The sequence below is a fragment of the Actinomadura flavalba DSM 45200 genome (genome assembly GCF_000374305.1).
Classification (GTDB): Bacteria; Actinomycetota; Actinomycetes; order Streptosporangiales; family Streptosporangiaceae; genus Spirillospora; species Spirillospora flavalba.
Genome location: NZ_KB894095.1, coordinates 454054 through 566715, shown reverse-complemented (window position 1 = coordinate 566715; position 112662 = coordinate 454054). Strand labels below are relative to the sequence as shown.

At 73.2% G+C, this 112662-nt stretch carries 113 protein-coding genes (2 of these 113 cut by a window edge); 41 read left to right on the top strand and 72 right to left on the bottom strand.

Going from position 1 to position 112662, the window contains the following annotated elements:
• The 3 genes from C229_RS0115835 to C229_RS32965 all read right to left on the bottom strand — a co-directional run.
• A protein-coding gene (locus tag C229_RS0115835; RefSeq protein WP_026313842.1) for a hypothetical protein crosses the window boundary here: on the bottom strand, positions 1 to 701 show its 5' portion. 334 nt of this gene lie to the left of the window's left edge; only the first 701 of its 1035 coding nucleotides appear in the window; its start codon is at positions 699 to 701; its stop codon lies beyond the left edge, outside the window.
• Positions 698 to 862, bottom strand: a complete 165-nt coding sequence (locus C229_RS33675; RefSeq protein WP_018656056.1) for a MerR family DNA-binding transcriptional regulator — start codon at positions 860 to 862, stop codon at positions 698 to 700. Before C229_RS33675 ends, C229_RS0115835 begins: the two co-directional genes overlap by 4 nt.
• Positions 863 to 933: 71 nt before the next feature.
• Positions 934 to 1323, bottom strand: a complete 390-nt coding sequence (locus C229_RS32965; RefSeq protein ID WP_240487287.1) for an ATP-binding protein — start codon at positions 1321 to 1323, stop codon at positions 934 to 936.
• 285 nt (positions 1324 to 1608) lie between these two features.
• Here C229_RS32965 and C229_RS0115820 point away from each other — a divergent pair, with 285 nt between their 5' ends.
• The 4 genes from C229_RS0115820 (at position 1609) to C229_RS0115805 (ending at position 3614) form a co-directional block, all read left to right on the top strand.
• A complete protein-coding gene (locus C229_RS0115820) occupies positions 1609 to 2415 on the top strand; it encodes a helix-turn-helix domain-containing protein (protein ID WP_018656054.1) in 807 nt (268 codons plus the stop codon).
• Positions 2412 to 2600, top strand: coding sequence for a DUF397 domain-containing protein (locus C229_RS0115815; RefSeq protein ID WP_018656053.1), 189 nt, complete (start codon positions 2412 to 2414; stop codon positions 2598 to 2600). The genes C229_RS0115820 and C229_RS0115815 overlap by 4 nt, the downstream gene beginning before the upstream one ends.
• A gap of 161 nt (positions 2601 to 2761) precedes the next feature.
• Positions 2762 to 2953 (top strand): DUF397 domain-containing protein, encoded by a 192-nt coding sequence (locus tag C229_RS0115810; protein WP_018656052.1) that lies wholly within the window; start codon positions 2762 to 2764, stop codon positions 2951 to 2953.
• A gap of 190 nt (positions 2954 to 3143) precedes the next feature.
• Complete coding sequence (locus tag C229_RS0115805; RefSeq protein ID WP_018656051.1) at positions 3144 to 3614, top strand: MarR family winged helix-turn-helix transcriptional regulator; 471 nt, start codon at positions 3144 to 3146, stop codon at positions 3612 to 3614.
• A gap of 192 nt (positions 3615 to 3806) precedes the next feature.
• Here C229_RS0115805 and C229_RS0115800 read toward each other — a convergent pair whose 3' ends face one another.
• On the bottom strand, positions 3807 to 4955 hold the full coding sequence (locus C229_RS0115800) for an FAD-dependent oxidoreductase (RefSeq protein ID WP_018656050.1): 1149 nt from the start codon (positions 4953 to 4955) through the stop codon (positions 3807 to 3809).
• A 94-nt stretch (positions 4956 to 5049) separates the two neighbouring features.
• Here C229_RS0115800 and C229_RS30840 point away from each other — a divergent pair, with 94 nt between their 5' ends.
• A complete protein-coding gene (locus C229_RS30840; RefSeq protein WP_018656049.1) occupies positions 5050 to 5763 on the top strand; it encodes a TetR/AcrR family transcriptional regulator in 714 nt (237 codons plus the stop codon).
• 15 nt (positions 5764 to 5778) lie between these two features.
• On the opposite strand, the gene C229_RS0115790 is transcribed toward C229_RS30840, so the two are convergent.
• Positions 5779 to 6345 carry a TetR/AcrR family transcriptional regulator gene (locus tag C229_RS0115790; RefSeq protein ID WP_018656048.1) on the bottom strand — a complete coding sequence of 189 codons (567 nt, stop codon included), beginning with the start codon at positions 6343 to 6345 and terminating at the stop codon, positions 5779 to 5781.
• A gap of 35 nt (positions 6346 to 6380) precedes the next feature.
• On the opposite strand from C229_RS0115790, the gene C229_RS0115785 reads away from it, so the two are divergent.
• Entirely contained in the window at positions 6381 to 6875 is a 495-nt protein-coding gene (locus C229_RS0115785) for an FBP domain-containing protein (RefSeq protein WP_018656047.1), read from the top strand.
• 35 nt (positions 6876 to 6910) lie between these two features.
• On the opposite strand, the gene C229_RS0115780 is transcribed toward C229_RS0115785, so the two are convergent.
• A complete protein-coding gene (locus C229_RS0115780) occupies positions 6911 to 8098 on the bottom strand; it encodes an MFS transporter (protein ID WP_018656046.1) in 1188 nt (395 codons plus the stop codon).
• Between the two features lie 53 nt (positions 8099 to 8151).
• Here C229_RS0115780 and C229_RS0115775 point away from each other — a divergent pair, with 53 nt between their 5' ends.
• Positions 8152 to 8517: a MerR family transcriptional regulator gene (locus C229_RS0115775; protein WP_018656045.1), complete on the top strand. Its 366-nt coding sequence runs from the start codon at positions 8152 to 8154 to the stop codon at positions 8515 to 8517.
• On the opposite strand, the gene C229_RS0115770 is transcribed toward C229_RS0115775, so the two are convergent.
• Positions 8514 to 9299 carry a class I SAM-dependent methyltransferase gene (locus tag C229_RS0115770; RefSeq protein WP_018656044.1) on the bottom strand — a complete coding sequence of 262 codons (786 nt, stop codon included), beginning with the start codon at positions 9297 to 9299 and terminating at the stop codon, positions 8514 to 8516. The two genes, C229_RS0115775 and C229_RS0115770, sit on opposite strands and share 4 nt — an antisense overlap.
• Positions 9300 to 9423: 124 nt before the next feature.
• Positions 9424 to 9588 carry a hypothetical protein gene (locus C229_RS34695; protein ID WP_018656043.1) on the bottom strand — a complete coding sequence of 55 codons (165 nt, stop codon included), beginning with the start codon at positions 9586 to 9588 and terminating at the stop codon, positions 9424 to 9426.
• Positions 9589 to 9657: 69 nt separating this feature from the next.
• Here C229_RS34695 and C229_RS0115760 point away from each other — a divergent pair, with 69 nt between their 5' ends.
• The 3 genes from C229_RS0115760 to C229_RS0115750 all read left to right on the top strand — a co-directional run bounded on the left by C229_RS0115760 (position 9658) and on the right by C229_RS0115750 (position 13447).
• Entirely contained in the window at positions 9658 to 10065 is a 408-nt protein-coding gene (locus C229_RS0115760; RefSeq protein WP_018656042.1) for a hypothetical protein, read from the top strand.
• Positions 10066 to 10179: 114 nt separating this feature from the next.
• Entirely contained in the window at positions 10180 to 12168 is a 1989-nt protein-coding gene (locus tag C229_RS0115755; protein WP_033424460.1) for an MFS transporter, read from the top strand.
• Between the two features lie 145 nt (positions 12169 to 12313).
• Positions 12314 to 13447, top strand: coding sequence for an acetyl-CoA C-acetyltransferase (locus tag C229_RS0115750; protein ID WP_018656040.1), 1134 nt, complete (start codon positions 12314 to 12316; stop codon positions 13445 to 13447).
• 129 nt (positions 13448 to 13576) lie between these two features.
• On the opposite strand, the gene C229_RS0115745 is transcribed toward C229_RS0115750, so the two are convergent.
• Positions 13577 to 14335: an IclR family transcriptional regulator gene (locus C229_RS0115745; protein WP_026313840.1), complete on the bottom strand. Its 759-nt coding sequence runs from the start codon at positions 14333 to 14335 to the stop codon at positions 13577 to 13579.
• 361 nt (positions 14336 to 14696) lie between these two features.
• On the opposite strand from C229_RS0115745, the gene C229_RS30835 reads away from it, so the two are divergent.
• Positions 14697 to 15500, top strand: a complete 804-nt coding sequence (locus C229_RS30835) for a class I SAM-dependent methyltransferase (RefSeq protein ID WP_240487286.1) — start codon at positions 14697 to 14699, stop codon at positions 15498 to 15500.
• A 277-nt stretch (positions 15501 to 15777) separates the two neighbouring features.
• Here C229_RS30835 and C229_RS35805 read toward each other — a convergent pair whose 3' ends face one another.
• Positions 15778 to 18603, bottom strand: coding sequence for a helix-turn-helix transcriptional regulator (locus C229_RS35805; protein ID WP_018656037.1), 2826 nt, complete (start codon positions 18601 to 18603; stop codon positions 15778 to 15780).
• Positions 18604 to 18796: 193 nt separating this feature from the next.
• Here C229_RS35805 and C229_RS0115730 point away from each other — a divergent pair, with 193 nt between their 5' ends.
• Both C229_RS0115730 and C229_RS0115725 read left to right on the top strand, forming a co-directional pair.
• On the top strand, positions 18797 to 19036 hold the full coding sequence (locus C229_RS0115730; protein WP_018656036.1) for a ribbon-helix-helix domain-containing protein: 240 nt from the start codon (positions 18797 to 18799) through the stop codon (positions 19034 to 19036).
• Positions 19033 to 19422 carry a hypothetical protein gene (locus C229_RS0115725; protein WP_018656035.1) on the top strand — a complete coding sequence of 130 codons (390 nt, stop codon included), beginning with the start codon at positions 19033 to 19035 and terminating at the stop codon, positions 19420 to 19422. Before C229_RS0115730 ends, C229_RS0115725 begins: the two co-directional genes overlap by 4 nt.
• On the opposite strand, the gene C229_RS0115720 is transcribed toward C229_RS0115725, so the two are convergent.
• Positions 19419 to 21179, bottom strand: a complete 1761-nt coding sequence (locus C229_RS0115720) for a PP2C family protein-serine/threonine phosphatase (RefSeq protein WP_018656034.1) — start codon at positions 21177 to 21179, stop codon at positions 19419 to 19421. The two genes, C229_RS0115725 and C229_RS0115720, sit on opposite strands and share 4 nt — an antisense overlap.
• 174 nt (positions 21180 to 21353) lie before the next feature.
• Between C229_RS0115720 and deoC the strand changes: the two genes are divergently transcribed.
• Genes deoC through C229_RS0115705 form a run of 3 tightly spaced genes read left to right on the top strand, consistent with a single transcriptional unit; the run spans position 21354 to position 24563 of the window.
• On the top strand, positions 21354 to 22283 hold the full coding sequence (deoC, locus tag C229_RS0115715; protein ID WP_018656033.1) for a deoxyribose-phosphate aldolase: 930 nt from the start codon (positions 21354 to 21356) through the stop codon (positions 22281 to 22283).
• A 5-nt stretch (positions 22284 to 22288) separates the two neighbouring features.
• Positions 22289 to 23719 (top strand): aldehyde dehydrogenase family protein, encoded by a 1431-nt coding sequence (locus C229_RS0115710; RefSeq protein WP_018656032.1) that lies wholly within the window; start codon positions 22289 to 22291, stop codon positions 23717 to 23719.
• Positions 23712 to 24563: an aldehyde dehydrogenase family protein gene (locus tag C229_RS0115705; RefSeq protein ID WP_026313838.1), complete on the top strand. Its 852-nt coding sequence runs from the start codon at positions 23712 to 23714 to the stop codon at positions 24561 to 24563. The genes C229_RS0115710 and C229_RS0115705 overlap by 8 nt, the downstream gene beginning before the upstream one ends.
• 166 nt (positions 24564 to 24729) lie before the next feature.
• Here C229_RS0115705 and C229_RS36090 read toward each other — a convergent pair whose 3' ends face one another.
• Entirely contained in the window at positions 24730 to 25467 is a 738-nt protein-coding gene (locus C229_RS36090) for a pentapeptide repeat-containing protein (RefSeq protein ID WP_420804669.1), read from the bottom strand.
• Positions 25468 to 25520: 53 nt separating this feature from the next.
• Here C229_RS36090 and C229_RS0115695 point away from each other — a divergent pair, with 53 nt between their 5' ends.
• Complete coding sequence (locus C229_RS0115695) at positions 25521 to 25769, top strand: DUF2630 family protein (RefSeq protein ID WP_018656029.1); 249 nt, start codon at positions 25521 to 25523, stop codon at positions 25767 to 25769.
• Between the two features lie 11 nt (positions 25770 to 25780).
• Complete coding sequence (locus tag C229_RS0115690; protein WP_018656028.1) at positions 25781 to 26659, top strand: LLM class flavin-dependent oxidoreductase; 879 nt, start codon at positions 25781 to 25783, stop codon at positions 26657 to 26659.
• 5 nt (positions 26660 to 26664) lie between these two features.
• On the opposite strand, the gene C229_RS0115685 is transcribed toward C229_RS0115690, so the two are convergent.
• Both C229_RS0115685 and C229_RS0115680 read right to left on the bottom strand, forming a co-directional pair.
• Complete coding sequence (locus tag C229_RS0115685) at positions 26665 to 27627, bottom strand: alpha/beta hydrolase (RefSeq protein WP_026313837.1); 963 nt, start codon at positions 27625 to 27627, stop codon at positions 26665 to 26667.
• Between the two features lie 249 nt (positions 27628 to 27876).
• Positions 27877 to 28443 (bottom strand): DUF6879 family protein, encoded by a 567-nt coding sequence (locus tag C229_RS0115680; protein ID WP_018656026.1) that lies wholly within the window; start codon positions 28441 to 28443, stop codon positions 27877 to 27879.
• Between the two features lie 72 nt (positions 28444 to 28515).
• Between C229_RS0115680 and C229_RS0115675 the strand changes: the two genes are divergently transcribed.
• Positions 28516 to 28836, top strand: coding sequence for an ASCH domain-containing protein (locus C229_RS0115675; RefSeq protein ID WP_033424457.1), 321 nt, complete (start codon positions 28516 to 28518; stop codon positions 28834 to 28836).
• Between the two features lie 57 nt (positions 28837 to 28893).
• Here the strand turns inward: C229_RS0115675 and C229_RS30830 are convergent, their stop codons facing one another.
• The 8 genes from C229_RS30830 to C229_RS32960 form a co-directional block, all read right to left on the bottom strand.
• On the bottom strand, positions 28894 to 29865 hold the full coding sequence (locus C229_RS30830) for a methyltransferase domain-containing protein (RefSeq protein WP_240487284.1): 972 nt from the start codon (positions 29863 to 29865) through the stop codon (positions 28894 to 28896).
• 190 nt (positions 29866 to 30055) lie between these two features.
• On the bottom strand, positions 30056 to 31201 hold the full coding sequence (locus tag C229_RS0115665) for a methyltransferase domain-containing protein (RefSeq protein ID WP_018656023.1): 1146 nt from the start codon (positions 31199 to 31201) through the stop codon (positions 30056 to 30058).
• A 203-nt stretch (positions 31202 to 31404) separates the two neighbouring features.
• The gene (locus tag C229_RS0115655) at positions 31405 to 32256 is read right to left on the bottom strand and encodes a helix-turn-helix domain-containing protein (protein WP_018656021.1); all 852 of its coding nucleotides are present in this window, start codon (positions 32254 to 32256) and stop codon (positions 31405 to 31407) included.
• A gap of 8 nt (positions 32257 to 32264) precedes the next feature.
• The gene (locus C229_RS0115650; protein WP_240487282.1) at positions 32265 to 32840 is read right to left on the bottom strand and encodes a DUF6879 family protein; all 576 of its coding nucleotides are present in this window, start codon (positions 32838 to 32840) and stop codon (positions 32265 to 32267) included.
• Positions 32788 to 33066 (bottom strand): hypothetical protein, encoded by a 279-nt coding sequence (locus C229_RS0115645; RefSeq protein ID WP_018656019.1) that lies wholly within the window; start codon positions 33064 to 33066, stop codon positions 32788 to 32790. Before C229_RS0115645 ends, C229_RS0115650 begins: the two co-directional genes overlap by 53 nt.
• 273 nt (positions 33067 to 33339) lie before the next feature.
• Positions 33340 to 33525 (bottom strand): DUF397 domain-containing protein, encoded by a 186-nt coding sequence (locus C229_RS0115635; RefSeq protein WP_018656017.1) that lies wholly within the window; start codon positions 33523 to 33525, stop codon positions 33340 to 33342.
• A gap of 46 nt (positions 33526 to 33571) precedes the next feature.
• Positions 33572 to 33757 carry a DUF397 domain-containing protein gene (locus C229_RS0115630; RefSeq protein ID WP_018656016.1) on the bottom strand — a complete coding sequence of 62 codons (186 nt, stop codon included), beginning with the start codon at positions 33755 to 33757 and terminating at the stop codon, positions 33572 to 33574.
• Positions 33754 to 34551: a helix-turn-helix domain-containing protein gene (locus C229_RS32960; RefSeq protein WP_018656015.1), complete on the bottom strand. Its 798-nt coding sequence runs from the start codon at positions 34549 to 34551 to the stop codon at positions 33754 to 33756. Before C229_RS32960 ends, C229_RS0115630 begins: the two co-directional genes overlap by 4 nt.
• A gap of 229 nt (positions 34552 to 34780) precedes the next feature.
• Here C229_RS32960 and C229_RS30820 point away from each other — a divergent pair, with 229 nt between their 5' ends.
• The 3 genes from C229_RS30820 to C229_RS0115610 are packed head-to-tail and all read left to right on the top strand — an operon-like array spanning position 34781 to position 35612.
• Complete coding sequence (locus C229_RS30820; protein WP_018656014.1) at positions 34781 to 35131, top strand: ATP-binding protein; 351 nt, start codon at positions 34781 to 34783, stop codon at positions 35129 to 35131.
• Positions 35131 to 35298 carry a helix-turn-helix domain-containing protein gene (locus C229_RS33665; protein ID WP_081639911.1) on the top strand — a complete coding sequence of 56 codons (168 nt, stop codon included), beginning with the start codon at positions 35131 to 35133 and terminating at the stop codon, positions 35296 to 35298. Before C229_RS30820 ends, C229_RS33665 begins: the two co-directional genes overlap by 1 nt.
• Positions 35295 to 35612, top strand: coding sequence for a hypothetical protein (locus C229_RS0115610; RefSeq protein ID WP_018656012.1), 318 nt, complete (start codon positions 35295 to 35297; stop codon positions 35610 to 35612). The genes C229_RS33665 and C229_RS0115610 overlap by 4 nt, the downstream gene beginning before the upstream one ends.
• A 97-nt stretch (positions 35613 to 35709) precedes the next feature.
• Here C229_RS0115610 and argS read toward each other — a convergent pair whose 3' ends face one another.
• From argS to C229_RS0115575, 7 genes are all read right to left on the bottom strand, one after another.
• Positions 35710 to 37473, bottom strand: coding sequence for an arginine--tRNA ligase (gene argS / locus C229_RS0115605; protein ID WP_018656011.1), 1764 nt, complete (start codon positions 37471 to 37473; stop codon positions 35710 to 35712).
• A 27-nt stretch (positions 37474 to 37500) separates the two neighbouring features.
• Positions 37501 to 39864 carry an HAD-IC family P-type ATPase gene (locus C229_RS0115600; RefSeq protein WP_018656010.1) on the bottom strand — a complete coding sequence of 788 codons (2364 nt, stop codon included), beginning with the start codon at positions 39862 to 39864 and terminating at the stop codon, positions 37501 to 37503.
• A 67-nt stretch (positions 39865 to 39931) separates the two neighbouring features.
• Positions 39932 to 41020: a phosphate acyltransferase PlsX gene (gene plsX, locus C229_RS30815; protein WP_018656009.1), complete on the bottom strand. Its 1089-nt coding sequence runs from the start codon at positions 41018 to 41020 to the stop codon at positions 39932 to 39934.
• A 79-nt stretch (positions 41021 to 41099) separates the two neighbouring features.
• A complete protein-coding gene (locus tag C229_RS0115590; protein ID WP_018656008.1) occupies positions 41100 to 41498 on the bottom strand; it encodes a hypothetical protein in 399 nt (132 codons plus the stop codon).
• Between the two features lie 71 nt (positions 41499 to 41569).
• Positions 41570 to 41932, bottom strand: a complete 363-nt coding sequence (locus C229_RS0115585; RefSeq protein ID WP_018656007.1) for a hypothetical protein — start codon at positions 41930 to 41932, stop codon at positions 41570 to 41572.
• Complete coding sequence (locus C229_RS0115580) at positions 41929 to 42747, bottom strand: alpha/beta fold hydrolase (protein WP_018656006.1); 819 nt, start codon at positions 42745 to 42747, stop codon at positions 41929 to 41931. The genes C229_RS0115585 and C229_RS0115580 overlap by 4 nt, the downstream gene beginning before the upstream one ends.
• Positions 42744 to 43433 carry a DUF998 domain-containing protein gene (locus C229_RS0115575; RefSeq protein WP_018656005.1) on the bottom strand — a complete coding sequence of 230 codons (690 nt, stop codon included), beginning with the start codon at positions 43431 to 43433 and terminating at the stop codon, positions 42744 to 42746. Before C229_RS0115575 ends, C229_RS0115580 begins: the two co-directional genes overlap by 4 nt.
• 317 nt (positions 43434 to 43750) lie before the next feature.
• On the opposite strand from C229_RS0115575, the gene C229_RS0115570 reads away from it, so the two are divergent.
• Positions 43751 to 45064 (top strand): KamA family radical SAM protein, encoded by a 1314-nt coding sequence (locus tag C229_RS0115570; protein ID WP_051108989.1) that lies wholly within the window; start codon positions 43751 to 43753, stop codon positions 45062 to 45064.
• A gap of 46 nt (positions 45065 to 45110) precedes the next feature.
• Here C229_RS0115570 and C229_RS30810 read toward each other — a convergent pair whose 3' ends face one another.
• The 6 genes from C229_RS30810 to C229_RS0115540 all read right to left on the bottom strand — a co-directional run bounded on the left by C229_RS30810 (position 45111) and on the right by C229_RS0115540 (position 49282).
• On the bottom strand, positions 45111 to 45632 hold the full coding sequence (locus tag C229_RS30810) for a DUF6036 family nucleotidyltransferase (protein ID WP_051108988.1): 522 nt from the start codon (positions 45630 to 45632) through the stop codon (positions 45111 to 45113).
• Entirely contained in the window at positions 45629 to 46009 is a 381-nt protein-coding gene (locus C229_RS0115560; protein WP_026313833.1) for a hypothetical protein, read from the bottom strand. Before C229_RS0115560 ends, C229_RS30810 begins: the two co-directional genes overlap by 4 nt.
• A 29-nt stretch (positions 46010 to 46038) precedes the next feature.
• Positions 46039 to 46872 carry a phosphoribosylaminoimidazolesuccinocarboxamide synthase gene (locus C229_RS0115555; protein WP_018656003.1) on the bottom strand — a complete coding sequence of 278 codons (834 nt, stop codon included), beginning with the start codon at positions 46870 to 46872 and terminating at the stop codon, positions 46039 to 46041.
• Between the two features lie 78 nt (positions 46873 to 46950).
• A complete protein-coding gene (locus C229_RS0115550; RefSeq protein WP_018656002.1) occupies positions 46951 to 47463 on the bottom strand; it encodes a YbhB/YbcL family Raf kinase inhibitor-like protein in 513 nt (170 codons plus the stop codon).
• A gap of 39 nt (positions 47464 to 47502) precedes the next feature.
• The gene (locus tag C229_RS0115545; protein WP_018656001.1) at positions 47503 to 48291 is read right to left on the bottom strand and encodes an ABC transporter ATP-binding protein; all 789 of its coding nucleotides are present in this window, start codon (positions 48289 to 48291) and stop codon (positions 47503 to 47505) included.
• 22 nt (positions 48292 to 48313) lie between these two features.
• Complete coding sequence (locus C229_RS0115540; RefSeq protein WP_018656000.1) at positions 48314 to 49282, bottom strand: ABC transporter permease; 969 nt, start codon at positions 49280 to 49282, stop codon at positions 48314 to 48316.
• A 142-nt stretch (positions 49283 to 49424) separates the two neighbouring features.
• Between C229_RS0115540 and C229_RS0115535 the strand changes: the two genes are divergently transcribed.
• The 5 genes from C229_RS0115535 to C229_RS0115515 all read left to right on the top strand — a co-directional run bounded on the left by C229_RS0115535 (position 49425) and on the right by C229_RS0115515 (position 53661).
• Positions 49425 to 50972, top strand: a complete 1548-nt coding sequence (locus C229_RS0115535; RefSeq protein WP_018655999.1) for a phosphatase PAP2 family protein — start codon at positions 49425 to 49427, stop codon at positions 50970 to 50972.
• Between the two features lie 29 nt (positions 50973 to 51001).
• Entirely contained in the window at positions 51002 to 51223 is a 222-nt protein-coding gene (locus C229_RS0115530) for a DUF6158 family protein (protein ID WP_026313832.1), read from the top strand.
• 56 nt (positions 51224 to 51279) lie between these two features.
• The gene (locus C229_RS0115525) at positions 51280 to 52236 is read left to right on the top strand and encodes a TIGR03557 family F420-dependent LLM class oxidoreductase (protein WP_018655997.1); all 957 of its coding nucleotides are present in this window, start codon (positions 51280 to 51282) and stop codon (positions 52234 to 52236) included.
• A gap of 75 nt (positions 52237 to 52311) precedes the next feature.
• Positions 52312 to 53127 carry a VanW family protein gene (locus tag C229_RS30805; protein WP_018655996.1) on the top strand — a complete coding sequence of 272 codons (816 nt, stop codon included), beginning with the start codon at positions 52312 to 52314 and terminating at the stop codon, positions 53125 to 53127.
• Between the two features lie 9 nt (positions 53128 to 53136).
• A complete protein-coding gene (locus C229_RS0115515; RefSeq protein WP_026313831.1) occupies positions 53137 to 53661 on the top strand; it encodes a YceI family protein in 525 nt (174 codons plus the stop codon).
• Here C229_RS0115515 and C229_RS35005 read toward each other — a convergent pair.
• The 12 genes from C229_RS35005 to C229_RS0115455 form a co-directional block, all read right to left on the bottom strand.
• Complete coding sequence (locus C229_RS35005) at positions 53583 to 54434, bottom strand: hypothetical protein (protein WP_018655994.1); 852 nt, start codon at positions 54432 to 54434, stop codon at positions 53583 to 53585. The genes C229_RS0115515 and C229_RS35005 overlap by 79 nt on opposite strands.
• Positions 54431 to 55549: a glycosyltransferase family 4 protein gene (locus C229_RS0115505; protein WP_018655993.1), complete on the bottom strand. Its 1119-nt coding sequence runs from the start codon at positions 55547 to 55549 to the stop codon at positions 54431 to 54433. Before C229_RS0115505 ends, C229_RS35005 begins: the two co-directional genes overlap by 4 nt.
• On the bottom strand, positions 55549 to 55899 hold the full coding sequence (locus C229_RS0115500) for a hypothetical protein (RefSeq protein WP_018655992.1): 351 nt from the start codon (positions 55897 to 55899) through the stop codon (positions 55549 to 55551). Before C229_RS0115500 ends, C229_RS0115505 begins: the two co-directional genes overlap by 1 nt.
• Positions 55896 to 56621: a hypothetical protein gene (locus C229_RS0115495; RefSeq protein ID WP_240487278.1), complete on the bottom strand. Its 726-nt coding sequence runs from the start codon at positions 56619 to 56621 to the stop codon at positions 55896 to 55898. Before C229_RS0115495 ends, C229_RS0115500 begins: the two co-directional genes overlap by 4 nt.
• 5 nt (positions 56622 to 56626) lie before the next feature.
• Positions 56627 to 57715: a glycosyltransferase gene (locus C229_RS0115490; protein ID WP_240487276.1), complete on the bottom strand. Its 1089-nt coding sequence runs from the start codon at positions 57713 to 57715 to the stop codon at positions 56627 to 56629.
• 415 nt (positions 57716 to 58130) lie between these two features.
• Positions 58131 to 59057, bottom strand: a complete 927-nt coding sequence (locus tag C229_RS30800; RefSeq protein ID WP_018655989.1) for an NAD-dependent epimerase/dehydratase family protein — start codon at positions 59055 to 59057, stop codon at positions 58131 to 58133.
• A 101-nt stretch (positions 59058 to 59158) separates the two neighbouring features.
• Entirely contained in the window at positions 59159 to 60511 is a 1353-nt protein-coding gene (locus tag C229_RS0115480) for a hypothetical protein (RefSeq protein ID WP_155884852.1), read from the bottom strand.
• A gap of 55 nt (positions 60512 to 60566) precedes the next feature.
• The gene (locus C229_RS0115475) at positions 60567 to 60806 is read right to left on the bottom strand and encodes a hypothetical protein (RefSeq protein WP_018655987.1); all 240 of its coding nucleotides are present in this window, start codon (positions 60804 to 60806) and stop codon (positions 60567 to 60569) included.
• Between the two features lie 151 nt (positions 60807 to 60957).
• Positions 60958 to 61242 carry a hypothetical protein gene (locus tag C229_RS0115470; protein ID WP_018655986.1) on the bottom strand — a complete coding sequence of 95 codons (285 nt, stop codon included), beginning with the start codon at positions 61240 to 61242 and terminating at the stop codon, positions 60958 to 60960.
• 455 nt (positions 61243 to 61697) lie between these two features.
• Positions 61698 to 61928 (bottom strand): hypervirulence associated TUDOR domain-containing protein, encoded by a 231-nt coding sequence (locus C229_RS0115465; protein ID WP_018655985.1) that lies wholly within the window; start codon positions 61926 to 61928, stop codon positions 61698 to 61700.
• A gap of 3 nt (positions 61929 to 61931) precedes the next feature.
• Positions 61932 to 63197, bottom strand: coding sequence for a cytochrome P450 (locus C229_RS0115460; RefSeq protein ID WP_018655984.1), 1266 nt, complete (start codon positions 63195 to 63197; stop codon positions 61932 to 61934).
• A gap of 64 nt (positions 63198 to 63261) precedes the next feature.
• Positions 63262 to 64905, bottom strand: coding sequence for an ABC-F family ATP-binding cassette domain-containing protein (locus C229_RS0115455; protein WP_026313830.1), 1644 nt, complete (start codon positions 64903 to 64905; stop codon positions 63262 to 63264).
• Positions 64906 to 65029: 124 nt separating this feature from the next.
• Between C229_RS0115455 and proS the strand changes: the two genes are divergently transcribed.
• The gene (proS, locus tag C229_RS0115450) at positions 65030 to 66478 is read left to right on the top strand and encodes a proline--tRNA ligase (RefSeq protein ID WP_240487275.1); all 1449 of its coding nucleotides are present in this window, start codon (positions 65030 to 65032) and stop codon (positions 66476 to 66478) included.
• A gap of 21 nt (positions 66479 to 66499) precedes the next feature.
• Here the strand turns inward: proS and C229_RS30795 are convergent, their stop codons facing one another.
• The 6 genes from C229_RS30795 to C229_RS30785 form a co-directional block, all read right to left on the bottom strand.
• Positions 66500 to 67054, bottom strand: coding sequence for a DUF6328 family protein (locus C229_RS30795; RefSeq protein ID WP_018655981.1), 555 nt, complete (start codon positions 67052 to 67054; stop codon positions 66500 to 66502).
• Positions 67055 to 67111: 57 nt separating this feature from the next.
• On the bottom strand, positions 67112 to 69022 hold the full coding sequence (locus C229_RS0115440; protein WP_018655980.1) for a SpoIIE family protein phosphatase: 1911 nt from the start codon (positions 69020 to 69022) through the stop codon (positions 67112 to 67114).
• Between the two features lie 100 nt (positions 69023 to 69122).
• On the bottom strand, positions 69123 to 70052 hold the full coding sequence (locus C229_RS30790; RefSeq protein WP_018655979.1) for a GAF and ANTAR domain-containing protein: 930 nt from the start codon (positions 70050 to 70052) through the stop codon (positions 69123 to 69125).
• Positions 70049 to 70474, bottom strand: a complete 426-nt coding sequence (locus tag C229_RS0115430) for a CBS domain-containing protein (RefSeq protein ID WP_026313829.1) — start codon at positions 70472 to 70474, stop codon at positions 70049 to 70051. The genes C229_RS30790 and C229_RS0115430 overlap by 4 nt, the downstream gene beginning before the upstream one ends.
• A 65-nt stretch (positions 70475 to 70539) precedes the next feature.
• Positions 70540 to 70947: an SSI family serine proteinase inhibitor gene (locus C229_RS0115425; RefSeq protein ID WP_018655977.1), complete on the bottom strand. Its 408-nt coding sequence runs from the start codon at positions 70945 to 70947 to the stop codon at positions 70540 to 70542.
• Between the two features lie 148 nt (positions 70948 to 71095).
• On the bottom strand, positions 71096 to 71665 hold the full coding sequence (locus C229_RS30785; RefSeq protein WP_018655976.1) for a sigma-70 family RNA polymerase sigma factor: 570 nt from the start codon (positions 71663 to 71665) through the stop codon (positions 71096 to 71098).
• Between the two features lie 525 nt (positions 71666 to 72190).
• Here C229_RS30785 and C229_RS0115415 point away from each other — a divergent pair.
• The 3 genes from C229_RS0115415 (at position 72191) to C229_RS0115405 (ending at position 78215) form a co-directional block, all read left to right on the top strand.
• A complete protein-coding gene (locus C229_RS0115415) occupies positions 72191 to 74467 on the top strand; it encodes a SpoIIE family protein phosphatase (RefSeq protein WP_018655975.1) in 2277 nt (758 codons plus the stop codon).
• Between the two features lie 102 nt (positions 74468 to 74569).
• On the top strand, positions 74570 to 75442 hold the full coding sequence (locus C229_RS30780) for a hypothetical protein (RefSeq protein WP_240487273.1): 873 nt from the start codon (positions 74570 to 74572) through the stop codon (positions 75440 to 75442).
• 1996 nt (positions 75443 to 77438) lie between these two features.
• Positions 77439 to 78215, top strand: a complete 777-nt coding sequence (locus tag C229_RS0115405) for a hypothetical protein (protein ID WP_018655973.1) — start codon at positions 77439 to 77441, stop codon at positions 78213 to 78215.
• 360 nt (positions 78216 to 78575) lie between these two features.
• On the opposite strand, the gene C229_RS0115400 is transcribed toward C229_RS0115405, so the two are convergent.
• The 7 genes from C229_RS0115400 to C229_RS0115365 all read right to left on the bottom strand — a co-directional run bounded on the left by C229_RS0115400 (position 78576) and on the right by C229_RS0115365 (position 88075).
• Positions 78576 to 79496: a hypothetical protein gene (locus C229_RS0115400; RefSeq protein WP_018655972.1), complete on the bottom strand. Its 921-nt coding sequence runs from the start codon at positions 79494 to 79496 to the stop codon at positions 78576 to 78578.
• A 100-nt stretch (positions 79497 to 79596) separates the two neighbouring features.
• Complete coding sequence (locus C229_RS32955; RefSeq protein ID WP_081639890.1) at positions 79597 to 81765, bottom strand: sporulation protein; 2169 nt, start codon at positions 81763 to 81765, stop codon at positions 79597 to 79599.
• A gap of 1152 nt (positions 81766 to 82917) precedes the next feature.
• Positions 82918 to 83418: a pyridoxamine 5'-phosphate oxidase family protein gene (locus tag C229_RS0115385; protein WP_018655970.1), complete on the bottom strand. Its 501-nt coding sequence runs from the start codon at positions 83416 to 83418 to the stop codon at positions 82918 to 82920.
• 868 nt (positions 83419 to 84286) lie between these two features.
• Positions 84287 to 85660, bottom strand: coding sequence for a M16 family metallopeptidase (locus tag C229_RS0115380; protein ID WP_018655969.1), 1374 nt, complete (start codon positions 85658 to 85660; stop codon positions 84287 to 84289).
• Positions 85657 to 86913 (bottom strand): M16 family metallopeptidase, encoded by a 1257-nt coding sequence (locus C229_RS0115375; RefSeq protein WP_026313827.1) that lies wholly within the window; start codon positions 86911 to 86913, stop codon positions 85657 to 85659. The genes C229_RS0115380 and C229_RS0115375 overlap by 4 nt, the downstream gene beginning before the upstream one ends.
• Positions 86914 to 87058: 145 nt before the next feature.
• The gene (locus tag C229_RS0115370; RefSeq protein ID WP_018655967.1) at positions 87059 to 87415 is read right to left on the bottom strand and encodes an STAS domain-containing protein; all 357 of its coding nucleotides are present in this window, start codon (positions 87413 to 87415) and stop codon (positions 87059 to 87061) included.
• A 138-nt stretch (positions 87416 to 87553) separates the two neighbouring features.
• Positions 87554 to 88075 carry an ATP-binding protein gene (locus tag C229_RS0115365; protein ID WP_018655966.1) on the bottom strand — a complete coding sequence of 174 codons (522 nt, stop codon included), beginning with the start codon at positions 88073 to 88075 and terminating at the stop codon, positions 87554 to 87556.
• A gap of 365 nt (positions 88076 to 88440) precedes the next feature.
• Here C229_RS0115365 and C229_RS0115360 point away from each other — a divergent pair, with 365 nt between their 5' ends.
• Both C229_RS0115360 and C229_RS0115355 read left to right on the top strand, forming a co-directional pair.
• Positions 88441 to 89262: a helix-turn-helix domain-containing protein gene (locus C229_RS0115360; RefSeq protein WP_205624497.1), complete on the top strand. Its 822-nt coding sequence runs from the start codon at positions 88441 to 88443 to the stop codon at positions 89260 to 89262.
• Positions 89259 to 89552, top strand: a complete 294-nt coding sequence (locus C229_RS0115355; protein WP_018655964.1) for a DUF397 domain-containing protein — start codon at positions 89259 to 89261, stop codon at positions 89550 to 89552. Before C229_RS0115360 ends, C229_RS0115355 begins: the two co-directional genes overlap by 4 nt.
• A 54-nt stretch (positions 89553 to 89606) precedes the next feature.
• Here C229_RS0115355 and C229_RS32950 read toward each other — a convergent pair whose 3' ends face one another.
• The 6 genes from C229_RS32950 to C229_RS32945 form a co-directional block, all read right to left on the bottom strand.
• Positions 89607 to 91247 carry a serine/threonine protein kinase gene (locus tag C229_RS32950; RefSeq protein ID WP_051108987.1) on the bottom strand — a complete coding sequence of 547 codons (1641 nt, stop codon included), beginning with the start codon at positions 91245 to 91247 and terminating at the stop codon, positions 89607 to 89609.
• A gap of 124 nt (positions 91248 to 91371) precedes the next feature.
• Positions 91372 to 91530: a hypothetical protein gene (locus C229_RS34310; protein WP_155884849.1), complete on the bottom strand. Its 159-nt coding sequence runs from the start codon at positions 91528 to 91530 to the stop codon at positions 91372 to 91374.
• A 69-nt stretch (positions 91531 to 91599) separates the two neighbouring features.
• Positions 91600 to 92364 (bottom strand): DUF6177 family protein, encoded by a 765-nt coding sequence (locus C229_RS30760; protein WP_051108986.1) that lies wholly within the window; start codon positions 92362 to 92364, stop codon positions 91600 to 91602.
• Positions 92361 to 92645: a hypothetical protein gene (locus C229_RS30755; RefSeq protein WP_051108985.1), complete on the bottom strand. Its 285-nt coding sequence runs from the start codon at positions 92643 to 92645 to the stop codon at positions 92361 to 92363. The genes C229_RS30760 and C229_RS30755 overlap by 4 nt, the downstream gene beginning before the upstream one ends.
• Complete coding sequence (locus tag C229_RS0115335) at positions 92645 to 93658, bottom strand: CpaE/TadZ family protein (protein ID WP_155884848.1); 1014 nt, start codon at positions 93656 to 93658, stop codon at positions 92645 to 92647. Before C229_RS0115335 ends, C229_RS30755 begins: the two co-directional genes overlap by 1 nt.
• An 85-nt stretch (positions 93659 to 93743) precedes the next feature.
• Positions 93744 to 97205: an AAA family ATPase gene (locus tag C229_RS32945; RefSeq protein WP_051108983.1), complete on the bottom strand. Its 3462-nt coding sequence runs from the start codon at positions 97203 to 97205 to the stop codon at positions 93744 to 93746.
• Positions 97206 to 97410: 205 nt separating this feature from the next.
• Between C229_RS32945 and C229_RS0115325 the strand changes: the two genes are divergently transcribed.
• Positions 97411 to 100788, top strand: a complete 3378-nt coding sequence (locus C229_RS0115325) for a pyruvate carboxylase (protein WP_018655963.1) — start codon at positions 97411 to 97413, stop codon at positions 100786 to 100788.
• Between the two features lie 107 nt (positions 100789 to 100895).
• Positions 100896 to 102098 (top strand): serine hydrolase domain-containing protein, encoded by a 1203-nt coding sequence (locus C229_RS0115320; protein WP_155884873.1) that lies wholly within the window; start codon positions 100896 to 100898, stop codon positions 102096 to 102098.
• A 6-nt stretch (positions 102099 to 102104) separates the two neighbouring features.
• On the opposite strand, the gene C229_RS0115315 is transcribed toward C229_RS0115320, so the two are convergent.
• On the bottom strand, positions 102105 to 103295 hold the full coding sequence (locus C229_RS0115315; RefSeq protein ID WP_018655961.1) for an FAD-dependent monooxygenase: 1191 nt from the start codon (positions 103293 to 103295) through the stop codon (positions 102105 to 102107).
• Positions 103296 to 103697: 402 nt separating this feature from the next.
• Between C229_RS0115315 and C229_RS36085 the strand changes: the two genes are divergently transcribed.
• On the top strand, positions 103698 to 104081 hold the full coding sequence (locus C229_RS36085) for a CPCC family cysteine-rich protein (RefSeq protein WP_205624492.1): 384 nt from the start codon (positions 103698 to 103700) through the stop codon (positions 104079 to 104081).
• Positions 104082 to 104139: 58 nt separating this feature from the next.
• Here the strand turns inward: C229_RS36085 and C229_RS34305 are convergent, their stop codons facing one another.
• Positions 104140 to 104367: a hypothetical protein gene (locus tag C229_RS34305; RefSeq protein WP_018655960.1), complete on the bottom strand. Its 228-nt coding sequence runs from the start codon at positions 104365 to 104367 to the stop codon at positions 104140 to 104142.
• A 148-nt stretch (positions 104368 to 104515) separates the two neighbouring features.
• Here C229_RS34305 and C229_RS0115305 point away from each other — a divergent pair, with 148 nt between their 5' ends.
• The 3 genes from C229_RS0115305 (at position 104516) to C229_RS0115300 (ending at position 107180) form a co-directional block, all read left to right on the top strand.
• Positions 104516 to 104806, top strand: a complete 291-nt coding sequence (locus C229_RS0115305) for a hypothetical protein (protein ID WP_018655959.1) — start codon at positions 104516 to 104518, stop codon at positions 104804 to 104806.
• 210 nt (positions 104807 to 105016) lie between these two features.
• Positions 105017 to 105346: a hypothetical protein gene (locus C229_RS33655; protein ID WP_205624491.1), complete on the top strand. Its 330-nt coding sequence runs from the start codon at positions 105017 to 105019 to the stop codon at positions 105344 to 105346.
• Positions 105347 to 105908: 562 nt separating this feature from the next.
• Positions 105909 to 107180, top strand: coding sequence for a lipase family protein (locus C229_RS0115300; RefSeq protein WP_026313823.1), 1272 nt, complete (start codon positions 105909 to 105911; stop codon positions 107178 to 107180).
• 61 nt (positions 107181 to 107241) lie between these two features.
• Here the strand turns inward: C229_RS0115300 and C229_RS0115295 are convergent, their stop codons facing one another.
• The 4 genes from C229_RS0115295 to C229_RS0115280 form a co-directional block, all read right to left on the bottom strand.
• On the bottom strand, positions 107242 to 108492 hold the full coding sequence (locus tag C229_RS0115295) for an RNA polymerase sigma factor (RefSeq protein WP_240487271.1): 1251 nt from the start codon (positions 108490 to 108492) through the stop codon (positions 107242 to 107244).
• A gap of 48 nt (positions 108493 to 108540) precedes the next feature.
• The gene (locus tag C229_RS0115290; RefSeq protein ID WP_018655956.1) at positions 108541 to 108891 is read right to left on the bottom strand and encodes a YciI family protein; all 351 of its coding nucleotides are present in this window, start codon (positions 108889 to 108891) and stop codon (positions 108541 to 108543) included.
• A 94-nt stretch (positions 108892 to 108985) separates the two neighbouring features.
• Positions 108986 to 109558 carry a dihydrofolate reductase family protein gene (locus C229_RS0115285; RefSeq protein WP_018655955.1) on the bottom strand — a complete coding sequence of 191 codons (573 nt, stop codon included), beginning with the start codon at positions 109556 to 109558 and terminating at the stop codon, positions 108986 to 108988.
• Between the two features lie 12 nt (positions 109559 to 109570).
• A complete protein-coding gene (locus C229_RS0115280) occupies positions 109571 to 110158 on the bottom strand; it encodes an NADPH-dependent FMN reductase (protein ID WP_018655954.1) in 588 nt (195 codons plus the stop codon).
• 64 nt (positions 110159 to 110222) lie between these two features.
• Here C229_RS0115280 and C229_RS0115275 point away from each other — a divergent pair, with 64 nt between their 5' ends.
• Positions 110223 to 112662, top strand: the 5' portion of a protein-coding gene (locus tag C229_RS0115275) for an AfsR/SARP family transcriptional regulator (protein ID WP_018655953.1). 620 nt of this gene lie beyond the right edge of the window; the window shows 2440 of its 3060 coding nt (coding positions 1–2440); its start codon is at positions 110223 to 110225; its stop codon lies beyond the right edge, outside the window.

Here is a 112662-nt window from a genome sequence, read left to right as displayed (position 1 = left end):
TTCTCCAACTTGCCGTTCTCCGGCCCGCCCTTCCCCGGCCCGCCCTTCCCCGGCCCGCCCTTCCCCGGCCCGCAGCTCTCCGACCCGCCGTTCTCCAGCGCGCCGTTCTCCGGCCCGCCGTTCTCCGGCGCGCCCCTCTCCGGCCCGGCATCGTCGCGCCCGGCCGTGTTCCGCCCGGCCGCGTTCCGCCTGGCCGTGTTCCGCCTGGCCGCGTCGCGTCCGGCCGTGTTCCGCCTGGCCGCGTCGCGCCCGGCCACGTCGCGCCCGGCCGCGTCCCGCCTGGCCGTGTCGCGTCCGGCCGCGTCGCGCTCGGCGTCGTCGCGCTCGGCCGCGTTTCGCTCAGCCACGTCGCGCCCGGCCGTGTTCCGTCCGGCCGTGTTCCGCCCGGCCGCGTCGCGCTCGGCCGCGTTTCGCCTGGCCGCGTCGCGCCCGGCGTTGTCGCGTCCGGCCGTGTTCCGCCCGGCCGTGTTCCGCCCGGCCGTGTTCCGCCCGGCCGCGTTCCGCCCGGTCGCGTCGCGCTCGGCCGTGTCGCGCCCGGTCGCGTCGCGCTCGGCCGTGTCGCGCTCGGCCGTGTCGCGCTCGGCCGTGTCGCGCTCGGCCGTGTCGCGCTCGGCCGTGTTCCGCCCGGGCGTGTCGCGCTCGGCGGCGTCCGGTTCGGTGGTGTCGGGTCCGCTTGTGCGGCGGAAGGGGATGATTTTCATCCTTCGCCCGTTCCGTTGTGGAACAGGCGCAGGACCTCCGCGCGGTCGAACCGCAGATGCCCGGCCGGGGTGCGGCCGGGGGACAGGAATCCCCGCCGCGTCCACCGCACCACCGTGTAGGGGGTCACGCCGAACAGCCGCGCGACCTCGCTGGTCTTCATGCAGTCTGGATAACCGCTCACGTTGCCTTTCCTCTCCTGAAGTGATCGACCACCAGGTGGAACGGGACCGTTCACACCGCTTCCTCCACATCGGCCGGGTCCAGCACGACCCACACCGACTTCTCCGACACCTCCGCGACCCAGCCCAGATCCACGGCCACGGTCGCCAGCATCGCCAGGCCGCGCCCGCTCTCGGCCAGCATGTCGTCCAGACGGCCCAGCACCGGCGCCTTGCCCGGCGCACCGTCACGGACCTCCACCACCAGCCCCGCCGCCGCCGGATAGACCCGAACGCCCAGCAACCCCCCGCCGTGCCGGATCGCGTTACCCGCAAGCTCACTGACCGCCCACGCCGCCCGCTCACCCATCAACGAGCCGAACCAGGCGCCGACCAAGCACCCCAGCACCTGCCTCAGGGGCCGCAGGTCGCCCACCGGCTCCGGAGCTCCGAGCAGTTCCACTCGGCCCACCGGCTCCGGCGCCGGCCCCGGCGTCACCCTCCGCCCCCGCGCCCCGCCCCCGCCCGCACGGGCCGCCCGCTCCGCTTTCCCCGCCGCACGATCCCGATCACCCGAGCCCCTTTCGGCCGCGAGGGAGAAGCCGTTCGCGATCATCAGAACATTCACGGTCTCGCACCCTTCCGTCGAAGAGATTTCGTTTTCCGGCCCCCAGGATTCACCGTCGGATCTATGGTGGGGAACACAAACAGACGGTACGTGGATGGTTACCGCGAAGGGAGCGATGCGATGTCCGTATCGACCACTTTCGAGCCCCGAAGCAGCCTGCGCGCGCAGTTCGCGTACACACTCCAGATCGTCCGCAAACTGAAGGGAGAGAAGCAGGACGACGTGGCCCGAGCCCTCTACGTCTCCCGCGAGACCGTCTCCGCCTGGGAGACCGCCCGCGTCCTCCCCGACGAGGAGACCTGCGCCAAGATCGACGCCCACTACGGCACGGACCAGCTCTTCCAGGTCCAGTGGGACCACGCCCAGCGCACCCACGTTCACGAGTGGTTCGAGACGTACCTGGAGCACGAGCAGGACGCGGATGACATCCGGACGTTTGAGCCGCTCGTTATGCCCGGACTCCTCCAGACGGAGGCTTACATGCGTTCTCTGGAGAGCTCGCAGCCCCTTACCGAGGGGATGATCCAGCAGCGTCTGGCGCGCTGGACGATGCTTGAGCGCACGAACGCGGCGGACCTGTGGGCCGTCGTGGACGAAGCCGCGATCCGTCGGCCGGTGGGCGGGGCGGCCGTGATGCGGGAGCAACTCGCGCACGTGCTCACGACCGCAGAGAGCGACAATGTCACGATCCAGGTCGTCCCCGAGCAGCACGGTAGTCATCTGGGGATGAACGGCGCTCTTCTGCTCCTCCGCAGGCACGACGGTCGGCGTATCGGCTACGTTGAGGCGCAGCTCGGTGGAAGACTGGTGGAGGACGACGCCGAGGCCCGTCGCCTGGAGCGACGCTTCAACCGGACTGTCGCCAAGGCGCTGTCCGAGCACGACTCTCTTGCTCTGATCAACCGCACGATGGAGGAGATGGAATGATCGAGTGGCGTAAGAGCACCCGTAGTCAGGGCGACGGTGGGAACTGCGTCGAGCTGTCCACGAACGTCACCGAGGCCGTCCGCATCAGGGACTCCAAGAACCCGACCGGCCCGCACCTGGCTCTCACCAGGCCCCACCTGGCCGGTCTCCTCACCGACGTCAAGTCCGGCTCCCTGGACCTCTGACCCACCCGGCGCGGTGCCAGCCGCATTACCGGAACGGTCCCGGCCCCCGACACGCCCCCCGCGTCTCGGGGGCCAACGCACTTCTTCCTGGCACACTCCCGTCGCCCGTGTTATCGAAGGGTGAGGTCCATGCACACCGACCCACCCGAAAGGGCGACGACATGATCGAGTGGCGCAAGAGCTCCCGCAGCCAGCAGGGAGGCCAGGGAAACTGCGTTGAGCTGTCCACGAACGTCACCGAGGCCGTCCACATCAGGGACTCCAAGAACCCGACCGGCCCCCACCTGGCTCTCACCAGACCCCACCTGGCCGACCTCCTCACCAACGTCAAGTCCGGCACCCTGAACCTCTGACCCACCCCGCCCCGAAACGGTCCCACGGCCCCGACACGCCCTCCGGCGTCTCGGGGCCGGGGGACCGTTGGCTTTGCGTCGACGGCGTCCGGAATCACGCGCTTGCCCTCAACCGGACTTGAGGTCCTACGGTCTCTGCATGACCTGCACGGCGTGCAGGCTCCGAGTCGAAGACCCGAGGGGGACACCCATGACGACCGAGCAGATCTCCGATGCCGAACTCGCCGGACAGCCCGCCGCGTACTGGACCGGTGTCGCCTATCAGGCGCTCATCGCCTACACCCGGGCCCAGCAGGCCGCGAAGGGCTACACCCAGCCCCAGTTCTGGCTCCTGCGCAACCTGTCGGAGAACGACATCTCGCCCGACGGCGAGGGAAGGACCCTGCCCGAGCTACAGGAGGCCATGACCTCCTACATCCGGCCCGAGGACGACCTGGCGGCGGAGGCCGAGGTGCTCCTAAAACGCGGCTGGCTGACCCGCGACGTCGAAGACCGGCTGTGGCTCACCAAGGAAGGGGAACAGGCCCGCGTAGACCTCGCACGCAACGCCCCCGCCATCCGCGCCACCCTCCACGAGGGCATCGACGACGCCGACTACGTCACCACCCTGAAGGTCCTCCAGCAACTGATCCACAACGCAGCCGGGCCAGACGCCCACTAGATCGAGAAACCGGACGAGCCACCCGCCCCTGGCAAACTCACGACAGCCCACCAACGTGACCATCCCGCCCTAGTCCGCGGTAAGGCCCCCGATACCGTGACGAGACCACTGCCCTGAGTCACCTTGTCGCCGGGCCGCATCCTCCCCAGAGGCTCCGGCAGAGTCGATGCCCCGATGGACGTGGGATGCGCGTCATTTCGGGTTGGTCGGGGTGCGCTTTCGGTTGAAGAAATCGACCAGGCCGTGGGGGGAGTCGGCGGCGAAGCACAGGTCGAGGCCGCGGGACGACATGCGGGCCGCGACGTCCGCGCGTGGGAACATCGCCGTCTCGTAGCGCAGGAGGGCGGCCTCCACGTCGTCGCCGTGCTCGACCAGCGCCAGCGCCAGCTCGCAGGCGTCCAGCATCGCGGCGTTCGCGCCCTCACCCGCGAACGGCGACATCAGGTGCGCGGCGTCACCGATCAGCGTCACGCCCGGGGTGCGCGGCCACGAGTGGCCGGTGGGGAGGGCGTAGATCCGGCGGGCGGTGACCTCGTCGTCGCAGTGCCGGATGAGATCGGTCAGCGCCGGGTGCCAGTCGGCGAACTCCGCGAGCAGCGCGGTGCGCACGGCGGTCACGTCGGCGGTGTCGAGGCCGTGGGTCTCGATCCAGTCCTCCGGGGTGCGCAGCATGGCGCCCAGGTGCAGGTCGCGGCCGCCGTGGCCACCGATGTTCTTGTTGTCGGACAGCGCGAACAGGCTCCCGGCGCCGACCAGCTCGGCGGAGGCGGGCAGCCTCGTCGGCGCGTCCGTCACGCGGAGGTCGACGTAGCTGATCCCGGCGTACTGCGGGACGGCGGCCGACAGCAGCGGGCGGACCCGCGACCAGGCGCCGTCGGCCCCGATCACCAGGTCGGCGGTCCGGCGCGCGCCGCCGTCGAAGGTGAGCTCGAACCGCCCGTCGTCACGGCGACGGGCCGTGGTGAGCTTGTGACCCCATGCGACCCGGCCGGGGTCGAGCGAGTCCAGGAGGAGGGCTCGCAGGTCCGTCCGGTCGATCTCGGGCCGTCCGGTCGTCCCGTCGGGGGGCGACTCGTCGATGAAGACCGTGCCGGTCTTGTCCATCACCCGCATCGCCTCCGCCTGCGGCCGGGTCAGCCGGGTGAACCGCTCGTGCAGGCCGGCCTCGCGCAGGGCCCGCTGGCCGGACTCGACGTGCAGGTCGAGCAGGCCGCCCTGACGCCGGGCGCTGGCGGAGGCGTCGAGCTCGTAGACGGTGCTGTCGACGCCGTGCCGCTGGAGAATCCGCGCCAGCACCAGGCCGCCGATGCCGCCGCCGACGACGGCGATGGAGGGGGTCATGGGGCACCTCAAGTCGTATACGGTGTACATGACTAGTCGTGTACACCGTAAGTGACCCGGTAGGGTGCTCGCAACCCACGCGAGGAGCGCCGCCGTGACCGACGAACCACCGCCCGTCATCTGGGCGCGCCTCTCCGGCCAGGGTCGCGGCCCGGCCCGCACCCTCGACCACGGCGCCATCACCGCGGCCGCCGTCGCGCTCGCCGACGAGGAGGGCATCGACGCGGTCTCGATGCGCAGGATCGCGAGCCGGATGGGGCACAGCGCGATGTCGCTCTACCGGCACGTCGGGGGGAAGGACGACCTGACCGAGCTGATGTACGACGCGGTGCTGGGGGAACTGGATCTGGACGGGATGCCGTCGGGGGACTGGCGGGCCGACCTCCGGCGGCTGGCCGGGGAGATGCGCCGGCTCCACCACGCCCACCCGTGGATCACCCGGTTCGGGCACCGGCCGACGCTCGGGCCGCACGCGCTGCGGTTCCGCGAGATCGGCCTGGCCTGCGTGGACGGGATCGGCCTGGAGATCGACGCGATGATGGACGTGCTGGCCACCGCGCTCCAGTTCACCAAGGGTTACGTCGCGCAGGAGCTGGGCGAGGCGGAGGCCCGGCGGCGCACGGGCCTGGACCGCGACGGCTACCGGCGCAGCACCGCTCCGTACCTCACCGAGCTGCTGGCGAGCGGTCGCTTCCCCGCGCTGCGGCGGGTGGTCGTCGAAGCCGACGACCACCGAGATCCCGACGCCGTGTTCGAACGCCGCCTGGAGATGGTGCTCGACGGCCTGGCCGCCCGCGTGGCCCCCTAGCCGGGCCGCCCGCACTCATTGCGCTCGGGTGCGCAGGGCGCGGTCGAGGGCGTCGAGGGTCCACGTCCAGGAGGCTTCGGTGGGGCGGGGCGTGTGGGCGAAGGCGCTGGCGGCCTCCAGGGACGTGAAGCCGTGGAAGGTGGCGCCGAGCATGCGGACGGCGTCGGTGGCGTCAGGTTCGGGCAGGGCGTAGCCGCGCAGGACGGCGCGGGCGAGTTCGGAGTGGCGCGGGGCCGCGCTGCGGGCGGCCGTCTCGGCGTCCAGCGGGGCGCGGGACGCGGCGTACCGGCCCGGGTGCTCGCGGGCGTAGTCGCGGTAGGTGCCGCCGAGGGCGGCCAGGGCGTCGCGGCCCGCGCGTCCGGCGAGCGCGGCGGCGGCGCGGTCGGCCATCTCGGCCAGCGCCAGCAGCGTGACCCGCGTCCTCAGCTCGTGCACGTTGGCGATGTGCGCGTACAGGCTCGGGTCCTTGACGCCGAGCCTGCGCGCGACGGCCGCGACCGTCAGCCGCTCGAACCCGATCTCGTCGGCCAGCTCGGCCGCCGCGCGGTCGAGGCGCTCGCTGATCCTAGGGGTGCTTGCCATTTGCCTAATACTATTAGGCGACCTAGCCTGTGTCCATGGAACCTCTCACCGAACGCGACATCCGCACGTCGTTCGTCAACTGCTCCAAGGGCGAGGCGAAGCGGCTGGGCGTCCCGTCCGACCTGGCGGCGCTTCCGTGGGACGACCTGGACTTCCTCGGCTACCGCGACCCTGGCGCCCCCGCGACGGGCTTCGTCGTCGCGGAGAACGGCACCGGGCTCGTCGGCGTCGCGCTGCGCGCCGTGAAGGGCAGCGCGCGCGGCTTCACCGCCCGCAGCATGTGCTCCCTCTGCCTGACGACGCACAGCAGCGGCGGCGTCGCCCTGATGACGGCCCGCCGCACCGGCGAGTCCGGCCGCCAGGGCAACACCGTCGGCCAGTACTTCTGCACCGACCTGGCCTGCTCCCTCTACATCCGAGGCCACAAGAAGGCGGTGGGCACCGAACTCACCGAAACCCTCACCACCGACGAGAAGATCGCCCGCACCCGCACCAACCTGACCACCTTCCTCGCCCGCGTCGCGGAGTGACCCCGCGCGGAGCGTGCCGCCGCCCGCGAGCGGGTTCAGCGTCGGGCGGGTGGGAAGCCGTGGGTGCGGGAGGCCGCGACCAGGGCCGCGACCGGCGCGAGGAGCGCGAGGACGGCCCACGGGAACGACGCCGGGCCCGCCGCGTCCAGCAGGAGGCCGCCGGTGACGCCCCCGGCGGCCATCGCCAGGTTCCACAGGGTGACGAGCATCGCCTGCGCCGCGTCGGCCTGGTCGCCGCCCGCGTCGTTGACGGCCGTCTGGAGCAGCGTCGGCGCGCCGCCCCAGCCGAGGCCCCACAGCGTCACCGCCGCGTAGACGACGGCCGGATCGCCCGACGTCGCCGCCAGCAGCGTCGCCGCGACCGCGAACAGCAGCACGCTCACGATGGTCAGCGTCCGCAGCCGCCGGTCGATGTGCGCGCCGACGAACCAGATGCTCAGCAGCGACGCGGCGCCGAACACGAGCAGCACGGCGCCGGTGGAGCCGCCCATCCCAGCGTGGTCGAGGAACGTGGCGACGTAGGTGTAGAGGATCGTGTGCGCGAGGACGAACACCAGCGTCACGGTCAGCACGGCCGCGACGCCGGGCACCCGCAGCGCGCCGAGCAGCGGCGGGCGCGTCCCGGCCCGCTGCCCCGGCTGGTCGGGGACGAGCGCCGCGATCCACGCGATGAGCAGCACGGCGAGCACGGTCATGGCGCCGAACGCGACGCGCCAGCCGAGCAGCCTGCCGAGGAACGTCCCGGCGGGCACGCCCAGCGCCAGCGCGACCGGAATGCCCGTCATGACGAGCGCGACGGCCCGTCCCTGCAAGTGCGCCGGGACCATCCGGCGCGCGTATCCGGCGAGCAGCGCCCAGGCGAGCCCGGCCGCGACCCCGGCCAGCGCCCGCGCCGTCATCGTCAGGACGTAGTGCGCCGACAGGGCCGTGACGGTGTTCGCGACGGCGAAGCCGGTCATGGCCGTCAGCAGCACCCGCTTGCGGCGCCAGGCGGCGGTGGCGGCGGCGAGGGGGAGCGCGGTCAGGACGGTGCCGAGCGCGTAGATCGTCACGGTCTGCCCGGCGGCGGACTCGGTGACGCCGAGGCCCGCGCTCATCGCGGGCAGCACCCCGGCGGGCAGCGTCTCGGTGAGGCTGGTGACGAAGACGGCCGTCGCCAGCGCGAGCAGGGCGGGGAGCGGCAGCCGGTCCGAACGGGTGGCGGTTAGGGTGTTCGCAGACATGCGGCCTATGCTCAAACCCTCACATTGATGTGAAGGTCAAGCGAAGGGGGCCCATGCGCATCGGAGAGCTGTCGGAACGCACCGGAACGGCCCGCAGGCTGCTGCGCTACTACGAGGAGCAGGGCCTCATCAACCCGTCGCGCGCGGCCAACGGCTACCGCGAGTACGACCCCGCCCTCGTCGACCGCGTGATCCAGATCCGCGGCCTCCTCGACGTCGGCCTCCCCACCCGGCTCATCAAGCAGATCCTGCCCTGCCTGGACAAACCCCGCGCCATCCACTTCCCCGACGCGACCCCCGAGATGCTCGCCACCCTGGAACGCGAACGCGACCGCATGAGCACCCGCATCACCGTCCTCACCCGCAACCGCGACGCCATCGACGAGTATCTCGCCGAGGTCCGCACCGGCGCGCGCTAGGCCGGGCGGGCCGAGACGTGGACCCACGACTGGGTGAACCAGAGTTCGCCGCCGATGACGCGGGGACGGGCGCCGGTGCGGGGGCCGCCGTCGACCTCCGCGATGAGCGCGAGGCGCAGCGTGTCGGCGGTGGGCTCGTCGAGGGACGCCAGCCAGGGCTCGGCGGGACGTTCGACGGTGAAGGCGTCCAGACGGCGGACGTCGCCGCCCGCCGCCGCGATGAGGTCGGTCAGGGCCGCCAGCGACGGAACGCCGGACCGGACGCCCGCGCGGTGCCCGGCCAGCCCGCCGCGCGCCGTCTCCCCGAGGTCGCCGCGGATCAGCTCGGCCAGCACCAGGCGCCCGTCGCGGCGGCACACCCGCAGCAGCTCGCGCAGCACCCGCGCCGGGTCGCCCAGCGCGAACAGCGCGAACCGGGCCGTGACGAGGGAGAACGCGCCGTCCTCGTAGGGCAGGTCGGTCGCGTCGGCGTGGACGGCGACCGGGTCGGGGGCGCCGACCGCCGGGCGCGGCGGCACGGTGGGAACGGTCCCGTCCTTGATGCGGACCGGCCCGGTGGGGAACTCGACGGTCGCGGTCCGGCCGCCCGGCGGCGCGTCGGCGGCGTCCACCGAGACGACCTGCCGGACGTACGGCGCGAGCGCCCCCGGGAGCGGCCCCGGCCCGGCGGCGACGTCGAGGCACACGTCGCCCGCGCCGGGTTCGGTGAAGGCCAGCAGCCGCCGCAGGTGCGGGGCGAGCGCGGAGCCCGCCTCCCGGGTGCTCGTCGCCGGTCGGCCCACGTCGGATCTCCCTCGGCTCGGCGGCCGCCCGCGCCGCCCCGCCGTCCGGACGGACGCGGGGCTTGGACGGGAGGCCGGTTCTCCGGGATATGACGCGTCCTGCGGGGCGAAGGTTCGCGCGCCGTCAGCGGCCGTTGATGTCCTGTCCCCACATGGCGAGGGCGACGAGGACGAAGATGATGATGACGGCCGACTTGCCGGGGACCGGCAGCCGCAGCTTGCCCGCCGCCCAGCGCACCGCGAACGCCGCGAGCACCGCCACGACCGCCAGCGAGAGCAGTCCTTCCATGGGCCACCTTCGATCCGGGGTACCGGGGGCCTCCAGCCTAGACCGCCGTCCGGCACTACGCTCACGCGTGTGACCGATGAGAAGCAGGACGCCAAGAACCCGATCGACGCCCGCCTCGACGCCGCCGTCGCGTCCCTCGCCCGGGGCCGCGTCGTCCTCGGCCTGGCGGCGTTCGCCGCCCCCGACGTCACCGCCCGCGTGCTCGGCGTCCGCTCCGGCCCCGACGCCGGACGCGACTACGTCACCCGCGCGTTCGGCGCCCGCGAGATCGTCCTGGGCGCCGGTTACCTGCTGGCGCGCGGCAAGAACAAGCGCATCTGGCTCCGGCTCGGCCTCGCCGTGGACGCGCTCGACACCGCCGCCGGCCTCAAGACCCGCCACCACCTGCCCGGCTGGGTCACGGCCGCCGCCGTCACGGTCTCGGGCAGCGCCGCCGCGATCGGCGCCGCGAAGGTCTCCCGCGACCTGCTGCCCTGACCTGCGCGTTCCGCGTGATCTTCCCGGTGCGCCGGGGTAGGGAGATCTCGGGGACGGGCGGCATGGGGGTGCGGCGTGGCGGCTCACAGGGCGGTGGACGGCGAGGACGCCGTGATGCCGAAGGGGCGGGATCTCGCCGTCATCCTCGGCTCGCTGATGCTGGCGATGCTGCTGGCGGCGCTCGACCAGACGATCGTCTCGACGGCGCTGCCGACCATCGTCAGCGACCTGGGCGGCCTGAACCACCTGTCGTGGGTGGTGACGGCGTACCTGCTGGCCGCGACGGCGTCCACGCCGCTGTGGGGCAAACTGGGCGACCAGTACGGGCGGAAACGGCTGTTCCAGACGTCCATCGTGATCTTCCTGGCCGGGTCGGCGTTGTGCGGCCAGGCGGGCGACATGGCGCAGCTCATCGCGTTCCGCGCGGTGCAGGGGCTGGGCGGCGGCGGGCTCATGGTGCTCGTCGTCGCGATCGTCGGGGACGTCGTCCCGCCGCGCGACCGGGGCCGCTACCAGGGCCTGTTCGGCGCCGTGTTCGGCGTGGCGAGCGTGTGCGGGCCGCTGCTGGGCGGCTGGTTCGTCGACAACCTGTCGTGGCGGTGGGTGTTCTACATCAACCTGCCGATCGGGGCGCTGGCGCTCGTCGCCATCGCGGTCGTGCTGCGGACGCCGTCGCGGCGGCACCGGCACCGCATCGACTACCTGGGCACGCTGCTCATCGTCGGATGGTCGGTGGCGCTGGTCCTGCTGACGACGTGGGGCGGCACCGAGTACGCCTGGCTCTCCCCGCAGATCATCGGGCTCGGCGCGCTCGCGCTCGTCCTGATCGCCGCGTGGATCTGGGCGGAGCGCCGCGCCGCCGAACCGGTGCTGCCGCTGGGCCTGTTCCGCGCGCCGGTGTTCTCGGTCGGGTCGGCGATCAGCTTCGTCGTCGGGTTCGCGATGTTCGGCGCGCTGACGTTCATCCCGATCTACCTCCAGATCGTGCACGGTGTGACGCCCACGATGTCCGGCGTGCACCTGCTGCCGATGATGGCGGGGCTGCTCGTCGCGTCGATCGGGTCGGGGCAGCTCATCAGCCGCACCGGCCGCTACCGGATCTACCCGATCGTCGGGACGCCGCTGATCGCCGTCGCGCTGTTCCTGCTGTCGCGGATGGACGAGACGTCCTCCACCCTCCAGCTCAGCCTGCGGTTCGCGCTGCTCGGCTTCGGGCTCGGCCTGGTCATGCAGGTCATCGTCATCGCCGTGCAGAACCAGGTGCCCTACGCCGACCTGGGCGCCGCGACGTCCGGCGTGACGTTCTTCCGGCAGATCGGCGGTTCGTTCGGCGTCGCCGTCTTCGGGTCGGTGTTCGCGGCGCGGCTGGCGCACAACATGGAGGAACTGGTGCGGCGCGGCGAGCTGCCGCCCGGCTTCGACCCGGACGCCGTCCAGGGGAATCCGGCGCTCATCGACCGGTTCCCGCCGCCGGTCCGGCAGGACTTCCTGCACGCCTACTCCGACGCGATCCAGACCGTGTTCCTGTGGGCGGTGCCGTTCGGCGTCGTCGCGTTCGTGCTGACGTGGTTCCTGAAGGAACTGCCGCTGCGCTCGACGGCGCAGGCCCCCGACTACGGCCCGTCGCTCGGCGGCGCGTCCGCGCGCACGTCGCAGGAGGAGGCCGAGCGGTCGCTGTCGGAGCTGCTGCGGCGCGACAGCGGCGCGCGCGAGATGTACGCGCGGCTCGGCCCGGCCGCCGGGGTCGACCTGCCCGCGGGGGAGATGTGGGCGCTGTGCCGGATCGCTCGGGAGGAGCGCGTGTCCGGCCCGGCGCTGGCCGACCGCGCGGGGATCTCGGTGGACGAGGGCCGCCCGTTCGTCGACGGGCTCGTGGCGCGCGGCTACGTCGAGCGCGACGCGGGCGACCTGGTGATCACGCCGCCGGGGCGCTCTGTCGCGGAGCGGCTCGTCGCGGCGCGGGTGCGCGGCCTGGCGCACTGCCTGGAGGGCTGGTCGCCCGAGGACCGGCCGGAGCTGACGGAACTGCTCGTCGGACTGGCCCGCGACACGCTCGGGGACGACGCCGAGGGACGCGCCGTCCACGGGCCCGACCGGCCCTGACTTACCGGACGGTAATATTGCGCTCCGGCGGACGGAGACACAGCTCACATCGCTTTGCACTCACGCCGATGTAATCTCATACTGACTTAAACCGAATCTCACTCGGTTATGGGACGGAACCCTAACCCCGCACTTTGGAGGCGTAGTGGCCGAGGCGTACATCGTCGGCGCGGTCCGTACCCCCGTCGGAACCAAGAAGGGCGCCCTCAAGGACGTCCACCCGGCCGACCTCGGGGCGCACGTGCTCAAGGAACTCGTCGGCCGCACCGGGGTGGACCCCTCGGCCGTCGAAGACGTCATCATGGGCTGCGTCATGCAGGTCGGCCCGCAGGCGCTCGACATCGCCCGCACCGCGTGGCTGTCGGCCGGGCTGCCCGAGAACGTTCCCGGCGTCACCATCGACCGGCAGTGCGGCTCGTCGCAGCAGTCGATCCACTTCGCCGCGCAGGGCGTGCTGTCGGGCACGCAGGACCTGGTCGTCGCCGCGGGCGTCGAGCAGATGGCCAAGGTGCCGATGGGCGCCAGCATCGTGCAGGGGCTCGACTTCCCCTTCGGTGAGGGCTGGGCCGAGCGCTACGGCATGCAGGAGATCTCCCAGTTCCGCGGCGCGCAGCTCATGGCCGAGAAGTGGGGCCTGTCCCGCGAGGACCTGGAGCGGTTCGCGCTGGAGAGCCACCGCCGCGCCGCCAAGGCGATCGAGGCCGGGTACTTCGACCGCGAGATCGCCCCGATCGCCGGGCTCGCCAAGGACGAGGGCGCCCGCCCCGACACCTCGATGGAGAAGATGGCGGGCCTCAACCCGCTGCGCGAGGGCTGGGCCATCACGGCCGCCGTCGCCTCGCAGATCTCCATCGGCGCGTCGGCGCTGCTCATCGCGTCCGAGGAGGCCGTCAAGCAGTACGATCTGACGCCCCGCGCCCGCATCCACACCCTCGCCATCACCGGCTCGGACCCCGTCTACATGCTGACCGGCCCGATCCCGGCGACGGAGAAGGCGCTCGCCAAGTCCGGCCTGAAGATCGACGACATCGACGCCTTCGAGGTCAACGAGGCGTTCGCGCCCGTCCCGCTGGCGTGGGCGGCCGACACCGGCGCGTCGCTGGAGAAGACCAACCCCAACGGCGGCGCCATCGCCCTCGGCCACCCCCTCGGCGCCACCGGCGGCATCCTCATGACCAAGCTCCTGCACGAACTGGAGCGCACCGGAGGCCGCTACGGCCTCCAGACGATGTGCGAAGGCGGCGGCCAGGCCAACGCCACCATCATCGAGCGCCTCTAGAACGCCCCGGAACGGGCGGGTCTCCATGGAGACCCGCCCGTTCCGTCGTTCCGCGACGGCCGCCGGACGGGTTACGGACAGGCGCGCCGGCGGACGGCGCCGAGTCAGGGTGCGGGTCAAGGTGGCGGGTCAGAGGGTCAGGGTGAGGGTTCGGGCCAGGCGGTCGGCGGTGGCGCGGATGCGGTGCGTGGCGGCCTCGATCTTGCCGAAGCGCGCCGTGTGGCAGGAGACGGCGAGCGCGCCGGTGACGGTGCCCGCCGCGTTCGTGACCGGGACGGCCGCGCAGCTCGTCCCGACCAGGTACTCCTCGCGGTCCAGCAGCAGCGGCGCCGGGCGGCGCAGCGCCGTCAGCAGGCGCGACTCCGACGTCATCGTGTTCGGGGTGAGGTCCTTCAGGGGGTGGCGGGACAGGTAGTCGCGGCGGTGGTCCTCGGGGAGCTGGGTGAGGACGCACTTGCCGATCGCCGTGGCGTGCGCGGCGTCCTCGAAGCCGACCCACAGGTCCACGCGGGGCGTGCGCGGGCCGTCGGCGATGTCGATGACGCGGATCTCGCCGTCCACGTGCATGCCGAAGTACGACGCGGCGCCCAGCTCGTCGCGCAACGCGACGAGCGTCGGACGGATGCGGGCCAGCAGCCGCTGGTCGCGGCTCTGCCCGCGCAGCGCGTCCAGCCGGTCGCCGAGCACCCACAGGCCGTCCGCGAGCCGCACCGCGTAGCCCTCGTGGGCCAGCGTCCGCAGCAGGTGGTAGGCGGTGGCGAGCGGGATGCCGGACTCGCGGGCGAGCTGCTTGGCGGGCGCCCCGCCGGGGTGAGACGCCACCACCTCCATCAGGTGCAGGGCACGCCGCACCGAGGAGATCAACGTTGGCTTGCGTGTCTCGTCCATTACGGAAAGCGAACCCTGTGTCATGCGTGCGGTCAAGTCCCCTGCCGAAACCCGTTCCGGCGCTCGCGACGGCGGTCCGAAAGGCGGCCGGACCGTTGCACCATATGAAAATCACCGGCATGACCCCTGCGTGCCCGGTTGCTATGTTTCGTCCACCCGAGGTGCTCTGGGCCCCGCCCCGGGACGCGGCCCCGGCGACACGCCGTGTGCTCCCGCCGGACCCCCTCCGCCGCGTCCCGGGGCGGCTGCGGACCACGCCGCCCGGCCGCACCGTGACTAGACTGTCGTGACTTCCAGCGCCCGGGACCGGCGGGCATCGCCCCGGTCCGCGGCGCCACGCACGCACCAACGAGCGGAAACCATGCAGTCACGAGGTCAGCAGAACACTCGCCCCGGCATGCTCGGCAGACTCCTCGGCGGTGGCCGCCAGGCCCCGGCGACCGGCGGCGACCTGGTCCAGCCGGCGGCCGGCGACGGAGCCCTGGAGAACCATCTCGGGGGCGACGAGGGTCGCAACTACCGCAAGTACGAACGCGACATGGTGGCGCCGCACGTCGGCCGGTCGCTGCTGGAGATCGGCTCGGGGCTCGGGCACTTCTCCGAGCAGTTCGCCGGGCGCCTGGACTACCTCGCCGTCAGCGACAACGACCCGTACTGCGTCGGTGAGCTGCGCGAGCGGTACCGGGACTCCACCGACGTCGAGGTCATCGACCTCGAACTGCCCGCCGAGATCGACATCCGGCAGCGGGTCGACACCGTCGTCATGATGAACGTGCTGGAGCACATCAAGGACGACGTGCAGGCGCTGCGCGACCTGGCCGCCGTCACGCTGCCCGGCGGCCGGATCGTCATCTGGGTGCCCGGCTACATGCAGCTCTACGGCGACTTCGACCGCAAGGTCGGGCACGTCACCCGCTACACCCCGGCGACGCTGCGCGCGTCGGTGGAGGGCGCCGGGCTCGTCCCCGAGGTGCTCAAGCCGATCAACTTCCTCGGCGGCATCGCCTGGTGGGCGGCGGTCCGGCGCGGCGGCGTCGGTTACCCCGACCCGCGTCTCGTCAAGATCTACGACCGTACGGTCATCCCGGCGACGCGCCTCATCGAGCGCGTCGTCCGGCCGCCGTTCGGCCAGACGGTGTTCTGCGTCGCCCGCGTCCCTGGGTGATCCGTCCCGGTTCGTGCCGTGCGTAGCCGCCTACCGCGCGGAATAGGTATGCGGATACGGGCGCGCATCCGTGGCGGACCGCCTCTCCGGCCGGAAGACTGGCTCACGGCCGGACGGATCGGGGGCCGCCTCTCCGAGCGGAGATGAACCGCGTTCATACGCGTTCCCCGTGACGAGAGGGCCGACCACTGAAGTTCCCGTGTGGTCCGACGGTCCGAGGACGGGTGCCCGGGAGGGGAGGCCCCCGTCCTCGGACCCTTCGCCTTCGCGCGGGGGGTCAGAAGAGGCCGAGGCGGTGCGCCTTGGCCGCCGCCTCACCGCGCGTCGCGGCGCCGATCTTGGCGAGGATGTTGGAGACGTGCACGCTGGCCGTCTTCGCGGAGATGTGCAGGTCGGCGGCGATGGCGCGGTTGCTGCCGCCGTCGGCGAGCAGGCGCAGCACCTCGTACTCGCGCGGCGTCAGCCCCAGCGGGGCCGTGCTGCGGCTCCGGGGGGCCAGCCCGGCCAGCCGGTCGGTCAGCGGGGCCGCGCCCAGCTCGCGGGAGATCGCGGTGGCCGTGGCGACGCGTTCGGCGGCGGCCTCGGCACCGCCCGCCGCCAGCGCGCAGCGGGCGGCGCGCTCCAGCGCCAGCGCGCGGTCGTAGGGCTGGTCCAGCGCGTCCCAGGCGGCGGCGACGGCGTCGAACGCCGCGCAGTCGCGCTCGCCCCGCGCGTAGCCGGTCTCGGCGCGGAACAGCGCGGACCACGCCTCCTGGACGGGGCCGCGCACGTCGGTGTCGATGGCGCGCTTCTCCAGCGGGCGCAGCAGCGTCTCGACGTCGTCGTCGAGGGCGGTGACGGCGCGCGCCGCGAGCGTCAGGACGGGCCAGGCGTACCGGGCGTCGTCCGGCAGGCCGGGCAGGTCCAGGACGGGACCGGCGGACGCCAGCGCCTCGGCGTACCGGCCCTCCGCGAACAGCGTCTCGCCCTTGAGGCGCAGCGCGGCGAAGTAGTCCTGCGTCTTCGGCCAGCGTTGCGTGAACGACGCGATGCCGTCGGTGTCGGCGATGCGGCGCCGCGCCGTCGCCACGTCGCCCCGGTACAGCGCGAGCAGGCCGTCCAGCACGAGCAGCGACGTGCGGATCGTGATCGGCGGGTCCTGGTCGAGGGCCTGGCGGGTGACGGTCAGCGCCTCGTCGAACCGGCCGAGCGACAGCAGCGGCTCGCCCTTGTTGATCGCCAGGAACGTGCCCTGGGTGCGGGCCAGCCCGAACTCGCGGGCCTGCTCGTAGCCGCGCGCGGCGGCGGCGACGGCGTCGGCGTGCCGGCCGAGCCCCTCCAGGTAGTGCGACTCGATGACGGCCAGGCGCAGCACCGCCGACGGCTGCGCGTTCCGCTCGACGGCCCGCCGCACCTCCTCGATGCGCTCGAAGTGCGCGCCGTACTCGATGTCGACGCAGAACAGCGTGGTGAGCGCGTGCGTCTCGCCGCCCGCGTCACCGATCCGCCGCGCGATCCGCAGCGACTCGCGGGCGTGGCGGCGCGCCTCCTCGATGCCGGTGGTGAGCCGTCCGTACTGGGCGAGGATGGACAGGGCGTGGGCGCGCAGCTTGGTCGGCTCGTCCGGCAGGACCTCGACGGCCTCGCGCAAGTCCTCGATGAAGCCGGGCCGGGCGAGCTGGTGCCGCAACCCGCCGCGCAGGACGAGCAGCCCCGCCCGGCGCTCGGGGGCGCCGCCGACGCGGACGAGCGCGGCGTCGGTGAGCTTGAGGCCGCGTTCCAGCTCGCCCGCCAGTTCGGCGGCGTGCGCGGCGCGGCCGAGGACGTCGGCCTGGTCGGTGCCGAGCCGCGCGGCGGCGTCCGGGACGCGGTCCCACAGCTCCAGGACGCGTTCGAGCATCGTCAGGCACTCGGCGTAGGCGGCGGCCTTGCGCGCCTCGTGCGCGGCGCGCCACGAGCTGACGAGCGCCCACGGCGCGTCGTGCGCGGCCGTCCAGTGGTGGCTCAGCTCCGCCCACAGCCGCCGCGCCGGGACGAGCGTGCCGTCGTCCTCCAGGGCCTTCGCGTAGCGGGTGTGCAGGCGGGTGTGCTCGCCGGGGAGCAGGTCGTCGTGCAGGGCCTCGCGGATGAGGGCGTGCCGGAAGGCGTAGCCGTCGCCGTCCACGACCAGGACGTTGGCGGCGACGGCGGGGCGCAGCGCGCGGGTGAGGTCGCGGTCGTCCAGGCCGGTGACGGCCGACAGCAGCCGGTGTTCGAGCCGGGTGCCGCCGCCGGCGGCGTCGCGCAGGACCTCCTGCGTCTCCTCGGGGAGCCGTTCGACGCCCGCGAGCAGCAGGTCGCGCAGCGACTCGGGCAGTTCGCACACCAGGGTGCCGTCGGCCTCCAGCAGCGCCTCGACGAACAGCGGGTTGCCCTCGCTGCGGGTGGTGATGCGGCCCGCGAGGTCGCGGTCGAGGGGGCGTCCGAGCAGCCCGGCGGCCAGTTCGGCGACGTCGGGCTGGGTGAGCCGGGTCAGGTCGAGGCGGCGGACGCCCTCGACGCGGCCGAGTTCGGCCAGCAGCGGCCGCAACGGGTGGCCGCGGTGCAGTTCGTCGGCGCGGTAGGTGACGAGGACGAGCAGCGGCGCGGTGCCGAGGTTGCGCAGCAGGAACGACAGCAGGTCGCGGCTGGAGCGGTCGGCCCAGTGGGCGTCCTCGATGACCACGACGACGGGGCCGCGCGCGGCCAGGCCCTCCAGCAGCGTCAGCACCAGCTCGAACAGCCGGGCGCGTTCCTCGCCGGACGCGGTGTCGGTCTCGGGCTCGCCGAACTCGGGCAGCAGCCGGGCCAGGCCGGAGGTGTCGCCACGCGGCAGCAGCGCGGTGACGCCGTCCACGCCGATGTCGCGGACGAGCCCGCGCAGGATCGTGCTGAACGGCGCGTACGGCAGGCCGCCGGAGCCGAGTTCGAGGCAGCCGCCGACGAGCACGCGGTGCCCGTCGCCGAGCCCCGCCGTGAACTCGCGCAGCAGCCGCGTCTTGCCGAGCCCGGCCTCGCCGCCGACGAGCACGCCGCCGGGCGCGGCGTCCAGCGCGTCACGGAGCAGGGCCAGTTCGGCCGCACGGCCGACGAGAGGGGCGTTCACTCTCCCCAGGATGCCAGGAGCATCGGACATATCGCTCCTGAATTATCGGGCGACGCGGCCCTGACCCGGGGGTTCGCGTGTATACGGCCGCTATACGGCCGCACCGGAAGTCGTCCTCCGGTGCGGATTTCCGGGGCGATGTTTGAGCGAGGTATACACACTCTCGCGCCACCGAGTGTGTATCATTCGGAGCATGGCTCGGACCAATGTCAGCATCCCGGACGATCTGCTCGCCACGCTGAAGGCGCTGGTCGAGGACAAGAAGATCGCGTCGGTGTCCGGGTTCCTCGCCGACGGCGCGCGGCTCAAGCTCGCCTACCTCAAGGACGCCACCGCCATGGACGAGCTGTTCGGCCCGCCCGGCCCCGACGAACGGGCCCTGGTGGAGAACCTGCTCGCCGGCGCGGAGGTCCGCGACCGTGATGTCGCGTGATCACCGGGCACGTCCTCGACACGACCGCGCTGCTCGACCTCGCCACCGGTAAGACCGTCTACGTCCGCGCCCGGCTGCGCGCCTCCATCGCCCAGCACGAGTCGCTGGTCGTCCCCGCCGCCGCGCTCACCCGCGCCTGGCAGCTCGTCCCCGACCACGGCCGCCCGGTGCTGAGCCGCCTCCCCAACATGCAGGTCATCCACGTGGACGACCTCGACCACGTCATCGCCGAGCAGGTCGGCACCCTCACCGCCACCGCCACCCACCTCGGCACCGACGAGGCGCAGGCCGCCTGGTCCGCCCGCTGGCGCCGCTGGCCCCTCATCACCGCCGTCCCCGACTCCTACGCCCGCCTCCCCGGCGTCCGCGTCGAGGCGATCCCCTAGCCGCGCCCCCCGGCGGGCTGGGCGACGAGCACGGCGATGTCGTCGGACCCCTCGCCGCGGAAGGCGACGGCGTCCTCGACGAGCCGGGCGGCCAGCGTCGCGGCGTCGAGCCCGGCCAGCGCCGCCAGCCGCTCCGGCAGGACGGCCTCGAAGAACCCGCCGCCGGTGGCGCGCGCCTCGGTGAGCCCGTCGGTGTAGAGCACGAGGGTGTCGCCGGGGCCGAGCCTCCGCGCGGCGGGCTCGTAGGTCACGTCGTCCAGGACGCCGAGCAGCACCCCCGGGTCGTGCCAGAACTCGACGGTCCCGTCGGCGCGCAGCACGACGGGTGCGGGATGCCCGGCGTTGACGTGCCGGACGGCGAGGCCGTCGCCGTCCGGCGTCACCGACGCCACGACGGCCGTCATGAACCGGCTGGCCGCCGCGTTGATCAGCGAGCGGTTCAGCCGCGACAGCGCCGCCTCCGCCGGGGCGCCGTCCTCCAGCAGGGTGCGCAGCGTGTGCCGGGCGAGCCCGGTCATCGCGGCGGCCTGGGCGCCGCGCCCGCACACGTCCCCGACCATGAGCGACGTCCCCCCGGCCGGGCCGGGGACGGCGTCGTAGAAGTCGCCGCCCACCTCAAGGCCGGGGTCCGCGACGCGGTAGCAGGCGCCGAGCGCGACGCCGGGCACGTCGGGCAGCGACGGCGGCAGCAGGTGTTCCTGGAGCGAGATGACGTGGCGCCGCCGCTGCTCGTACAGGGAGGCGTTGTCGATGGCGAGGGCGGCGCGGTGGCCGAGGTCGTCCAGGAAGGCGATGTCGGGCATGGCGCCCGCTGCGGTGCCGTACAGGAACGTGACGGTGCCGAGCGCGCGGCCCCGCGCGCGCAGCGGCGTGACGGTCACGGCGGCGAGCGCGCCGCCGCCGAGCGCGTCGAACGGCGCCGTCGCCAGGACGGGCCCCTCCAGCCGGGACGTGCCGGTGCGGCGTCCGGCGGCGGCCAGCACCCGGCCGAGCGCGGGGTCGACGGGGCCGGGGGCGGGCAGGGCGCTCCGGCGCCGGGCGTCCACGTGGGCGACGGCGACGCAGGACAGCTCGCCGTCCGTGCGCAGGTGGATCAGGCAGCCCTCGGCGACGGCCGGGACGGCGATGCGCGACACGTGCCGGAGCGTCTCGGTGATGTCCAGGGAGGCGCCCATCTGCAAGGACGCCTCGGCCAGGATGGCGTCGCGGGCGCTGCGCAGCTCGTCCGCCCGGTCGGCGGCGAGCCGCCGCGCGCACGCGGCGACGATCTCCGCGATCTGCCGCAGGGCGCGGCGCAGTCCGTCGGTGGCGGCCGACCGGGAGGCCAGTCCCAGCGTGAGCGTGCCCCAGTCGTCACCGGGCAGCGCGAACCGGCACTCCAGCGCGGTGCGCGCGGCGGCGTCGCGCAGCAGCGGCAGCTCCGGCCACGCGTCCTCCGCCAGATCCGCGACGTCATGCCGGACGAGCTGAAACGCCCGCGCGGGCCGCCGCTCCGGCACCCGGCGCCCGGACCCGGCGTGAACCTTCGGCCGCTCGGGCGCCCCGGTGCCGCTGCGGGTGTAGCGGGGCCGGTCCCGTTCGTCGTACCGCGTCCCGGCGACGACGAGGACGCCGGGCCAGGCGAGCAGCAGGTCGTACAGCTCGGTGGCGAGGTCGGTGACGTCCTCGGCCTCGGCCGCGCGCCGCCACAGGCGGTGGACGGCGTCGGCCCAGTCGGCCGGGGGATCGGCGGGCGGGGCACGGCGGACCCTGAGCAACGGATCACCTCGCTCTCGGGTCGGTACGGCTGGGTATCAGAGAATATGTGTCGCGCGACAAGTATGTACACGACGGCGCAGGTCTCCGCCGTGTCACGGGCGCGGTGCCGCTCCGTGACCGAAACGGGATGCTGCCGGTTTTGTCCAGCGGCGAGTATCGGTGATGCTGGAGACGTGTCAACGGAGACTTCACTGAGCGGCGCCGAGCTGCGCGCCTACCTGCACGGGCTGCCCGGCGTCGACCAGGTCGGCGCGGACGAGCGCGCCGCGCGGCTGGCCACCCGTTCCGTCAAGGCGGACGCCAAGGCCGCCGCCATCGACCTCGCGATCACCATGGTCGACCTCACCACGCTGGAGGGCGCGGACACCCCCGGGAAGGTCCGGGCGCTGTGCGCCAAGGCGGCCCAGCCCGACCCCGCCGACCCGAGCGTGCCGAAGGTCGCCGCCGTCTGCGTCTACCCCGACCGGGTCGCGGACGCCGTCGACGCGCTGCGCGGCACCGGCATCGGCGTCGCCAGCGTCGCGACGGCGTTCCCGTCCGGGCGCGCGCCGATGGACGCCAAGCTGGCCGACACCCGCGCCGCCGTCGCGGCCGGGGCGAGCGAGATCGACATGGTCATCGACCGGGGCGCGTTCCTCTCCGGCGACTACGCCAAGGTCTACGAGGAGATCGTCGCCACCAAGGAGGCGTGCGGCGACGCCCACCTCAAGGTCATCTTCGAGACCGGCGAACTCGTCACCTACGACAACGTGCGCCGCGCGTCCTGGCTCGCGATGCGCGCCGGAGCCGACTTCATCAAGACCTCCACCGGCAAGGTCGCCCCCGCCGCGACGCTGCCCGTGACGCTCGTCATGCTGGAGGCCGTCCGCGACTACCGCGCGCAGACCGGGCGCCAGGTCGGCGTGAAGCCCGCCGGAGGCATCCGCACCACCAAGGACGCCATCAAGTACCTGGTCCTGGTCAACGAGACCGCCGGACCCGACTGGCTCACCCCCGACTGGTTCCGCCTCGGCGCCTCCAGCCTCCTCAACGACCTGCTCATGCAGCGCCGCAGGCGCGCGACCGGCGCCTATGCCGACCCCGACCACTTCACGCTGGACTGAGGGACATGGACTTCGCCTACGCACCCGCTCCCGAGTCGCGGGACGTCGTCGACATCCGGCCGTCCTACGGTCTGTTCGTCGACGGCGCCTTCACCGACGGCCACGGCGAGCCGTTCAAGACGATCGACCCCGCCACCGAGGAACCCCTGGCCGAGATCGCGTCGGCCGACGCGTCCGACGTGGACCGCGCCGTCGCCGCCGCCCGCGCCGCGCAGGAGAAGGTGTGGGGCCCGATGCCGGGCCGCGAGCGCGCCAAGTACCTGTTCCGCATCGCGCGGCTGGTGCAGGAGCGGTCGCGCGAGCTGGCCGTGCTGGAGTCGATCGACAACGGCAAGCCGATCCGCGAGTCCCGCGACGTCGACCTGCCGCTCGTCGCCGCGCACTTCTTCTACTACGCGGGCTGGGCCGACAAGCTGGAGTACGCGGGCCTCGGCCCGGCGCCGCGCCCGCTCGGCGTCGCCGCCCAGATCATCCCGTGGAACTTCCCGCTGCTCATGCTCGCGTGGAAGATCGCCCCGGCGCTGGCGGGCGGCAACACCGTCGTCCTCAAGCCCGCCGAGACCACGCCGCTGACCGCGCTGGCCTTCGCCGACCTGTGCCGCCAGGCCGAGCTGCCGCCCGGCGTCGTCAACATCGTCACCGGCGCGGGCGAGACGGGCGCGCTGCTGGCCGCGCACCCCGGCGTCGACAAGGTCGCCTTCACCGGCTCCACCGCCGTCGGCCGGTCGATCGCCCGGACGCTCGCGGGCACCGGCCGCCGCCTCACCCTGGAACTCGGCGGCAAGGCCGCCAACATCGTGTTCGACGACGCCGCGCTCGACCAGGCCGTCGAGGGCGTCGTGAACGGGATCTTCTTCAACCAGGGGCACGTGTGCTGCGCCGGGTCGCGGCTGCTCGTCCAGGAGACCGTCGCGGACGAGTTCCTGGAGCGGCTGCGCGCCCGCGTCTCCACGCTGCGCGTCGGTGACCCGCTCGACAAGAACACCGACGTCGGCGCGATCAACTCCGCCGCGCAGCTCGCCCGCATCCGCGAGCTGGCCGACGCGGGCGAGGCCGAGGGCGCGCGGCGCTGGTCGCCCGCCTGCGAGCTGCCGTCGCGCGGCTTCTGGTTCGCGCCGACGATCTTCACCGGCGTCGCGCAGTCGCACCGCGTGGCCCGCGAGGAGATCTTCGGGCCGGTGCTGTCGGTGCTGACGTTCCGCACCCCGGCCGAGGCCGTCGAGAAGGCCAACAACACGCCCTACGGGCTGTCGGCGGGCGTCTGGTCGGAGAAGGGCTCGCGCACCCTGTGGGTCGCGCAGCGGCTGCGCGCGGGCGTCGTCTGGGCCAACACGTTCAACAAGTTCGACCCGGCTTCGCCGTTCGGCGGCTACAAGGAGTCCGGTTACGGCCGCGAGGGCGGACGTCACGGGCTGGAGGCGTACCTGCATGTCTAGGCTCGACGTTCGCAAGACGTACAAGCTCTACATCGGGGGCGCTTTCCCCCGGTCGGAGTCCGGAAGGGCGTACCCCGTGACCGACGCCAAGGGCCGGTTCCTCGCGCACGCGGCGCGGGCGTCGCGCAAGGACGTCCGGGACGCCGTCGTCGCCGCGCGCAAGGCGTTCGGCGGCTGGTCCGGCCGCACCCCCTACAACCGGGGGCAGATCCTCTACCGGATCGCGGAGATGCTGGAGGGGCGGCGGGCGCAGTTCGTCGCCGAGCTGCGCGACGCCGGGCTCGGCAAGGACGCGGCGGGCGCCGAGGTCGACGCCGCCGTCGACCGGCTCGTCTGGTACGCGGGGTGGGCCGACAAGCTCGCCGCCGTCGGCGGGTCGGCCAACCCGGTGTCGGGGCCGTTCTTCAACTTCTCGACGCCCGAGCCGACGGGCGTCGTCGGCGTCGTCGCGCCGGACTCGCCGCTGCTCGGGCTCGTGTCCGTCGTCGCGCCGGTGATCGTGTCGGGGAACACGGCCGTCGTGCTCGCGTCCGAGCCCGCGCCGCTGCCCGCGATCACGTTCGCGGAGGTGCTGGCGACGTCCGACCTGCCGGGCGGCGTCGTCAACCTGCTGACGGGGCGGCGCGCGGAGCTGGCGCCGTGGCTCGCCTCGCACGGCGACGTCGACGCGCTCGACCTCGCGGGCGTCGCCGCCGACGCGGTGACGGCGCTGGAGGAGGCCGCCGCCGACACGCTCAAGCGCGTCTTCGCGCCGACCGGCGACGACTGGGCGGACGAGCCCGGAACGGCGCGGATGACGGCGTTCCTGGAGGTCAAGACGGTCTGGCACTCGGTGGGCGTCTGATCCGTTTTCGCTGCGCTTCGGTGTAAAGAGGCGCGGGTTGTGGAATATCTGCTCCCGTAACTGATCATGCAACGGGGGTAGATCAGTGGCCACCACCAAGAAGAACGCCACGTCCAAGCGCAAGGCGCCCGCCAAACGGACCAGCGCCGCCGCGTCCGCGACCGCGTCACGGTCGGGGGTGAGCGCGCGGACGTCGTCGAAGCCGGCGGCGTCCAAGCCGAAGACCGCGTCGAAGTCGACGGCCAAGACCACGCCGCGTACGACGGCGGGGAAGTCGACCGGTTCGCGCCGGGCGTCGTCCGCCGCCTCGTCCGCCGCTTCGGCGGCCGGGTCGAAGGTCACGGCGGCCGCCGACCAGGCCAAGGCCGCGGCGACGCAGATGCGGTCGGTCGCGTCCAAGGCCGGGGGATCGGTCCGCGCGATGACGGCGATGACGCAGGCGATGACCGAGGCGACGAAGGCCATGGCGGACGCCGCCAAGGCGATGGGCGCCGCCGCGAAGGTCATCGACCGGCAGTCGTCGTCCGGGTCGGGTTCGTCCGGCTCGTCCGCGCGGACGCCGGGCCGCGCGCGGCTCGGCACCGGGTCCACGACGCGCGGCACGGCCAAGTCCGGCACGGCCAAGTCCGGCACGGCCAAGGCGAGCACGTCCAAGGCGAGCACGTCGAAGGCGAGCACGGCCAAGTCCGGCACCAAGTCCAGCGCGGCGAAGTCGGGCACGGCCAAGTCGGGCGGGGTCAAGGCGAGCACCGCCAAGTCGGGCACGTCCAAGGCGAGCACGTCCAAGGCGCGCACCGCGAAGTCCACGGCGTCGTCCACCCGGAAGAACGGTGCGTCGGCGAAGATGCGGACGCCGCCGCCCGGCCCGATGGTCGAGCCGAAGGTCGAGGCGGAGATGATCCAGCCGTCCCGGTCCGGCCGCATCATGCAGCGGACGGACGAGGGGAGGCGCTGACGATGGCGGAGGACTCCGACATCCTCACCCGCATCAGCGGCTTTGTCGCCGAGGAGCAGGAGTTGCGCGCCCGGCACGAGCGGGGCGAGCTGTCCGCCGACGAGGAGCAGGCCCGGATGCGGGAGGTCGAGCGCGCGCTCGACCAGTGCTGGGACCTGCTGCGGCAGCGCCGGGCCCGTCGCGACGCCGGGGAGGACCCCGGCGTCGCGCGGGCCCGCCCGGCGGGCGAGGTCGAGGGCTACTGGCAGTGATGGGGTAGACGATGGGGGATTACGGCCGTCCGCTCACGTTCGGGCACTTCCTGTCGCCCGAGCTGGACGCGGACCCGCTCGGCACCGCCGACGCCGCCGACCGGTACGGACTGGACCTGATCGGCATCCAGGACCATCCGTACCAGCGCCGCTTCCTGGACACGCTCACGCTCATGCAGGCGGTGCTGAGCGCGACGTCGCGCGTGCACGTGTTCCCGGCGGTGGCGTCGCTGCCGCTGCGCCCGCCGGCGGTCCTGGCGAAGGCGATCGCGTCCATGGACGTGCTGAGCGGCGGCCGTGCCGAACTCGGCCTGGGCGCGGGCGCCTTCTGGGACGCGATCGAGGGGTACGGCGGCCCGCGCCGCACCGCCGCCGAGGCCCGCGCCGCGCTGGAGGAGGCGATCGGCGTCGTCCGGGGCCTGTGGAGCGACCGAAGTGAACTCCACCTCGACGGCGACCACTACCGGCTGGACGGCGCCCAGCCCGGGCCCGAGCCCGTCCACCCGATCCAGCTCTGGCTGGGCGTCACCGGCCCGCGGTCGCTGGCGCTGACGGGCGGGGTCGCGGACGGCTGGGTCGCGTCGTCGCCGTACGTCCCGCCGGACCGTCTGGTCTACGCGAACGCCCGCCTGGACGCGGCGGCCGAGCACGCCGACCGCTCCCCGGACGAGCTGCGCCGCATCTACATCCTCGACGGCCGCATCGAGGAGCGCAGCGGCGGCGACTTCCTGCGCGGCCCGGTCGAGCAGTGGGTCGACCAGCTCACCGACCTCGCGCTGACCCACGGCATCGACACGTTCCTCTACGCCGGTCCGGCGGACCACCTCTCCAGCTTCGCGCTGGAGATCGCGCCCGCCGTCCGCGAGCGGGCCGCCCACGCCAGGGCGTGACCCGCTCAGCCGTGCAGGTACTCGCGGAGGGTGCCGGTGGCGAGGTCCAGCGCCGTGCGGACGGCGTCGGTGCCGCGCAGCGCGTCGAGCATGAGGAAGTCGTGGATCGTCGCCGGGACGCGGACGGCGTCGGCCTCGACGCCCGCCGCGCGGAGCCGTCCGGCGTACGCCTCGCCCTCGTCGCGCAGCACGTCGGCCTCGGCGGTGACGACGAGCGCCGGGGGCAGCCGGTGCAGGTGCCGGGGCTCGGCGCGCAGCGGCGCGGCGTACAGGTCGCCGCGCCGGGCCGGGTCGGGCAGGTACCGGTCGACGAAGCCGCGCATGGCGTCCTCGGTCAGGGGCAGCCCGGTGCCGAACTCGCGGTAGGACGCGGTGTCGAAGCCGGTGTCGGTGACGGGATAGAACAAGACTTGGAGCCGGATCGGCGGCCCGCTCCGCGCCTTGGCCATGAGGCAGACGACGGCCGCCAGGTTCCCACCCGCCGAGTCACCCGCAACGGCCAGCGCCGCCCCGTCCAGCCCCCGCCCGGCGCCGTGCGCGACGACCCACCGAGCAACGGCGTAGCACTGCTCCAACGCCACGGGGTAGGGAGCCTCGGGCGCCCGCTCGTACTCGGGAAACACGACGGCCACGTCCGCGCGAACGGCCAACTCCCGCACAAGCCGATCATGCGTCCGCGCCGACCCAGAAACCCACCCACCCCCATGCAGGTAGAGAACAACGGGCAAAACACGCCCCACCCCCACCGGCCGCACAATCCGCACCCGCACGACACCCCCGCCCCCATCCGAAACGTCGACCCACTCCTCATCAACGTCGGGCCGAGGCACCCCAGCCGACCCCTGAATCTCCTCCAACCACAACCGAGCCTCCCCCACCGGCACTTCGGACAGCAGCGGCCCCCGGGACGAGACCTCGACGAACTCCCGCGCCGCCCCCTCCAACGCCACATCGCACCGCACGTCCATGCCGCCCCCTGCACCGAAACGAGAGCGCCCCGGCCAGGAACGCCATCGACCACCTCCCACACCGCCGACCGGCCAAAACGCCACAAACAGCAAAACCGGAGCGGACCTCCTACCGCCGCCCGCGTTCGCCAGCGCGGACGCGGTCAGCCCGGCGTCGAAGCGGAGTTCGCGGAGCCGGTCGGCCCGGGTCGAGGAGGGCGCGCTGGGTGGAGTAGGACGGGGAGACGGCCACGCCGGGAGCCGGATCGGTCAGTTGCCGGACCCGGCGTATTCCGCGTTCTCGATGCCGCGTTTCCAGGCTGCCTCGAACGACTCTTCGCAGAACGCGATCATCTCGGCGTCGGTGCTCCACTCCATCGAGACGGGCAGGCCGTCTCCGCTGAAGTGGTTCCAGATGAGCACGTCGCCGTCGAAGATCCAGAAGTCGTTCGCCGGGAATCGCAGATCGCATGCCTGTCTTCTTGGCAGCCAGCGGGTCGCCTCGCCCGCGTGCACGTTCGTGAACGCCGTGTCGAGCAGGAACCGGGTGTACTCGCTCAGTGGCTCCGAGGCCACCCGTAGCCGACGCACCTCGACCCCGCGAGCCGTCGCCTGCTGGATGACCGTCAGCCACGGCCGCCACCAGGACGCCGGGTCGGACGGATCGTCCCGGTGCCCGGCCTTCCATGCTGCGAATCCCTCATCTTCTCCGGATACCGCGTAACCGTCTCTCAGCTCCAGGTGAATCGCCGATCTGGTCGCGGCGGCGAAGAGGGGCGGGAACTCAGGGTTGGCCGAGTCGGTCGCCGTCAGCAGCGGCGAGGCGTTCATGGGCATTCACGATCTCCTTGAGAACGGGCAGCATCTCCCGAGGCCGGGCCTGCCGTAGAGTTTTCGCTTGTGCACGAGATGGCTATCTACAAGCGGTATTTCGACCTGATCGCTTCGGGAAAGAAGACGACCGAGATCAGGGTGAACGACTCTTCTCGCGAGCGGTTGAGGGTGGGCGACCTGCTGCGGTTCACGTGTCGGGATGAGGAAGTGCTCACCCGGATCACGCGCCTCACCCGCTATGTCGACTTCGATGAGATGTTCGAGCACGAGTCCGTATCGTCGGTCGATCCGACCGCGTCCAAGGACGAGCAGCTTCGCAACATCCGCGAGATCTATCCACCTGAGCGCGAGGCACTGGGCGCCGTCGCGATCGGCATCGAACTGGTCGAGCGTTGATTCGATCCGGTGGTCCGCGCGCGTGGTGCTGCGCGAAGTTCGGGAGTATCGGGGTTTCTACCTCGGTGTGGTCGTATTCGTCGGCCGGTGGAGTCGGACGTGTTCGTCTTCGGGGGTGACCGTGAGGGTGTAGTGGTCGCGGCCGGGGCTGCCTTGGGTGATCCACTGGAAGTAGGCGGTGGTGGCGTGGTCCCAGAGGGGGTGGTCGCCGGCCTGTTCGACGTCGAACACCGTGCGGCCGGGCCGGTAGGTGGCGGTGGCCCAGGCGTGGGGTGACCACAGGCGGAGGGTGTAGGTGTCGCCGTCGTGGTGTCCTCGGGCTTGGACGCCGGGGAGGGCGGCGCCCATCGCCAGATCGGCCCCGGCGGGGGCGTAACCGAGGGTGCGGGGGTCGATCTCGGTGGTGGAGCGGCGCACGGCGAGGGGCGCGGGGTTCCATTCGGGGTGCCGGTGGCTGCGCATCATCATGTAGGAGGCGTAGCCGGTGAAGCGCCCTACGGCGGTGCCGTCGGGCAGGACGACGAGCCGTAGCTCGTGGCCGGAGCCGAAGCCCGGCGCGTACGGGGTGACGATCACTCCGCCCGGCCGTGTCTGCTCGATCCACGCGTAGGGGATCTCGGCCACGGCGCAGGTGGCGTGGACGCGGTCGTAGGGGGCGCCGGGCGCCCACCCGTCCGCGCCGTCGCCCACCACGAGCGCGGGCGGCGACCCGAGGCTGGTCAGGGTGGCCGATGCCCGCTCGGCGACGGCGGGATCGACCTCGACGCTGGTCACGTTGCCCGGCCCGACGATGCGCGCCAGGAGCGCCGCCGTCCACCCGTTTCCGGTGCCGATGTCCAGGACGCGGTGGCCGTCTTCGAGGTCGAGGAGTTCCAGCAGCGACACGACCGTGCTGGGCGCCGACAGCGAGGAGGTGTACCGCCCGTCCCCGGTCGCGGCGTCGGTGGCACCGTCGTCGAGCTGGGTGATGATCGCCTCGTCGGCGTAGGCGAGGTCGAGCCAACGTTGCGGGTCGTCCGCCTCGGCCACGCGGTCGCCTTCACCGGTCCAGGCCAGCGGGGGCACGAACGCGTGCCGGGGAACGTCACGCAGCGCGCTTCGCACAGCGCCGCTGGTGAGCCACCCGGCGGCGGTCAACCGCGCAGCCAACGCCTCCGCCCGCCGCATGACGTCCCCACTCACCACATCACTTCCCTCGCTTGCCGTCGCCTCGATCGCACTAGCGGGTGACGCGCTGGTCTTCGGTGTCCAGCCAGGTCCAGTGGTCCTGGGCGGTGACGATCAGGCCCCAGCGGGTCTCGGCGGGGCGGCCGAGTCCGTCCCACCAGCGGTAGGCGTCCTCGACCTCGCGCCACAGGTTGCGTTTCCCGGCCTGGCGGACGGGGAACGACGCGGCGCCCGGGTCCACGTCCAGACTCGCCCACGAGCCCGACCACGGATCGACCAGCCACACCGTGTAGGCGCCGTCGTCCCGGTGCCGGACGACGAGTTTGCAGCGCGGCACGCGCAGCCCGACGGCGAGGGACGCGGCATACGTGCCGAGCACGGGGTGGGGGTGCAGGTCGGTGACGGATCGGCGGGCGCGTTCCGTGTCGCGCACGTCGCGGTCGAGCGAGACGCGCTTCCCGCGTTGTGCGCGCAGTCGCATGAACGCCACGTCGCCCACGACGCGGCCGCGCATCACGCCGCCGCGTCCGACCGTGAACGCGACCAGCGCGCCGTTGTGCAGGTCGGTCGTCCACGGCACGAGGACTCGTCCGCCGGGCCGTGTCTGGACGCCCCACGCGTGCGGCACCCTGTTCGCGGCGACGGTGGCGATCACGCGGTCGAACGGCGCGGCGGGGGCGTGCCCGAACGCGCCGTCTCCCGTCACGACGTGGACGTCGTAGCCCGCCTCGCCCAGCGCGGCGCGGGCGCGGTCGGCCACGCCGGGATCGACCTCCACGCTTGTGACGTCGCCGCCGAGCCGTTCGGCCAGCAGCGCCGCGTTCCAGCCCGTTCCCGTGCCGATCTCCAGCACGTTCATGCCCGGCTCGGCGTCCAGTGCCGCCAGCATGGAGGCGACGACGCTGGGACGGCTGGCCGAACTGGTGATCTCGTCGCCGATCTCGTCCGCTCCGGCGGGGACGCCGTCGTCCACCTGGGTGATGACGGCGTCGTCGGCGTAGCACAGCTCCAGCCACGCCGTCTCGTCCTCCTCCCGGCGCACGGGCGCCAGCCCGCGCCCGTCCTCGACCCAGACCGTGTCCGGAATGAATTGATGCCGCGCGACCTTCTCGAAGGCTCCCCGCCACTCGGGCGCCAGTTCACCGGACTCGGTGAGCCCCGCGATCATCCGCGCGGCCAGGCGTTCGGCGCCGGCCACCTACGTGCCCTTCCCGTGCTTGCCGCCGCCCTTGGAGTCGTCCTTCTCCGCCGGAGGGATCGGCCTGTCCCACTTGCCGTCCTTCTCCTTGTTGTCGTCATGCTTCCCCATCACGGACTCCCTTCGGCACTGTGCGTCATCCAGCACGCTAAGGAGCCGGAGAGTTCTTCGACCACGGATGTGACAAAGTGTGCCGCGCCGATTCAGCCCAGGGACGCGCCCACGTCCTTGATCAAGGAACGCGCGGCCGAACCGAATACGGCGGCTTTGGCCAAGGAATGGAACATCTGCGTGTAGAGGGTGATCTCGCGCGGCTGGGTGATCGTCAGATAGCCCGACACCAGTTCCACGCTCACCTGCTCGTTGTCGAAGATCCAGAAATCCTCGACGGGACGCGCGTCATCACGATCGGGACGTGCGGGCACGACCCCGAGCGATACCGACGGCAAGGCCCCGACCTCCACGAGGCGACCGAGCTGCCCGGCCATCACCTCGGCGCCTCCGACGCCTGTCCTGAGCACCGATTCCTCCAGCAGGAAGGAGAACGTCGGCCCGCCTTTCATCAGGACGTGCTGCCGTTCCATGCGCACGGCCACGGCCGCCTCCACGTCGTCCACCAGGCCCCGCCGCGCGGCGACCGCCCGAAGGACCGCCCTGGTGTAACCCTCGGTCTGGATGAGTCCCGGCACGAGCCAGGACGAGTAGGCGCGGAACGTCCGGGTGCGTTCGAACAGCGGACGAACGGCCTCCTGCGACCGGCGCAGGCCCGACCGCTCCATGCGGCGCCACTCGATCCACATGCCCTCGACGGCGCGCAGGGACGCGACCAGGTCTGCGGCCTGGTCTTCGGCACCGCAGGCGCGGCACCATGTATCGATGTCGGCCTCGGAAGGCGACCGGCGGGCGTGCTCGATATGGGAGACCTTCGTGCGGTCCCATCCGGCCGCTCTGGCGAGTTCGATCGCGTTCATGCCCGCGTCGAGGCGAAGCTCGCGCAGGCGCCCGGCGAGCGCCCGGCGGGCTTGTTGCGCGCTGGAGGACGAGGCGGCGGGCACGGGGATTCTCAGTGGATTCGGTACTGCGTGTGCGGTGTGGCTCTCCGCCAGACGGCGTCGAAGGCGGACGTGCAGAGATCGATGACGGCGCGTTCCGCACGGATCTCCTTTTCACCGGACGAGCCGTCACCGGCGAAGTGGTTGAACAGCACGAGGCGGTCGTCGAAGACCCAGAAGTCGTTTCCGGGCAGTGCGAGGTCGGACGCCTCGCGGCGCGGCAGCCAGCGCACCGACTCGCCCGACACGATGTTCAGGGCGTCGGTCAAGGCGTGTTCGTAGCGGACATAGTCGGTGACCGGTTCCGACACGATCCGTGCCCTGCGCACCTCGACCCCGCGCGCGACGATACGGCCGACGGTCTCAATCCACTCGGGCCAGCGCTCACCGGGATCGAAGTGATCGCCCGCCAGCCATCGGCGGTAGTCCGGGTCGTCGGGCGTGTACGTGTCGCGCATCTCCAAATGGACGGCCGAACGCTCGCAGCCCTCCAGCAATTCGATGAAGGACTGGGGGACCGGTTCGCGGGCGGGATCAGGCGACGTCTTCGGCTCCATGCCGGCCGGGGCCGCGCCTTCCACGCTCATAGGTGCCACGTACGGCCTCCAAGATGATCGACGCCATGTCCGGCGGAAGCTTGACGATCGACTCGTTCGCACCGATCGGGCTGTGCGACGCGACCTCGGCCAACGCGGCCGGGTCGGTCACCGTCTCGCCCTGGAACCAGAAGTCGCCGGTGTCCTCGTCCACGAAGACCGCCGGGCACTCGTTGACCGGAGTGTTCGAGGTGATCCCCACGAAACTCAGCTTCATGACGCTCTCCGTTCGCCGATGGCGCATCCAGAGGGTGACGTGCCGAACCTACAGCGTCACCCCTCCCGCCCCCACCCGCAAGAGGCACGGCGTTAGTACCGGGTGGACGGCAGGGTTGCTCGCGTGGGGCAGCCCGAGCCGCGACCGCTTTGGGATGACCGTCACCCCCACCGGCCAGCACCTGTGGCTCGACTCCCCGGACCACCCGATCACCCCCTGAACACCAGACACCCCGGCCCGAGCGAGAGTCGGGGCCGGGGGCGTTCTGGGGGTTCAGAGGGTTTTGATGGCCTCCGCGAAGTGGCGGAAGCCTTCGCGGGTGACGAGGAGGTTCGGGCCGCTCGGGTTCTTGCTGTCACGCACGGCGATCGTGGCGGGGGCGGTGGCGACCTCGATGCAGTCGCCGCCGTTGTTGAGGCTGCGGGACGACTTGCGCCACACCAGGGTGTTCAGGTTCATGCTTCTCGACCCCTCTCCGTCTGAAGGCGCGCGGTGGCTACGCGGTTCAGAGGGACTTGATGGTGTCTGCGAAGTGGCGGAAGCTTTCGCGGGTGACGAGGAGGTTCGGGCCGTTGGGGTTCTTGCTGTCACGCACGGCGATCGTGGCGGGGGTGATGGCGACCTCGATGCACTCGCCGCCGTTGCTGAGGCTGCGGGTGGCCTTGCGCCAGGTGAGGTCGTTGGCGTTCACAGTTCGTTCATCACCTTTCGGATCTCGTTGAGTGACATCTCTTCGGGGAGTGCCCGGCGCTGGATGTCGATCAACGTGTGGCGGAGGACGGCGATGTCTTCGGGCTCGGCGGTGGTGAAGCCACGGAGCGCGGACTCGACGTGAGCGATCTCGCTTCCGTCTTTCATGGTAGCAATCGTGAAGGAACTTCCGTTGCCAGCGTGCTCGCCACTGCTCAGGATGAGCTGCACCGTGACGTTGGGAAGCTTCGCGACTTCGAGCAGGTTGGCGAGCTGACCGCGCAGGACTTCCCGGTCTCCCACCGGGCGCGTCAACGCCAGCTCGTCGATGAGGAGAACGACCCTCGGGGGCGGCCTGTCCGTACGGGTGAGGAGAGCCTGCCTTTCGAGACGCTTCTTGATCTTCTTTTCGGTCTTGAGTAGCGCCGTCACGTAATCGGGGGTCTGGATGAGGCCCGCGAAGACGCTGAGCATGTAGCACGTGAGGATCGTGGCGTTCTCCTCCTCCTCGGGCCAGTCGAACCACGCCGGGGCGGGCGCGTCGGAGGAGCCGTTCTGGTTGAGGTCGTTCCACAGCTCGATGAGCTGGCCGCGGGCGTCGAGGAACTCGTCGGCCTTGGCGGCGAAGGCGGCGTCGCAGCCGCGCGCACCCGTCTCGACCTTGCTGATCACGGTGACGTGAACGTTGAAGCGCTCGGCCATCGTCGCCTGGAGGATGCCCTTCTCCTTGCGCAGGCGGCAGAGCTGACGCCCGAAGGCGATTCGCGAGGGATGTCTAATTTGCGGCTTTGCCATTGCTTCTACCCTTCGGTGGGCATGGGCGTAGATCGACTAGGCCCTTCGTGACACATCGCTGCATCAACTGGCAATGAGTGTGCCACGTCGCTACAAGTAATACCAAGAAAACGTGACGTCACCATGAACGCGGAGTGCGATCGAACACGAGAAGGGCCGCATGATGATCACTTCCGGTATCACCGAGCACAGACCGCCGTGTGGTGGAACGGGTGCGGGTGCCGCGTGGGTGGGGGAGGCGCGTGATCTGGCCGGGCAGTGGGCGGATGCGGAGGGCTTTCCCGCCGGAGTGATCGAGGACGTGCGGCTGGTCGCATCCGAACTGGTCACGAACGCGGTTGCGCATGTGGCCGGGTCGTGGGGCGTTGTGTTGCGGTTGTACCGGTGTGATGTGGGTGCGGTGGTGGAGGTGTGGGATTCCGATTCGGCTTATCCGCCTCGGATTGGGGAGCCGGATTTTGTTCGGGAGTCCGGTCGGGGGTTGTTCATCGTGGACAGTCTTACGGGCGGTTTGTGGGGCTGGCAGTGCCTCGCGGATGACAAGGGAAAGGTGACGTGGGCGGCGATTCGGTGCAGATGATGAAGACGAAAGAGGTCGCGCGGTTGTTCGGTGTGACCTCGTACACGGTGGTGCGGTGGACGCGGAGGGGGTTGTTGGCGGCGGGGACGACGCCGTCGGGGCACCTGCGGTTCGACCGCGCCGAGGTGATGCGGTTGTACCGGGGAAGCAACGGAGACCAGGTGTGACCGGTTTCAGGGCGCTGGTGGCCTGGTTCGTCTGGGTGCGTCGCCGTGCGGCGGCCGCGTCCTACCTCCGCACCCTGGCCCGGGAAATGACGGCCCGTGGCTGGTCATGCTCAATGGCGGCCTCGGCGGTGCCGACCCTGTGGATCACTCCCACCACACGCGGTGAGAGGTCCATCGGTTACGGCGTGACCGCCGTCGTCATCGGCGGACATGCCGTCGTGCTCAGCCGTGACATGGAGGAACTGTGCTCGTGCGGTGATCCGGGCGAGGTCGCGGACGCCCTGTCCGAACGCCTCGGCACAGCACGCCTCTGAGACGGGGCCACGGAACGCACCACCCCCCGGCGTCCCGAACCCCTCGAAACGGCCCCTGGCCCGCGCTCTGGAGGGGGAAGCGCGGGCCAGGGGTCCATCACATGCGTTCGGGTGTCGGTACCCCGAGCAGGTCCAGGCCCGTGGACAGGGTGCGTAGTGTCGCTGCGCACAGGGCCAGGCGGGACTGCTTCGTCGTCTCGTCCGGGGCCTTCAGGACCGGGCAGTTCTCGAAGAACGTCGTGTAGTCCTGCGCCAGCTCGAACACGTAGTTCGCCAGCCGGTGCGGCTCGGCCGTCTCGGCGGCCTGTTCCAGGACGGTGCCGAACGTCAGCAGCCGCAGCGCCAGGGCGCGTTCGGCCTCGTGCGCGACGAGGATGGGCCCCAGGGCGTCGTCGGGGGAGACGCCGCCCTTCCGGAAGATCGACCTGATCCGGACGGTCGCGTACTGGAGGTACGGGCCGGTGTTGCCCTTGAACGACGTCATCCGGTCGAGGTCGAAGATGTACTCCGAGTCGCGCGAGACCGACAGGTCGGCGTACTTCACCGCGCCGATGCCGACCTTCTCCACGATGTCGGCGCGCTCGGCGCCGTCGATGGTGTCGTCGCGGGCGTGCTCGTCGTAGGCGCGGCCGGCGCGCTCGACGGCCTCGTCCAAGAGCTCCGCGAGCTTGACGGTGCCGCCCGCCCGGGTGCGCAGGATCTTGCCGTCGACGCCGAGGACGTTGCCGATCTGCGCGTGCTCGGCCCGCACCTCGTCACCGAGCCAGCCCGCCATCCGGGAAACGGCGAACACCATCTGGAAGTGCAGCGCCTGCGGCGCGCCGACCACATAGATCATCCGCTGGACGTCCTCGGTGTCGACCCGGTACCGGATCGTCGCGAGGTCGGTGGTGGAGTAGTTGTAGCCGCCGTCGCTCTTGCGGATGATCACCGGCAGCGGCTCGCCCTCGCGGCCGGTGAATCCGGGCGGGAACGCGCACAGCGCGCCCTCGCTGACGACCGCGATGCCCTTGGCCTCCAGTTCCGCGACGGTCGGCGCGAGCGCGTCGTTGTAGAAGCTCTCGCCCTTGATGTCGGCGTCGGTGAGCGTCACCCCGAGCCGTTCGTACACGGTGTTGAAGTACCGGGTGGACACGTCCACGAGGATCTGCCAGAGCCGCATCGTCTCGGCGTCGCCCGCCTGGAGCGCCACGACCCGGCGCCGCGCCCGGCCGGCGAACGCGGGCTCGCTGTCGAACTTGGCGCGGGCCGCCTGATAGAAGGCGGTCAGGTCGGACACCGACGAGTCGTCCCGCTCGGCGGCGTCGACGCCGACGTCGAGCAGGTGCTCGATGAGCATCCCGAACGGGGTGCCCCAGTCACCGACGTGGTTGTCACGGATGACGTCGTGGCCGAGGAAGTCGAGGATGCGGGCGATGGAGTCACCGACGATCGTGGTGCGCAGGTGCCCGACGTGCATCTCCTTGGCCACGTTGGGCGAGGAGTACTCCACGACGACCCGCTGCGGCGCCCCGCTGCGGGGCACGCCGAGCCGCGCGTCGGCCAGGACGCCCTGCGCCTCCCCGGCGATCCACGCGTCGCTCAGCGTCAGGTTGATGAACCCCGGCCCGCTGATCTCGACGTTCGCCACCAGATCGGACACTTCGAGGTGGTCGACGATCTCCTGCGCGACCGCGCGCGGGTTCTGCTTCTCGCCTCGCTCCGCCTGGAGCTTCTTGGCCAGCGGCAGCGCCACGTTGGCCTGGAGGTCGGCGAACTGCGACGGCCGGATCACCGGGTCACTGTCCGCGTATGACGGCCCGAAGGCGGCGGCGAGCGCGGCCTGCACACGGGCGGCGAGAACGAACTGCGGATCGGACATGGGACAAGGCTAGCGGCGCGGCCACCCCTATCCGGTCATGGTTTTCCCATCGCGGGCCCGCCCGGTCCAGCGGTCGCGGCGCAGCGCGAGCAGCAGCAGCGCGGCGGCGCCCGCCGCGATGGCGAGCGCGACGCCGTCGTTGTAGAGGTTGTCGGGCTGGAGCGCGAAGAAGCGCCGCAACCCGGGGACGGCGAGGACGACCGCGAACGCCGTGCCCATCGCGGCGACGAGCCCGAGCCGCCACCACGTCCACGGCCGCGCGATGATCAGCAGCACGAACAGCGCGAGCCCGAACAGGGCGAGGGTGGCGGTGGAACTGTCCTCGGCGAAGCCGGTGGAGCCGTCCTCCAGGGCCAGGTAGTACCCGGCGAACGTCGCGATCCCGCACGCGAGCCCGGCCGGGACGGCGAACCGCAGCACGCGCGGCACGAACCCGGCCCGCGCCCGCTCCAGGTTGGGCGCGAGCGCGAGGAAGAACGCCGGGACGCCGATCGTCAGCGTGCTGATCAGCGTGATGTGCCGGGGCAGGAACGGGAACCGGACGCCGAGCAGCCCGACGAGCACGGCCAGCAGGATCGAGTAGACGGTCTTGGTGAGGAACAGGTTGGCGACGCGCTCGATGTTGCCGAGCACGCGCCGTCCCTCACCGACGACGTGCGGCAGCGTCGCGAACCGGTTGTCGAGCAGCACGACCTGCGCGACGGCGCGGGTGGCGCCGCTGCCCGACCCCATGGCGACGCCGAGGTCGGCGTCCTTGAGGGCGAGCACGTCGTTGACGCCGTCGCCGGTCATCGCGACGGTGTGGCCGCGCGCCTGGAGCGCCTTGACCATGGCGCGCTTCTGCTGCGGCGTGACGCGCCCGAACACCGAGTGGTCTTCGAGGACGTCGCCCATGGCGTCGGGGTCGGCGGGGAGGGTGCGGGCGTCGAGCGGACGGTCGGCGCCGGGAAGGTCGAGTTCGCGGGCGATGGCGCCGACCGAGACGGGGTTGTCGCCGGAGATGACCTTGACGGCGACGTCCTGCTCGGCGAAGTACCGCAGCGTCGCGGCGGCGTCGGCGCGGACGCGCTGCCGCAGGACGACGAGCGCGGCGGGCTCGGCGCGCGCGGCGACGTCGAGCTTGTCGGGGTCGGTGAACGAGCCGTCCGGGACGCGGGCCAGCGTCAGCACGCGCAGCCCGGACGCGCCCAGCTCCTCGGCCTGCGTTCGCGCGGGGTCGCCGGGGGCGAGCAGCACGTCGGCGGCGCCGACGACCCAGCAGCCGTGCCCGCCGTCGAACGCGCCGCCGCTCCACTTGCGGGCCGACGAGAACGGGACGGCCTCGGTGAGCGCCCAGCCGGGGTCGGGCTCGTCGAAGCCGTCGCGGACGGCCGTCATGGTCGGGTTGGGGTCGGGGTCGCGGGCGGCGAGCGCGGCGAGGGCCGCACGCCCCGGCAGGGCGGGATCGAGCGGGACGAACCGGTCGAAGTCCATGCCGGGTTCGGTGAGCGTGCCCGTCTTGTCGACGCAGAGCACGTCGACCCGCGCCAGCCCCTCGATCGCGGGCAGCTCCTGCACCAGGCACTGCCGCCGCCCGAGCCGCACGACGCCGACCGCGAACGCGATGCTCGTCATCAGCACCAGGCCCTCGGGGATCATCGTGACGACGCCCGCGACCGCGCCGACGACGGCCTCCGGGACGCTGCCCGCCGAGGTGAACTGGCTGACGAACAGCAGCACGGCCGTCGGGACGATCAGCCACGTCACGTACTTGAGGAACCGGTTGATGCCCGACATCAGCTCCGAGTGCGCCAGCGAGAACTTGCTGGCCTCCTCGACGAGCTGCGCCGCGTACGCCTCGCGGCCCACCTTCGTCGCGGTGAACGCGCCCGTCCCGGCGACGACGAAGCTGCCCGACTGCACGGTGTCACCCGGCTGCTTGTGGACGGGGTCGGCCTCGCCGGTCAGCAGCGACTCGTCGACCTCCAGCCCGGCCGCGTCAGCGACCGTGCCGTCCACGGGGATGCGGTCGCCGTTGCCGAGCACGATGAGATCACCGAGCACGACGTCCTGCTGGGGGACCTGCGACACCTCGCCGCCGCGCCGGACCCGCACCGGCGTCTCCCCGACGACGGCGAGCCGGTCGAGCGTGCGCTTGGCGCGGACCTCCTGCACGATGCCGATCAGCGAGTTCGCCACGATGATGCCGCCGAACAGCCCGTCCTGCCACGCCCCGAAGATCATCACGAGGACGAACAATGTGCCGATCAGCGCGTTGAACCGGGTCAGCACGTTGGCCCGGACGATCTCCCCGACCGACCGGCTGGACCGGCGCGGCACGTCGTTCGTGTGCCCCGCCGCCACCTGCTCGCGCACCTGCGCGGCCGTCAGCCCGGCCCGCACCTCCGTCACCCTCGCCCCCGATGCGCTCCGACGTTCCGGGAGATCAACGGCCGGCGGCACGGCGCGGTTCCCGATCTCACTCGGCGTTCTCCTCCGGCGGTTCCTCGGCGGGCCGGTCGCCGCCGCGCCGCCCGAACCGGGACGTGCGCGTCGCCGCGATCTGCTCGCGGACGCCATCGGTGATCCGGCCCTCGGCCAGGTCGGCGGCGAGCACGCACGCCGACGCGACCGCCCGGGCGCGGGACGCGCCGTGCGCGATGACGACGGTGCCGTTCAGGCCGAGCAGCACACCGCCGCCGTAGGTGTCGGGGTCGAAGCGGGCCTTGAGGTGCTCGATGCGGCGGCGTTGCAGGGCCGCGCCCATCCGGGCGGTGCGGGTGGCGGTCAGCGCCGACCGCAGCTCCGCGAAGGCCACCTTGATCGTCCCCTCCATCGTCTTCAGGGCCACGTTGCCGGTGAATCCGTCGGTGACGACGACGTCCACGACGCCGGTCAGCAGGTCGTGGCCCTCGACGTTCCCGGCGAACTCGACGTCGTGGTGGCCGCCCGCCAGCAGCTCGTGCGCGCGGCGCGTCAGCTTGTCGCCCTTGCCGGGTTCGCCGCCGATCGACAGCAGCCCGACGCGCGGCCGTTCGACGCCGAGCCGGATGCGCGCGAACGCGGTGCCGAGTGCGGCGAACTGGAGCAGCGTCTCGGGCTTGACGTCGGCGGTGGCGCCCGCGTCCAGCAGGATCGTCGGGCGCGGCAGCGTCGGCAGCGTCACCGCGATGGCGGGCCGCAGCACCCCCGCCTGGCCCTTGAGCCGCAGCCGCGACGTCGCCACGACGCCCGCCGTGCTGCCCGCCGACACCAGCGCCGACGCGCGTCCCTGCCGGATCAGATGGCACGCGATCGCCACCGACGAGCGCGGTTTGCGCCAGCTCGCCAGCGCGCCCTCGCCCATGTCGAGCGCCTCGTCGGCGTGCACGATCGGGATCTCACCGGCGATGCCGTGCCGGTCCAGCTCGGCGCGGATCACCGGCGCCCGCCCGACGAGGACGAGCCGCGTCCCGTGCTGCCGCACCGCGTCCACGGCCCCGGCGACGATCTCCCCGGGCGCGTGGTCGCCGCCCATCGTGTCGACCGCGATCGGTGCCGGGCGCGCGGAGTCGCCCGCCGTGGCCATGGCGGCTCCAGGTGGGGTGGGGTGCGGACGGCGCCGTGCCGCCGCTCCCCGCATGGTAGGACGTCGGGCGTCCTGCCCCTTACCGGCCTGCCGCGCAGCGCGGGCCGAGGCAGCCGGCGTTCTCCACGACCGGCGCGCCGTCCACGAGGATCGTGAAGGCGTGCTCGCGGGACTCGTCGTCGCCGGTGCCGATCACCTGGACCGGCTTCTTGTCGGCGGTGGTGCCCGCGCACGTGGCGCGCATCCGCACCTTGTTCCAGCCCGGCAGGTCCTTGCAGGTGACGGCGCCCTCCAGCGCGACGCCGCGCTGTTTCAGCTCGGCCTCGGCGGCGGCGGGCAGGCCCGCGCGCAGCTTGGCCTGCGTCGGATAGCGCAGCTCGGCGGGCGCCAGCACGGTGACGTAGAGCAGGGCGACGACGCCGAGCACGGCGAGGGCGGCGACGCCGAGGACCAGGGCTTGTACGCGCGTGATCTTCACACTCCGTGTCGTCACCGGACGGCGGCGCGGGCAAGCACGGACGCGCCGGTTTTTGCGGACTCCTTACATGATCAGGAACCGCAGCCGGGGCCCAGGCACGACGCGCGCAGCACCGTCTCCCCGGCGACCGTCACGACGTACTGCTCGCGCGGCCTCGCGGAACGGACGTCGCGGGCGACGCCGGACACTTCGACGGGCGCCCCGGCGACCGTGGAGCCGGTGCAGCGGATCGTGAGCGTGTCCGGCCCAGCCTCGCGCGGGAACGCGCACTCGGGCCGGTGCTCCAGGTGGACGCCGCGCGCGGCCAGCTCGACGGTGGCGCCGTCGGTGACGGCGGTGCGGTAGGCGCCCTCGGAGATGCGCTGCATGACGCGGCACCCGCCCAACGGCACGACCAGGGCGACGGCGAGCAGGACGGCGGCCGTGCGTCTCATCGGGCGACCTCCCGGACCGCGTCCGCCACGGCGTCCGGACGGTCGAACATGATCATGTGCCGGGTGCCGGACAGCGCGACGTGCCGTCCGCGCGGGCTGAACGCCGCGATGCGCCGGTGCCCCTCCTCCCAGCGCGGCCCCCACGGCGCCGTCAGCACGACGAGCGGGACGGGCGGGAACGGCCGCCGCTCGCGCAGCGCCGCCAGGTCGGCGGCCATCTCACGGTAGGCCGACCACTCGGTGACGATCGTGCCGAGCACGACGCCGCGTCCGTAGACGGCGCGGACCGGCGCGGGCGGCACGGCCACGACGCGCCGCGCGGTGAGCCGCAGCAGCAGGTTCCGCGCGGCGGGCGCCAGCAGCCACGGGACGCCGGTCGCGGCCAGGGCCGTCCCGGCGGCGCGGGCGAGCGGCGCGATCCCGGCCGACAGCCGGTGCGCGTGGACGTCGCCGAACTCGTGGCTGCCGTCCACCAGGACGACGCCCGCCACCAGATCGGGATGGAGCCGGGCGAACGCCTCGGCGGCGAACGCGCCCATCGAGTGCGCCACGACCGTCACCGGCCGTCCCGCGCGGCGGGCGAGCGCGGCGAGGATCGCGGCGTCGCGGCGCAGGCTCGGCGGGCGCCGCGCCGCCGGGCTCGTCCCCGCCCCGGGCCGGTCGAACACGGTCACGCGGTGCGCGGGCAGCGCCGCGACGACGTCGCCCCAGTCGAACCAGGCGCCGCCGAGTCCGGACAGCACGAGCACCGGCGGCCCGTCCGCCGGGCCGGACTCCCGGACGGTGACGCGCTCGCCCGCCGCCAGGGCGATCACGACGCGGGCTCCCGCCGGGCGGCGCGCCAGTCGCGGAAGAGCGTCCAGGCGACGACGAGCAGCGCCGCGCACAGGATCGTGATCTGCACGCGCTGGATGACGCCGAGCCACCGCCCGATGACCATCGCGACGATCGTGCACGTGCCCGCGACGGCCTCGGCGACGGCCAGCCGCCACCCCCACCGCGCCAGCGTCGGCCACCACCCGTACCGGCGGGCCGCCAGCGACAGCGTGAACAGCGCCAGGATGCCGAAGACGATGACGAGCGAACTCGTCACCGCGTGGAACTGGTGCGAGAACGACACCTGCTCGGCGCGCTCGCGCAGCGCGCACCACGTCTCCAGGCTGGGCGCGCAGTCGAGTGGGAACAGCGCGTCGCCGATGGCGCCGACGCCGAACAGCATGAGGAAGATCCAGCCCGCGACGGCGAGCGGGCGGCGGCGCAGCGTCAGCAGCGCGGTCGCGGCGGCGATCAGGACCAGGACGCCGGTGACGAGGTCGCCCGCGCTGTACAGGGTGTGGAACGGCTGCGACACGGCGGACAGTTCGCTGACGTAGCCGTTGATGCGGTCGAGGTCAGGGCTGAACCGGTGTTCGAGGACGAAGGTGGCGTAGGTGATCCCGGCCAGCGCGAACAGCGCGATCGCGAACAGCGGCAGCGTGCCCGGCTCGCGCTCCTGCCGCACCCGCGCCCCCTCGTCCGGTGAATCCCGCCCGTGTCCCCAGTCCCGCAAACGGCCCTCGGCCCAGTATGGTTCCCGCGCCCGGCGGGTCCGCGGCGAGGTCGCCACCTTCACGGTCGGTGGTCGTTGAGACAGGGGGCGGCGTCGCGGCCGGTTCCGGTGCGCGGCGCCGACCTGCGTCGACGCATGATCAAGGGGGTACGAATGCTCTACGAAGAGTTACAAGTCGCCACAAACGAGGTGATACGGCCCGGAAAGTGAACTATCCGTGACGATGCTCCCGAAAGGGGCATCGTCCGCCGACCAAGGAGAACCGACACGTGACTCTGGTGAACGACGCGGCTCCCGCCCAGCGATCGGCAGGTCGCAAATTCCGCGCCTTCACGGCCAAGCACCTGGACGAGCTGACCGCCCGCGCCGGGCTGACCGCCGACCAGCGCCTCGCGACGCGCGCCGTGGCCACCGTCCTGCCGTTCCGGACGAACGCCTACGTCCTCGACGAGCTGATCGACTGGACCGCCGCTCCCGACGACCCGATCTTCCGGCTCGTCTTCCCGCAGCCCGACATGCTCCCCGAGGACGACGTGGCCCACCTGTCCGGCCTGCTGCGCCGCGAGGCGCCCAAGGCCGAGGTCGAGGCCGCCGCGCACGCCGTCCGGATGAAGCTGAACCCGCATCCCGCCGGGCAGCTCGAACTCAACGTGCCGAGCTTCGGGGACGGCCGCGTCCCCGGCATGCAGCACAAGTACCACGAGACCGTCCTGTACTTCCCCAAGCAGGGGCAGACGTGTCACGCGTACTGCACCTACTGCTTCCGGTGGGCGCAGTTCGTCGGTGAACCCGACCTGAAGATGGCCGGGGACGACGTCGCGCAGCTCCGCGACTACCTGCTCGCACACCCGGAGGTCACCAGCGTTCTGTTCACCGGCGGCGACGCCATGATCATGGGTGAGCCGGTGCTGCGCCGCTACATCGAGCCGCTGCTCGACCTGGACCAGCTCGAATCCATCCGGATCGGGACCAAGTCGCTCGCGTACTGGCCGCAGAAGTTCGTCACCGACCCCGACGCCGATGACATGCTCCGGCTGTTCGAGCAGGTCGTCGCGTCCGGGAAGAACCTGGCGTTCATGGCGCACTTCTCCCATCCGCGCGAGCTGGAACCGCTCGTCGTCGCCGAGGCGTGCCGCCGCATCCGCGACACCGGCGCCGTCATCCGCACCCAGGCGCCGCTCATCCGCACCATCAACGACGACCCGCGCACGTGGGAGGACATGTGGCGGACGCAGACGCGGATGGGCCTGATCCCGTACTACATGTTCGTCGAACGTGACACGGGGCCGCAGGACTATTTCGCCGTCCCGCTCGCAGACGCGTACACGATCTTCCGCGACGCCTACGCGGGCGTCTCGGGCCTGTCCCGCACCGTGCGCGGCCCGTCGATGTCGGCCACGCCCGGCAAGGTCTGCGTGGACGGCGTCCTGGACATCGCGGGCGAGAAGGTCTTCGCACTGCACTTCATCCAGGCCCGCGACCCGGACCTGGTCGGCCGCCCGTTCTTCGCCAAGTACGACCCGCACGCGGTCTGGCTGGACGACCTACGCCCGGCCCTGACCGACCGCTTCCCCTACGCCTGACCGGTGGCGCCGGTGCCCCCACCACCGGCGCCACCCCACCGCCCGCCTACGCGAACAGGTCCCCGAGGATCGCGAGGGCACGGGGCCGGAGCTCTTCGTCGGGGAAGAACCGGCGGCAGAGGTCCACGGCCTCTTCGACCGTCGTCACTCCGGTCAGTTCGCTGAGATGCCGCAGGTCGTCGATGTCGCGTGTCCGCGCGGCCATCGCCTTCATCGCGAAGATGTGCTCGGGCGAGGCCGCCATGACGCGCAGTCCGGGATGGTCGAAGACGCGCTTCTTCCCCGGATCGTCCTGTCCCGAGATGTAGACGCTCGCCTGCTCGTTGAGCCACCACGGCGGGAGGTCGAGGAGCTTCGCGACCTCCCGCGCCTCTTCGAGGACGACGCCGTGCGGAACGAAGAGCGCGTCCACATCACGCGTGACGCGCACGGCGTCGTAGGCGAGCGCCATGGCGGCACCGCCCACGACGAAGAGATCGGCCACGACGCCCCGGTGGACGAGGCGGTCGCCGAGCGTGGTGAAGGCGTGTTCGAGTTCGACTCGGCCTAGGAGGGAGTCTTCGGTCATGCGGCTTCGAGGTCGTGGGCCGACAAGTAGACGCCGTGCTTGCGGAAGGCGGCGGGAGCCCGGACGAGGGCCTCTGCGCGCTGCGACGGTAGCTCGGCGGGGAACCACGGACGTTCGAGGACGCGGTCGGCGGTCCACGCGGGAGGAGCCAGGTCGTGGCGTGCCGTCAGATGCTCGGCGATGGCGGCCAGGAGCGCGTCCCAGCGATCGTCGTCGACCGGGCGGGGGGCGTCCCGCACCAGGGCAGGCTGACGCTCCTCCGGTTCCCAGCGGTACTCCTCCAAGAACTCCCAGACGAGCTTCCACCGGATCTTGTCACTGTCGGCGGCCGTCAGCCGATCGGCGAGCTCGGCGATGGACATCGGGCGGTAGGCCATGGCGCCAGCTTACGGCGTGTGTGCCCTCGTCACCCGGTCCAGGGCTCTCCGGTGAGGCGTTCGTAGACGTTGATGTAGCGGGTTCTGGTGGCTTCTACGATTTCGGGGGGGATTTCGGGGCCGGGGGCCGTGCGGTTCCAGGCCAGGGTGCTGCTCCAGTTGCGGACGAACTGCTTGTCCAGGGAGTTCTGGACGCGGCCGGGCGCGTAGTCGTCGGCGGGCCAGAAGCGGGACGAGTCGGGGGTGAGGACCTCGTCCGCGAGGATCAGCGTGCCGTCGGGGGCGCGACCGAACTCCAGCTTGGTGTCCGCGATGATGATGCCGCGTTCGGCGGCGATCGCGGCGCCCCGGCGGTAGACGTCCAGCGTCACGTCCTTGAGGTGCGACGCGGTGTCGGCGCCGATCTCCGCGACGACGTCGGCGTAGGTCATGAACTCGTCATGGCCCTCGGTGGCCTTCGTCGTCGGCGTGAAGATCGGCTCGGGGAGCCGGGACGACTCGACCAGCCCCGGCGGCAGGCGCAGCCCCGACACGGTGCCGTCCTTCTCGTATTCCTTGAGGCCGAGGCCCGTCAGGTAGCCGCGCGCGATCCACTCGACGGGCAGCATCTCCAGCCGCCGGACGCGCAGCGCCCGCCCGGCGAACTCGGCGGGCACGTCCGTCGCGGAGATCACATGGTTCGGGACGACGTCGGCCAACTGCTCGAACCACCACAGCGACAGCCGCGTGAGGATCTTGCCCTTGTCCGGGACGGGCGTCGGCAGCACGACGTCATAGACGCTGACGCGGTCCGACGCGACGAGGATCAGGTCGTCGCCCGAGGCGTAGACGTCCCTGACCTTGCCCGAATGGAGCAGTTCCATGATGTGCCCGAACCCCCGCGAAGTGCCGCCGACCAGGTGCGTCCGGGAGTTTACCGGGCGCACCTGGCCGGACGCGCGTCACGCCGTGTACGTCGGGACGATCGTCGCGCGGGCGAGCGTGTGCGCGGTGACGTTGAACCCGACGACGGCGGGCGAGGTGTCGCCGTCGAGCCCGAGGGACTCCACGTCGAGGGCGTGCACCGTGAACACGTACCGGTGCGGCGCCCCGGGCGGCGGCGCGGCGCCGCCGAACGCCCTGGTCCCGTAGTCGTTACGGGCGTGCACGCCCGCAGAGTCCGACGACCCGGCCCCGGCGGGCAGCGACGTCACCGACGCGGGCACGTCGAACAGCACCCAGTGCCAGAACCCCGAGCCGGTCGGCGCGTCGGGGTCGAAGCAGGTGACGGCGAACGACTTCGTCTCCGCCGGGAACCCCGACCAGGCGAGCTGCGGCGAGGTGTTCCCGCCGCTGAACCCCCAGTCGTCGAAGACCTGGGCCTCACCGAGCGGCCGCCCGTCGGTCACGTCGTCACTGGTGACGGTGAACGACGGCACCTGCGGCAGGAACTCGTCGGGAAGCGGCGCGGCCATGGAAACCCTCCAGGCGTCGAGGCGATCGGTCCGCCGACCCTATTTCCCGGTCGCGTCGGTGTACGCCTTCAACACGGTCTCGGGGTCGCCGTCCATCTTCATCCGGCCGTCGTCGAGCCAGATGACGCGGTTGCACGTCTCCTCGATGACGTCGAGGTTGTGCGCGACGAGGAAGACGGCGCCGGCGTCCTGGCGGAGTTCGTCGATCTTGGCCTTGGAGCGCTTCTTGAACTTGGCGTCGCCGGTTGCCAGGGCCTCGTCGATGAGCATGACGTCGTGCGTGCGGGCCGCCGCGATGGCGAACCGCAGCCGGGCCCCCATACCGGACGAGTAGGTGCTCATCGGGTAGTCGATGAACCCGGGCTTGAGGTCGGCGAACTTGACGATCTCGTCGTACTTGGCGCGGGTCTCGTCGGGCGTCATGCCCATGGCCAGGCAGCCGAGGATGATGTTGCGGGCGCCGGACAGGTCCTTCATGAGGGCGGCGTTGACGCCGAGCAGCGACGGCTGCCCGTCGGTGTAGACGGCGCCGCGCGCGGGCGGCAGCAGCCCCGCGATGGCCTTCAGCAGCGTGGACTTGCCGGACCCGTTGGTGCCGATGACGCCGATGGCATCGCCCCGGTAGGCGACGAAGGACACGCCCTTGACGGCGTGCACCTCCTTCATCTGCGGCCGGTTCTGCCGCTTGACGATCCGGCGCAGCGCGCTGACGGCGTTGCCCTTGCCGCCCCCGCCGCTGTACACGCGGTAGATGATGTGCAGCCCGTCGACCACGACGATCGGGTCGCGCTCGGTGTCGAGCCGGACCTCGGGCTGCGCCTCGGCCACCGCGCCTCGCTCCTTGAGTGCCTTAGCCACGCCCGTACCTCTCCTCAGCGCGGTAGAAGTACCAGAACCCGCCGACGAACGCGACGAGCGCCCAGACCACCGCGGCGATCCACATCATGCCGTGGTCGAGTCCGTACTTGGCGGCGTCGGCGTGGTAGGACTCGATCAGGCTGTACCGGAACAGCTCGATGAAGACGGCGGCCGGGTTCAGCTCCATGACCGTCCGTACCCAGCCGTGCCCCGATTCCACCAGGCCCTCGGTACGGGACGCGATCACGAAGAAGACGCCCGAGGTGTAAAGCCATGTCCGGGTGATGAACGGCAGCAGTTGCTGGATGTCGCGGACGAAGGCGCCGAGCCGCGCGATGGCCAGGCTGATGCCGATGTTGAAGACGAGCTGGCACAGCATCGCCGGGACGATGAGCAGCCAGTACCAGGTGGGCGGTTCGCCGGTGGCGACGACGATCACCAGCAGCACCGCCATCGAGATCAGGAGCTGTTGCAGCTCGATGATCACGTAGGCGAGCGGCAGCGACGCGCGCGGGAAGTGCAGCGCCCGGATCAGCGACAGGTTGTTGCCGATCGACTTGGCGCCCGCGCTCAGCGACCGCTGGCTGAACGTGAAGACGAACACGCCGCAGATGAGGAACGCCGTGTAGTTCGTGATGTCCTTGCGCTGCCCGAGGAGCAGGCCGAACATCAGGAAGTAGACGAGGGCGTTCAGCAGCGGCGTGAGGACCTGCCACACCTGGCCCATGCGCGAGCCGCTGTAGGTGGCGGTGGTCTTCGCCGACGCGAAGTTCCAGATGAACGAGCGGCGGTCCCAGAGGCTGCGCACGTAGCGTGCGAGGGAGGGACGCGCGGCGCTCTGCGTCAGCTTGTGCTGCGCGGCGAACTCGGCCAGTGACGCAGTCCCCGACCCGTTGCGGGAAGGGTCGGCGGTCGCGACCGGCTCGCCACCCGAGGTGCTGAGCCGTTCCGGGTGACTCATGCCGCGAAGCCTATTGCAGTCGGCTCCGTGTCCGGGACGCATACCCGCATGTGCCCCCGGATTGAGATCTTCGGTGAATCATGTCGGCCTTCCCGGGGATACCCGGGGGACAGGGGTAGTCAACGTCGGAGGGCGGACGGGCATGGGCGGCGGCGTGGGTGGCGGGTCCGAGGCGGGCGAGCGCCGGGGGGTGCTGGCGACGCTCGGCCGGATCGACCGGGCGGCGTTCGACCAGGTGGCGTCGTCGCGGCTGCCGGGGCTGGAGTACGTGCTGCCGCGCCTGTCGCGGACGGCCGACCACGGCGTGCTGTGGTTCGGCACCGCGCTGGCGCTGGGGCTGAGCCGCCGCGCCCGGCTGCGCCGGGCGGCGCTGCGCGGCGCGATCGGCATCGCGGTGGCGAGCCCGGCGGTGAACCTGGTCGGCAAGCACGCGTTCCGCCGCAAGCGTCCCGTGGTCGACCTGGTGCCGCCGGTGCGCATCCGGTGGAAGCTGCCCACGTCGCACGCGTTCCCGTCGGGGCACACGGCGTCGGCGGCGGCGTTCGCGGCGGGGGTGGCGCTGGAGGCGCCCCGGCGCGTCGCGGTGCCGGTCGCGGCGGCGGCGACCGCCGTCGCGTTCGCGCGGGTCTACACCGGTGCGCACTATCCGGGGGACGTGCTGGCGGGCGGCGCCATCGGCGTCGCGGCGGCGGTGGGGACGCGGCTGGTGTGGCCGTCCCGGCCGCCCGTGGCCAAGATCACGCGGACGGGCACCGAGCGGGTGACGAGCGCCGCCGACGGGCAGGGCGTCGTGATCGTCGTGAACCCGGGCGCGGGCGGCGGCACCGAGCAGGGCGCGATGGTCCTGGTCCGTGACCCGGCCGAGGCCGCGGCGGCGCTGCTGCACCGGGAGCTGCCCGCGGCGCGGCTCGTCTGGCCGACCCCCGACGAAGACCTGGACGCCGTGCTGGCCGAGGCCGCCGCCGACGCCGAGGTGCTGGCCGTCATCGGCGGCGACGGGACGATCAACGCGGGCGCGCGCGCCGCCCTCAAGCACCATGTGCCGCTGCTGCCCGTCCCGAGCGGCACGTTCGACCACTTCGCCCGCGCGCTCGGCATCGAGACCCCCGCCGACGCGCTGGCCGCCTACCGCGACGGCTGCCTGGGCCACTGCGACGTCGCCTACGTCACCTCCGACTCCGGCGACCCGGCGCTGCCGTTCCTCAACACGGCGAGCTTCGGCGCCTACCCCGAGCTGGTGACGCGGCGGGAGCGGTTGCAGGGCCGCATCGGCAAGTGGCCCGCGCTGGCCGTGGCCGCCGTCCGGACGCTGCGCGACTTCGCGCCCGTCGACGTGACGATCGACGGCCGCCGCCGCAGCGTGTGGCTCGGGTTCGTCGGCAACTGCGCCTACGGCTCGCGCGGCGCGTCGCCGTCCTGGCGGATGCGGCTGGATGACGGGCGGCTCGACGTCCGGCTCGTCCTGGCGGGCACCCGCGCCCCGCGCCTCCAGGCCCTCGCGGCGCTGCTCGTCGGCCACCTGCGCCTCGCGCCCGGCTACGAGCACTACGACGAGGGGAAGCTCGAACTCCTCACCCACGACGGAAACCTGCGCATAGCCCGAGACGGCGAGATCAGCACGGCGACCTCCGCGTCCGTCCGCTTCGGCAAGCACACCCGCGAACTAGCTGTGTTCTGCCCGCAGCGTTAGAGGAACGCGGGCGGGGTAGGCGGAGGGGCATGAGTATGGGAATCGAGCCCGCGCGGCTGTCCGACGGCGACCTGTTCCGTGAGCTGGGGCATCTGTACGAGACGCGGATGGACACGCTGCGGCACGGGTCGGACCAGGCGCTCGCCGAGCACACCGAGCGGACGCGGCAGTTCGAGGAGGAGTACCTGCGGCGCTTCCCGCAGCGCGAGATCGACCCCGAGCGGCTGCGCGCGGGCGCCCGCGCGCGCTGACCGGGTCTTTGCCGGGAGCCGTCCGTGACCGTCCCGAAGGCGGGTACGGCACCGGCATGACCACATTCGGGTACTTCCTGTCCAGCGAGGAGCACCGGCCGCAGGCGCTCGTCCAGCAGGCGAAACAGGCGGAGCAGGCCGGGTTCGAGGCGCTGTGGATCTCCGACCACTTCCATCCGTGGCTGGACGAGCAAGGGGAGAGCCCGTTCGTCTGGTCCACGATCGGCGCGCTGTCGCAGGCGGTGACGCTGCCGGTGACGACGGCCGTGACGTGCCCCATCGTCCGGACGCACCCGGCGATCATCGCGCAGGCCGCCGCGACGTCCCAGGTGCTGCTGGAGGGCCGGTTCCGGCTCGGCGTCGGCACCGGTGAGGCGCTGAACGAGCACGTCACCGGCGCGCAGTGGCCGGCGGCGGGGCTGCGGCTGGAGATGCTGGAGGAGGCCATCGAGATCATCCGCGCGCTCGGCGAGGGCGGGATGGTCACGCATCGCGGCAAGCACTACCAGGTCGAGACGGCGCGCCTCTACACCCGGCACGACACGCCGCCGCCGATCTTCATGTCCGGATACGGGCCGAAGGCGACGGCGCTCGCGGGCCGCGCCGCCGACGGCTACATGTCCACCATGCCGGACGCCGGGCTGATCAAGCGGTTCCGCGACGCGGGCGGCGAGGGCAAGCCGACGGCCGCCGGGCTGAAGGCGTGCTACGGCCCCGACGAGCGCAAATGCGCCGAACTCGCCCACCACCTGTGGCGCCAGGAGCAGGTCCCCGGCGAGGCGGGCCAGCTTCTCCAGACGCCGCGCCACTTCGACCAGATCTCCGAGCTGGTCACCGTCGACCGCGTCCGCGAGAACGTGCCGTGCGGACCGGACGTCGAACGGCACGTCGCCGCGATCCAGCCGTTCGTCGACGCCGGGTTCGATGAGGTCTACATCAACCAGATCGGCCCCGACCAGGAGGCGTTCTTCGAGTTCTACGCCACCGAGGTGCTGCCCCGGTTGCGCCGCTGACCGGCGGCGAGCCGCCACAATTTCGCTCTCCGTGGTGAATAGTGTGCGGAACGTAGCCGTCGAGAGGGGCGTTCCGTGCCGGGTGAGCAGGTCGGGCTGGGGGAGTACGCGCGCCGCCGCAGCCCGCTCGTGGCGGTGACGCTGCTGCTGTCCGCGGGCCTGGTCGGGATCTACCTGACCGGCGACGACGCGGCCCCGGCCCGCGCGGGCGCCGCGCCGCGCCCGGTGGCGGCGGTGCCGATGGCCGCGTACACGACGCGGTTCACGCCCGGCGAGCCGCGCGTCCGCAACATCGAACTGGCCGCGCGGGCGCTGGACGGGCGGACGGTCGCGGCGGGCGAGGTCGTCTCCTTCAACCGGGACGTGGGGCCGCGCACCCGGCGGCGCGGGTACGTCGCGGCGCCGTCGATCGCGGGCGACCGGCTCGTGCCCGACGTCGGCGGCGGCATCTGCCAGGTGTCGGCGACGCTGTTCAACGCCGTGTTCGAGGCGGGGCTGGAGATCCGCCGCGCGCGGGCGCACTCGCTGTGGCTGCCGGAGTATCCGGCGGGACGCGAGGCGGCGGTCGCCTATCCGGGGCTCGACTTCGTGTGGCGGAACGACTCGGGCGCGCCGCTGACGATCCGCACCGAGGTGACCGGTTCGTCCCTGACCGTCAGCCTGTGGGGGACGCGCCGGTACACGGTCGCGTCGCACACGTCCAAGCGGCGCCACCCCGTCCCGTACACGCGGATTCAGGACGCCTCGCCCCGGTGCGTCCCGACGCCGGGCGGCCGGGGCTTCGACGTGACCGTCCGCCGCACCCTGCTCGCCGACACCCGCCGCGTCCGCACCGAGCACTTCTCCACCCGCTACCTGCCGCGCCCCGAGGTCACCTGCGCCCGCCGCTAGGGTGGCGGGATGGCTGACGCTACGCACGCACTCGGACCGGACGACGGAACCCTGCTGGTGCGGACGGGACGCGCCGGCCTCGGCCGCAAGGCCGGGCACGACCTCACGCTGGAGGCGACCCGCTGGTCGGCGGAGGTGACGCTCGGCGCGACCGCGACGGTGGAGGTCCGCGTCCCCGTCGAGGGGCTGCTAGTGAAGGAGGGCACCGGCGGCGTGCTGCCGCTGTCGGACGCCGACCGCGCCGAGATCCTGCTGAACCTCCGCAAGACGCTGCGCCCCGAGCACGCGCCCGACATCGTCTTCCGTGCCGCGGACGTCGCCCCGGACGCCCAGGTCGTCACTGGCGACCTCACGATCAAGGAGCGCACCGAGCCGCTGGAGATCCGCACCGAGCGCACCGGCGACCGGCTGACGGGCGCCGCCACCGTCCGGCAGACCCGGTGGGGCATCAAGCCCTACTCGGCGTTCCTCGGCGCCCTGAAACTCGCCGACGACGTCGAGGTCACCTTCGACGTCGCCCTGCCCGCCTCCTGACGCGTCCGCGCGGCGCGGGCGAACTGGTCGTCCAGGGTGCGCAGGAACGGCAGCACGCGGTGCTTGCCGCGCCACGGCGCGAACTGGCGGACGGCGTTGAACCCGGCCGCCGTGACGATGCGGTCGGCGGTGGCGCCGAGCGGCCAGGCGGGGTAGAGGTCGAGGTGGCGGACGCCGTCCGGCAGGGCGGGCCGTCCGGGCGCGACGACGGTCAGCTCGGGCCGGACGCCCTCGGCGGCGGCCATGTCGCGGGCGTAGCCGACGAGGTCGGCGATCTCGGCGGCCGGTCCGGAGTGGACGACGATCCAGCCGCCGACGGGCGCGACGCGCGCGGGCGGGTCGACCAGGGTGAGCGGCACGACCTCGCGGGACACCTCGTGCAGGTAGGCGAGATGCTCGGGGTGCAGCTCCTCCAGCACGTACGTGCGGTCGTACCGGATCGGGTCGGCCGGGAGCCGCCGCCGGTACACGTCCCACCGCAGCAGCCGCGCCAGATGCGTCGCCCGCACCCCGCCGGGCACGTCCCGCGCCCACAGCTCCCCGGCCCGCCCCGCCGGGAAGGCGTCCACGACGACCTCCTCCGCGACCCCCGCCCGCGTCCCGCCCGTCACCGGGCACGCGGCGGTGCCGGGCGGGCGGGTGACGCGGGGGTCGTGGACGAAGGGAGACGATGTCACGTAGGTGACGGGGTCGGTGATCGCCAGGGTGTGCAGGTAGGCGTGCAGGCGGGTGAGGTGGCCCAGGCCGTCGCCCTCGACGTGGCAGCGGATCATCGGGCCGTCTCGCGCAGGACGGCGAGGTAGCCCGCCGTCTCGGCGGCCGGGGTGAAGTCGCGGGCGATCCGGTCGGCCGCCGCCGCGCCGAGCTTGGCCAGCTCGGCGTCGGGCAGGCGCGCGGCGGCGTCCAGGGCGGCGCGGCAGGCGTGCGGGTCGCCCGCCGCGAAGGGGAAGCCGATGCGGTCGTCGACGACGTCGGCGAGGCCGCCCGCGTCCGACGCGAGCAGCGGCACGCCCAGCGCCGCCGCCTCCAGCGCGACGTTCGGCATCCCGTCGTAGAAGGACGGCAGCGCCACCACGTCGCACGACGCGTAGACGCGCGGCAGCTCGTAGCGCTCCAGGAACGGCAGGAACGTGTGGTGCACCTCGGGACGTTCCGCCAGCCACGCCGGGACGCCGTCCTCCACCTCACCGACGAGCAGCAGATGGAACCGTCCCGCGTGCCCCGACACGCGCAACGCGTCCAGGAAGAACCCGATGCCCTTCTTGTTCTTCAGCACGCCGACGAGCCCGACCGTCCGCCGCCCCGCCTCCACGTGCCCGGCCCGCCACGCGCGCGCCGCCGCCCGCTCCGACGGCAGCACCTCCCACTGCCCGGTGTCCACGCTGTTCGCGACGAACGTCACCGGCGCGTCCGGCGCCAGCGCCCGCACCAGCGGGACGTGCGAGCGCGCCACCGTGCACACGCGCGCCGACGCGCGCAGCGCGTCCGTCAGCGTGGGCCGCCGCCGCAGCGAGAACAGCCCGGTGTCCAGGTCGTTGCCGCGCAGCAGCGTCACCAGCGGCACGTCCAGCACGGCCGCGTAGACGGGCGCGGCCAGCACCGCGTACGTCCCGCCGAACGCCACGACGTGCGTGTACTCGCCCGCCGACCGCGCCAGCGTGCCGAGCAGCCGCCGCAGCGCGTGCTCGGGATCGTCCTCCAGCGGAGCCGTGATCAGCAGCCCGCCCTGCTCCCGCTCGACGCGCCACGGCCGCGCGCGCCGCGTCAGGTGCGCGACGTCCACCGCGACGCCCGCCCCGCGCAGCCCCCGGACGATCCGGTCGCACGACTCCGCCATGCCGCCCTTGCTCGGCGGATAGTGTTCGGTGACCCACAGGACGCGGTGCATCACGAGTCCACGAACGCGTCGCCCTCGTCGCCGAAGTCGCCGCCGGCCGCCCAGTCGTCACCGGGGTTGAACCCGCCCCGGTCGTAGGAGTCGAACGAGGAGTACCAGAGGGCGTCGGAGTAGGTGCGCGAACTCGACTGGTAGTAGCTCCGGCGCCGCTGGTGCACCCACGCCGGGTCGTACGGGTCGTCGGTGCGGTACCCCTGCCGCGCCACGCACTCGGGGCAGAAGCCCTGCGCCGACACGTGCGCCCCGCACACCGGCTGCCCGCACCCCGGACATCCCGCCACGGCGGGCTGCCCGCAGTGGCCGAGGACGAAGAACCCCGTCGTCACGCCGCACGGCGTCATGCGGCCCTCCTCATGGTGTGCGGCGGCGCCCAGCGGAACACCTCGGTGGACAGGTCGAGGACGACGTTCGCCAGCGCGGCGTCGTCGGGCGCCTCCGGCAGCTTGGCGCTCGCGCGGACGACCGGGCGCGCGCCGTCCTTGACGCGGACCGCGACCCACCGGGGCGGCGGCCCGCCCGGCCGGCGCAGCGCCGCGCCCTTGGGCAGCCGCCGGGTGACGCGCAGGAGCTGCACGGTCTTGGTCTTGGTCTTGAACTTGGTCTTGCCGCTGGAGCTGCGCTTCTTCACCCGGCGATACCGGACGCGGTCGGCGAGCGCCAGGTCGAGGACGCTGCCGTCGCGCAGCTCGGCGCGGACGCTCAGCCACGCGTCCAGCGAGAACCACTGCTGGAGCTTCAGGACGGGCCGCCGCGCCTGCAACTCGACCATCGCGCCCTCCTTGCCGGGGGCCTTCGGGCCGCGCAGATCGACGGTGAGGCCGAGGTGCGCGTCCGGCCGCATGTCGGCGAGCAGCACGCGCAGCAGCGGCACCAGGACGAGCCGCACCCGGGGCGGCAGCCCCCACTTGGGCCGCCGGATCTCGGTCTGCTGCCGGGACAGGCTGGCCAGCACGTGCTGCCAGTCGGAGGCGCGCAGCGTGACCGACAGCGTGCGCTGCTCGATGAGCTGCCGGTGGGCGGGATGGAAACTCGCCAGCGCGGCGCGCTGCTTGCGGAAGAACACGCCGATCACCTCCTCGCAAGGACCGTACGGTAGACGTCCGACAGCCGGGCGCGCGCCCGCGTCCAGGTCAGCGTGGAACGGACATGGTCGCGGCCGCGTGCGCCCATTTCCCGCGCCATGTCGGGGTATTCAAGCAAAATCCGGATCGCTCGGGCCAGTTCCGCCGGACGGTCGGGCGGGACGAGCCGTCCGTGCTCCCCGGCCATCAGCTCCCGCACCACGGGCAGATCCGACGCGACGACGGGCACGCCCGCCGCCATCGACTCGATCACCTTCAGCGGCGCGCATCCCTGCTCGACGTTGCGCGCGCAGCCGGTGAGCGGCGCCACCGAAACCTCCGCGTGCGTGAGCCAGCCCGCGACCTCGTGGTGCGGCAGCGTGAACCGCCAGTCGACCCGGTCCGCGACGCCGAGCCGTTCGGCGAGCCGCCGCAGCGGCTTGGCGCGCCGCTCGGGCACCGAGGCGCAGACGACGAGCCGCAGGTCCGTCAGGTCCGCGAGGCGGGCGAAGGCGCGCAGCAGCACGTCCAGGCCCTGCCACGGCTGGAGCGCGCCGACGTAGACCAGGTACCGCGCCGGGGCGCCGGCGGGCCGCGCGGCGGGGGCGTTCGGCGTCGCCCCGTTGGGCACCAGGTGGATCTTGTCTCCGGGCACGCCGAGCGCGCGCAGCCGGTCGCCGATGACGCGGGACGGGACGACGACGGCCGCGCTGCGCTCCAGGCAGTCCAGCTCCAGGTCCCGGATCTTGGCCAGCGCCGCCGGCGCCGCCCACGGCCACGTGTGCGTCATCTCGATCGACGGCAGCCCGTTCACCTCGAACACGACGGGCGCGTTCCCGGCGAGCGCGGGCAGCGCGCCCCACGGATCGCGGACGTGGACGAGTTCGAGCGTGTCCCGGTGCGCGTCCAGATGCCGCCCGACCCAGCCGGAGAACGCCTCGGCGCGGTCGATGAGGTTCGGCACGGCCGCCGCGAACCGCGCGATCTCCCGGCCGCCCTCCCGCTGGTAATCGGGCAGCCCGCCGCCACCCAGCACGGCCAGCAGCCCGCCGTCGAACCGGGTGAACAACTCGTCGGCCATCTGCGCGATGTGCACCGCCGACCCCTTACTCGACGGAAACCGATCGAACGCGACATACGCCGCCCGGTGCTTCATCCGCGCCTCCCACACAAGACGATCCGACCGTCCCGTCCGGAGCCGCGCGGCCCGATGGGGTGGTGTGCGCGGCTCTGATCCGAGGTGGCCGGGTCGCTGCGGCCGATGTTGCGTGGCCTGGTGGTGCGGGGTGTGCGGCTCTGGTCCGAGGCTGCCGGGTCGTTGCGGCCGGTGACGCGTGGTCCGGGGGTGCGGGGTGCGCGGCTCTGGTCCGAGGTGGTCGGATCGTTGCGGCCGGTGACGCGTGGTCCGGTGGTGCGGGGTGTGCGTGGCTCGTTGGAGTCGGTCGGGGCGTTGCGGTCGGTGTCGCGCGGTCCGGTCGGGGGCGGGGCGCAGGGCGTGGGGGCGTGGGGCTTCATGGGGCGCCTCGTTGCCAGGTGATCTGGTCTTTCAGGCCGACGTCCAGGGGGACGGCCGGGGTCCAGTCGAGGAGGGCGGCGGCGCGGGTGGGGTCGGCGTGGGTGCGGGGGACGTCGCCCGGGATGGGGGCGTGCGCGGTGATGCGGGGTTCGATGCCCAGGTGGTCGCTGATCAGGGCGATGGCGTCGTTGACCGACGTCGGTTCGCCGCTGCCCACGTTGACGACCGTGCCGGGCGGGAGGGTCGCGCGGACGGCGGCGGTCGTCGCGGTGACGACGTCGCCGACGTGGGTGAACGAACGCAGGGCGGTGCCGTCGCCGAAGACGGGGAGCGGGCGCCCGGCGAGGGCGGCGGCGATGAAGCGGTGGAAGGCCATGTCGGGGCGCTGGCGCGGGCCGTAGACGGAGAAGTAACGCAACACGGTCACCGGCAGCCCGGCGTCGGCGGCGGCGCGGGCGAGGCGTTCGACCTCGGCCTTGCTGCGCGCGTACGGGCTGGCCGGGGCGAGCGGATCGTCCTCGCGGCTGGCCCGCGCGCCCGCCGGCCCGTACACCGACGAGCTGGACGCCACGACGACCTTCGTCCCGCGCCGCGCGCACGCCTCCAGCAGCCGCCGCGACGCCACGACGTTGTCACGCTCCACCGCGGCCTCGCCGGGCCCCCACGAGTCGCGGACGCCGGGCCGTCCGGCCAGGTGCACGACGACGTCGGCCGCCGCGAGCGGCGCGAGATCGTCCACGGCCAGGTCGAGTTCGAGCGGGACGACACCGGCGCGCCCGCCCAGCCACCGCCACCGCTCCCGCGTCACCCCGGGCGTGAGCGACCGCCGGGGCGCGTCCACGGCGACGACGTCCAGCCCGTCCCGCGCGACCGCCTCGACGACATGACTCCCGACGAACCCGGCAGCCCCGGTCACGACCATGCGCACCAGCGCACTTTATCCGCCCATGACCCACCCGACGATGGCCGCCTCCGGCCGTCCCCGCCCGCGCCGACCGTCGCCGGGGACGCGGGCTGAGGGCGTCACTTCATGCGGTGGGCGCCCTTGGGGCGGGGGAGCAGGAGGAGCAGCGCCTTGCCGGAGAGCCACTTGAGGAGCTGGTAGGTGATGAGGCCGAGGCCGATGATGGGCAGGGCCAGCAGGACGATCTGGAGGCCCGCGACGAAGAGTTCCAGGGGGCCCGCGCCGTTGGCGGCGGCGCGGCCGAGGTCCTGCATCATCTGCCAGTCGGTGCGGACGAGGTCGGGGACGCGGGCGGCCAGGATCGTGAGCTGGACGATCAGCGCGGGAAAGACCGCCAGCACCCAGAACGTGACGACGGCCTGCGGCCAGCGCTTGAGGGCCTTGAGGCGGTCGTCGGCGGGGCGGCGGAGGACGGCGCGCTTGAGGATGGGCCCGATGTACTTGAACAGGTCGGGGATGCCGCACAGGTCGGACATGATGTAGTAGCCGTCGAACCGGAGCGTCGGCAGCAACTGCTGGAGGATCTCGAAGTTCACGTAGAGCATCGCCACCAGCAGCGGCGGGAAGCCCGTGTACAGGTAGACGCAGGTCAGCGCCGTCACGAAGATCGTGTTGAAGTAGACGCCGCCGAGGTCGGTGCGGATGCGCCCGGCGCGGCCGAGCCGGTACGACTCGGTGATGTCGGTGTAGAACGCGGGCCACACCAGGTAGATGCCGCAGCCCATGACGCCGGGCCGCACGCCGCTGTAGCGGCAGGCCGTCGCGTGGCCGACCTCGTGGAAGACGCACGAGGCGATGGCCAGGCCGAGCACCAGCAGGATCGTCAGCGGCGCCAGCAGTACGTGCCGCAGCGCGTCGCCCATGGACTGCGTGCCGAACAGGTAGATCTCGCAGCACACGAACGCCGTCACCATGAGGACGACGACGGGCGGCCGGAACAGCCAGGAGAAGACGCCGCCAATGAACCAGGTGGCCTTCTCCGGTGCGACCGACATCCGGTAGCGCAGCGACAGGAACGGGTTCGCCTTGACGATCGGCGGCGCCTGGCCGTCGAGGTAGGTGGTGATGCCGAGCGGGGCGAGCTTCTTCTCGGTGAGGAACGCGACCTGCTCGGCCGTGATGCGCGCACCGGCCGCCGCGCTGACGGCGTCGGCGACGACGGCGAGCGCCGCCGCCGGGTCGCGGTGGCCGACCAGGTGCCGGTGGTCGTGCAGGATCTTGACGACGAGGAACAGCAGCGCGGGAAGCTGGACGAGCTGCCGGTTGGGCAGCGAGACGAGCTGCTGCGGCTCCTTGTACCCCGAGTTCTTGAACTCGCCCACCAGCTCGGCCCCTTCGACCAGCGTCGGGAAGACGAGCCGGACCGGGGGAGCGGCGCCGCCGTCCACGGCCGTAGTCACAGGCGTGCTCATGAGGTTCCTCGGGATTCGACGGAGAGCGAGGGGCCGGGGGGACGGGTGCCGCGCGTCAGTCGATCTCGACGACGCCGGGCACGCAGGTGACGGTGGTGCTGGCCTGCTGCGCGAACAGGCCGGTGCCGAGCAGGCCCGGCGTGCCCTCGTAGCGGGTGGTCTGGCACGCGTAGTGGACCTGGGTGTTGGACTCGGTCGCGGCCGGTGACATCACCGAGAGCAGCAGCCGGTCCGGCAGGACCTCACCGGACAGGGCGGCCAGTTCCGCGTCGCTGAAACGGTACTTGTGGGCCATGTCGGGCCTCCGTGGCTGGACTTACGGGATGATCACGTGCAGGGAAGGACGGCCCGGAGGCCGAACATCGAAGGAAGGGCCGGCGGCATGCCACCGGCCCTTCCCCCTGGATGCGCACGGGCAGAGCCCGTAGCGCACGCCGATGTCAGACTCAGTGGCCGGAGACCGCGGTGCCCGGGGCGCAGGTGAGCGACGAGGCGTCGTTCTGCGCGTGCAGGCCCACGAGCTGGAGCAGGCCACCGTCGGGGCGGCTGATGTTGCTCTGGCAGGCGTTGCTCACGACCGTGGAGCCGGGGCCGTGGTCGCTGCCGCCGTGGTTGCCGGCGTTGTTGTACGAGTCGCCGTCGCCACCCGCGAGGAGCGTGGACAGCACCGCGCGCTCGGGCAGAACTTCGCCGGCGAGCATGTCCAGCTCGGCGTAGCTGAAGGACTTCATGATGATTTCCTTTCTCCCCTGTGCACACCCGGCATTTCGAGGACGCCAGATGTCGCCCGCCCAAATCTGTCGGGCAGGTGACCCTAGGTATATCAGCCGTGACCGAGCGCATCAAAGTGAATGTGGGAGCCGGTCAACCTCTCGTGCGGCATAAGCGTCATCGCGCCCAAAACGGGTCCGAGAAAATCGCCTTATAGGGGATGCGGGATGCCGTATCGCCGGGGAAGAAAAACCTTACTCCGTTGACAGCCCGGAACGTGGTTGCCGGATTCCGGGCTTTTCTCCGCTGCTTTTCAAGATCATTTAGCGGGTCGACGTCCCCGGCTCATCGGTGAATGCCTCCGGGCCGTGTCGGTGATATCGCTTTTTGGGCGTCGCGCAAGGCGATGATGGACGCAACAAACCACTTTTCGTATGTGTGCCGGATCGTCATCGGTGCACCCCGCCGACGCGGCTCAGCCGCCGTCCTTCTTCTTGAGCGCCGACGGCTTGTGCACCGCCTTCTTGCCGGACTTGTCGCTCTTGACGAGGTACTGCGGGTCGTCCTCGGACGCCGCCACCTCGCGCCCGGCCGCCTCGGTCCGCTCCGTGATCTCCTCCTCGACCGTGCCCGGCACCTCCGTGCCGTGGCTCCGCCAGCTCACGTGGTCGCCCTCGGCGGGCGCGCCGTCCTTCTTCCCTGCCATGCCTCAGTCCTCCTGTGCGTGCTTGGTCGCCGCGACGTCCGCGACGACGAACCGGCTGCGCGGCTGCGCGGGCGCGCGGAACGGCGGAATCCGCAGGTCCTGCGGGGGAACGGTGTAGGTCATCCAGCGGGTGAGCGCCCGCACGCCCACCTTCATCAGGTCGGTGGTCAGCCAGTCGGCCGGGCACCGGTGCCCGTCGTTGGGGTCGCCACCGCCCTGCGGCACGAACTGGTACGCGTTCGGCTCCCACCCCCGGAACCGGTCGGGCCGGAAGCCGTCCGGGTCGCCCCAGATCCGCGGGTCGTGGTTGATCCCGTGCAGGTCCAGCAGCGTCAGCCGCCCCGCCGGGAAGTGGTGGCCCTCCCAGTCGAACGACCGGGCCGCCTTCGCCGCCGTCACCGGGAAGAACGGATAGAACCGCCGTACCTCCTGGACGAAGTAGTCCAGGTCGACGGGGTCGTCGCCGGTGCGCAGCCGCTCGCGCCACGACGGGTCGCTGTGCAGCGCCATCGCGGCGAACATCGTCCACCGCGCGCTCGCCACCACCGGCCGCAGCAGGTTCAGCAGCTCGACGGCCGCGGTGTGCCGGTCGAGCAGCGCGCCGTCGTCGCCGGTGTGGCGCGCGACGACGCTCAGCGGCGAGCCGTCGTCGCGGCCCTCGGCACGGGCCCGCAGGACGAACCGCCCGGCCCAGCGCTCCGCCTCGGTCCGCGCGATCCGGCCCCGCAGGTAGCGGGGACCGAGCGCGGCGGGCGCGTCGATCGTCGCCATGAGCTGCGCGGCGACGATCCGCGCCCGGCGGTCGTCCAGCGGCGGCAGCCCGGCCCACCGGCACACCGCCCGGGTCAGCAGCAGGCCGACCTCCGCGAACAGCTCGACCCGCGACCGGCCCGACCACGACGGCAGCGCCTCCCGCCACTCCCGCGCCAGCAGCTCCGGGAGCGCGTCGCGGTCGTCGGTCGCCACGAGCCGCATGAAGATCCCGCGCTTGCGGCGCCGGTGCCCCGCGCCGTCGAGCGTCTGCACGCCGCCCTCGCCGAACAGCGTCTTCAGGACGCGGGCGGGCATGGCGCCGTGCCGGACGAACCGCGACTCGTCGTAGAACAGCCGCACCGCGTCCGCGCCGGTGACGCACGTCGCCGCTTGGCCGAGCAGCCGCGTCTCGAACACGTCGGCGCCGGCCTTGCGGGCGCGGTCCTGGACGAAGGTGTAGGGCCGCGCCAGCAGCGCCACGGTCGCGTCGAGATGATCGAGCGGAGTCGGCTTCATACCGTTCCGCCTACCCTGCCCGGCGCTGCCCGAGGTATCGCGGGCGTAAGAAGATCGCCTCGACTCAGCGTGCGCGGGCGACCCGCGTCTCGTCCCAGACCGGATCGGACGAGGGGTACACCGCGCCGTCCGCCCCGAACACCAGGAACCGGTCGAGGGACCGCGCGAACCACCGGTCGTGCGTGACCGCCAGCACCGTGCCCTCGAACGCCTCCAGCCCCTCCTGCAACGCCTCGGCGCTGGCCAGGTCGAGGTTGTCGGTGGGCTCGTCGAGCAGCAGCAGCGTCGCGCCGCCCAGCTCCAGCAGCAGGATCTGCAACCGCGCCTGCTGCCCGCCCGACAGCGTCTCGAACGGCTGCTCGGCCGCCGGATGCAGCTCGTACCGGGCCAGCGCGGACATCGCGTCGTTGCGGAACCGGGCGTGCTCGGTCATGACGATCTCGCACGGCGTCCGCCCCGCGAGGTCGGGCCGGGCGTGCGTCTGCGCGAACAGGCCGGGGACGACCCGCGCCCCGAGCCGCCCGACGCCGGTGTGCGCGATGGGCTCCACCGGCGCGGCCCCGCGCGGCAGCTCGTCCGCCGCGCCCGCCAGCAGCCGCAGGAAGTGCGACTTGCCCGACCCGTTCGAGCCGAGCACCCCGATCCGCTCGCCGAACCAGATCTCGGTGGAGAACGGGCGCATGAGCCCGGTCAGCTCCAGGTCCTCGCAGATGACCGCGCGCTTGCCGGTGCGCCCGCCGCGCAGCCGCATCGTGATCCGCTGGTCGCCCGGCGGCACCTCCGGCGGACCGGCCTCCTCGAACTTGCGCAGCCGCGTCTGCGCCGCCTGGTAGCGGGACGCGAGCCCGTCGTTGTACGCGGCCTTGTTCTTCAGCATGTTGACGAGCTGCTTGAGCTTGGCGTGCTCCTCGTCCCAGCGGCGGCGCAGCTCCTCCAGCCGCTCGTTGCGGTCGCGGCGGGCCTGCGCGTACGTGGCGAACCGGCCGCCGTGCACCCACACGGTGCCCGCCTCGACGGTCACGATCCGGTCGGCGGCGCGGTCGAGCAGTTCCCGGTCGTGCGAGACGAGCAGCACGGTCTTGGGGGTCTCGCGCAGCCGTTCCTCCAGCCACCGCTTGCCGGGGACGTCGAGGTAGTTGTCGGGCTCGTCCAGCAGCAGCACCGCGTCGGGGCCGCGCAGCAGCGCCTCCAGGACGAGCCGTTTCTGCTCCCCGCCCGACAGCGTGCCCACCTCGCGCCAGCGGCACCGGTCGTAGGGGGTGCCGAGCGCGGCGACGCAGCAGGCGTCCCACAGGACCTCGGCCTCGTAGCCGCCCGCGTCGCCCCAGTCGGCGAGGGCGGCGGCGTAGCGGAGCTGGGTGGGCTCGTCGTCGCGCTCCATCATGGCCAGCTCGGCGTCTTCCAGAGCTTCCCCGGCCTGACGCACACGTTCGGGCGCGACCGACAGCAGCAGGTCGTGCACGGACACGTCATCGCGCACGCTGCCGATGAACTGCCGCATGACGCCGAGGCCGCCGCTGTGGGCGACCGTGCCCTCCTGCGGGGTCAGGTCGCCGGAGATCATCCGCAGGAGGGTCGTCTTCCCGGCGCCGTTCGGGCCGACCAGCGCCGCCGTGACGCCTTCGCCCACCCGGAACGACACGTCCAGCAACAGCAACCGCCCGTCCGGCAGTGCATGACTCACATGCCCGACTTCGACGTGCCCCATCGCGTGTTCCCTTCCCGTGACCGACCTTCGAGTCTGCGCACGTCAGCACGGGAACGCAAACGGTTATCCACCGGCGGCGGCAAACCGTTCGGGAGTGTCCCCGGGGGTCGGTACGCTCGTCCCCGTGAGTCGAGAAGGTGTGACGCCGCAGAGCGAGGATTTCTCCGCCTGGTACAACGAGCTGGTCATCGCGGCGCAGCTCGTCGACCGGGGGCCGGTGCGCGGCACGATGGTGATCCGGCCGTACGGGTACCGGGTGTGGGAACTGCTCCAGTCCGATCTGGACCGGCGCATCAAGGAGGCCGGGCACGACAACGCCTGCTTCCCGATGTTCATCCCCGAGTCCTACCTCAAGCGCGAGGCCGAGCACGTCGAGGGGTTCTCGCCGGAGCTGGCGGTCGTCACGATCGCGGGCGGCAAGGAGCTGGAGGAGCCGCTGGTCGTGCGGCCCACCTCCGAGACGGTCATCGGCGAGTACATGGCCAAGTGGATCGACTCCCACCGCGACCTTCCGCTGCTGCTCAACCAGTGGGCGAACGTCGTCCGCTGGGAGATGCGGCCCCGCATGTTCCTGCGCACCACCGAGTTCCTCTGGCAGGAGGGCCACACCGCCCACCTCGACGAGGCCGACGCGATGCGCGAGACGATGTGGGCGCTGGACGCCTACGCGAGCGTCGCCCGCGACCTCGCCGCGATGCCCGTGATCCCGGGGGAGAAGACGCCCGGTGAGCGGTTCGCCGGCGCCGTCCGCACGTACACGATCGAGGCGATGATGCGCGACGGCCGCGCCCTCCAGGCGGGCACGAGCCACTACCTCGGCACCAACTTCGCCAAGGCGTTCGAGATCCAGTACCAGGACGAGTCGGGCAGCCTGGAGCTGGCCCACACGACGTCCTGGGGCATGAGCACCCGCATGATCGGCGGTGTGATCATGACCCACGGCGACGACAAGGGGCTCGTGCTGCCCCCGCGCCTGGCGCCGTACCAGGTCGTCATCGTGCCGATCGGCCGCAAGGAGCAGGGCGAGGCCGCCGCCGCCGAGGCCCGCCGCCTCGGCGCCGCCATCAAGTCGATGGGCTTGCGCGTCCACGTGGACGACAACCGCCCCAACCTCTCGCCCGGCTACAAGTTCAACGAGTGGGAGATGCGCGGCGTCCCGGTCCGCATCGAACTCGGCATGCGCGACATCGAGGCCGGGGTCGCCACGCTCGCCCGCCGCCTGCCGACGGTCGAGGGCCAGGGCAAGGAGCAGATCCCGCTCGACAAGCTCCCCGAGCTGCTGCCCGGCATCCTCGCCGAGTTCCAGGCGTTCCTGCTGGCCCGCGCCGAGACGTTCCGCGACGAGCGCACCGCCGACGCCGACACCTGGGACGCGTTCGCCGCGCAGGTCGCGTCCGGCTGGGCCCGCGCGCTGCACTGCGGCCGCACCGCCTGCGAGGACGAGATCAAGGCCGAGACCGCCGCCACCCCCCGGTGCATCCCGCTGGACGCACCGGAGGAGGCGGGCGCCTGTGTCCGCTGCGGAGAGCCGTCCGCCTACGGCAAGCGCGTGATCTTCGGCCGGGCCTACTAGGGGTCTTTCGGGCCACGCGGTCTAGGCCGCGTGGCTCGCCCGGGCGCCGCGCCGCTCGCCGTCGTGGTCGTCGGCGTCGTCGCCCTCGTTGTCGTCGAGCGGCGTCGAGTGCCGGTGGCGGTGCAGGTACGGCTGGAGGAACCAGAACCAGCCGCACAGCACCAGGAGCGCCACGGCGGTGAGGGTGGCCGCCAGGTTGGTCAGCAGCGTCTCGATGATCAGCGTGGTGGAGGAGATCACGGCGACGGCGAGCGCCAGCGCGCCCCAGATGCCGAACTGGTTCGCCCGCCGCACCAGGCGCTTCTTCTGCCCGGCCATGAACAGGACGCGGTGCTGGATCACGGGCGCGATGAAGCAGACCGACGCCAGGGCCGAGGCGTACAGCGCGACGTAGTAGAGCACCTCGCCGCCGCCGTCCACTTCTTCCCAGCGGGAGGCGAAGGGGACGGTCAGCAGGAAGGCGAACAGGACCTGGACGCCGGTGACGGCGACGCGGATGCCCTGGAGCAGTTCGACGAGCTGCCGGTCGACGCGTTCGGCGTCGGTCTCGTCTTTGGGGGAAGCGGTGGTCGTCATGAGTCGCCCTTTACCCAGGGGAAACGTCGTTAGCCGCACCCGGGACGAAACGCGAGATCAGTTCGCGTCCGCCGTGAGGACGCGCAGCGCGAGCATCGACACGTCGTCGCGCAGATCGCCGTCGCAGAACTCCAGCAGCGACCGCTCGACCGCCCCCAGCATCCGCTCGGCGGGCTGCCCGGCGGTGCCCGCCAGCACCTCCAGCAGCCGTTCCTCGCCGAACCCCTCCCGGCGCGGGTCGCACGCGTCCAGCACGCCGTCGGAGTACAGGAACAGCGTGTCGCCCGACCGCAGCTCGATCGTGTCCAGCCCGGCCTCGAAGTCCTTGAACAGCCCGAGCGGGACGCCGCCGCGCGACGCCGACCGGATCACGCCGTCGGCCCGCACCACCAGCGCGGGCGGATGCCCGGCGATGCCGAGCGACGCCGTCACGTGGTCGTCGCCGATGAGCAGCTTGGCCAGGACGGCGGTGACGAACCGGTCCTCGTCCAGCAGCGACTCGTTGACGGTCTCCAGGATGTCGGCCGGGTCGTCCTTCCACCGCGACACCAGCCGCACACCGTGCCGCGCCGTCGCCGTCACCGCCGCCGCGTCCTCGCCCTTGCCGCAGACGTCCCCGAGCACCAGGCCCCAGCCGTCGCGGGACCGGAACACGTCGTAGAAGTCGCCGCCGACCTCGGCGCCGTCGGTCGCCGCCATGTACCGGGCGGCCACGTCCACGCCCGCGATCGACGGGAGGCCACGCGGCAGCAGGCTCGCCTGGAGCGTGTCCGCGACCTCGGCGCGCCTGCGGTACAGCCGGGACGCGCGGATCAGCAGCGCGAGCTGCCGGCCGACGCGCTGCACGACGGCGAGGTCGGTCAGCTCGAACGGGCCCTGCTCGCCGCCGCTGGCCAGCGTGATCGAGCCGACGCAGCGGTCGCCGTCCTCGATCGGCACGCACAGCACCGTCGTGGCGCCGATGCGGCGTGCGACCGGCTGCCCGTCCGGGCAGGCGCCGAGCAGGTCGATGTCGTCGACGTGCGGGTGCAGGGCGCTCTGCGAGGAGGTGAACACCGTGGCGGGGACCGTGCCCTCGGCCGGGACGAGGTCCTCCAGCGTGCGGGCGGCGTCGTGCGCGTCCTCGTCGTCGGCGGGGCCGAGGACGACCTGACGGCGCAGCGACTCCACCGGGCGGGCGCCCGGCGCCGCGCTGCCGGGCACGACGAGGTCGATGAACGCCCAGTCGGCGAGTTCGGTGGCGAGCAGCCGCGCGCAGCGCCGCACGGCGACGGTCTCGTTGAAGACGGGCTCGTCCAGCAGCAGTTCCCCGGCTGCGGCGAGCACGTCCATGCGGTGGGTGATGCGGGCGACGGCCTCGTCGTCCTGCGGGGCGGCGCGCTTGGCCTCCGCCTCCTTGATCAGCGGCGTCGTGGTGGGCCCGGCGACGGCGACGATCATCGGATCGGGCTCGCCCCGAATCCACACCCGGGCCAGCGTGACGACGGCGTCGACCGGCTGCTCGCGGCCCAGGAACCGGACGGGGACGCGGCGGCGCTGGCCCGTCCGCACGACGGCGGCGAACTGGGACCGCAGCGGCGCGCGGGTCGCCAGGTCGCAGAAGGCGGTGAACTGCTTGCCGGAGACGTAACCCGACGACGTGCCGAGCAGCGCCGCCGCCTGCCGGTTGGCGCGGCGGACGCTGCTGTCGCGGTCGAGCAGGAACAGCGGGACGGGCGCGTCCTGGAAGACGGTGCGCAGGACGCGGCGCTCGCTCTCGGCGGCGGCGGCGCCGCCGGTGGCGTTGCCGTGGCCGGTGCCGAGGGTCTGGAGGGCGGCGACGGCCAGGTCGAGTTCGGCGAGCGCGGCATCGAGCGTGGCGCGGGCGTCGGAGGAGGGCATGCCCGCGGCCTGCCGCAGTTCACCGACGCGGATTTCAAGGTCGGCGACCTCGCGCAGGACCGTCCCAGGGTCGAGCGGGTCGGCCATCGGTGTACTCCCGGTAAGGACATGCGAACGAAGAGAAACGGCGGTGCGATCCCGCCGAGCGCAGCTTATGCCTGATCCGCGCAAACGGTGCCAAGACCGTTCAGAGCAGGCCCTGATCTACCACGATGCGCTCCGCGAGCGCGGTCAGCTTCACGTGCCGGGTCTGGGAGATGCGGCGCATTTCGGCGAACGCCTCGTCGGCGCCGCAGCCCAGCGCGTGCATGAGGATGCCCTTGGCCTGGTCGACGACGGCGCGCGACTCGACCGCCTCCTGGAGCTGGACGGCGGTGCGGTGCACGTCGCCGTAGTGCAGCGAGTTCGACAGGGCGTTGCTGCCCTGCGCGACGAGCAGCGAGGCGAGGGCCTGGCGTCCCGCGCCGAGCGCGCGGGGGGTGACGCCGTAGAGGGTGAGCGTGACCAGGACGGGCTCGCTCAGGTGCGGCGTGGTGGAGAAGCAGCGCACGCCCCGGCGGAGCAGGTCGGCGGTGGTCTCGCTCCAGCGGGTCTCGGCGAGGATGTCGTCGGACCCGGCGGGCCGCCGCGTGCGCACGACGTCGAAGACGGGACCGCGCCCGCGCGCGATCTGCCGGTCCATGGCGTCGGCGAGGTCGGGGTGGCTGGCGGCGGACGCCAGCGGCTCGGGCCGCTCGTCGTCGTCGGCGGGCAGCGCCCACCGGACCGCGGACGCCCCGGCGCAGCCGCGCACCGCGCGGGAGGCCAGCTCGGTGACGCGATGCAGCGTTCCCGCGTCGGAGGACTCGCCCACCACGCCGAGCCGCGCGATCTCCACGGCGAGCTGGTCCGTCAGGACGGCGTCGGTCGTCGGCACGACACCGACGGTACCCGGTCGCGGCTCCCGCCCGGACCGCCAGGCGAAGTCCGACGCGGGAGGGCGCGCGCGGGTGTGCCGCCGTCCGCCGCGTGCCTGCTTGACGGGCGTCGCGGCCTCCGGCGGGCCGTCGTCGACGGCGAGCGCCCACGGGTCGCGGGTGTCGCGCGGAGGGGCGGGTTTGCCGGGTGGGGGAGTCATGGGTTCGCGGGTGCCTTGGTGATGGCGGCCAGGGAATCGCCGGAGCCGCCGTCGGACAGGGTGATGTCACCGAGGGTGACGATGCCGATGGGGCGCTGGGCGTCGTCCACGACGGGGAGACGGCGGACGGCACGTTCCCGCATGAGGTGCAGCGCGGTGCCGGTGTCGTCGTCGGGGCCGACCGTGGCCAGCTCGGCCGTGCACACGTCGCCGAGCGAGGTGACGGCCGTGTCGCGGCCGTCGGCCACCGCGCGCACGACGATGTCGCGGTCGGTGACCATGCCGCAGAGCCGTCCCGCGTAGGTGACCAGCACATCCCCGATGCCCTCGTCGCGCATGACCCGGGCCGCGTCGTGCACGGTCGCGTCGAGGGGCAGAGCCTGCGGATGCGCGGTCATGACGTCGCCGATTCTCCGTGCCATGCCGGTGCGCACCTCCTTGTAAGGCGCGCTCTACCCGCGAGGGGCCGCCCTATGCGGGCGCCGGGTCAAAAGGCGAAGACGCCGCCGGTGACCGCGTGCATGGCGCAGGCGTTGGAGTACGTCTGGCGGAACGCGACCGGGCGGCCCCGCCAGGTGCCGCGCGCCTCGGCGGTGACCGGGTCGTACTGGAGGGTGCAGGCGACGCCCTCGTTGCGGCGCTCGAACTCGCCGCCGGACGCGGCGAGCTCGGCGCACGCGCGCAGCGGCGCGGGGTGGGTGCCGTGCGGGGGCTCGCAGTACAGGCGGACCTGCCGGGTGCCCGACGTCGTCTTCTCCGGGAACGTCAGCGTGAGCCGCAGGCTGGTGCCGGTGAGGGGGAGGGGCGCGGCGGTGGCCGGGAGCGCCGGGGTCAGGACGAGCGCCGCGCCGCCGAGGGCGGTCGCGGCGAGGGCGGATGCGAGCGGGGATGCCACGGGAGCCTCCGGCGGGCAGGGCCGCGCCCCGTCACGAGGCGCCCGCGCACCGTGCGACGGCGTCCTCGCGCCGTGACGTCGGCGACGACGATCTCGCTCACTGTAGCGACACGCGCACGAATCGTAAAACCGGAGGCTCGCCGCCCGGTCAGGCCGCCAGGACGTGCGCCGGACGGTGTCCCGCGAGCAGTTCGCGGAGCTGCTTGCGGCCCCGGTGCAGCCGCGACATCACCGTGCCGATGGGCGTGCCCATCATCGCGGCGATCTCCTTGTAGTGGTAGCCCTCGACGTCGGCCAGGTAGACCGCGTCACGGAAGTCGCGCGGCAGCGAGCGCAGCGCCGCCACGACCTCGCCGTCGGCGATGTGGTCGAGCACCTCGTGCTCGGCCGAGCGGAAGCCCTCGCCGCCCGCCTCGGCCCGCTCGATCTGCCACTCCTCCAGCTCCTCCGAGCCCGCGCGCTGCGGCTCGCGCTGCCGCTTGCGGTAGGTGTTGATGAAGTTGTTCGTCAGGATGCGGTGCAGCCACGCCTTGAGGTTCGTGCCCTCCTGGAACTGGTGGAAGTTCGTGAACGCCTTCGTCAGCGTCTCCTGGAGCAGGTCCTCGGCGTCGGCGGTGTTGCGCGTCATCCGCACCGCGCTGGCGAAGAGCGGGTCGGCGAGCGGCATGACGTCGCGCAGGTAGCGTTCGGTGGTCTCGGGTGTGGGCGTGTCGGCCATCGTCGTTCCCCCCTTGAGAATGACCCTGGGCCAAGGTCGGTGGGCGTCCGCCGCGTCGCGGACCGGGCGGACGGGGCCGCCCCTCGCAGAAGTACGTCTCACCGTTCCCGCCGGTTCGCGATCAAACGTGCGTTCCGTGCCGGTGAGCGGTGATTTCGGAGCTCCGGCCGCGCATGGAGGGTGGGCCGGGTGGAGCCGCGCGGATCGCGGTGCCAGGGCGACCCCGGGAGGGTCCGGGACGTCGCGGGCGCGCTCGATCGGCGCTGTCGGGATCGGGTGGTTTTCGGCTCTCACCCAGTAAGACGCACGGACGGCGTCCGAAGGTTGCGTGGCGTCGGTCACAAAACCCGGGTAACGGTCGTCCCCAGGTCCGTCGACACGGTATCGCGTGCCGCCCGCGAGGGTGGCCAGGGCCCGGATTTCGCCGGAGTTGCGACGCGGAACTCTCACGAGCGGTAATGTCCCCTTTACTGCGGGTCGCCGGGTCGGCCGCCGGTCCGCGCCGTGCCCTCGGAGGTCCCAGCGGTGAACGTGCGCCAGGAACAGCAGACCCCGGCCCGGACCGACGGCGCCCTGCCGCGCGTGCTCGGCCAGCCGCTGCTCGGCCTCGCCGCGATGGCCGTCCTCACCGTCGACGCGCGCGGCCGCGTCGCCCACTGGAGCCGCACCGCCACCGACCTGTTCCGCGTCGAGGGCGCCGGACGCGCCGCTGCCGACGTGCTGCGCCCGCCCCCCGAGCACCGCGACGCCTTCACCCCCGGCGACCACCGCCGCGTCCGGTGCGGCGTCTGGCGCACCGCCGGCGTCGGCGAGACCGCCTGGTGGATCTATCCGCTGCCCGGCCCCGGCGTCCTCGCCCTCGCCACCGACTTCGGCCGCCTCCGCGACCACGGCCCCGACCTCGGGCTCGGCGGCGTCCTGCTGCCCACCGGCGGCGCCCGGCTCCTGCACGCCGAACCCGTCCTCGCGCCCGCGCCCGACGTCGCCGCGCTCGCCGCCCGGTTCGGCGGGCTGCTGCCCGCCGACGGCGCCGCCGCGCTCACCGCCCGCGTCGCCGAACTCGGGCAGCCCGCCGTCGACCTCGGCGTCGCCGTCCGGCTGCCGATGGCGCCGCACCGGCCCGGGACGCCCCGCGCGCTGCGGGTCCGGAACGTTCCCGAGGCCCGCCCCGCCCCGCCCCTCACCACGGGGGAACAGTTCTCCTACCTCTCCGAGGCGGGCGACCGCATCGCCGGGGCGCTCGACCACGTCCAGGCGTCCCGCACCCTCGCCGAGGTCGCCGTGCCGGGCCTCGCCGACGCCGCCACCGTCGAACTCCTCGAAGGCGTCGCCGCCGCCGGGGAGGAGGACGGCGTCCGGCCCGAGCACGCCGCGCTCGTCCGGCACATCGCCCGCGCCCCCGGGCCCGTGCCCGAACCCGTCCGGCGGCCCGCCGGAGACCTCGCCGCGCGCGTGCTGAGCACCGGCGCGGAACTGCGGCTGCGCGGCACCACGGCCGAGGCCGAGGCCGAACTCGCCGGACTAGGCGTCCCCGGCGCGCCCGGCCGCGACCTGCTCGTCCTCCCGCTCGCCGCGCGCGGGCAGACCCTCGGCGTCCTGCGGCTGCTGCGCGGCCCCGGACGGACGCCCTTCACCGCCGACGACCTCGCCGCCGCCACCGAACTCGCCCGTCGCGCCGGGCTCGGCATCGACAACGGCCGCCGCTACCGGCGGGAGGCGCACACCGTCCACGAACTCCAGCGCACCATGCTCCCCGCCGACCCGCCGCGCATCCCCGGCGCCGAGATCCGCTTCCGCTACCGGCCCGCGGGCAGCGGACTCCAGGTCGGCGGCGACTGGTTCGACGCCTTCCCGCTGCCCGGCGGGCGGCTCGGCCTCGTCATCGGCGACGTCATGGGCCACGGCCTCACCTCCGCCGCGATCATGGGGCAGCTCCGGATGGCCGTCCGCGCCCTCGCCGCCGAGGACCCGCCGCCCGCCCGGCTGCTGCGCCGCCTCGACGAACTGACCCACTGGTTCACCGCCGACTACCTCGGCACCTGCCTCTACGCCGTCTACGACCCCGTCGCCCGCCGCTGCCGCATCGGCAACGCCGGGCACGTCCCGCCCGTCCTGATCACGCCCGGCGGCGGCGCCCGCGTCCTCGACGTCCCGGCCGGGGTGCCGATCGGCCTCGGCACCAGCGCGACGATGGGCACCGCCGAGTTCGACGTCCCGGACGGGTCGCGGCTCGTCCTGTGCACCGACGGGCTCGTCGAGCGCCGCGACCGCGACATCGACGTCGGCCTGGAGGAGCTGCGCGCCCACCTCGCCGACGCCGGCGGCAGCCTGGACGAGCTGTGCGACGGGCTCCTCGACACCCTCGCCGACGGCACGTTCGCCGACGACGTCGCCGTCGCCGCGCTGTCCTGCGACGGCATCCCGTGCGACGACGTCGCCACGTTCGACCTCGCCGTCGACCCCCGCTCGGCCGGGCGGGCCCGGGCGGCCACCGCCGCGCGGCTGACCGGCTGGGGACTCGGCGCCCTCGCCGAACCCGTGACGCTGCTCGTCAGCGAACTCGTCGCCAACGCCGTCCAGCACGGGCGCGGGCCCATCGTGGTGCGGCTCGTGAAGGCGGGCGCGCTGCTCGGAGAGGTCCACGACACCGGCACCGCCGTGCTGCGGCCCCGCACCGCCGCGCCCACCGACGAGGCCGGGCGCGGCCTCACCCTGGTCGAGCACCTCGCCGCGCGGTGGGGCACCCGCCGCACCGAGCACGGCAAGGCCGTCTGGTTCGAGCTGCCGCTGCCGCGGCGCTGACTCCGGCCGCAGGGAAATGTGCCGCCTCCGACAGGTTCGCGACGGCGGCGCGTGCGGTGTGATCGTGAGGCGGGCGTGCGCCCGCGCGGAACGGGGGCCCCGTTGGGAGACAGCCTGACCTTGCCGGTCGCGGAGACGCTGCACGCCACCTACGCGGTGGTGTTCGGCGACCCTCCCGCCGACCCCCGCGAACTGGCCCGCGAGGAGGTCGCCGCCCGCGTCGCCGCGCCGCTGCGGGGACTCGTCCTCGGCATGCTCGACAGCCCGATGCTGACGCTCGACCTGCGGGCCGCCGCCGACTTCCCGCCGCTGCCGGTGGACCTCATCACCGCCTATGGCGCCGATCCTTCGGAGCTGTCCGCGATCGCGTCGGCCGCGCACGTGCTCGCCGTCCGGGCCGCGTACCGTCCCGGCTGGCCGCCCGCGCACGAGTGGGCCGCGCGCGCCGTCGCCGGAGCCGTCGCGGCGGCGCGCTCGGCGCCCGTTGTGGACGTTTTCACCCCGCGCGTCCTGGAACGTGCCGATCTGCTGCGTTCCCTGCCCGGCCCGGACGGCGACATCGCCCTCACCGACTGGATGCTCATCGAGCACTCGTCCGGGCCCCACGGCTTCTACTTCGTCACCCGGGGTCTCGCCCGCTTCGGCCTCCCCGAACTCCAGACGGAGCACGTTCCGCCCGCCCTGGTCACCCCGTGGAGCCGCCTCCTCAACGGCCTGGCCCGCCGCCTCCTCGACCTGTGGCTGGACGAACTTCCCGGCGGGGAACTTCCCGTCTTCGCTGACCTTCCCGACACCGTCTCGGTCGGACTCCACGACGTCGCCGCCGCCCAGGGCCTGCACGATCCCCTTCACCGCGAGGTGAGCGTCCGCCTCCGCGCGGACACTCCCGCCCTGCTCACCGTCCTGCCCGCCGACGACGGCCCGGACCGGCTGGAGAACCTCTGCACGGCCCTCTTCGGCGAAGGCGTGACCTGAACTCCGGTGGCGGCGGCGGGAGTTATCCACAGCCTTGCCGTTCGCCTTGCCGATGGGGCGCGTCCGGCGGAGGATCGTCTTCGTGAGACGACGTCCCGGAAGCCCGCCGCCCGAGCCCGAGGAACCCGCCGTGCCCACGGAACCGTCCGACCCGCCCGAGCCCGGTGCCTCCGAGCGTCCGCCGGTGCCGCACCCGGGCGACGTCCGCGTCGCGGGCCGCCGCCGCGCGCCCGACCCGTCTCCCGCGTCCGGCGCGACCCGTCCCGACATCCCCCTCCAGACGCCCCAGGGCCGCTACGAACCCTGGGACCGCCTCCCCGGCGCACTGGAGAGCCCCCCGCCCGGCGGCGAAACCGCCCCGGCCCCACCGACGCCCGAGCCGTGGAAACCCGTCCACACGTCCCGCCCGGCCGACCCGCCCCGTCCCGACGATCCGCCGCCCGCCGAGCACCCCGGACCGTGGACGCCGAGCGCCGAGCACCCCCCGACGCCCGAAACCGGGACGCCGGGCGCGAACCCGTGGACCCGGCGCGAGCCGGACAACCCACCCGAAGCACAACCCGCCGCACGGAACGAGCCGGACACCACCACGAGCGGAACCCCACCCGAGCCACCCCACGCCACGACCGACGAGCGCGAGAGCACACCGGACCTGTGGACGATCACCCCGACCGACCCCCCGCCGACCACCCCACCCGACGCATGGACCGCCACCCCCACCGACCCCGAGCCCGACACCCGCAACGGTGAGCCCCCACCGGACCCGGCCGCCCCCCGACCAGAGCGCCCGACCGACGAGCGAACCCCGGACGCGTGGACGGCCACACCCGGGGACGCCGAGCCGGATGCCCCCGACGACGCGCGCAGCGGCACGAGCGACCCCCGACCAAGCCCGGCTGACACCTCACCGAAGCCTCCGGATGAGCGCGCCCCGGACGCGTGGGCGATGCCGCCGGGCGATGCGGAGCCGAGCACGCGTGACGAGGGGCGCGGTGGGGTGGGCGAGCCCCGACCGGGAGCGGCTGACGTCCGCCCGGAGTCTCCGGGTGAGCGCGCCCCGGAAGCGTGGGCGATGCCGCCGGGCGATGCGGAGCCGGGTACGCGTGACGACGCGCGCAATGGGGTGAGCGAGCCCCGACCGGGACCGGCTGACGTCCGACCGGAGTCTCCGAGTGGTGAGCGTGCGCCGGATGCGTGGGCGGTGTCGCCCAGCGGCGCCGAGTCAGGTGCGCGCGACGACGCGCGCGGTGGGGTGAGCGAGCCCCGACCGAGAGCGGCTGACGTCCGACCGGAGTTTCCGAGTGGTGAGCGAACCTCGGACGCGTGGGCGGTCACGCCCGGCGACGCCGAGTCGGGCGCGCGGGACGGCGCCCGCGGTGGCACGAGCGAGGCTCGACCGGGAGCGGCTGGCGCCCGACCGGTGTTTCCGAGCGACGAGCGCGCGCCGGATGCGTGGGCGGTGTCGCCCGGCGGCGGCGAGTCGGGCGCGCGGGACGACGCGCGCGGTGGCGCCAGCGAGCCCCGGTCAAGACCGGCTGGCGCCCGACCGGAGTCTCTGAGCGACGACCGTGCGCCGGATGCGTGGACGGTCACGCCCGGCGACGCCGAGTCGGGCCACGGCACGGGCGAGGCCCGGTTGAACACGGCTGACGCCCAGTCGGAGCGTCCCGCCGCCGAGGGCGAGCCCGATGCGTGGACCGTCACGTCAGGCCGGGCCGAGCCGCGTTCGTGGGACAAAGTGCCCGATAGTGCCGAGAAGCCATGGGCCCGCGCGTCGGACGAGCCGCGCGCTTCGAGTGGCGAGCGCGGTGGCGCCGGGGACGCGTGGACCGTCGCGCCGCGCCCCGGTGAAGCCCGCGGGCCGTCCGGAGATCCCCTCGGCGGCCCCCGGTGGTGGGAGGACGACGAAGACGACGCCGTCGCGGCGCCTCCCGCGCGCGGGCTCTCCGTACAGCCGCCCGGCAGAGAGCGGGCGGCGGAGCAGCCGCCCGACAGCATGGGCGCAGCCCGCCCGCCCGCCGACCTCGACGGCCCCCTCCACGATCCGGCACGCCGCGCCGCCCTGGTGGACGCGTTCGTCGCCGAGTTCGCCGGCAGTGCCACGTGGAAGGCGACGCTGGCCGTCCTGGAGGGCGCGTTCCCGGGTCGGGGCATGGCGTCGTCGCTCGCGCGCCGCACCGACGAGCTGTGGCGCATCATGGACCCGCTCGACCGCGTCGGCGGCGCCGCGCTCGGCCTGCCCGCCTGGACGGACGGCGCAGGCGGCATCGTCCTCGACGTCAGCGCCCACCGCGCCACCGGCGACGCCCTGAGCGGTGAGCGGGAACCCGTCCGGTCCCGCGCGTCCCGCCCGTACGCGGGCGCCTTCGTCATCGACACGCTCGACCCGCTCCGCTATCACCGCGCGATGGGCGGCCCCCAGGCCCCCGGCGACGGTGCCCCCGCCACCGCCCGCATCCCCGGCGAGGACGACGACACCGGCGTCGTGATCGTCGCCGACCTGCGCACCGCGGGTTCCCGCATCCTCGACGCGACCGCCCTCTGGCGCTTCGTCGGCCGCATCATCACCGCCACCCTCCTCGACCCCGCCCGCCCCGAAACGCGCCTCCGCACCCGCCGCGCCCTGCGCGCGCTCCGCCGCACCGTCCTCGTCGACCCGGCCCTCGGCCTGGCCCTCTGCCTCCACCTCGACCCCACCCGCACCCCCCACTGCCTCCTGGCCATCGCCATCGACCGCACGGAGACCAACACGCCCCACTTCGTCCGCCTCTGACACCAAACCTCGGGCACCGCACCCGACCGCGAGAACACGCAACGGGGCGCCCGGTGCGCCGCGACGTCGTGCGCTGCGGGACCTTCGGCTGCGTGGGACATTCGGCGCACCCGTCCGGCAAGCACGGCTCGCTGCCCGGATACGCGCGCGGAACTCCCATAGCGGCCGCTTCGCAGTTCCGCAGCTCGGCGTGCCCGGCGGGCTCGCAGCGCGCGGAACTCCCGTAACGGCTGCTTCGCAGTTCCGCAGCTCAGGGTGCCCGGCGAGTTCGCAGCGCGCGGAACTTCCGTGGTGGCCGCAGGAGAGTGCCGGTGTCGTCTGAGCGGGGGAATGCGGCTCTTGCTTCTGCGGGTGCGTGGGTTATTCGTCCGTGTGGAGCCAGGTGAGGTCGGATTGGAGGGATTCGGGGAGGTCGCGGAGTTGGGCGGCCAGCTCCCACGGTTCGGACGGGACGGGGTGGGCCGCCGCCGGGAGCAGGCCGCAGAGCAGCGTGTTCGCGGTGCGGACGGCCGTGAAGGGCCCGATGCGGGCGAGCCCCGCGCCGCGAAGCTGCGCGAGTTCGGTGAGCAGGACGGCCAGCGGCGAGCGGTCCTGCGGGTCGTGCAGGCCGCGGACCTGGGCGAAGAGCTCCTCGGCCAGCGCGTCCGGACGGCGTCCCGACAGGTGGTAGGACGTGCCGAGGAACGCCCCGCCGCCGACGCTGCGCGCCCGGTGGTGGTCGCGGATGCGGACGCGGAGGCCGTGCTCGGCGGCGCAGCGCTCGAAGGCGTCCGCCAGCAGCGCCTCGGACTCGCCCTCCTCGCTGAGCAGGACGCCGGTGACGACGCCGTCCCGCCGGGCCAGGCGCTCCAGCATCTCCTGGTGCAGTTCGCCGACGTCCTGCTCGACGGCGTCCAGGGAGCGCGCCAGCGACCGCTGGGCCTCCCGGTCGAGGCGTATGTCGGCCAGGTCGGTGTCCAGGCGTTCGCCGGCGCGGCCCGTCCGCTCGTCGAGCTGTGCGACGCGGTCGTGCAGCTCCGCCAGCCGCGCGTCCACGGCGGCGAGCCGATCGTGGACGCCGCCGAGTCGGTCGTCCCCCGGCGCGGCAACGCCGTCCGGCTGCGGGGGAGCGACGGGCACCGTCTCCGGGCCGGACGGACGTTCCAGCCGCGCCCCCAGCTCGGCGACCTGCGCGCGCAGCGTGCGGATGTCACGTTCGGCGCGCGGCAGCCGCCTGTCGAACGCCATGTACACCTCGCGCCCGGCGATCGCCAGACACAGCAGGACGAGAACGACGGTCATCGACAAGGAAGCTCCTCGGGGGCGGCGCCGCCTCCGACCCTAACCCGCCGGAGACGCCCCGTCCCGGCGCGCCAGAGATCTTGTCCGGAACGCCCGAGAATCAGCCGAACAGTCCGCCAAGAAGGCCGCCGAGGATCTCCCCGACGCCGCCCGCGACCTCGCCCGCCACGTCCCCGAGAGCGCCGTTGGCCGCGTCGGACGCGACGTTCATCGCGGCCTCACCGGCCCAGCCTCCCGCAGCGTTCGCGGCCCAGTTCCCCGCGACGTTCCCGACCTGCCCCGCGACGTTGCCGAGCGCCGCCTCCGCCTGCCCGAGCGGCACGCCCGCCGCGTTGACGGCCGCCGCCCCGCCGATCCCGGCCGCCGCGATCCCGGCCGCGCCCGCCGCGACTCCGGCCGCGCCCGCCGCGAGCCCCCACCCGGCGCCGTGCCCGTGCCGGTATCCGGGCGGCGCGGGATGTCCGTGCCGGACGGACGGATACCCGGGCGGCGCCGACACGGGCGGATAACCGGGCGGCGGCGCGTACGAGACGGGCTGCTGCCCGGGCGGCAACGGCGGACGAGGCAGCGGCGGCTGCCCGTACTGCGGCGCCGGAGGCGTTTCGTACGGCGCCTGCCCCCACTGCGGCTGGTCGCCATGCGGCGGTCGGCCGGGCGCCGCGTGCTGCGCGCCGGGACTCTCCGCCTGCGGGTGCCCGCCGGGCGCCGGGTACTGCGGCGTCCCGGGCATCCCGTGCTGCGATCCGTACGAGGGGATTCCACCGGGCGGCGCCTCCGGCGGATACCCACCGGGAGCCCCGTGGGGGTGACTCCCGTGGCCGCCGGGCTGCGGGTATCCGCCGGGCATCCCGTGCTGCTGCCCCCCGTGCGCCGCACCGGGCGCTCCGTGCACTGAGCCGGGCATTTCGTGCGCTGAGCGGGGCGTTCCGTGTGACGCGCCGGGCATCCCGTGTGACGCGCCGGGCGTTCCATGCCCCGGCGCAGCGGGCGTCCCGTGGTGCGCTCCGTGTGCTGAGGCGGGCGCTCCGTGCACTGAGCCGGGCGTCCCGTGTGCTGAGGCGGGCGTTCCGTGTGAGGCGCCGGGTGTCCCATGCCCCGGCGCACCGGGCGTCCCGTGGTGGGCTCCGTACGGTGCGCTGGGCGTTCCGTGGTGCGCGCCGGGTGCTCCATGGGGTGCGCCGCCGGGTGTCCCGTAGGGCGTCCCGCGTTCCGAACCGCCGGGGGTGCCGTACGGCGGGAGGGCGCCGTGCGGATCGCCGGGCACTCCGTACTGCGGCGGGTATCCCGGCGGCATCGACGGTGCGGACTGTCCGGGTGCGGGCGCGGGCGGCGGGACTGCGCCGGGCGACGAACCCGGCGTTCCCGGCGCACCGCCGAACGCGGCGGGCAGCGCGGGCGGCGCGTGCTGCCCGTGGTGCGGCGTGCTCGAAGGCGACGGGAAACCCGTCGGCGGCGGCACCGGCGCGAGACCGCCCGCGCCGTGCCCGTGCGACGGCGCGTGCTGCGAAGGCGCGGGCGCACTCGGCGCGAGGCGGGCGGCCGCGTCCAGCCACTCGGTGATCTTGGCGTCCCAGTCCGTCTCGGCGGCCTCGGAGTGCGCGACCTGGAACGCGCCGAACGCCTCGCCGGACGCGTCCCGTCCGGGCGCGCGCAGCTTGAACGCCATCGCGCGCGGGCTGGCGACGAAGCTCAGCGTCGCCAGGTCGAGCCGGTCGCGCCAGCGCTCCGGCGGAAGCAGGTGGATCTCCTGGTGGAACGGGAGCTGCTGCGGGACGCCGCGCAGCTTCGACTGCTCGAACGTCACGTGCTCGATGCGGAACCCGAGCCGCGCGATCGCCGCGAGCACCCACTGCTGCGACTGGAGCGGCTCCACGGACGTGGGGTCGACGTCGCCCGGGTCGGCCGCGCCGACGACGTCGACCTCGGTGCACAGCCCGATCGTGAACCCGGGCAGTTCCCGTCCGAGGACGGTCGTGAAAGGCAGCTCGTACGGCAGCGGAATCGAGAACGCGAGCGCCTTCTCCTCCCCGGCGTCCAGCCGGAACGCGCGCGTGAGCGCACCCCGGTAGATCTCGGGGCCGCGCGTCTCGGTGCCGTGCTCGTCGCGCATGAGCGGCATCAGCGCCAGCGTGACGTGCCGGACGTCGCGCGCGGTCGAGTCGCCGCGCACGTGGACGCGCCCGGCGATCACACCTCCGGGGCTACAGTTCGGCGCGCTGAGCACCGCGTCAACGGTGACACCGCCCGCACGCCCGGACCCACCGTCCATCCGTCCGTAGGACACCGGCCGCCCCCTCTCGACTCACGGGGACGCCGCCGCCCCACACCCGATTCGACGAACACCACCCTGCCATCGGTTCACCCCCAAAGGAGGACCAACCGGGTGAGAACTTCCAACACCACCCACACCGACACCCGCCGCCGGACAACAACCACCCGCCACACCCAAACCCACGACGCTGCCCGACCCCCGACATGCCGCACTCGGACCCCCACACTCCACCTCTTACGCCCGCACCCCGGCCCGCGCCCGCGCCTCGCGCCCGCGCCCGCGCCGCCCCGGCCCGCGCCCCGGCCCGCCCCTGCCCGCGCCCGCGCCTCGCGCCCGCGCCCGCCCCGCCCCGGCCCGCGCCCCGGCCCGCGCCTCGCGCCCGCGCCCGCGCCGCGCCCCGTCAACCGCTCACCGGGGGCCCGCACCGGGGCCGCTCGCGCCCGCGCCCGCGCCGCGCCCCGGCCCGCGTCCGCCCCGCCCCGGCCCGCGCCCGCGCCGCGTTCCCGGCCCGCGCCCCGGCCCGCGCCTCGCGCCCGCGCCCCCGGCCGCGCCCGCGTTCCCGGCGCGCACCAACGGCTCGCGCTCACGGCTCGCGCTCACGGTTTCGCGCGCCGGGGCGCTCGGTGACCGCTGCTGAACCCGGTGCCCGGTCCACGGCTCGTGTCCACGGCTCGTGTCCACGGCCTGTGCGCGGTGGCTTGTGTGCGGCGCTCGGTGGCTGCGGCCGCATCCGGCGCCTGGCCCGCGCCTGGTGATCGTGCCCGTGTCTGGGGCCCGCGGCTTGTGGGTGGTGATCTGCGTGCGGCGGTCGGTGGCCGTGCTCGTGCGCGGTGTGTCCGTGGCCGCTTTCGGAGACGGTGACCGGCGCTGCTCCCGGAAACGGGTGAACTGGCCGACCCGGCGACCGTGCGCGATGACAGCGATCGGTGCCGGGGGCGGCGGCTGGTGCACGCGCCCCGGGCGGGGGAGCCGTACGCCGCCCGCGACCGCGACGGTGAACTGTGCGCTAGGCGGTGGTTCGCCCGGCTGCGGTCGGTGAGTGGTTGGGCTGCGGTGGTCATCGGCGTGCGGTGATCGGGGTTCTGGGTGTTCGGTGCAGCGGTGCGGATGCTGGTCGTGGGCGGGTTGGGTGGTGGGGTTCGGTGCGCGTCAGGTGTTGGGGCGGAAGCGGGTCTGGGTGTAGGGGCCCTTGCCGAACGCGAGGATCTTTTCCGGGGTGACGGCGAAGACGAGGGCTGGGCCGCCCTCGGGGTGCTCGAAGCCCTCGTCGGTGGCGTCGTAGTCCCAGTCGAGCTTGCTCTTCCAAATCGCGGCGAGTTCGGTGAGGCGTTCCCGGCCGGTGACGCGTACGACCGCGCCCTCGACGACGACGTCGATCCCGCCCTGCTGGCGGTCGCTTCCCGTGGCGAGCACGCAGCGGGTCTCGACCTCCAGGTTCTTCGCCTTCTGCTCCTGCGCCCCGGTGCAGAAGTGCAGCCGCCCCCCGTCCCAGACGGCGGGAAGCGGAACGACGTGCGGGCGCCCGTCCCGTCGCGTCGTCGAGAGGAAGAACATCTCGGCCTTGACCAGGACGCCCTCCACGTCTCGCCACGCGACGGCCTCGGCGCCTTCCTCGCTGAATCCCTGATGCAACTCACCCACGGGGTCCATGCCCACTCCTCTCAACGAATTCCCGAGGGTGGACCGACCGGACTCCTCGAACTCATCGCAGCTCTCCGAAAGAAGGACTCGCGGCGACCACCCCGGCCGAGGATGCCAGGCTGAAGCGTGCCGGGGCCGAGTGTGCGGGGACGTGTCGGGGTGTATGCGCCGAGCTGGGTACGCCGGGCGGAGGGCTGGCGGAGCGGTCGGGTCGCGCGTCAGGCCGTGTTCGCCGGGCCGTGTGCGAGGCGGGTGGGCCGAACCGGGAGCGCGCCGGGTTCGGCGTCGTCGGCTGAGCGCGCGCCGGTTTGATGGTGCCGAGTGGTGTTGCGCCGGGTCAGGCGTGCTGGGTGGGCGCCATCCGCACACAGGCGCGCTCGACGGTCAGCGTGTGTCGGTGCGCGCCGGTTCGTCACATCGGGCGGAACTACCAGTCCGGCGTGCCGGGCCGAGCACGGCGGATCGAGGTTTTGGGCTGTGAGCGCCTCTGCCTCGGGTTGAAGTGCGCTGGGCGCGCTCACCGGGCTGAGCGCGTCGGTGCGGGCGTGCCAGGTTGGGTGTGCCGAGCCGGGCGCGTTGGGGCGAGCGCTTGGAATGAGTGAGTGCGTCGAGGCGGGTGCATCAGGCCGTGCGTGCCAGGTTGGGTGTGCCGAGCCGGGCGGGTTGGTGGAGCGCGTTGGGGCGAGCGCCCGGCTGCGCGCTTGGATGGGTGAGTACGTCGAGGCGTGCGCCCTGGCCTGGCGCATCGGGCCGAGCGTGCCGGGGCCAGAGCGCGTTGGGTCAACGTGCTCGGGGTGAGTACGTCGAGGTTTGTGTCCTGGGTCTGGCGCGTTGGGGGTGGGTTGTGGGCCGGGGGTTGGTGCCCGGCCCACGGGTGTCAGTCGGTTTCCTTTGCGCCTGGGTCGGTGATGGTGACCGGGGCGTAGCCGAGGGACTCCAGGGGGCCTCGGATCTGTTTGGCGTCGCCCACCGCGATGATGGTGAGGGCGTCGGTGTCGATGTGGGTCGTGTAGGCGTCGGCCACGGACGTCGGGGTGGCGGCGCGGACGGCCGACAGGTAGCGGGTCGGGTAGGTGGGGCCGAGGCCGGCGGCGGTGGTGTCGGCCAGTTCGGCGGCGACCGAGCGGGCCGTCTCGTACTCGGCGGGGGCGCGGTCGGCCAGGGCGCGGACCGAGGCCGCCGCCTCGTCCTCGGCGATGCCGTCGGCCTGGATGCTGCGCAGGCCCGCCAGGGCGTCGGCGACGGCGTCGCCGGTGACCTCGGTGTGGACGGAGCCCTGGGCGAGGAAGACGCCCCGGCCGCGCATGCGCAGCAGACCCGCCCGCACGCCGTAGGTGTAGCCCTTCTCCTCGCGCAGCACCGCGTTCAGCCGCGACGTGAGCCCGCCGCCGAGGACGTGCGCCGCGACGGTGAGCAGCGGCCAGGCGTCGCTGGTGCGGTCGGGGACGCCGTGGCCGAGGCTCAGGTACGTCTGGACGGAGCCGGGCCGGTCGACGATGACGATGCGGGGCCCGTTGACGGGCAGGATCTCGTCGGCGACGGGCAGCCCCGGGCCAGGCGTGCTCCACCCGGCGAGCGACGCCGTCAGCGCGGCCTCGGCGTCGACGCCGGTGAGGTCGCCCGCGAGGACGGCCGTCGCCTCCGCCGGGGACACCGAACCGTAGAAGGAACGGACGTCGGCGCCGCCGAGCGACCCGATGGACTCGCGCGTGCCGCCCGTGGGCAGGTGCGCGCGGGACTCGGCCGGGAACAGGACGGCGCGCAGCTCGCGCATCGCGCGGGTGCCGGGGTCGGCGTCCTCCTGGCCGATCTCCTCCAGGCGTTCACGGACGACGCGCCGCACGTCGGCGTCGTCGAGCGCGGCCGACCGGACGACGGTGGAGAACAGTTCCAGCGCGGGTTCGAGCCGCGTGACGGGCACGTCGAGCGCGACGCGCAGCGCGGTGAGGTCGGCGCTGGCGAACAGGCTCGCGCCGAGCCGCTCGAACGCGGCGGTCAGCTCGGTGCCGCCGCCGGGCCGGGTGCCCTCCAGCAGGGCCCGGGCCGTCAGCGTCGCGACGCCCTCGGACCCGGCGGACTCGCGCCCCGCGCCCGCCGCCAGGACGAGCCGGACCGACGCCAGCCGCCGCCCCGGCAGGTCGACGCGGAGCGTCTCGGGCCCGGACGGCACCCGCCCCGGCACGCCCGCCGGGAAGCTCCACGCCGGGACCGGGCCCGGGACCGGGCGGGGCTGAAGGGTCGGGGCGGTCACGCGGAACCTCCGTAGGTGAGAGCGGTGCGGGCGCCGGGGGCGAGCCAGCGGCCCGCCATCTCGCGGATGTGCGCGGCGTCCACGGCGGCGGCGCGGCCGGGCGCGGTGAAGACGCGGGCCGGGTCGCCGAACTGGGTGGCGTTGGCCGACAGTGCGTTGGCGAGGCCGGTGACGGTCTCGGTCTGCTCGAAGAAGCCGCGCTCGGCCTGCGCGGTGGCGCGGGCGGTCTCGTCGGCGTCGGGGCCGTCGGCGGCGAAGCGGGCCAGCTCCTCGTCGAGGACGGCGGCGATCTTGGCCGGGTCGGGGCCGATGGCGTCGACGATGGCGAGCGACGGGCCGCCCGCGAGGCGCGTGACGCCCGCCCAGACCTCGGTGGCGATCTCGTCGCGGCGGACCATGCGGTCGTACAGGCGGGAACCGGCGCCGCCGCCGAGGATCTCGACGGCGAGCTCGGCGGCCTCGATGTCGGTGCCGCCGTCGGACGGGAGCGGGAACATCGCGAAGTAGGCGGGGGAGGGGACGTCCTCGGCGACGGCCTCGTCGCGCACCTCGCCGAGCGGGCCGAGGTCGCCGGACCGGGCGGCGGGGGCCTTGGGCCCGGCGGGCAGGCCGCCGAAGTACCGCTCGACGGCGGCGAGGGTGGCCTCGGGATCGACGTCGCCGACGACCGACAGGACCGCGTTGCCGGGCGCGTACCAGGTGCGGAAGAACGCGGCGCAGTCGTCAAGGGTGGTGGCGTCGAGGTCTTCCATGGAGCCGATGGGGGTGTGCGCGTAGGGGTGCCCGGCGGGGAACGTCAGCGCGCACAGCCGCTCGAAGGCGGTGCCGTAGGGCTGGTTGTCGTAGCGCTGGCGGCGCTCGTTCTTGACGACGTCGCGCTGGTTGTCGAGGTTGGCCTGGGTGAGCGCGGCGGGCAGCGTGCCCATGCGGTCGGCTTCGAGCCAGAGGGCGGTGTCGAGGTGGCTGACCGGCAGCGTCTCGTAGTAGTTGGTGCGCTCGAACGAGGTGCTGGCGTTGAAGGTGGCGCCGGCGCTCTCCAGCACGGCGGCGTGCTCGCCTTCGGCGACGTTGGCCGAGCCCTGGAACATGAGGTGCTCGAACAGGTGCGCCAGGCCGGTGCGCCCGGCGACCTCGTGCCGGGAGCCGACCCCGTACCAGATGTTCACGGCGGCCAGCGGTACGACGTGGTCTTCGCAGACCACGACGCGCAGGCCATTGCCGAGCGTGTGCTCGTGCAGCGGCTGATCGGCCACGGAGCGCTCCCGTCCGGTGTGGGTTGACGGCCGCGCCGCGCGGAGCCGGAAACCCCACGTCGGCACGGGCTTGATCTCCGTCTCACCGTACCGGTTCGACGCCCACGTCACGCGGCCCGGCCCGAGCCCTGTGGATAACTTCGGCTCAGCCCGTCTTCGCCGCTTCGTGGGCCGCCTGGGCGTCCTCCACGGAGTTGTGCAGGACGAAGATCTTCGTGAGCTGCGTGACGTGGAAGACGCGGCGGACGCGGTCGTTGACGCCGGTGAAGCTCATGCTGCCGTCGCGGGCGCGCAGCCGGTGGTAGATGCCGACGAGGACGCCGAGACCGGTCGAGTCCAGGAAGGTCACCTCGCCGAGGTCGACGACGAGGTGGGTTCCGCCGTTCTCGATGATGTCGAGCAGTTCCTCGCGCAGCCGGGGGCTGGTGAAGACGTCGATCTCACCGCTGATCGTGACGACCGTGAGGTCCTGCTCGGTGCGGTGTTCGACGGCGAATTCCACGGGCGTGCTCCTTGTTCGCTGGACGGTGGTCACTCCCGGTAACCGGGATGTCCCCTATACCCCAAGGTGGGTGGGTTACCCCTGTACAGGGTTCGATGGGGGTGATCTTCCTCGCGCGGCGTCTCGCGGCCGGAGCGGTCACGGCTCCCGGAACAGCGCCCAGACGACCTTGCCGGACGGCAGCCCGCGCCAGCCCCACAGCGTCGTGAACGACTCGACGAGGTGCAGCCCGCGCCCGGTCTCGGCGATGTAGTCGGGCTCCTTGCGGCGCGGCGCCTCGGCGCTCGCGTCGACGATCCCGCACAGCAGCCAGGGCAGCCGGTGCAGCAGCCGGAGCTGGATCGTCATGGGCGCGGAGCCGAGCGGGTCGGCGTAGTCCTCGCGGACGCTCCAGTGCCGCACCCCGCGCACGTGCCCGCCGCTGTGCCGCAGGGCGTTGGTGACGAGTTCGGAGACGACGAGGCCGACGTCGTCGGCGAGGCCGCACGCGTCCCAGGCGGACAGCCGGGCGAGGGTGAAGTGGCGGGCGTCGGTGACCGACTCGGGGTCGGGCAGGACGTGGAAGGCGTCGGCGGGCCCGGCGGGGTCGACCAGGTCGAGCAGGGCGTCGTCCAGCTCGGGTGGGAGCCCGGTGGACTCGGGGATCGGGAGCGAAGGCACAGAGCGGTCCTGTGGTGGTTCGAGCGACCTCGCGCAGGGCTCCATCCTCCAGCGCGTGTGATCGTGCGCGTGGCGTGACGTCATTCCCGGGACCCCGCAGAGTGATCTCGTTGTGCAGCCATGGCTCGGAAGTCTCGTGCGTTATCCTGCGCATCGTAGCGTGCGAATGCAAGGCCCAATGCATAGCCACATGCACGTGCAGCAAGTTTTCCACAGGTGGCCGGGAACGGTTCACCCCTGCCTGAACGGAGGTCGCCCCGAGACGAGTAGGCCAATGGCACACTAGGTTCGCTGTCCGCCATGTAGCCGGGAGGTTGGGCGTGACTCCAGAGACGTCGGGAAGCGGGTCGACGGTCCGTCGCATCCTGCTCGGCTCACAACTGCGCCGCCTTCGCGAGGCGCGGAGCGTGAGCCGCCAGGAGGCGGGCTACGTCATCCGCGCGTCGGAGTCGAAGATCAGCCGACTGGAACTCGGCCGGGTCAGCTTCAAAGAGCGCGACGTCGACGACCTGCTGACGCTCTACGGCGTGGACGACGCGGAAGAGCGCGCCGTGCTGCTGCAACTGGCCCGGGACGCCAACACCCCCGGCTGGTGGCACCGCTACAGCGACATCCTGCCCGGCTGGTTCCAGACCTACGTCGGCCTGGAGGAGTCCGCGGCGCTCATCCGCACGTACGAGTTGCAGTTCGTTCCGGGCTTGCTGCAATCGGAGGGCTACGCCCGCGCGGTGATCCGCCAGGGCAACGCCGGTGCCTCCGAGCACGAGATCGATCAGCGCGTCGACCTGCGCATGCAACGTCAGGAACGGCTGACCGCCCCGGAGGCCCCGCGCCTGTGGGCGGTGCTGGACGAGGGGGCGCTGCGGCGCCCGATCGGCGGCCCCGAGGTGATGCGCGGCCAGTTCGAGCATCTGATCAGGATGGCCAAGCTCCCCAACGTGACCGTCCAGATCATGCCGTTCCGTTTCGGCGGCCACGCCGCCGAGGGCGGCGCCTTCTCCATCCTGCGCTTTCCCGAGCAGGATCTGCCGGACGTGGTCTACGTCGAGAACCTCACCGGCGCGATGTACCTCGACAAGCGCGACGACGTCGACACCTATCTCCAGGTGATGGAACGCCTGTGCGTCGACAGCGAGACCCCGGAACGCACCGTCGAGCTTCTCGGTGATCTCCTCAGAGAGGCATGATGCTCCAGTCCGACACGGGCCGTAACGGCCCGAGACCGACCGTACCCTCCACCTACAACGGCATGTCCGCGGCGCACCTGAGCGGCGCCCGCTGGCTGAAGTCCCGCCGCAGCAACTCCCAGGGCAACTGCGTCGAGATCGCGGAGCTTCCCGGCGACCGCATCGCGATGCGCAACTCCCGCCACCCCGAGGGCCCGGCCCTCATCTACACCCGCCCGGAGATCGAGGCGCTCATCATGGGCGCCAAGGACGGCGACTTCGACCATCTCATCGCACACGGCCACAACTGAGCCGATGTCCTCTCCGCGGGCCGCCGGCCCCGGCCCGCGGACCTTTCCCGGCGGTCAGCCGCAGTTGCCGTACGGCGCGCTCGCGCCGTTGCCGCCGAAGCGGACGCAGGTTCCCGGCGCCTTCACGTAGACCGGCCCGGCGTACCAGGCGAACGCGCCTCCGTCGGAGATCCGCGAACCGCCCTGGCGCTGCACCCACACCGAGACGTTCGTCTTCTTGCCGACGTTCTTCGTCTTCATCGTGACCGCGCAGTTGTAGCCGGAGCCGTTGTACAGCAGGTACGCGGTGCCGCCGCTGCCCGCCACGGACCGCTGCACGTAGTAGCCGCCGCCGTGGCCGCCGCTGTTGCACGCGGCCTGCGGCGTGTACCGGTTGGCCGGTTCGGGGCGCGGGGCGGGCCTCGTCGGCGCGGGCGTGCCCGTGGGCGGCCTGCCGTCACCGGCCGGGGGCGTGGACGCGCCGGGCCGTTCGGGGCGGGCCTTGGGAGCCCCCGGGGTCGTGGCGGGGGTCGTCTTGCGGCTCGCGGACGGCGTCGGCTTCTTCGACGTGCCGGGGGCGCCGCCGGCGGCTCCGGCCCGTCCGTCCTCCGCGGCGGCCTCCTGCTCGACGGCGGCCTGCCGCCGCTCGGGTTCGCCGCCGGGACGGTTGGCGGCCCAGACGGCGCCGCCCGCGATCAGCGCGACGAGCAGCGCGGCGGCCGTGACGGGCAGCGCCACGCGCGGCCCGCGCGACGGGACCGCTCCAACCTGGCCGGGCTGCGGCATCGTGGCGGGATTGGTCGCGTTCACCGGATGCGCGGGGGCGGCCGCGAACGGCGGCGGGGGCGGCGGCAGCGCCTGGTAGCGCGGCCCGATCCCGCTGGCGGCGCCCATCAGCCGCTCCTGCGCCTCGCGGGCGCCCGGCCGCCGCGCCGGGTCCTTGGCCAGGCACGCCAGGACGAGGTCGCGCAGCGGTTCGGGCAGCGCGCCGAGCTGCGGTTCGCCGGTGAGGATGCGGTGCATGACGGCGGCAAGGTCGTCATTGCCGAACGCGGGCTGCCCGGTCGCGGCGAACACCATCGTGGTGCCCCAGGCGAACATGTCGGCGGCGGGGCCGACGGGCCCGGCGGTGAAGTGCTCGGGCGCCATGTACGCGGGGGTGCCGACGTTCTGCGTCTCCCCGGCGGCGCCGAGCGCGCGGGCGACGCCGAAGTCGATGACGCGGGGGCCGTCTGGCCCCATCATCACGTTGTGCGGCTTGAAGTCGCGGTGCACGATCCCGGCCTGGTGGATCGCGATGAGCGCGGTGAGCGTGCTGATCGCCAGCCGTTCGAGGGCGCCGCCGGTGCGCGGCCCGTCCTGCTGGACGACGCGGTGCAGCGACTTGCCGGGAACGTACTCGCTGACGATGTAGGGGTGGTCGCCCGCGACGTCGGCGTCCAGCACCTGCGCGGTGCAGAACCGCGCGACCTGCTTGGCGACGGCGAGTTCGCGGACGAACCGGGACCGCGCGGACGTGTCGCCGGTGAGGTCGGCGTGCAGGAGCTTGATCGCGACGTGGTTGGCGAGGTCGTCGGCGGCGGCCCCCGCGCGCCGGCCGAGGAACACGGCCCCCTGGCCGCCCTCGCCGAGCCGGCCGACCAGCTCGTAGGCGCCGAGGCGGCCGGGGTCGCCGGGCCGCAGGGGGTGGGTGTCCGGGATGCTGCTTTCGGTCACTCCGCTCACTTCCATCGCTGGTCCGCCCGTCCGGCAAGACTAGGGGGAAGAAGACGGTCGTCGCGCCGTTAAACATCCCGAAAAGGACGAAGCCCCCGGGAGTTTCCGGGGGCTTCATGGTTCGTCAGGTGGTTTCGCGCTCGGGCACGGACGGCGGCGGGCCCGGTGGGCCGTCCTGCACATCGTGGCGTTCGAGACGGGCCGCGACCGCGAGCGCGCGCAGCGAGCGGGTGCGGACGTGACGGTGTCCGTGCCGGCGGCGGACGGGGATGCTGCTGGGCAAGGGGTGCCTCCCGGGGGTCGTTAACGGAACTAACGACCTGGATGATCGTCCTATTCCCCGAAATTTCAACTACCCGGCGATGGCCACGGTGCTCGGGGTGCCGGTCCAGCGGGGTTCGGTGGTGAGGTCGGCGGCGGTCGGGGTGAGGTGGGCGTCGAAGGACGTCAGCGGGTGCTCGGCCGTGAGGGTGGCGGCCAGCCAGGGGAGGTGGGCCAGGGGCGGCGGGTCGGACGGGGTGTGGCCGATCGTCAGGGTCGACGTCTCGGTGTCGTCGGTCCAGGTGAGGGAGCCCAGGGCCGGACGCGGGCCGGAGCCGACGACGAGGACGCGCGCGCTCTCGGCGCCGCGCAGGGCCGACGGCTCCCAGCGCCGGGTCAGCGGCTCCGACGTGCCGAACCCCAGCGGCGGCGCGCCCGTCACCAGCCGCGTCAGCGCCGCGAGCGCGAGGCCCGGCGGGGACGAGGGCGTCCGGGGCGTCCGCACGGTCAGCGTCAGCGGCGTGCCGGGGGGCATGCGCGGCTCGGACGTGAAGTCGGGCGCGTAGTCGCGGGCGGACGGGTCGGGGGTGAACGCCGCGCCGTCCCAGCGCAGCGGGCGGCCGGTGAGCCCGTCGTAGTAGCCGTCCCCGGCGACGACCCAGTGGACGCGGCCGTCCTCCAGCTCGGTGCGCAGCGGCAGCGTCACGCGCGAGTCCGGCGACGTCACGAGTTGCACGACGCGCCCGCGCGCAGTGATCTTCTCCAGCAGGCCGGGGCCGAGCGGCACCACGGGCCGGTCGCTGAGGACGAGCACGGCCTTGTCCGTCACGGCGTCCGCGCCGATGTTCGCGGTCACGTCCGGGCGCCGAACCAGACCGTGCCGTCGTGGCGGGCGGCCAGGTCCTCGGCGTAGCGCCACGCGGCGCGGCCCGCCGCCGGGGGGTCGGCGGCGGCGCGGATCTCCACCCACCAGACGGGCTCGTCCACGCGGACGCCGAGCAGCCGCTCGGTCTCGCCCGGCACCTCGACGAGCAGCGGCGCGCGGACGTGGGCGAGCAGCCGGTCGGCGGCGTCGGTCAGGTACGGGGAGGCGACGTCGGGCCGCTCCCGTGTGACCACGACGAGTTCGCGGCCCATCAGGCGCCCCCGGACAGCGCGTGCGCGAACGCCTCGGCGGCGATGCGGACGGCCGCGTCCCGCGCGGCGGCGCCCACCCGCTCCGGCGCGATCTCGTTCCCGGCGGCCAGGTGCCGGTCGTGGGGGACGGCGACGACGCGCAGCCCGTCGTGGCTCAGCACCTCGTGCGCGTGCCGCAGGTCGGTGTGGGCGCCGGGCGCGGACTGGACGAGCACGACGACGGTCCGGTTCAGCAGGTCGCGGTAGCCCTGATCCGCGAACCAGCTCAGCGCGGCGTGCGCGCTGATCGCGCCGTCGGCCGTGCCGGGCGTCACGAAGATCTGGGCGTGCGCGGCGGACAGGACGCGGTGGTGCAGCGGGGAGACGAGCCCGCCGCCGCAGTCGATCACGGCGGTGGCGAAGTACCGGCCGAGGCGCCCGGCGGCGGCGGCGAACGTGTCGGGGTCGAGGTCGTCACCGACCTGCCCGGGCACGGCGGCGGGCAGCACCCACAGGCCCTCGGGCGTGCGGGTGAGGTGGGCGGCGGTCGCGTCCCAGCCGCCCGGCGGCGCCGCCGCCAGGTCGCGCAGGGTGCGTGTGCCGGGAGCGCCGAGCCGCAGCGGCAGCGAGCCGAGGCCCGCGTCGGCGTCGACGGCGATCACGCGGTCGTCGCGGTACTGCCGCAGGACCCCGGCGACGAGCGCGGCCATGGTCGACTTCCCGGCGCCGCCCCGGAGGCTCGTCACGGCGATCCACCGGCAGGACGGGACGGGCGCGCCGATCCGGGCGGCGAGGTCGGCGTCCCGTCCGGGGGAGGCCGAGCCGAGGCCGCGCACGACGCCCCGGCCGAGCCGCCGCAGCACCGGGTCGCCGTGCGGGACGCGCCGGGCGAAGTCCTCGGCGGCGTAGGCGGCCATGAGGCGGTGGACGGCGGGTTCCGGGTCGTGGTCGCCCAGCACGGCCGGGGCGACGAGACCGGTGTCGGCGGCGCCGGCGTCGCGCAGCACCCGGAGCTGCCAGTCCCGAACGGGCACCGATCCCCATTTCCGCCGTTGATCCTGGAAGTCGGGTACGAGTCTAGACAGGCCGGAGCCCGCGAAACACACGCTTTCCGTGAGGTCAGAGATAAAGACCGGCCGGAGCCGGTCCGGTGCCGGTGTCGGGGGGAAGATCGGCGGCGCGCAGCGTCGTGACGGCGTCCGCCGGGGCGGCCGGGTCGAGGCGCTGCGCCTGCCGGGAGATCGCGGTGTCGAGCAGGTTGCGCATCAGCCGCCCGTTGCCGAACGACGGCCCGCGCGCGGCCCCGCGCAGCAGGTCCCGCAGCGCCGGTCCGACGTCGGCGGCGAGGGTGAAGCCCTCGGCCAGCGCCAGGTGCTCGAAGATCGAGACGAGTTCCCCGGCGGTGTAGTCGGGGAACGCCAGCCGCTTCGGGAAACGTGATTCCAGACCCGAGTTCGCGGTGAGGAAGCCGCCCATTTCCCGTTCGTATCCGGCGACGATGACGAGCAGGTCGCCGCGGTATTCCTCCATCAGTTTCACCAGCGTCGAAACGGCCTCCTGGCCGTAGGCGTCGCCGGTCAGCGCGTACGCCTCGTCCACGAACAGGACGCCGCCGACGGCCTGTTCCACGGCGGCGCGGACGCGCGGCGCGGTCTGCCCGAGGTGGGTGCCGACCAGGTCGGCGCGCGACACCTCGACCAGGTGCCCGGACGACAGCAGCCCGAGCTGCGCGTACACGGCGGCGATGAGCCGCGCGACGGTCGTCTTGGCCGTGCCCGGGTTGCCGGTGAAGACCATGTGCCGCGTCGGTGACGGCGCGGGCTGCCCGGCGGCGCGGCGCAGCTCGGCGGCGCGGGCCTCCGCGACGAGCCGGTGCACCTCCTCCTTGACGGCGCGCAGCCCGACGAGCCCGTCCAGCGTCGTCAGCGGGTCGGTGGCGGGCGCGGTGCGGGTGGTGCCGGACAGCGTGTCGGGCAGGTCGGCGGCGCGGAGCACGACGAGGTCGTCGGCGTCGGGCCGCCGCACCGACGCCAGGCGCCGCGCGTGCAGGGCGATGGCGCGCTCGGCGAGGTTGCGCATCAGCCGCGCGTTGCCGAACGACCGGCCGCGCGGGGCCCGGCGCAGCAGCCCGGCGAGCTTGTCGCGGGCGTCCTCGTCGGGGACGACGCCGTTCTCGGCGGCCTGCGCGACGAAGATCTCGCCCAGTTCGGCGTCGGAGAAGTCGGGGAACCGGACGGTCGTCGGGAACCGGGAGGAGAGCCCGGGATCGGAGCCGACGAACCGCTGCATCTCCCGCTCGTATCCGGCGGCGATGACGACGAGGTCGTCCCGGTGGTCCTCCATGAGCTTGACGAGTTCGGCGACGGCCTCCTGCCCGTAGTCCTCGCCCAGGTCGGACTGCGTCAGCGAGTACGCCTCGTCGATGAACAGCACGCCGCCGACGGCGCGCTTGACGACGGCGCGCGTCTTCACGGCCGTCTCACCGATGTACTGCCCGATCAGCTCGGCCCGCGACACCTCCACCAGGTGCCCGGACGACAGCACGCCGAGGTCCTTGTAGATGCGGGCGAGCAGCCGCGCGACGACGGTCTTGCCGGTGCCCGGGTTCCCGCTGAAGATCATGTGCCGGGACGGCGCGGGCACGTGCAGCCCGGCCTCGCGCCGCGCCTTGGCGGTGCGCGCGGCGGCGGCGAGCAGCTCGATCTCCTGCTTGACGGTCCGCAGCCCGGTCAGCGCCGCCAGCTCGGCCATGGGGTCGGTCGCGCCGCCGGACGCGTCGAACACCTCGGGCAGGTCGGCGCGCAGCACTCGCACGTCCGCGCCGGGCTCGGTGCGCTGCGCGACGGCGGCGACGACGTCGGCGGCGAGCCGGTGCGCGAGCCGCGCGTTGCGCAGGTTGCGGACGGGCTTGGTGCGGGCGAGCAGCCGCCCGGCGGCGGTCAGGACGGGCTTGTGCGCGCGGGCGCCGCGCTGCCGCAGCGCGCGGGCGAACAGCTCGGCGTGCTCGGCGGGCGTGAACGCGCGGGTGTGCGCGACGTGGAACCGCAGCGCGAGCCCCGGGTTGACCTCGCGGACGCGGTCGTCGCCGCCCGGCTCGCACAGCGCGACGACGTGCAGGTCGTCGTGGGCGTCGACGAGCCGGTGCAGCTCCTCCAGGACGGCCTCGCCGCTGCGCGGGTCGCGGGACATGTCGTCCAGGCCGTCGATGATGACGAGCCGGGTGCCGACCGAGTCGCGGGCGTCGATGTGCAGATGGGTCGTGCCGACCGAGACCTCCTTGCCCGCGAAGAAGTCCCCGGCGAGCCACAGCGGCGGCCCGGAGATGAGCCGGTCCTGGAGCAGCCGGGCGGCCTCCTGGGCGGCGTCGCGCTTGCCGGTGCCGTCCGGCCCGACGATCATCAGCCGGACGGGCCGGGTGTGGTCGGCGGCGATGCCCTCCAGCGCCCGGACGACCTCGGGCATCCCGATCAGGTCGGCGCCGGCCGGGACCTCCCGCACCGACCGGCGGCGCGGCGCGTGCGGCTCGACGGTCGCGGCGAGCCGGTTGGGGACGCGGCGGCGCGGCGCGGCCAGCCGCCGCAGGTCGGCCTGGAACTCACCGACCGGAATCCACTCGGGGTCGGGGTAGCGGGCGTCGTCGGGCAGCCCCTGCACCGAGCCGGTGAAGCGCATCGCCATGTCGAGCCAGCCCCGGCACGCCTCGGCCTCCCCGGCGCCGAGCGCGCGGGCCAGCCAGGCGCGGGCGCGCCCGTACCAGGCGGACGCGTCGAAGCCCTCGCGGACGGCCGGGAACCGTTCGAGGATCTCGCCGTAGCGGTCGCGGGTGAGGACGGCGGCGAGTTCGGCGGGCACCTCCTCCAGCCCGGCCTGGAGCAGCAGGTTCACCAGGAGTTCCGGGACGGACTCGGGGTGCGGCGCGACGCGCGTCAGGTGCTCGTGCACGGGCAGCAGCCCCAGGCACACCCAGTCCAGGTAGCCGATCGGCCCGGCGAGTTCGGGCAGGTCCGCGACGATGTCGTCGGACGCGTGCGCGATCCAGCGGCGGCGCTGCTCGTCCAGCGGCGCGGTGATGTCGAGGTCGGGCGGCGGCGCGTCGTAGAGCCGGATGAGCGCCTGGCGGCGGCGTTCGAGGGGTTCCATGCCCGCCAGGACGTCGAGCGAGTCGCGGGCCAGCGACAGCGCGACGTCCTGGTCGGGCGCCTCCTCCAGCCACTCCAGCGGCCGGAACCCGCCGGTCGTGACGCCCCAGCCGGTCAGCGGCCGCAGCGGGTCCTGGGGTTCGCGCAGGTAGCGGTTGAAGAACTGGTATTGCAGGCGGGAGTGGGTGCCGGAGTTGACGGCGGCGGCGCCGCACAGGAAGTCGACGAGCAGGACGAGGTCACCGACGACGAGCGACGCGGGCGGGGTCAGCAGCGGCTGGGCGTCGGTGGTGAGGGCGGCGGCGCGCGGGTCGGCGGCGAGCTTGTCGATGCGGGCGCGGATCTCGGCGAACAGCCCGTCCGGGACGCGCCACGGGCCGTGCGCGTAGAGGTCGCAGACGGGCTCGTCGGTGACCAGCAGCTCCAGGTGCTCGGGCAGCACGCGTCGATCCCCCTGATTCTCGGCGCCGGCACCGCACCGTCGCGCAGACAGCGTAGGTGCTCGTTCCGAGCGCGGCGTCCCGATTTGCGGGCGGACCACCCCATGACCGGAAGATCGGTTCCGCGTAGGGTGGGGAGCCGCTCGACGCCGAGCCCGGCGGGCCGTCGTGCGCGGCTCCCGGACCCGATACTCCGAGGAGCACGTCGTGATCACCAAGCTGCTGGTCGCCAACCGCGGGGAGATCGCGGTCCGCGCCTTCCGGGCCGCCTATGAGCTGGGCATCTCCAGCGTCGCCGTCTACGCCTACGAGGACCGGCTGTCGCTGCACCGGCAGAAGGCCGACGAGGCGTACGAGATCGGTGAGCACGGGCACCCCGTCCGCGCCTACCTCGACGTGGACGGCATCGTCGCGACGGCGCTGCGCGTCGGCGCCGACGCCGTCTACCCCGGCTACGGGTTCCTGTCGGAGAGTCCGGAACTGGCCGAGGCGTGCGCGGCGGCGGGACTCACGTTCGTCGGGCCGCCCGCCCGCGTCCTCAACCTCGCGGGCAACAAGATCGAGGCGGTCGCGGCGGCGCGCCGCGCGGGCATCCCGGTGCTGCGGTCGCTGACGCCCGAGCCGGGGGAGGAACTGGCGGCGGCCGACGAGGTCGGGTTCCCGCTGTTCGTCAAGGCGGCGGCGGGCGGCGGCGGACGCGGGCTGCGCCGCGTCGAACGCCGCGAGGACCTGGTCGAGGCCGTCGCGACGGCCCGCCGCGAGGCCGCCAGCGCGTTCGGCGACGAGACCGTCTTCCTGGAGCAGGCCGTCGAGCGGCCCCGGCACATCGAGGTGCAGATTCTCGCGGACGGGTCCGGCGGCGTCGTCCACCTGCGCGAACGCGACTGCTCGGTGCAGCGCCGCCATCAGAAGGTCGTGGAGATCGCGCCCGCGCCGAACCTGGACCCGGCCGTCACCGAGCGGCTGTGCGCGGACGCCGTCGCGTTCGCCCGCGAGATCGGCTACGTCAACGCCGGGACCGTCGAGTTCCTGCTGGACGAGCGCGGCGAGCACGTCTTCATCGAGATGAACCCCCGCATCCAGGTCGAGCACACGGTCACCGAGGAGGTCACCGGCGTCGACCTCGTGCAGAGCCAGCTCCGCGTCGCGGGCGGCGAGACCCTGGCCGACCTCGGCATCGCGCAGGACGAGGTGACCGTCGCCGGGTTCGCCGTGCAGTGCCGGATCACCACCGAGGACCCCGCGAACGGCTTCCGTCCCGACGTCGGCAAGATCTCCGCGTACCGGTCGCCGGGCGGCGCGGGCGTCCGGCTCGACACCGGCACCGCGTACGCCGGAGCCGAGGTGTCGCCGCACTTCGACTCGCTGCTGGTCAAGCTGACGACGCGGGGGCGGACGTTCGAGGACGCCGTCCGCCGGTCGGCGCGGGCCGTCGCGGAGTTCCGCATCCGGGGCGTGGCGAGCAACATCCCGTTCCTGCTGGCGCTGCTCGACGAACCGGACTTCCGCGCCGGGGGCGTGACGACGTCGTACATCGCGGACCATCCCGGGCTGCTCACGGCGCGGTCCAGCGGCGACCGGGCGACGCGGCTCGTCCGGTACCTCGCGGACGTCACCGTCAACAAGCCGCACGGCGAGGCCCCGACGACGCTCGACCCGGCGACCAAGCTGCCCGCGCTGGACGCCGAGGCGCCGCTGCCCGAGGGGTCGCGGGACCGGCTGCTGCGGCTCGGCCCGGCCGCGTTCGCCGCCGAACTGCGCGCGCAGACGGCGCTGGCCGTCACCGACACCACGTTCCGCGACGCGCACCAGTCGCTGTTGGCGACGCGGGTGCGGACGTTCGACCTCGCCGCCGCCGCGCCGCACCTCGCGCGGACGAGCCCGCAGTTCCTGTCGCTGGAGGCGTGGGGCGGCGCCACCTACGACGTCGCGCTCCGGTTCCTGGGCGAGTCGCCGTGGGACCGGCTCGCCGCGATCCGCGAGGCCGCGCCGAACCTGAACCTCCAGATGCTGCTGCGCGGCCGGAACACCGTCGGGTACACGCCCTACCCCGACGCGGTCGCGCGGGCGTTCGTCCGCGAGGCCGCCGCGACCGGCGTGGACATCTTCCGGATCTTCGACGCGCTCAACGACGTCGGCCGGATGCGGCCCGCGATCGACGCCGTCCTGGAGACGCACGCCGTCGCCGAGGGCACGCTCTGCTACACCGGCGACCTGTCCGACCCCGCCGAACCGCTCTACACGCTCGACTACTACCTGCGGCTCGCGGACGAACTCGTCCGGGCCGGTGTGCACGTGCTGTGCGTCAAGGACATGGCGGGCCTGCTGCGGGCGCCCGCCGCGCGCACGCTCGTCACCGCGCTGCGCGAGCGGTTCGACCTGCCCGTCCACCTGCACACCCACGACACCGCCGGGGGCCAGCTCGCCACCTACCTCGCCGCGATCGACGCGGGCGTGGACGCGGTGGACGGCGCCGCCGCGCCGCTGTCGGGCACGACGTCGCAGCCGCCGCTCCAGGCGATCGTCGCGCACACCGACTTCACCGACCGCGCCACCGGGCTCGACCTCGGCGCGCTCACCGCGATGGAGCCGTACTGGGAGGCCGTCCGGAAGCTGTACGCGCCGTTCGAGATGGGGCTGCCGTCCCCGACCGGGCGCGTCTACGAGCACGAGATTCCCGGCGGGCAGCTCTCCAACCTGCGACAGCAGGCCGTCGCGCTCGGGCTCGGTGACCGGTTCGAGGAGATTGAGCGGCTTTATGCCGCCGCGGACCGGATGCTGGGGCGGCTGGTGAAGGTGACGCCGTCCAGCAAGGTCGTCGGAGACCTCGCGCTCCACCTCGTCGCGGCCGGGGCCGATCCCGAGGACTTCGCCGCGAACCCCGGCGCGTACGACATTCCCGACAGCGTGATCGGGTTCCTCGGCGGCGAGCTGGGCGACCCGCCCGGCGGCTGGCCCGAGCCGTTCCGGTCCCGCGCGCTCGGCACGCGCACGCCCCGGCCCGTCCGGGCCGAGCTGAGCGGCGCCGAGGAGAAGGCGCTCGCCGGCGCCGACGTCCGCGCCACGCTCGACAGGCTGCTGTTCCCCGGACCGGCCAAGGAGTACGCCGAGTCCCGCGCCGCCTACGGGGACATCTCCGTCCTTCCGACGTGCGCGTTCCTCTACGGGCTGCGCACCGGCGACGAAGTCGCGATCGACCTGGAGCCCGGCGTGCGCGTCCTGGCCGAACTGGAGGCCGTCGGGGACGTGGACGAGGCGGGCGTCCGGCAGGTGATCTGCATGGTCAACGGGCAGTCCCGCACGCTCTCGGTCCGGGACCGGTCCGTCGTCGCGGACGCCGCGCCCGTCGAGCGCGCCGACACCGACGAACCCGGGCAGATCCCCGCGCCGTTCGACGGGTCGGTGACGCTGCGGGCCGAGAAGGGCGCCACGGTCGCGGCGGGGGACACCGTCGCGACGATCGAGGCGATGAAGATGGAGGCCGCGATCACCACCCCCGTCGCCGGGACCGTCACCCGTACCGTCGTCGCGGACGGCACCCGCGTGCAGGCGGGGGACCTGCTGCTCGTCGTCACACCGGAGTGAGCGGTGTTACCCCCGTGTTTACCCCCGCCTTACGGGCGGAGCGGGCAGAATCGTAGGGCTGAGCCCGCGCCGTCCGCGCGGGCCGCTGCGGGGAGGGGGCGGTGGCGATGCGTCGCCGGTGGGCGGTCGCGCTGACCGCCGTCGCGCTGCTGATCCCCGGCTCCGCCCGCGCCGAGGTGGCGCCGCCGATGCAGGCGGCCCGCGCGATGAACCCCGCCCTGCTCCAGGCCACCCTGGACGCCGCGCACGCCGCGGGCGGCCCCGGCCTGGCCGCCGTCGCCCGCGACGGCGACCGCGTCTGGCGCGGCGCGGCGGGCGCCGCCGACACCGACACCGGCCGTCCGGCCCGCTCCGACCAGCGCCAGCGCGTCGGTGAGGTCACGATGACGTTCACGGCGACGGCCGTCCTCCAGCAGGCCCAGCGCGGCCGGATCGACCTGGACGCCCCGATCGCCCGGTACATCCCGGCGGACGTGCCGGGTCCGCGCGGGCGGCAGATCACCGTCCGGATGCTCCTCCAGCACACCAGCGGCCTCGGCGACTACCTGCCCCGCGCGTTCCCGTCCCGCTCCGACTGGAACCCGGCGAGCTTCGACGCCGGACGCACCCGCGCGCTCGCCCCGTCCCGGCTGATCGCGTGGGGCCTCGCGGAGCCCGCCACCGGCGCGCCCGGCGAGAAGTACGCCTTCTCCCGCACGAACTACATCCTGGCCGGACGCCTCCTGGCGGCCGTCACCGGCGAGACCGCCGAAGCCGTCATCACGCGCGACGTCATCCGCGCGGCGGGCCTCACCGCGACGACGTTCCCCGACGGCCCCGGCATCGACGGCCCGCACCCCCGCATGTACGAGCACCTGCACGGCCAGGCCGACCCGCCCCGCGACTACAGCCGCTACGACATGTCCTACCTCGGCACCGCGGGCGCCCTGATCTCCACCATGGACGACCTGACGACGTTCTACCGGGCCCTGTTCACCGGCCGCCTGCTCGGCCCCGCGACCCTCGCCGAGATGCGCCGCACCGTCCCCGTCCCGGCCCCCGACGACCCGACCCGCCCCGAGTACGGCCTGGGCCTGGCGCTGGCGCAGCTCCCCTGCGGCACCTTCTGGGGCCACACCGGCACCCCCCTCGGCACCACCACCCGCGTCCTCTCCACCTCCGACGCCACCCGCCAGTCCGCCGTCACCGTCAACACGGCGGGCCACCAGCAACTCGACGGCGACGGCTCCCCCGTCCCGCACCCCCTGGACAACGCCACCGGCGCCCACACCACCCAATCCCTCTGCGGCACCCTCCCACCCCACCCGTAACCGCGCTCAGCGGCCCGGGGACGGGTGGTCGGGGAGGGTGAACTTCTCCGCCGGGGCGGGGACGCGGCGGGTGAGGCGGGTCAGGGTGCGGGCCGGGGGTGAGGTCGCGAGTTTCGCCGCGGTGCGGAGGGAGCGGACGCCGAGGGGCGTGCGGGGGTGGGCCAGGCGGGGAGTGCCCGGCGGGAGGTGCTGGGCCTTCACCACGTAGGGGCGCATGACGCGCTCGTAGTGGGCGAAGGCGGCGGCGTGGGGGTTCGTGGTGAGTTGCCCGGCCAGGACGTAGGCGCCCGTCAGGGCCAGGGTGGTGCCCATGCCGCTGAGGGGCGAGGCGCAGTAGGCGGCGTCGCCCAGGAGGGCGATGCGGCCCCTGCTCCAGGCCGGGAGGCGGACCTGCCCGGTGGACTCGAAGTAGAACGGCGCGGTGTCCAGGGCGTCCAGGACGCGGGGGACCTCCCAGGCCGCGTCGTGGAAGGTGCGGCGCAGGACGTGGGCCTGGTCGGACGGGGTGAGGTCCTCCAGGCCGCGCGCGTCGGTGAGGAATGACAGCGTGGCGCGGATCGTCCCGGTGTTGTCGGGGCGCAGTGTCGCGGTGCGGCCCGCGCCGGCCTGGTACCAGCGCCAGCGGTCGTTGTCGGCGGACGTGCGGGGGATCGTCAGGTAGGCCATGCAGAGCCCGAGATGCCGGGGCCGGACGCCGGGGAACACCAGGTCGCGGGTGCGCGACGACAGGCCCTCGGCGAGCACGACGACGTCGAAACGCTCCTGGCCGCCGCCGCGGAAGGTCACGTCCACGCCGCCGTCCCGGTCGTCTAGCGCGGTGATCTCGTCCCCGAAGACGTAGCGGGCGTGTTCGGCGGAGCGGTCGTGGAGCAGCCGGGACAGTTCGCCCCGCAGGATCTCCATGTCGGCGGTCCAGCCGTCCGAGTCGCCGCCGCCCTGGGGCGCGTACGCCAGGGACCGGCCGGAGTCGTCGACGATCTCGGTCCCGGTCTCGCCGGTCCCGGCGGCCAACGCCGCGTCCTCCAGTCCCATCCGCCGGACGACCTCCCGCCCGGCGCCGCGCACGTCGACGTTCTGCCCACCGTCGCGCAGCCGCTCGAATCGCTCGACGACGGTGACGTCCCAGCCACCCCGCCCAAGCCAGTAGGCCAGCGCCGGCCCCGCGACACTGGCCCCCGAGACCAACACGTTCGGCACGTCGCACCCTCCCTGAACAGACCATCCACAAGCCTCTTCGAGCCCCACCCCAAACCCGGACGCACCCCGAGCCGTGATGTGGCGCGCGTCACGAACGTGTCGCCCCGACGCTGAAGCGGGATCACGATCGCGATGACCAGCCACCGATGCCGGACGCAATCAGTAGTGCTCTTGAAGGGGGCGCGGTGAAGTTCAGGCGATGTCCCGCGTAGCCAAGCCAGCGAGGGAAAATGATCATCCAGTCGTTGACGCGTGAAGATCGCGACGGGCCGGTGCGCACCTGTCGACGCCTTCTATTGCTTGCGCCAAGGACCGGTGCCAGTGCTGGGGAGAACGGAATGATGATCTATTTCAGGGCTGATCAGCGTACTTCACCCGCCAAACGGGTGCGATGATACCTTGATGCCCACAAAGATGTTCCCCTGCCCATGCTGCGGATACCTCGCGCATGACAGCCCCCCGGGCTCGTACGCGGTCTGCCCGATCTGCGCTTGGGAGGACGACCTCGCGCAGTTGCGCTGGCCAGACCACCCGAGCGGACCAAACGGCGTTTCACTGGTAGCAGCTCAAGCTTGTTTCGAGTCCACCGGAGCCTGCACGATGTCTTCGCACAACAAGACTCGACCACCTGCGCCGTCGATTTCGATGGATCTAGGATTCAGGGCGATAGATCCGTCGGTTGATGGTTTCGAGCAGCCAGGGACCTCGGACGCTGACTGGCCGACGGACCGGACGCGCCTGTATTGGTGGAGGCCGACCTTCTGGCGGCGGGCAGGGCGGCCGTAGCGCGCTTCCGCCCTCAGTTCGTCATCGGTGGTCAATTCAGCGGCCCGGGAACGGGTCGTCACCGGAGGGGGCGGATCTCGCGAAGCCGGATGAAACCATGGCCAGTGATTCTCTCCACCGTGTGGAGAACCGGCAGTTCAGTGCGCTCTTCATGCTGGGTGCTGAGGATGACCCGGAAACCGTGGACAATATTGACGCGGAGATGGGCATATTTCCAGTGCGCCGATCTCGTGATCGTTCCCCGGGGCAGGTTGACTGCGATGATGGAATGCTTGGAAAGCATCATGGATGCAGGTGGACCCGAAGGGTTCATGCAGCGCCTGGAGAGTTAGCGCGGCCGTGAGTGCTGTCGGTCTGGCCCCATCAGTGGCAGGGCGGGTGTATACACTCATGCGAGGAGGACACTAGGGCGGCCGTCCACGTGGAGGATCTCAGTGTCGTTCCAGTGCTTTCTCGATCGCTCTGCTTTCAGCGTTCCGCACCTTGGATTGATGGGTGCCTCGGATGGCCAGGACGATTACCAGATCTCGGTGGTAAGCGCCTGTAGAGTATTGGCTGGAAGTGGGCTGAGGTTTCAATTTTCTGGGTTCGGGCTCGCCGACTGGAATCTCGGCATTCAATACGATCTGTCGGCTTTTATGGAAAAGTTGCCGGAGATGCTTAAAGGGATTGCTGTTGACCAGATGCGCAAGGTGGGGCAGTCGGCCCCCGGGGGACGAGATTAAGGGCGACAGCTGGAAGCGCCCGATGATTGGATCAAGTGGGTGCACATGAGGTATGCGAGCGTAGTGCAGTCAGACGAGCCCGGGGCCCCGGTGCTGCTCGATCCAGGCCCGTATCTCGCGGAGCTACCGCAACTCTCGTCGCGCCTCCCGGTGGGGGCCCGTACCTTCGCGGGCGATCCTGGGCACTACGACTTCGCCAGCCTTCGTTGCGTGAAGGACCTGCGAGTCGGAGAAGTTGTCATCCGTGAGGCTGGTAGTGCTCAAGTCGAGGTTATCGTCGTGTTCAAAGGTAGCAAGTGGAAGCATGATGCAGACCTTTCCATTCGCTATCGAGACGTGATTCGGTTTGAGACCGAGATTCTCGATTTGCCAAAATCGGTGCGCGTCTGGCCGGAGAGTCGAAGGCTTGGAGATGTTCAGCTCGATGAGATTCTGCCCACGTCTGTGGGCTGCTCTCATGAGCTCAAGCTGACCGGCGGAATGATTTTTGTGGAGTGTGCCGATCTGGACGCAGAATGGCAACCGGTCGCACACCCATAATCTGATGGGCATCTCTTCCGCCTTCGCGGCGGAAGAGATGCGAAGCCGGTTGTCTCCAGGTATATGAGTGCGCCTGGGCTGCCGTCAGCGTCGCGTCACCGTGCGAGAGGGCTTTGAGGGAACTCGAACCCTCCGCTGCTTCCCGAGTCAGGTAGGCCATGCAGAGCCGAGATGGCTCGGCGGGGCGCCGGGGAACATCCGGACACCGGGTGTGCGACGACCGGAGCTCGACGAGCACGACGGCGTCGGAACGCTTGCGGCCCGCCGTCGGCGCCGGGTCTCTGGTGGTTGCTCCTGAGATCGGTGTCTTTGAGTTTCTTCGCGGGGGGCCGGAGCGTGGGTGGCGGTGGGGGGTGGGTTGGCTGGGAGCGCGGGGCTGGGGGGTCGGCGTTAGGTGGCTTGTAGCGGAGAGCGGTCCAGAGTGTGGGGTGGGTCACAGAGTTGTTGGTCCAGTGCTAAAGCGGGGCTTTGAGGTGTGGGTGGAGTTCATTCCTTGGGGGGTTGTACCTGGGGGATTGTCATCAGCGATCACTTTTTCCTCCCCCCACCCCTTGGAGTGGTGATGAGAGTCCGGTCTGTGCTGACGGCCGCCGTCGTGGGAGCTGCGACGGCTGTTCCGTTGGCGGTGGCGGCGCCGGCCAGTGCCGCCCCGCTGCTGTGCAACGCCTCCGATGACGCCATCTACGCCGAGCAGGGCACGGTGAGCGGCAGCCCCGGCGACCTGCTGGCGTGCCGCGAGGTGAAGCTGTCCAACATCCCCGGCGACATCCCGATGAAGGGCTACAAGGTCCGGTACGTCTCCACGGACGCCAAGGGCGCCAAGGGCGTCGTCACCGGCACCGTGGCGATTCCCAACGCGGCGTGGACGAAGGGCGGCTCCCGGCCCACCGTCGCGTTCAACCCGGGCACGCTCGGCTCCGGCCCCCAGTGCGCGTTCTCCAAGCAGCTCGCCGGGCAGTTCGTCGACATGTACGAGGGCGGCAACCTCCAGCGGTTCATGGAGAAGGGCCACGCCGTCGCCGCCACCGACGGGTTCGGCTACATCAAGGGCCAGGTCCACACCTACGTCAACGGGCTCAACGCCGGGCACGCGCTGCTCGACGTCGTCCGCGCCTCCCGGCAGATCCCGTTCGGGTCGCTGAAGGCCGACGGCAAGGTCGCCATCGCGGGCTACTCCGAGGGCGGGCACGCCTCCCTGTGGGGCGCGCAGCTCGCCGCGTCGTACGCGCCGGAGCTGAACGTCGTCGGCGCGGCGGCGGGCGGCGTCCCCGGCGACCTGAAGATCACCGCCAAGGCGCTGAACGGCAGCCTGTTCGCCGGGTTCCTGGCGGACGCGCTCATCGGCCTCAACGCGCAGTACCCCGAGATGCCGTTCAACGAGCTGATGAACGACGCCGGCAAGCGCGCGGTCGAGGACGTCAAGAAGAACTGCCTCTACGGCACGCTCGCCGTCTTCCTCGGCGCCAAGGTGGAGAACTTCACCAAGGACAAGCTGACCCTCGACCAGCTCTACGCGGTCAAGGGCCCGGACGGCACCACGTGGGGCGAGATCGTCGACCGCCAGAAGGTCGGCGTGGACATCGGCACCCCGGGCTCGGCCGCCAAGTACAAGATCGGCTTCCCGGTCTTCCAGTACCGCGGCTGGCTGGAGGAGATCATCCCGCACGAGACCGAGGACGGTACCCGCGACGCGTACTGCAAGGCGGGGATCAACACGACCTGGCGCAACACGTACATGGCCGAGCACCTGTCGACCGACTGGGCCGCCGCGCGTGACGTCGCCAGCTTCCTGGACGACCGCTTCACCGGCAAGACCGTGAAGGGCAACTGCTAGCCCTTCCCACCCCAGGTCGCGGCCCGGACGGTCCCTCCCACCGTCCGGGCCGCGCCGCGTCTCAGGGCGCGGCGGCGCGGGCGAGCAGCGCGCGGCGTTCGGCCGCGTTGGCGGTGCGTTCGGCGGCGCGGGCGAACTCGGCGCGGGCCTCGTCGTCCCGGCCGAGCCGGGCGAGCAGGTCGCCCCGGACGCTCGGCAGCAGGTGCCGGTCGCGCAGCGCCGGGTCGTCGGCGACGGCGTCCAGCACGGCGAGCCCGGCGGCGGGCCCGGCGGCCATCCCGACGGCGACGGCCCGGTTCAGCTCCACGATCGGGGACGGCGCCGTCCGCGCCAGCAGCGCGTACAGGGCGGCGATGCCCGCCCAGTCGGTGTCGGCGGCGGTGCGCGCCGCCGCGTGCGTCGCGGCGATGGCGGCCTGGAGGACGTACGGTCCGGGCGCGTCCTGCACTTCGCGGGCCCGGAGCAGCGCGGCGAGCCCGCGCCGGATGAGGAGCCGGTCCCAGCGGCCCCGGTTCTGCTCGGGCAGCGGCACCGGCGCCCCGTCGTCGTCGGTGCGCGCCCGCGTGCGGGACGCCTGCAACTCCATCAGCGCGACGAGCCCGTGCGCCTCGGCCTCCCCGGGGACGAGCCCGGCGAGCAGCCGGCCGAGCCGCAGCGCCTCCCGGCACAGGTCGGCGCGCATCCAGTCGTCCCCGGACGACGCCGCGTACCCCTCGTTGAAGATCAGGTAGACGACGGCGAGCACCGACCCGAGCCGCGCGGCCCGGTCGGCTCCGGACGGCACCTCGAACGGCACGTCGGCCTCGCTCAACGCCTTCTTCGCCCGCACGATCCGCTGCGCGACCGTCGCCTCGGGCACCAGGAACGCCCGCGCGATCTCGCCGGTGGTGAGCCCCCCGACGAGCCGCAGCGTCAGCGCCACCCGCGCCTGCTCGGGCAGGACGGGATGGCACGCGACGAACATGAGCCGCAGGACGTCGTCCTCGATCCGCTCGGGGTCGAGGACGGTGGTGTAGGCGTCCTCGGCCCCGGTCTCCAGCCGGTGCCCGATCTCGGTGAGCCGGTCGGCGTACCGCCGGTCGCGCCGGATGCGGTCCACGGCGCGGCGCCGCGCGACCGTCATCAGCCACGCGCCCGGATTATCCGGGACGCCGGTCTGCGGCCACTGCTCCAGCGCCAGGACGAGCGCGTCCTGCGCCAGCTCCTCCGCCAGCCCGACGTCCCGCACGAGCCGCGTGAGGGCGCCGACGATCCGCGCCGCCTCCAGCCGCCAGACGGCCTCGACGGCGCCCTCCGCACTCACTTCTGTCACGGGACGCATGACAGCACCGCCCGCCCCGGCCGCGCAAGCCGCGCCGCGTCAACCCGTCGGCATGTCGTCGCCGGGGGAGAAGACGCGGTGGATGACGCCCGCGCCGTCCCCGGCGACCGCCCAGAAGCGGCGGGACAGTTCGACGGCCTCCTCCTCGGTGCGCACGTCGATGAGCGCGAACCCGACGACCTGCTCCTTGGCCTCGGCGAAGGGGCCGTCGGTGACCGTCACCTTGCCGTCCTTGGACGCGATCCGCTTCGGGTGCGGGTCGAGCCCGCCGGTCGCCAGCAGGGCGCCGGAGCGGGTCAGCTCCTCGATGAACGCGCCCATCGCGGCCGCCTGCTCCGGGTTCCACTCGCCGGTGTCGCCGGTCTCGGTCGTCATCATGAGGTAGCGCATCGCCGTCTCCTTCGGTTCGGGGCCGCTCGGTGCGGCCTCTCACCCCTGCGTCGATCGGGGCGGACGCCGTTCGACATCCGCCCCGCATTTTTTCTCAGCTTTCTTCGGAGCGGTCCGGGGTGAAGGTCGCGACGATGACGCCGGTGTCCAGCGTCGTCGTGTCCGCGAGGTTCCACGCGGACGCGAACCCCTCGCGGGCCAGCAGATCGGACGGGGTGCCGGTGCCGACGATGACCGGGTGAATCCACAGCCGCAGCTCGTCCAGCAGGTCGTGCTCGACGAGCAGCCGCGACACGTCCCCGAACCCGTACTGGAGGATGTCCTGGCCGGGCTCCTCCTTGAGCCGTACGAGCGCGGCGGGCACGTCGTCCCGGATGATCGTCGTGTTCGCCCAGGTCGCCTGGTCCTCCTTGAGCGACGTCGACACGACGTAGTGCGGCAGCGTGTTCATCCGGACGCCGAAGTCGCCCGTCTGCTCCTCCATCGACGGCCACGTCTGCGCGAACGCCTCGTAGGTGAGGCGGCCGTTGAGCAGCGCGTCGCAGGAGAACAGCAGCTCGCGGGCGTAGGCGGCGGCGCCCTCGCCGAAGTACTTCATCGTCCACAGGTGCGGGTTCTCGATGACGCCGTCGAGCGAGATGTACGTGCTGTTGATGATCTTGCGCATGGGAGTTCTCCTTCAGTAGGGACGTGCGGTGCGGGCGTCGCGCAGGGCGCGGGCCCACCAGGTCAGCCGGTCGAGCGTGGTCGTGACGGCCATCGTGCAGTCCGCCGAGCGGCGCGGCCAGGACCCGTCGGCGGCGAACAGCTCCCAGTAACGGGGGAGCAGCAGGCCGTCCCGGATCGTCACCGCGTCCAGCTCGGCGAACACCTGCCGGAGCTGCGCGGCGGCCAGCGCGCCGCCCGAGTCGCGGCCGTAGCCGATGATCGCGACGGGTTTGGCCCGCCACTCGGCGCAGAACCAGTCGATGGCCGTCTTGAGCGGAGCGGGGAAGCTCTGGTTGTACTCGGGCGTGACGATCGCGAACGCGTCCGCCGCCGCCAGCCGGGGCGCGAGCGCCGCCACCTGCGGCGGCGCGGCCGTGTCCTCGTCCGGCAGGGTCGCCGGGAGCGCGGCGGCGGCCAGGTCGATGAGATCGACCGTGAGGCCGGGCCGCCGCCGGGCGCGCCCGGCGAACCACTCCGCGACCGTCGGCCCGAAGCGGCCGGTCCGCGTGCTGGCGATGATGACCGCCACGCGGATCGTCGTGTCCTCCCCTTCGCACATGCCCACAGCTTGCCGGAAGCGCCTTTCCGAATCCTTACCGTCGACGACCGGCTATCGTGCGCGCATGCGTTTCGGGGTGCTGGGTCCGGTCACCGCCTGGACGGACGCCGGTGTCCCGGTGCCCGTCCCCGGCCGTCAGGTCCGCGCCCTGCTGGCCGATCTGCTCGCGCACGACGGCGCGTCCGTCCCCGCCGACCGGCTCATCGACGACCTGTGGGGCGACGCGCCGCCCGCCAACCCGCCCGCCGCGCTGTCGGTCAAGGTGTCGCAGCTCCGCCGCGCGCTGGAGGACGCCGAGCCGGGCGCGCGGGCGCTCGTGGAGTCCACGCCCGGCGGCTACGCCCTCCGCCTCGGCACCGGCGGATCGGACGCGCGCGAGTTCCACGCCCTGCTCGCCGAGGGCGGCGCGGACGCGCTCGGCCGGGCGCTCGCGCTGTGGCGGGGCCCGGCGTTCGCCGACGTCGCCGACGCGCCGTTCGCGCGGGCCGCCGCCGCGCACCTGGCCGAACTGCGGATCACCGCCGTCGAGGATTGCGCGCAGGCCCGGCTGGAACGCGGCGAGCACGCCGCCTTGGCTGCCGCACTTGCCGCCGACGTCGCCGCGCATCCGCTGCGCGAACGCCTGGTCGGCCTGCACCTGCGCGCACTGTACGGGGCGGGACGGCAGAGCGAGGCACTGGCCGCGTACGAGCGGCTGCGCGCCGCCCTGGCCGACGAACTCGGCCTCGACCCCGGGCCGGAACTCGTCGCCCTGCACCGCGCGATCCTCACCCAGGACCCGGCGCTCAGCGCCCCCGCCACCGGCAACCTGCCCGTGCACCCGACGCCGCTGATCGGCCGGGACGCCGCGCTCACCGACGTCCGCGCCCTGCTGGAGACCGACCGGCTCGTCACCCTCGCCGGGCCCGGCGGCGTCGGCAAGACGCGGCTCGCGCTGGCCGCCGCCGGGGCGGTCCCGGGCGAGGTGTGGTTCGTCGAGCTGGCCGCGCTCGACCGGGGCGCCGACGTCGCCGAGGCGATCACCGCCGTGCTCGGCCTGCACGACCGCGCCGACCCGCCGCCGCCCGACCGGCTCGTCACCGCGCTGCGCGGGCGGCGGGCGCTGCTCGTCCTGGACAACTGCGAGCACGTCCTGGACGAGGTCGCGGGCGTCGTCGTCCGGCTGCTGGCCGGGGCGCCCGGCGTCCGCGTCCTCGCCACCGGCCGCGAACCGCTGGACGTGCCGGGGGAGACGGTGTGGAGCGTCCCGCCGCTGGACGTGCCGCCGCCCGGCGCCGACGCCGCCGCGCTGGCCGCGTCCGGCGCGGTCGCGCTGTTCAACGAGCGGGCCCGCGCCGCCGACCGGTCCTTCGCCGTCACCCCCGACGTCGCCGTGCTGTGCCGCCGCCTCGACGGCATCCCGCTCGCGCTGGAGCTGGCCGCGACCCGCGTCCGCGCGCTCGGCACCGCCGGGCTCGTCGCCCGCCTGGACGACCGCTTCCGCCTCCTGGCCACCGGCCACCGGGGCGCCCCGCCCCGGCACCGCACCCTGCACGCCATGATCGACTGGAGCTGGGAGCTGCTGGACGAACCCGACCGCGCCGTCCTGGCGCGGCTCGCCGTCTTCGCGGACGGCTGCACGCCCGAGGCGGCCGGGCAGGTCTGCGACGGCGACGTGCTCGACGCGCTCGTCCGGCTCGTGGACCGCTCCCTGGTCACCCGCGCCGACGGCCCCCGCTACCGGTTGCTGGAGTCGGTCGCCGCCTACGCGCTCACCCGCCTCGACCCCGCCGCGGAGGCCGCCGCGCGGGCGCGGCACGCCGCCTACTACGCCGGGCTCGCGGAACGCACCGAGCTACGCGGCCCCGCGCAGCTCGACGGGCTGGACCTGCTGGACGCCGAGGCCGCGAACCTGCGGGCCGCGTCCGACGCCGCCGTCCGCGCCGGGGACGCCGCGACCGCCCTGCGGCTCGCGCTCGCCCTGGCCTGGTACCGGCTGCTGCGCGGCCGCTGGACCGAGGCCCGCCGCACCCTCGCCGCCGCCCTCGCACTGCCCGGCGGGCCCGCCGCCGACCGGGCCGCCGCCGTCGCGTGGGCGACCGGCTACGCCGGGCTCCAGGGCGACACCGCCGACTGGGCGGCGCGCCGCGACGCCGCGCTGGACGGCCTCGCCGCCGTCACCGACCCCGTCGCCCGCGCCCGCGCGCACTGGTTCGTCCGGTACGGCGGCTCGGAGGCCGACGCCGCCGGGACCGGCGCCGCGCTCGGCCCGCTGACCGCCGAATGCGCCGCCGCCGGAGACGACTGGAGCACCGCCGCGACGCTCCTCCTCGCGTCCCTGCACGCCCACGCGCACGCCGACGCCGACGCCCTCGAACGGGCCGCGCAGCGCGCCGTCCACCTCTTCACCCGGCTCGGTGACCGCTGGGGCCGCGTCAACGCGGGCCAGTGGCTCGCCGCGCACGCCGAACTCACCGGCGACCTCGGCCGCGCGGCCCGCCTCCAGCGCGACGTCCTGCGTCTCG

Bases quoted from the DNA above. Each gene is read 5' to 3' on its own strand.
- C229_RS33675 (WP_018656056.1), bottom strand. From the start codon at position 862: ATGAAGACCAGCGAGGTCGCGCGGCTGTTCGGCGTGACCCCCTACACG.
- C229_RS0115465 (WP_018655985.1), bottom strand. From the start codon at position 61,928: ATGGCAGGGAAGAAGGACGGCGCGCCCGCCGAGGGCGACCACGTGAGC.
- C229_RS0115805 (WP_018656051.1), top strand. From the start codon at position 3,144: ATGACGACCGAGCAGATCTCCGATGCCGAACTCGCCGGACAGCCCGCC.
- C229_RS32960 (WP_018656015.1), bottom strand. From the start codon at position 34,551: ATGGCAAAGCCGCAAATTAGACATCCCTCGCGAATCGCCTTCGGGCGT.
- C229_RS0115780 (WP_018656046.1), bottom strand. From the start codon at position 8,098: ATGTCTGCGAACACCCTAACCGCCACCCGTTCGGACCGGCTGCCGCTC.
- C229_RS0115285 (WP_018655955.1), bottom strand. From the start codon at position 109,558: ATGCGCAAGATCATCAACAGCACGTACATCTCGCTCGACGGCGTCATC.
- C229_RS30810 (WP_051108988.1), bottom strand. From the start codon at position 45,632: ATGACCGAAGACTCCCTCCTAGGCCGAGTCGAACTCGAACACGCCTTC.
- C229_RS0115675 (WP_033424457.1), top strand. From the start codon at position 28,516: ATGGCTATCTACAAGCGGTATTTCGACCTGATCGCTTCGGGAAAGAAG.
- C229_RS0115515 (WP_026313831.1), top strand. From the start codon at position 53,137: ATGGCTGACGCTACGCACGCACTCGGACCGGACGACGGAACCCTGCTG.
- C229_RS0115555 (WP_018656003.1), bottom strand. From the start codon at position 46,872: ATGGAACTGCTCCATTCGGGCAAGGTCAGGGACGTCTACGCCTCGGGC.
- C229_RS0115645 (WP_018656019.1), bottom strand. From the start codon at position 33,066: ATGAAGCTGAGTTTCGTGGGGATCACCTCGAACACTCCGGTCAACGAG.
- C229_RS0115635 (WP_018656017.1), bottom strand. From the start codon at position 33,525: ATGAACCTGAACACCCTGGTGTGGCGCAAGTCGTCCCGCAGCCTCAAC.
- C229_RS0115300 (WP_026313823.1), top strand. From the start codon at position 105,909: ATGAGAGTCCGGTCTGTGCTGACGGCCGCCGTCGTGGGAGCTGCGACG.
- C229_RS0115680 (WP_018656026.1), bottom strand. From the start codon at position 28,443: ATGCCCATGAACGCCTCGCCGCTGCTGACGGCGACCGACTCGGCCAAC.
- C229_RS0115745 (WP_026313840.1), bottom strand. From the start codon at position 14,335: ATGGACGAGACACGCAAGCCAACGTTGATCTCCTCGGTGCGGCGTGCC.
- C229_RS0115685 (WP_026313837.1), bottom strand. From the start codon at position 27,627: ATGGACGTGCGGTGCGATGTGGCGTTGGAGGGGGCGGCGCGGGAGTTC.
- C229_RS0115695 (WP_018656029.1), top strand. From the start codon at position 25,521: ATGGCGGAGGACTCCGACATCCTCACCCGCATCAGCGGCTTTGTCGCC.
- C229_RS0115430 (WP_026313829.1), bottom strand. From the start codon at position 70,474: ATGGCACGGAGAATCGGCGACGTCATGACCGCGCATCCGCAGGCTCTG.
- C229_RS0115505 (WP_018655993.1), bottom strand. From the start codon at position 55,549: ATGCACCGCGTCCTGTGGGTCACCGAACACTATCCGCCGAGCAAGGGC.
- C229_RS0115460 (WP_018655984.1), bottom strand. From the start codon at position 63,197: ATGAAGCCGACTCCGCTCGATCATCTCGACGCGACCGTGGCGCTGCTG.
- argS (WP_018656011.1), bottom strand. From the start codon at position 37,473: ATGTCCGATCCGCAGTTCGTTCTCGCCGCCCGTGTGCAGGCCGCGCTC.
- C229_RS0115785 (WP_018656047.1), top strand. From the start codon at position 6,381: ATGGAACCTCTCACCGAACGCGACATCCGCACGTCGTTCGTCAACTGC.
- C229_RS0115705 (WP_026313838.1), top strand. From the start codon at position 23,712: ATGTCTAGGCTCGACGTTCGCAAGACGTACAAGCTCTACATCGGGGGC.
- C229_RS30785 (WP_018655976.1), bottom strand. From the start codon at position 71,665: ATGGCCGACACGCCCACACCCGAGACCACCGAACGCTACCTGCGCGAC.
- C229_RS0115455 (WP_026313830.1), bottom strand. From the start codon at position 64,905: ATGGGGCACGTCGAAGTCGGGCATGTGAGTCATGCACTGCCGGACGGG.
- C229_RS0115535 (WP_018655999.1), top strand. From the start codon at position 49,425: ATGGGCGGCGGCGTGGGTGGCGGGTCCGAGGCGGGCGAGCGCCGGGGG.
- C229_RS0115290 (WP_018655956.1), bottom strand. From the start codon at position 108,891: ATGCGCTACCTCATGATGACGACCGAGACCGGCGACACCGGCGAGTGG.
- C229_RS0115530 (WP_026313832.1), top strand. From the start codon at position 51,002: ATGAGTATGGGAATCGAGCCCGCGCGGCTGTCCGACGGCGACCTGTTC.
- C229_RS0115710 (WP_018656032.1), top strand. From the start codon at position 22,289: ATGGACTTCGCCTACGCACCCGCTCCCGAGTCGCGGGACGTCGTCGAC.
- C229_RS30835 (WP_240487286.1), top strand. From the start codon at position 14,697: ATGCAGTCACGAGGTCAGCAGAACACTCGCCCCGGCATGCTCGGCAGA.
- C229_RS30795 (WP_018655981.1), bottom strand. From the start codon at position 67,054: ATGACGACCACCGCTTCCCCCAAAGACGAGACCGACGCCGAACGCGTC.
- C229_RS33665 (WP_081639911.1), top strand. From the start codon at position 35,131: ATGAAGACGAAAGAGGTCGCGCGGTTGTTCGGTGTGACCTCGTACACG.
- C229_RS0115440 (WP_018655980.1), bottom strand. From the start codon at position 69,022: ATGGCCGACCCGCTCGACCCTGGGACGGTCCTGCGCGAGGTCGCCGAC.
- plsX (WP_018656009.1), bottom strand. From the start codon at position 41,020: ATGGCCACGGCGGGCGACTCCGCGCGCCCGGCACCGATCGCGGTCGAC.
- C229_RS0115400 (WP_018655972.1), bottom strand. From the start codon at position 79,496: ATGACCGTCGTTCTCGTCCTGCTGTGTCTGGCGATCGCCGGGCGCGAG.
- C229_RS0115550 (WP_018656002.1), bottom strand. From the start codon at position 47,463: ATGGCCGCGCCGCTTCCCGACGAGTTCCTGCCGCAGGTGCCGTCGTTC.
- C229_RS0115815 (WP_018656053.1), top strand. From the start codon at position 2,412: ATGATCGAGTGGCGTAAGAGCACCCGTAGTCAGGGCGACGGTGGGAAC.
- C229_RS0115480 (WP_155884852.1), bottom strand. From the start codon at position 60,511: ATGAGCACGCCTGTGACTACGGCCGTGGACGGCGGCGCCGCTCCCCCG.
- C229_RS0115585 (WP_018656007.1), bottom strand. From the start codon at position 41,932: ATGAGACGCACGGCCGCCGTCCTGCTCGCCGTCGCCCTGGTCGTGCCG.
- C229_RS0115280 (WP_018655954.1), bottom strand. From the start codon at position 110,158: ATGTGCGAAGGGGAGGACACGACGATCCGCGTGGCGGTCATCATCGCC.
- C229_RS0115405 (WP_018655973.1), top strand. From the start codon at position 77,439: ATGGGCGCAGCCCGCCCGCCCGCCGACCTCGACGGCCCCCTCCACGAT.
- C229_RS0115500 (WP_018655992.1), bottom strand. From the start codon at position 55,899: ATGACGCCGTGCGGCGTGACGACGGGGTTCTTCGTCCTCGGCCACTGC.
- C229_RS0115790 (WP_018656048.1), bottom strand. From the start codon at position 6,345: ATGGCAAGCACCCCTAGGATCAGCGAGCGCCTCGACCGCGCGGCGGCC.
- C229_RS0115730 (WP_018656036.1), top strand. From the start codon at position 18,797: ATGGCTCGGACCAATGTCAGCATCCCGGACGATCTGCTCGCCACGCTG.
- C229_RS30790 (WP_018655979.1), bottom strand. From the start codon at position 70,052: ATGACTCCCCCACCCGGCAAACCCGCCCCTCCGCGCGACACCCGCGAC.
- C229_RS0115355 (WP_018655964.1), top strand. From the start codon at position 89,259: ATGATGCTCCAGTCCGACACGGGCCGTAACGGCCCGAGACCGACCGTA.
- C229_RS0115475 (WP_018655987.1), bottom strand. From the start codon at position 60,806: ATGGCCCACAAGTACCGTTTCAGCGACGCGGAACTGGCCGCCCTGTCC.
- C229_RS35005 (WP_018655994.1), bottom strand. From the start codon at position 54,434: ATGATCCGCTGCCACGTCGAGGGCGACGGCCTGGGCCACCTCACCCGC.
- C229_RS0115560 (WP_026313833.1), bottom strand. From the start codon at position 46,009: ATGGCCTACCGCCCGATGTCCATCGCCGAGCTCGCCGATCGGCTGACG.
- C229_RS0115820 (WP_018656054.1), top strand. From the start codon at position 1,609: ATGTCCGTATCGACCACTTTCGAGCCCCGAAGCAGCCTGCGCGCGCAG.
- C229_RS34695 (WP_018656043.1), bottom strand. From the start codon at position 9,588: ATGGAAGGACTGCTCTCGCTGGCGGTCGTGGCGGTGCTCGCGGCGTTC.
- C229_RS0115540 (WP_018656000.1), bottom strand. From the start codon at position 49,282: ATGAGTCACCCGGAACGGCTCAGCACCTCGGGTGGCGAGCCGGTCGCG.
- C229_RS0115755 (WP_033424460.1), top strand. From the start codon at position 10,180: ATGCCGAAGGGGCGGGATCTCGCCGTCATCCTCGGCTCGCTGATGCTG.
- C229_RS0115650 (WP_240487282.1), bottom strand. From the start codon at position 32,840: ATGAGCGTGGAAGGCGCGGCCCCGGCCGGCATGGAGCCGAAGACGTCG.
- C229_RS0115320 (WP_155884873.1), top strand. From the start codon at position 100,896: ATGCGTCGCCGGTGGGCGGTCGCGCTGACCGCCGTCGCGCTGCTGATC.
- C229_RS30800 (WP_018655989.1), bottom strand. From the start codon at position 59,057: ATGGTCGTGACCGGGGCTGCCGGGTTCGTCGGGAGTCATGTCGTCGAG.
- C229_RS34305 (WP_018655960.1), bottom strand. From the start codon at position 104,367: ATGATGCTTTCCAAGCATTCCATCATCGCAGTCAACCTGCCCCGGGGA.
- C229_RS32955 (WP_081639890.1), bottom strand. From the start codon at position 81,765: ATGGACGGTGGGTCCGGGCGTGCGGGCGGTGTCACCGTTGACGCGGTG.
- C229_RS0115385 (WP_018655970.1), bottom strand. From the start codon at position 83,418: ATGGACCCCGTGGGTGAGTTGCATCAGGGATTCAGCGAGGAAGGCGCC.
- C229_RS36085 (WP_205624492.1), top strand. From the start codon at position 103,698: ATGCCCACAAAGATGTTCCCCTGCCCATGCTGCGGATACCTCGCGCAT.
- C229_RS0115470 (WP_018655986.1), bottom strand. From the start codon at position 61,242: ATGAAGTCCTTCAGCTACGCCGAGCTGGACATGCTCGCCGGCGAAGTT.
- C229_RS30755 (WP_051108985.1), bottom strand. From the start codon at position 92,645: ATGGGCCGCGAACTCGTCGTGGTCACACGGGAGCGGCCCGACGTCGCC.
- C229_RS0115775 (WP_018656045.1), top strand. From the start codon at position 8,152: ATGCGCATCGGAGAGCTGTCGGAACGCACCGGAACGGCCCGCAGGCTG.
- C229_RS0115810 (WP_018656052.1), top strand. From the start codon at position 2,762: ATGATCGAGTGGCGCAAGAGCTCCCGCAGCCAGCAGGGAGGCCAGGGA.
- C229_RS0115525 (WP_018655997.1), top strand. From the start codon at position 51,280: ATGACCACATTCGGGTACTTCCTGTCCAGCGAGGAGCACCGGCCGCAG.
- C229_RS0115800 (WP_018656050.1), bottom strand. From the start codon at position 4,955: ATGACCCCCTCCATCGCCGTCGTCGGCGGCGGCATCGGCGGCCTGGTG.
- C229_RS0115690 (WP_018656028.1), top strand. From the start codon at position 25,781: ATGGGGGATTACGGCCGTCCGCTCACGTTCGGGCACTTCCTGTCGCCC.